Origin of the sequence: Vandammella animalimorsus (assembly GCF_002288875.1) — a bacterium.
In the GTDB taxonomy this organism is placed as follows: domain Bacteria; phylum Pseudomonadota; class Gammaproteobacteria; order Burkholderiales; family Burkholderiaceae_C; genus Lampropedia; species Lampropedia animalimorsus.
Genome location: NZ_NTBH01000008.1, coordinates 1 through 111744, shown reverse-complemented (window position 1 = coordinate 111744; position 111744 = coordinate 1). Strand labels below are relative to the sequence as shown.

Sequence of the window (111744 nt, the reverse complement as noted above, 5' to 3'; positions counted from 1 at the left end):
GCAGTACAACTTCTTCACCGCCAGCTCTGGCAACACCGGCACGCAGATGGGCGGCTGGTACCGCAAGGAGATCAAGTCGGTCGAGGATTTCAAGGGCCTGAAGATGCGCCTGGGCGGTGGCCTGTTCGGCGAGGCCATGGCCAAACTGGGCGTGGTGGCGCAAAACATTCCGGCCGGTGACATCTACACGGCGCTGGAGAAGGGCACGCTCGATGCGGTGGAGTTCGTCGGCCCGCTGGACGACGAGAAGCTGGGCCTGAACAAGGTCGCGCCCTACTACTACGCACCGGGCTGGTGGGAGCCCAGCGCCGAGCTGGAGTTCTTCGTGAACCTGAAGAAGTTCAACGAGCTCTCGCCCGAGTTCAAGGCCATCCTCAAGGCCGCCATGCGCGTGGCTGCGGCCGAGACCACTTCGCTGTATTCGGCCAAGAGCGCTGGCGCGCTGAAGAAGCTGGTGGCCGAGAAGACGCAGCTCAAGCGCTTCAGCAAGGACATTCTGGACGCTGGCTTCAAGGCCTCGATGGAAGTGTTTGCCGAGCACGAGGCCAAATCCGAGGAATTCAAGAAGATCTACCAGGATCTGCGCGCCTTCCAGCGCGACCAGATCCTGTGGAACATGGCCTCGGAGTTCCCCTACAACCAGTACATCAACAGCGTCAAGATCTGACGGGTGCACGGCGGGCGCATCATGCCCGCCTGCCACCCAAACAAAAAGCCAGCGCGATGCTGGCTTTTTGTTTGGGCAACCAATGCACAGTGTGCATGTGAGTCAGGCCCGAATCATCACTATGCCGTCACGATGCCGCCGCCACGGCTGCGGCGGCAGGGTCTGCGGCCAGCCAGGCGCGGATCTGGCGTTCAATGCCGTGCTCGTCCAGACCGCATTGCGCCAGCAGCCTGGCAGGATCGCCGTGCGCGATGAATTGATCGGGCAGGCCCAGCTGCAGCACTGGGCGCGGCAAACCGGCTTGTTGCAGGGTTTCAAGCACGGCGCTGCCTGCGCCGCCCATGATGCAGCCCTCTTCCACTGTAACGAGCACATCGTGGCTTTGCGCCAGCTGCAACAGCAGGGCTTCGTCCAACGGCTTGGCCCAGCGCATGTTGGCCACGCTGGCATCGAGGCGCTCGGCCGCAGCCAGCGCCGGGTACAGCAGCGTGCCAAAGGCCAGGATGGCAATGCGCTGCCCAGGCTTGGCCTGGGCGCTGGCCTGGCGGCGCAGCTCGCCCTGGCCATAAGGCAGCGGCTGCAGGTCGGCCAGGGGCTCGGCGCCCACGCCAGCGCCGCGCGGGTAGCGCACGCATACGGGGTGATTCTGCGCGTAAGCAGTGCTCAACAGTTGGCGGCATTCGCGCTCGTCGGCCGGGCAAGCCATGGCCATGTTGGGGATGCAGCGCACGTAGGCAATGTCGTAGGCGCCAGCGTGCGTGGCGCCGTCGGCGCCAACCAAGCCGGCGCGGTCCAGCGCGAACACCACCGGCAGGTTTTGCAACGCCACGTCGTGGATGAGCTGGTCGTAGGCGCGCTGCAGAAAGGTGGAGTAAATGGCCACCACGGGCTTGAGGCCCTCGGTGGCCAAGCCGGCGGCGAAGGTCACGGCGTGCTGCTCGGCAATGCCCACGTCGTAATAGCGCTTGGGAAAGCGCTGGTGGAACTCCACCATGCCCGAGCCTTCGCGCATGGCGGGCGTGATGCCGATCAGGCGCTGGTCTTGCTCGGCCATGTCGCACAGCCACTGGCCAAAGATCTGCGTGAAGGTGGGCTTGGGCGGCGTCTTCGGCTTGACGATGCCCACCGAGGGGTCGAACTTGGAGGGGCCGTGGTAGGCCACGGGGTCGGCCTCGGCCAGTTTGTAGCCCTGCCCTTTCTTGGTGACCACGTGCAAGAACTGCGGGCCTTGCAGATGGCGCAGGTTTTCCAGCGTAGGGATCAGCGAATCCAGGTCGTGACCGTCGATGGGGCCGATGTAGTTGAAGCCGAATTTCTCGAACAGCGTGGCCGGCACGACCATGCCTTTGGCCTGCTGCTCAAAGCGCCGCGCCAGCTCCAGCAGCGGCGGCACGGGCTTGAGCACCGTCTTGCCCACGTTCTTGGCGGCGGCGTAGAACTGCCCGCTCATCAACTGGGCCAGGTAGCGATTGAGCGCCCCCACCGGCGGGCTGATGCTCATGTCGTTGTCGTTGAGCACCACCAGCAGCCGCCCGCCTTCGGCCACGCCGGCGTTGTTCAGCGCCTCGAAGGCCATGCCGGCGGTCATGGCGCCGTCGCCGATCACGGCCACGGCCCAGCGGTCCTCGCCCTTGAGGGCTGCGGCCTGCGCCATGCCCAGCGCCGCCGAGATGCTGGTGCTCGAATGCGCCGTGCCGAAGGTGTCGTACTCGCTTTCGCTGCGCAGCGGAAAGCCCGACAGGCCGCCGAGCTGGCGCAGCGTGGCCATGCGCTCGCGCCGGCCGGTGAGGATCTTGTGCGGATAGGTCTGGTGGCCCACGTCCCAGACCAGCCGATCCTCGGGCGTATTGAACACGTAGTGCAGCGCGACCGTCAGCTCCACCGTGCCCAGGTTGGAGCTGAGGTGGCCGCCAGTCTTGGAGACGCTCTCGAGCACGAAGGCGCGCAGCTGCCCAGCCAGCTCCTTGAGCTGCTCGCGCGGCAGGCGACGCAGCGCGGCCGGACTGTCGATGCCTTGCAGCAGCGCATAGGGATCGCCGACGCTGCCTGGCTCTGGGGCGGTGGAGGGGCTTGCGGGACTGCCGGTATCGCTCATGGTGTCTTGCTCTTGTTGTACTTGCGTTGCTGGGCTGCGCTCGGCGCGGCGGGGGAATCACTCATCGGTTCGTCGGGGCAGCTTGACCTCAGTGGCTGCGCTGCACCACCCAGGCCGCCAGTGCACGCAGCGCAGCCACATCGGGCAGACCTGCCTCATCCAGCGCGGCCTCGGCCTGCGCGTGCAATTGTCGCGCCAAGGCCTGCGCGGCCTGCACGCCCAGCAGCGACACGTAAGTGGGCTTGTTGTCGGCCGCATCCTTGCCGGCGGTCTTGCCCAACACGCTGGAGTCGGCCGTCGCATCGAGCACGTCGTCCACCACTTGGAAGGCCAAACCCAGTGCCTGACCATAGCGCCCCAGCGCCTGCAGAGCCTGCACTGGGGCATCGGGCACGCAGTGCGCCCCCATCAGCACGCTGGCCTGTAGCAGCGCGCCAGTCTTGAGCTCGTGCATGTGCTGCAATTGCTGCTGATCCATGGGCTTGCCCACGTGCGCCAGGTCGATGGCCTGGCCGCCGGCCATGCCGGCCGGGCCAGCCGCACGCGCCAGCAGCGCGCACAGGCGCGCCTGCACGGCTGGCGCAATGGCCGCGCCATGCAGCGTGCTCACGGCATCGTCCGCCTGGGGGGTGAGCAGCTCGAAGGCCAGGGCCTGCATGGCATCACCTGCCAGCAGCGCCGTGGCCTGGCCGAACTGCACGTGCACCGTGGGCTTGCCACGGCGCAGCACGTCGTTGTCCATGCAGGGCATGTCGTCGTGCACCAGCGAATAGGCGTGGATCAGCTCGATGGCGCAGGCGCTGCGCAGCGCAGCCTCCTGCCAAGCGGGCTGCTCATCGGCGCGGCCAGCCGCCACGGCCTGCTGCGCAGCCAGCACCAGCAAGGCGCGCAGGCGCTTGCCACCGCCCAGCACTGCATAGCGCATGGCCTGGCTCAAATCCGTAGGCGCAGCCAGCGGCACGAAATGCTCCAGAGCCTGCTCCACCCATTGCGCATGCCGGGCCAGCCATTCAGGAAAGTCCTGCTGAGCACTGACGGCCCGGCCTGGCGCAGCGGCCAGGCGGGCATGGGGCGTGGGGGCAGATGAGGTCAAGGCAATGGGTCTCCGAAAAACGCTTGCGCCTAGGCGGCGGGGCGGGCTCAGTCCTCTTGCTCGCCCAACGGGCGCACCAGCTGTCCGTCCAGGATCTGCACCTGCGCCTGCACCTGCTGCAACCGTTCGCTGCAAAAGGCCAGCAGCTGCGCGCCGCGCTGGTAGCCTGCCAGCAACTGCTCCAGTGGCAGGGCGCCCGATTCGATCTGGCCCAGCAAATGCTCCAGCTCTTGCATGGCCGCCTCGTAGCTGGCGGGCTCATTCTTCTTGGACTTGGCAGCGTTCATGGCACAGAAAAAGAAAACACCAGGCGGGCCTTGGGCGGGCACGCACGCCGAGCGAACGAAAACGGCGGATTTTAAGAGCTTGCTCAAAGTCTTGGCGCAATCGGGCAAAAAGCGGTTCGGGATGGGTTGCAGGGCGCCGCCTTGCGCACTATCTCGCAGCCATGGTCCCAGCCATGGCAAAGCCTTCAACGCTGCAGGCCACCCCATTTGCTTTCTTGCCTGTCGTGCGCCAAGACTTGGAACCGGCTCTCTGCAGCGAGCGCCATAGCCTGGCCTGCAATGGCAATTCACGTAGGCGCTGCTCAAGCATTCAGCGCGCTTTTCCCTCCTTGGGGGGCACTGATAGAATCGCCTCTCGTTGAACAGGGCCGGGCGGTGCATTGCATTGACCGGCTTGTTTTTTCGTCGTGCGCCTTCAATGAAGTTTCCCACTTTCGCGCGCCGCTCGAAATGACGAAAGCCCATGCCAACAGTGGCCGCGCCAGGCCCACTGTGGCGCGCGGCACCAGCGGCCCGGCCCAGACGCACCGGGCTTGTTCGAGTCGTCCATGGATCAGGATGCGATGTCTGATTTGAGTCTTCCCCTGCAGCAGGCCAAAAGCCAGTTGCCCGTCTCCAGCTATTTCGACCAAGCGCTGTTCCAGCGTGAGTTGCAAACCCTGTTTGCCGCCGGGCCGCGCTACATGGGCCACCAGCTGGCCGTGCCCGAGCCCGGCGACTACTTTGCCCTGCCGCAAGAGCAGCAAGGCCGCGCGCTGGTGCGCCAGCGCGATGGCTCCGTGGCGCTGATCTCCAACGTCTGCCGCCACCGCCAGGCCGTGATGCTGCAAGGCCGCGGCAATCTGCAAAACAACGCCAAGGGCAGTGCGGCAGGCAACATCGTCTGCCCGCTGCATCGCTGGACCTACAGCGAAAACGGCACGCTGCTGGGCGCGCCGCATTTCCCGCAAGACCCGTGCCTGAACCTCAACCAGTACCGGCTGCGCGAGTGGAACGGCCTGCTGTTCGAGGACAACGGCCGCGACATCGCCGCTGACCTGGCCCGGCTGGGCCCGCGCCACGCACTGAGCTTCGAGGGCTTTGCGCTGGACCACGTGGAAATGCACGAGTGCAACTACAACTGGAAGACCTTCATCGAGGTCTATCTGGAGGACTACCACGTCGGCCCCTTCCACCCCGGGTTGGGCAACTTCGTCACCTGCGACGATCTGCGCTGGGAGTTCGGGCAGGAATACTCCGTGCAGACCGTGGGCGTGGCCAATGCGCTCAAGCAATCGGGCAGCGCTGTTTACCAGCGCTGGCACGAGGTGCTGCTGCGCTACAACGAAGGCCGCCTGCCCGAGCACGGCGCCATCTGGCTGACCTATTACCCGCACATCATGATCGAGTGGTACCCGCACGTGCTGACGGTCTCCACGCTGCACCCCATCAGCGTGGACAAGACCATGAACGTGGTGGAGTTCTACTACCCCGAGGAAATCGTCGCCTTCGAGCGCGAATTCGTCGAGGCGCAGCGTGCGGCCTACATGGAAACAGCCATCGAGGACGATGAAATCGGCGAGCGCATGGACGCCGGCCGCAAGGCCTTGTTCGCACGCGGCGACAACGAAGTCGGCCCCTACCAAAGCCCGATGGAAGATGGCATGCAGCACTTCCACGAGTGGTACCGCCGCGCCATGGCCTTCGAGGACGCGACAGGCTAGAGCGTGTTCAAAGCGCTAACCCACAAAAGACAAAGCCCGTGCCGGCAAGTGAGAGCGGCACGGGCTTTGTTTTTGCGCAGGCGCTGGCTCAGCGGTGCTTGAGCCAGTGCACATAGGCATCGCCCAGCCACTGCACCAGCGTCACCAGCACGATCAGGATGGCGATGACGATCAGGCTGACCTGGTTGTCAAAACGCTGGTAGCCGTAGCGGATCGCCAGATCGCCCAGCCCGCCCGCGCCCACCGCGCCAGCCATGGCGGTGTAGCTGATCAGCGCCACCAGCGTGACGGTGAAGCCGCCAATGATGCCGGGCAAGGCCTCGGGCAGATAGACATGGCGCACGATGTGCCATTTGCGGCAGCCCATGGCCTGGGCCGCTTCGACCAGGCCGCGGTCCACCTCGCGCAGGCTGACTTCGGCAATGCGGGCAAAGAACGGCGTGGCGCTGATGGACAGCGGCACGATGGCGGCCCACACGCCGATGGAGGTGCCCACCAGATAGCGCGTGACTGGCAAGAGCGCCACCAGCAGCACGATGAAGGGCACGGCGCGAAAGCCGTTGACGACTGCGCCAAATACGCGGTGCACCGCCGGCGAGGCCAGCAGCCCGCCCGGCGCCGTGAGGATCAGCAGCAAGGCCATGGGGATACCGCCCAGCAGCACGATGGCGCCCGAGACGGACACCATCAGCAGCGTATCCAGCAAGGCCTGCCAGTAAGTGGCCAGCGGAATGCTGAGTTCAAACATGGCGCTCTCCTGAATTTGCGGCCGGGCCGGCATCGCCCAGCGCGACGTGCTCCAGCGCGATATGGCCCAACAGCTGGGCGTGATGAGCGATGGCCTGCTCGCCCTGGCACAGGGCCTGCAAATCGGGCAAGGGGGCGCTGCCGCCCACGGCCAGCAGCAAGCGCCCGTAGGCATGGCCCTGAATGCGATCGACCCCGCCGTGCAGCAGGCGCACCGGGCCAGGCAGCGCCTGGGCAATGCGCAGCAGGTCGGGCTCCAGAGCGCCCGCCCCGGTGTAGCCCAGCTGCAGCACGCGCGCATGGCCTGCGCCATCGGCCGGGGCCTGGGGCAGCAGCCGCGCGCGCAATTCATCGGGCAGTTGCTGCTGCAGCGGCGCCAGCAGCGCCTGCGTGGCCGGGTGCTGCGGCGCGCCAAACACCTGCCAGACCGGGCCCAGTTCGGCAATGCGGCCTTGCTCCAGCACCAGCACATGATCGGCAATCTCACGGATCACGCTCATCTCGTGCGTGATGAGGATGACGGTAATGCCCAGGCGGCGATTGATGTCGCGCAGCAACTGCAAGATGGCCTGCGTGGTCTCCGGGTCCAGCGCCGAGGTGGCCTCATCGCACAGCAGGATCGGCGGGTTGTGCACCAGCGCCCGGGCAATGCCCACGCGCTGCTTTTGCCCGCCCGAGAGCTGGCGCGGGTACATGGATTTCTTGTCGGCCAGGCCCACCAGCTCCAGCAGCTCTTGCACGCGCGCATGGGTCTGCGCCGCGCTGCAGCCGGCCACCTGCATGGGCAGCGCCACGTTGTCCCACACGGTCTTGAAGGCCAGCAGGTTGAAGTGCTGGAAGATCATGCCAATGCGCCGCCGCTGGCGCACCAGCTCATGCTGCGACAGACGGCCAATATCCACGCCCTCGACCAGCACGCGGCCCTCGGTGGGCTCTTCGAGCCGGTTGATGGTGCGCAGCAGGCTGGACTTGCCCGCGCCACTGCGGCCAATGATGCCGAACACGCTGCCGCGCGCAATGGCCAGGTCAATGCCGGCCAGCGCCTGCAAGGGCCCGGCCGAGGACTGGTAGGTCTTGCCCACGCCCTCGAACACCACGGCCGCATCGGCATGACCAAGGGGCCGCGGCGGCTGCGGCGGCATGGCTTCATGCGTCATTTCTTACTCTCATTCATCAAGGGCATTCACAGGGAATCATGGGGCGGCCTGTGCGGCCAACGCGCCCACACCCGCCCAGGCCACGCCAGGGTCAGGCTTGCCAGACCCTGGCGGCAGGTTCAGGCCAGCTCCTCAACGCCACGGTTGGCCAGCGCATCGGCGCGCTCGTTGCCGGCAATGCCTGCATGGCCCTTGACCCAGCGCCAGTCGATCTGGTGGCCGCGCTCGTGCACCAGCGCATCGAGCTCGCGCCACAGCTCGGCATTCTTGACCGGCTGCTTGCTCGCCGTCTGCCAGCCCCTGGCCTTCCAGCCATGGATCCATTCGGTGATGCCCTTGCGCACGTACTCGCTGTCCAGATACAGCGTGATGCGGCAGGGGCGCTTGAGCAAGGCCAGGGCCTCGATCACGGCGCGCAGCTCCATGCGGTTGTTGGTGGTGCTGCGCTCGCCGCCCCAGATCTCCTTGCTGTGCCCCTGCGACTGCAGCAGCGCCCCCCAACCGCCCGCGCCGGGGTTGCCTTTGCAGGCGCCATCGGTGTAGATCGTGACCTCGTTCAGGGCGGGGGGCATATCAGCAAGGAAAACAAAACGCTGGCCGCGCCAAAGCCGCGGCAAAAGCGCGCATTCTATGCGGCTGCGTTACCAGGGATGAACTTGCGCCCTGGCCATCCAGGGAATTTGCAGCGCCAGAAAAAGGATTGAGACTGAGCATCAAAACCACTTGCAGCTCATGTATGGTGGCGGCCTGATTGCAACGCGCCGGTCGGCCTGGCCGGCGGCCCATCCACCCTGCCCGTTTAAGGAGTTTTTGTGAGCCCTATTCGCCCTTTGAAATCACCAACCCGCTCTGGCCTGCTGCGGCGCGCCCTGTGCGCTGCCCTGCCTGCTTTGCTGGCCATGCCGGCGCTGGCCCAGGCCCAGCAGGCAGCTGCCCCATTCCCCAGCCGCACGGTGACGCTGATCGTCAACGGCGGCGCCGGCAGCCTGCCCGATTTGTTTGCCCGCCCGCTGGCCGAGAAGCTGCACGCCACGCTGGGCCAGCCGGTGGTGGTGGACAACCGCCCTGGCGCAGGCGGCATGGTGGCCATGAAGCAGCTCAAGGAGAGCGAGCCCAGCGGCCACACGCTGGCCATCATCACCAACGCCCATGCGGTCTGGAGCCCCTACATCTTCCCCAAGCTGAGCTATGAGCCCGCGCGCGACCTGCTGCCCGTCAGCCCCATTGCCGTGCTGCCCATGGCGCTGGTGGCCCACCCCGGCCTGGGTGCGGCCAACGTGGCCGAGCTGGTCGAAAAAGCCAAGGCGCAGCCCGGCGTGCTGAACTATGCCAGCTCGGGCAATGGCAGCCCGCCGCACGTGCTGTTCGAGTTCTGGCGCCGCCAGGCGGGCATCGAGCTGCAGCACATTCCTTTCAAGACTGGCCCGGACGCGCTGACGGCCACGCTGGCAGGCGACACGCAGCTGTACTTTGCCGGCACGGCGCTGGTCGAGCCCATGGTGCGCCAACAGCGCCTGAAGGTGCTGGCCGTCAGCCCCAAAGTGGACAGCCCCAGCTTTGCCGGCGCGCCCACGCTGGAGCAGGCCGGCTACCCCGGCTTTGAAAGCGCCGTCTGGCTGGGCGTGGCGGCCCCGGCGGGCACGCCGCAGGCGGTGGTCGAGCAGCTCAACCAGGCCATTGGCCAGGCCCTGCGCGACCCAGGCTTTATCGACACCATGCGCCGCAACGGCTCCATCCCGCTGCACGAGAGCGCGACCGCGTTCGCGCAGCGCATTGAGCAGGAGCGCAGCCACTGGGGCCCACAGCTGCAAAAACTCGGCATCCTGCCCGATTGATGTGGGGCGCCGCTTGCGGCTGCGCGCGGCGGCTGGGGCGGCCCCTCAAGCCGCCAATCAAGCCGCCGCAGGCGCCAGCCAGCGCTCGGCCAGCCGCGCCAGATAGCTGGCCCCCAACGGCAGGATGGCATCGTTGAAGTCGTAGCTCGGGTTGTGCACCAGGCAAGGGCCATCGCCATGGCCGTCAAGGCGATGGCCTCCATCGCCATTGCCGATGAAGGCATAGCAGCCCGGGACTTTCTGCAGCATGAAGGCAAAGTCCTCGGCGGCCATGATGGGCGTCTGGCGCAGCACGCGCTGCGGCCCGACCAGCTCCTGCAGCACCGCCTGTGCGAACGCCGTCTGCGCTTCGTGGTTGACGGTTGCCGGGTAGATGCGGTTGAACTCCAGCTGCCCATTGGCGCCGTGGGCGCGGGCCGTGAACTCCACCAGCTCGCGCATGCGCTGCTCGATCACGTCCAGCACCGGCTCGGTGTAGGCGCGCACCGTGCCGCCCATGCGGCACTGCTCCGGGATGACGTTGAAGGTATCGCCGGCCTGCAGTGTCGTCACCGAAACCACGGCCGACTCCAGCGGCGGCTTGCTGCGGCTGACGATGCTTTGCAACGCGCCGATCAACTGCCCAGCCACGACGATGGGATCGACCGCCAGATGCGGCATGGCCGCGTGCCCGCCTTTGCCCTGCAGCGTGATCTTGAACTCGCTGTTGGAAGCCAGCACCGGCCCGCTGGACAGCGCAAACGAGCCCGCCGCAATGCCCGGCATGTTGTGCATGCCGAACACCGCCTCCAGCGGATAGCGCTGCAGCAGCCCCTCACGCAGCATCACGTCCGCACCGCCGCCGAACTCCTCAGCCGGCTGGAAGATCAGCGCCACCGTGCCAGCGAAATCGCGCGTCTGCGCCAAGTACTGCGCCGCGCCCAGCAACATGGCCGTGTGCCCATCGTGGCCGCAGGCGTGCATGCGCCCGGGCATGCGACTGGCGTGGGCAAAGCGGTTGTGCTCGTCCATCGGCAGCGCGTCCATGTCCGCGCGCAACCCCAGCATGCGCGGCTGCGGCGCAACATGCCGGCCCTCGATCAGCCCCACCACCCCGGTGCGCGCCAGGCCCGTGTGCACCTCAATACCCCAGCTGCGCAGCCTGTCGGCCACCAGCCCGGCTGTGCGAAATTCCTCGAACCCCAGCTCCGGGTGAGCATGCAGATCGCGGCGGATGGCCGTCAACTCGTCATGGCGCGCAGCAATGGCAGCAATGGGGGACATGGGCTCTCCTGATGCAATCGAAAGCCGGGCATTGTAGGAGCCCGTGCAAGAACAGCCGAAAAGCAGCAACAGCCCCGCGCTGCGACCCAGCTTGCGCGACAATCGCGCCCGTCAACACGCCCATGCCCGCAGCCGTCATGCCCATCGTCACCCACATCCTGCCCTTTGCCGCCGTGCATGGCATGCAGGCCTTTTCCTCGGCCAGCGGCGCGCAGCTGCAACTGCCGGCGCTGCAGGCCCTGCTGGGCCAGGTGGCTGCGCCGCAGTGGCTGGAACTGCCAAGCGACAGCCCGCTCATGCCCCACGAGCTGGCACTGCTGCAGGCAGCCTGGCCCGATACGGCCGAGGCCGCTGCCGCTGCCGCCACGGCTGCGGCAAACGCACCCGGCGCCGCCCAGGGCCTGCCCGCGCTGGCGGCGCTGCGCGCCTTGCAGCATGGCCTGGCCGTGCAGCCCGGCCAGGGCTGGGCGCTGGTCACCCCCTGCCACTTGCAGATCCGCACCGATGCCATCGTGCTGCACGACCCAGCCCAGCTGGCGCTCAGCCCGGCGCACAACGCCGCGCTGCTGGCGGCGCTGCGCGCGCTGTGGAGCGACGACGCACAAGGCCAGGCCGAGGATGGCCTGCAACTGTGGCCGCTGCCCGATGGCCAATGGCTGGCGCAGGCGCCGTGGCTGGCAGGACTGGCCATGCCCTCGCTGGAGCGCGTCATCGGCCAGGATGTGCGCCACTGGCTGCCCGGCCTGGGCGGCGCACGCGGCCCGGCCAGCACCTTGCAACGCCTGCAGACCGAGGCGCAAATGCTGCTCTACACCCACCCCGTCAACGACGAGCGCGCCGCACAAGGCCTGGCCCCGGTCAACGCGCTGTGGTTCTCCGGCACGGGCGTGGTGCCGCCGCAGGCCAGCGCCGCCCAGCCGCGCCTGGCCCACATCCAGCAGTACACGGCGCTGCGCGACGCCGCCCTGGCGGGCGACTTCCACGCCTGGGCTGCGCAATGGCAGGCGCTGGACGCCAGCCTGCTGCAACAGTTGCTGGCCACGCCGCCCAGCGCCGAAGGCCCGGCCTGGCAACTGCTGCTGGCCGGCGAGCGGCGCGCCGCCTGGCTCAGGCCGCAGGCGCCGCACTGGCTCCAGCGCCTGCGCCAGGCCCTGGGCCTGCGCCCGCGCGACGCTGCCATGCAGCTGCTGCAGCAACTGTAGATCGGCCGCCAGCGCCCCGAACACCTCGATCACAGCACAGCCCAACAGGACAGCCCCGCCTTGAAATACCGCCAGCGCCCCACAGCCCCGCAAGCCCAGCAGGCCCTGCAGCAAGCCGGCATTGCGCCGCTGCTGGCCCAACTCTATGCCGCACGCGGCATTGCCGATGCCCGCGAGCTGGACACCCGGCTGCAGGCCCTGCTGCCACCGACCACGCTCAAGGGCGCGGCCAGCGCCGCCGCCCTGCTGGCCCAGGCCATCGCCCAGCGCCAGCGCATCGGCATCGTGGCCGACTACGACTGCGACGGCGCCACCGCCTGCGCCGTGGCGCTGCGCGGGCTGCGCATGCTTGGCGCGCAAGACCTGCACTACCTGGTGCCCAACCGCATCGAAGACGGCTACGGCCTCACCCCCCGGCTGGCCGAGCGCATGCACGCCAGCGGCACGCAGCTGTTGGTGACGGTGGACAACGGCATCGCCAGCATCGAAGGCGTGGCCCGCGCACGCGCGCTGGGCATGCAGGTGCTGATCACCGACCACCACCTGCCCGGCCCGGCCCTGCCGCAGGCCGACGCACTGGTCAACCCCAACCAGCCCGGCTGCGCCTTCCCCAGCAAACACCTGGCCGGCGTGGGCGTGATGTTCTACACCCTGCTGGCGCTGCGCAGCCTGCTGCGCGAGCGCGGCCAGTTCACGGCGCACAACCAGCCAAGGCTGGACAGCCTGCTGCCGCTGGTGGCGCTGGGCACCGTGGCCGACGTCGTGCCGCTGGACGCCAACAACCGCCTGCTGGCCAGCCAGGGGCTGGCGCGCATCCGCGCCGGGCACATGCCCGCTGGCATGGCCGCGCTGTTCGAGCTCGGCCGCCGCAACCCGGCGCGCGCCCACGCCAGCGACCTGGGCTTTGCGCTGGCGCCGCGCCTGAACGCCGCCGGCCGCCTGACGGACATGACCATCGGCATCGAATGCCTGCTCACCGACGACGCCCAGCGCGCCGCCGAGCTGGCGCAGATGCTCGACGACATCAACCGCCTGCGCCGCGACCTGGAAGCGGACATGAAGCAAGTGGCCATCGGCAGCGTGCTGCAAAACCTGGCCCGCGCCCCCCGCCTGCCCGCGGCCATCACCGTCAGCGACGGCGGCTTTCACGAAGGCGTGGTTGGCATCGTCGCCGCGCGCGTCAAGGAGCAATTTCACCGCCCCACCTTCGTCTTCGCCCCCAGCGCCGCCGAGGACGGCGCCGGCCTACTCAAAGGCTCGGGCCGCTCCATCGCCGGCTTTCACCTGCGCGACGCGCTGGATCTGCTGGCCAAGCGCCACCCCGGTGTGCTGGAAAAATTCGGCGGCCACGCCATGGCCGCCGGCTGCACGCTGCGCAGCCAGGCCCTGCCCATCTTTCAGGACGCGCTGCAACGCATCGCCGAAGAATGGCTGGACGAAGCCGCCCTGCACGGCCAGACCTGGTGCGACGGCCCGCTGCCGGCGCAATACCGCAGCATCGAAACGGCCGAACTGCTGCAAACCCAAGTCTGGGGCCAGGGCTTTGCCGCCCCGCTGTTCATGGAGCCGCTGCACGTGCTGGAGCAGCGCGTGGTCGCCAGCCGCCACATGGCGCTGAAAGTGCTGCACCACGGCCAGGTGGTCGAAGGCATCTGGTTCGGTCGCACCGAACGCCTGCCCGAACAGGCCGAGCTGGCCTACCGGCTGGAGACCGACGAATGGATGGGCCGCAAACGCCTGCGCTTTCTGGTCGAAGCCATGGCCGATTGAGCGCCGTCACAGTGATGGAAATGACGGTATAGGAGGCTATTGGCCCAGCTGGCCGCTGGCCCACTGCCTGGGCGGCATTCCCAGCTGGCGGCTGAAGACCTTGCTGAAATGGCTTGCGCTGCCAAAGCCGCAGCGCTGCGCAGTCTGGGCGATGGAGTGGCCCTGGGCCAGCAGGTTCTGGGCCAGATCCAGCCGGATGGCGGTCAAACGCTCGTGCACGCTGCATGCGTATAGCGCCTGAAAACCCGCTTGCAGGCGCTTCTCGTTCAGGCCCACGGCCTGGGCCAGCGCGGCCACGCTCCAGGGCTGCTCGCAGGCGCTCTCCAGCAGGGCATTGGCCCGCAGCAGCCGGGGCCGGTCGGCCGGCACAGCGCGCCGCAATTGGGCGTGGCCCTGCTCAATGCTGCAATGCTGGAGCACGGCGGCCAGGGCCTCGGCGGCCTTGGCGCACAGCAAGGCGCTCTTGGCCTTGCAATCGGGCAAGCAGCTCTGCTGGCGCGCCAGCTCCACGGCGATGCGCTGCAACTGACTGAACACCGGCAGCACGGTCGCACAGGCGTCGAGGTGGCGCATGCCATGGCGGGCCTGGCGCAGCAGGGCCTGCATGTCCTGCATGCCCATGCCGGTCAGGCCCCGCAGCGCCTGCGGGCTCAAGTGCAGATTGAGCAGGCGAAACGGCCCGGCGCCAGAGAGCACGTTCCAGCCGCGGGTGTGCTGGCCAGCGGCCATCAGCAAGGCCTGGCCCGCGCCCAGGCCAAAGGCGGCGCCGTCCTCGAATGCGGCCTCCATCTGGCCTTCGAGCAGGATGCTCAAGGCCAGCGCAGGCGCCGAGGCGGATTCAAAGGCCCAGTCCTCGCCAGGCAGCCCATTCATGCCGCAAAGGTTGATGCCCTCGTTGGGGCGCTCCAGCCAAATGGCCTGCCGCCAAGCCTGGGGTACGCCGCCCAAGGCGCTATCCATCAGCCGGGCCGGGTCTTGCACTGGTGCATTGCGTGTGTGCATAGGCATTTTCCGTAATCGACAAATTCCGCCCCGAAACCGCGCATCGGCCCGAACGGCTCAAAAGATGATACGCATTCGCATGTAATTGCAAACGATTGTATGGCGCGCTCCCCGACAGGCTTGGCGCGGCCCGCAGGCGCATCGGCAGGTGCAGATGGCAGTTCGGCATCCAGGTCATCCTCGCCATGCGCGCAGCTGCGGTTTGCAATGGCCGATCCGTTTTCCATTTTTCCGCCGCCGCTCTCGCCCATGGGCACCTCCCCTTCACCCCACTGCATCCCGCCAGGCTGGCCGCATGTGCTGGCCGCCATTGGCGGGGTGTACGTCACGCAAACCATCGTCACCGGGCTGGTCACGCAGGCCTTGCCCACACTGCTGCGCGATGCTGGGGCCTCGCTGACCGTGGCGGGGCTGACGGCCTTGCTGTGGGCGCCCTGGGGGCTGCGTTTTTTCTGGGCGCCCCACATCGAGCGCTGGCGTCTGCCTGCCGGGCAAACGCAACGGCGCTCGCGCGCCCTGGTGCTGACCGGGCAATGGCTGATGGCCGCCGTGCTGGCGGCGCTGGGGCTGGCGGGCCTGCTGCTGCCAATGACGCTGAGTGCGCACGCGCCCTGGATGCTGGCGGCTCTGCTGCTGGCCGCGCTGGTGGCTGCCACGGCGGACGTGGCCTGTGACGGCTTTGCCGTGGAGCAGCTCAGCGCGCGCTGGCGCGGCTGGGGCAATGCCGTGCAGGTGGGCGGCAGTTATGTGGGCGCGATGCTGGGCGCGGGCGGATTTTTGCTGCTCGCAGGCCGACTGGGCTGGCCAATGGCGCTGTGCCTGACGGCCGTGCTCATGGCGTTGCTGAGCTTGCCCATGCTGATGCTGCGCGAGCCAGCCGGCCCTGCCTGCCAGACCTTGGCGCACCGCCCCGGCATCGCCCACGCGCTGCGCCGCCCAGAGCTGCGCACGGGCCTGATGCTGTTGTTGCTGTGCAGTGCGGGCGTGCGGCTGTCGCTGGGCATGTTCGGGCCGTTGTTGCTCGACCGTGGCATGGACTTGCAGCAGGTGGGGTGGGTGTTCGGCACGCTGCAGCTGAGCGCTGGCCTGGGCGGCGCGATTGTGGGCGGCTTGCTGGTGCGGCGCTGCCCCGGCTGGCGCGCCGTGGCTGTGGCGATGTGCTGCAAGGCCATCGTGCTGGCGGCATTGACGCTGGCGGCGCGGCCCGAGGCGAGCGCCAGCGCAGCGGTTCTTGTGGCGCTGATCGGCTTGATGTTCACCGTCATGGCCTGCCTGTGGGTGGCGCTGTATGCGGCCTTGATGGGCTTGGCATCGCCCTTGCAGCCGGGGGTGGATTTCACGCTGTGCCAAAGCGCCGATGCGCTGCTGGCGCTGGCAGGCGGCGTGCTGGGAGGCTGGCTGTCGCAGCGCCTGGGCTACGCCGCCTGTTTTGCGCTGGCGGCCTTGCTGGCGGCGCTGGTCATGGTGCGGGTGAGCCATCAGGTAAAGCAGCAAGCACGCCAGTTCCAAGACAGCGCCGCCAATGCAGGAGCCGCGCCATGAGCCAGAACACCACCCGGCCCAGCGCCTGGGCCATCATGCGCCCGGTGCAAGGCCGCATCCGCCGCGCCATGGCCTGGTCCGCCATCACTTCGGCCACGGCGCTGGGCGCGATGGCGGCCCTGGCCTGGGCCATGCACGCCCTGCTGCAAACGCCCCGGCAGTACCCGTGGCAACCGTTGCTGGTCTGCCTGCTGCTGACGGTGCTGGCCTTCACGCTGCGCCTGCGCGCCGCGCATGTCTCGCACTGCGCGGCCTTTCGCCTGGAGGCGTTGCTGCGCACCGCGCTGGCGGGCCATCTGGCCCAGGTGCCGCTGGGCCAGGTGCAGCAACTGGGCAGCGCCGCGCTGACCAAGGTGCTGATGGAGGACGTCAAATCCCTGCATGTTTTCGTGGCCGATGCCACGCCCCTGTACGCGCGGGCCTATGCCGCGCCGCTGTTGACCGGCGTGCTGCTGTACGCGCTGGATTGGCGGCTGGCGCTGGCTGCCACGGCCGTGCTGGGCATCGGCATGGCCACCGTAGCGCTGGCCTGGCGCGGCAGCGCCCAGATGATGCGTCGCTACCACGAGGCTGGCGAGCGCGTGGCCGGCGCGGTGGTGGAGTACGTGCAGGCCATGCCGGTGGTGCGCAGCTTCGACACCGGCGCGACCACCTTTGGGCGCTACCAGCGCGCCCTGGAGGACTACCGCGCCGTGCTGCTGCGCTGGTACCGCATGGCGGGCCTGCCCTCGCGCCTGTCGCAAATCATCCTCAGCCCCTTGCCCACCCTGGCGGCGCTGCTGTGGCTGGGCGCGTGGCTGCTGGCGCAAGGCAGGCTCGATGCCGCCCACTGGCTGGCCGCGCTGCTGATTGGCACGGGCATGGCCGAGGCGCTGATGCCGCTGATGGCGCTGCGGCATCTGATCGGCAAGACGCACATGAGCATCCAGCGCATCCATGAAATCCTGCAACTGCCGCCGCTGCCCTTGCCCGCGCCGGGTCAGGCGCAGACGCCGCGCGACGCCAGCGTGGTGTTCGAGCAGGTCGATTTCCGCTACGGCGACGATGGCCCGCTGGCCTTGCAGGGCGTGGGCTTTCGGGCGCCGCCGGGCAGCGTCACCGCGCTGGTTGGCCCATCGGGCGCGGGCAAAAGCACCGTGGCGCAACTCATTCCGCGTTTCTGGGATGTGAGCGCCGGGCGCATTCTGGTCGGTGGCGTGGACGTGCGCCACATGCAGCCCGATGTGCTGATGCGCCAGGTCGGCTTCGTGTTTCAGGACGTTTTTCTGTTGGCCGACACCATTGCCAACAACATCCGGCTGGGCGTGCCAGACGCCACGCTGGAAGAGGTGATCGCCGCCGCCCGCTGCGCCCAGGCGCACGCATTCATCGAAGCCTTGCCGCAGGGCTATGACACGCAGGCGGGCGAGCGCGGCGTGCATCTGTCTGGCGGGCAGCGCCAGCGCATCGCCATTGCGCGGGCCATCTTGCAGAACCGCCCGATTCTGGTGCTGGACGAGGCCACGGCTTACGCCGATGCGGAAAACGAAGCCGCCATAGTGGCCGCGTTGGCGCAGCTCATGCGCGGCAAAACCGTGCTGATGGTGGCGCATCGCCTGCCCACCATTCGCACGGCCGATCAGATTCTGGTGTTCCAGCAAGGGCGGCTGGCCGAGCAAGGCCGCCATGACACCCTGCTGGCGCAGGGCGGCCTGTACGCCCGCCTGTGGCGCAACCATGAACAGGCGCGCGACTGGGCCTTGTCGGGCAATCATGCGGCAAGCCATGCATCACGCCGACAAGGAGAGCAGGCATGAACCGCGCCGCGTCCGCCCCTCGCATCACCCCCTTGCGCCAGACCTGGCGGCAACTGATGCACAGCGCCCGCTCGCGCGCGCCGCGCCTGCGCGCCAGCCTGATCGCCCTGGCGCTGGCCAGCGCCACCCAGGGTATGGCCCTGGCCTGCCTGATGCCCTTGTTCCAGTCCTTGATGCCCGCGCCCGACTGGCGTGCCGCCTGGCCCTGGTTGGTCGCCATGACGCTGGCCATGATCGCCAGCATGGCATTGCGCTGGCGCGCCATGGCCTTCGACTACGGCGGCGACATGGTGCAAAACAGCCACGAGCTGCGCACCGCCCTGGGCGAGCAACTGCGCCGTATCCCACTGCAAGAGCTGCAAAGCCGCCGCGCGGGCGAAGTCCACGCCGCACTGCTGGGAGGGGTGGATGAAAACCTCAGCTATCTGCTGACCGTGGCCCAGATGATGGCCAACGCCCTGATTACCCCTGTGGTCGTGGCCCTGGCAGCGCTGTACTTCGACTGGCGCATGGGCCTGCTGTTGCTGTTGGTGTTTCCGCTGCTCGTGCCGTTGTACCGCTGGCGGCGGCCGGCCTTCGGGCGCGGCATGCGCATGTTGGCCGAGGCCAACGCTCGCGCCAGCGCCGATGCGCTCGAATACATCCAGGGCTTGCCCGCCTGGCGCGCGGCCTGTTGCACTGGCGAAGGCGCGCAACGCCTGCAAGCCAGCATCGCGCAACTGGAGGCCGTGCAAACCATCGGCCTGCAAAAAGGCGCCAGGCCCAATCTGGTGCTGGCCGCCGTGATGGAACTGGCCGTGCTGCTGGTGGTGTGCGCGGGCGCGCTGCTGGTCACCGCTGGCGCGCTCGATACCGCCATCCTCGCGGCCCTGATGGTGCTGGCCGTGCGCTTTGGCGAGCCATTGGCCAGCTTCGTGCTGTACGCCAAGGTCATCGACCTGATTGAAGCGGCGCTGGGCAAGATCGACGCCCTGCTGCGCATCGCCCCGCTGCCACAGGCCACGCCAGCGGCCCAGCCGCAAGGCTTTGCCATCGCCATCGAAAACCTGGACTTTCGCCACGCCAATGCCAGCGCGCAGACCTTGCACGGCATCAGCGCCCAATTGCCAGAGCGCAGCCTGACCGCGCTGGTTGGCCCCTCGGGCAGCGGCAAAAGCACGCTGGCGCGCCTGCTGCTGCGCCATGCCGATCCACAGGCCGGGCGCATCACCATCGGCGGCGCCGATCTGCGCGCCCTGACGCCAGAGCAGCTCAACGGGATGATTTCCGTGGTGTTCCAGGAGGTGTATCTGTTTGACGACAGCATCCTGGCCAACATCCGCATGGCCAGGCCCGAGGCGAGCGACGCGCAGGTGCTCGCTGCGGCGCAAGCGGCCTGCTGCCACGAGTTCATCAGCCGATTGCCGCAAGGCTATGACACCCGCGTGGGCGAGATCGGCGCGCGGCTCTCGGGCGGCGAACGCCAGCGCATCAGCATCGCCCGCGCCATGCTCAAGGACGCGCCCATCGTCATCCTCGACGAACCCACCGCCGCGCTGGATACCGAAAGCGAAATCGCCGTCCAGGCCGCCATCGACGCGCTGGTGCGCAGCCGCACCGTGATCGTGATCGCCCACCGCCTCAGCACCATCGCCGCTGCCGACCAGATTCTTGTGCTGGACGAAGGCCGCATCACCGAGCGCGGCCGGCATGCGCAATTGCTCGCGGGCAACGGGCGCTACGCCCGCATGTGGCGCGCCAGCGAAAACGCCAAGCACTGGAGCGCCCACGGCGCGCCCGAATCTTGCCCATCCCGCCAATCCCCCCATACCCCCTCACCGACAGGAGACTGAACCATGCGCATTCATCCACCTTTTGCCTTGTGCTGCCTCAGCCTGGCGCTGCTGCCAGCGTATGCCACGCAAGCGGGCGACAGCGCGCAGCCAGACCGCGAGGCGGCCACGCTGCCCGCCGTCGTCGTCTCTGCCAGCAAGCGCGATGCCGAGCTGGAACAACTCAATGGCGCCGCCAGCGTCGCCAGCCGTTGGGCGCTGGAGGACGCCCAGGTAGCCAGCACGCAGGAACTGGGGCGCGTGTTCCCCGAGCTGCAAATGGCCTACAGCGGCAGCCAGCTCTATCCGCAAATCACGCTGCGCGGCGTGACCTCGGCGCAGGATTTTTACAACCCGGCGCTGACGGTGTACGTCGATGGCGTGCCGCAGGTGCCCACTGCCGCGCTGCAATCACTGCTGGACGTCGAGCAGGTGGAGCTGCTCAAAGGCCCGCAAGGCACGCTCTACGGCAAAAGCGCCCAGGGCGGCGTGCTCAACATCGTCACGCGCCAGCCGGACAACAGCGCGCAGGCGCTGCTGCGCGCTGGCGTAGCCAGCCACCGCGGGCACCAGGCGCAGGCCAACATCTCCGGCCCGCTGGTGCGCGATCTGCTCTACGGCGCCGCCTCGCTGTCCAGCCAGCGCACGAGCGGCCCTTTGCACAGCGACGTACTCGGCTCTGACCTGGGCGGTTCGCGCTCGCGCGCCGGGCGGTTCAAGCTGCGACTGGCGCCCACCGCCTCGCCCTGGGAGCTGGGCCTTGCCGCCGCCCGCGACTGCATGCGCGCTCAGCAAGACGTTTACACATCCTTCGACGCTATCGACGCACGCACCGCCTACACCATGCCCGGCTTGCCCGAGGCCTGGCGCGAAGTGCGCCAGCAGCGCTGCACCAACAGCCTCACCGGCTCAGGCCAGTACCAGTGGCAGGACTGGCAACTCAGCGCCATTGCCAGCACGCAGCGGCTGCACCTGGATGCGCGGCAATTTCCCTTTGCCATGCAATATTCCTGGCAGCCCGAGCACTGGCGGCAAAACGTGCAGGAACTGCGCCTGGCCACCCGGGCTGGCGCTGCGCGGCGCTGGAATGGCGTGTTCGGCCTGTACCGGCAGGACGTGCGCCAGCAGCGCGACTACACCATCGACTTCGTTTTGCCCGTACACAGCCCCATGCTGCACAGCCACTCGCACAACCGCAGCGAAACCCTGGCCGCCTACGGTGACATCACCTGGCGCCTCACTCAAAAGCTCGATCTCACCGGCGGGCTGCGCCTCTCGCGCGACAGCGCCCGCACCCATTTTGAAGGGCACATGATGGGCAGCCCCGTTGCAGGCCAGCGCCGCACGCGCGAGCACACCACTTTGGGCCATCTGGCCGCGGGCTACCAGTTCAGCAGCGCCTGGCGCGGCTACCTCAACCTGGCGCAAGGCTACAAGCCAGCGGGCTACAACCTCGCGCCCACCAGCCTGGCCGATGCCGAAGGCTTTGGCCGCGAGCGCTCCACCAGCATCGAAGCAGGCGCGCGCTACAGCACCGACAGGCTGCGTTTGCAACTGGCGCTCTACCGCATCGCCACGCGCGACGCCCAGCTCTACGGCGACAGCCAGATGGGCACCCAAACCCTGAAAAACGTCGGCGATACCCGCTCCAGCGGTCTGGAACTATCGGCCCAGTGGCGCGCCAGCCCGGCTTGGACGCTGGCGGCCTCGGGCTTCGTCAACCAGGCGCGCTTTCGGCGCTACAGCGCCAGCAGTTGCCAAGGCTGCGGGCGCAACCGCGTCCCCTTCACCCCCAGCCACGGTCTGAGCCTGAGCACCACGGGCCGCGTGCCACTGGGCCAGACCACGCTGCGCCCACAACTGCGCCTGCGCCACACCGGCGCGCACTATTTCGACAGCGCCAATGCGCTCAAGCAAAAGGCCTACACCCTGGTGGACGCCGCACTGGCCTGGAGCCCATCGCCCCAACTGGAGCTGAGCCTTTACGCGCACAACCTGACGGACAAACGCTACCGCAGCTATGGCTTTGCCTACGGCCCGCTGGGCAGCTTTGCGCAAGTGGCGCCGGGCAGAAGCCTGGGGCTGACGGTGACCTGGGCGTATTGAAGAAGCCCCGCTGCACCCTGCCACGCCACGGCGATAATGCGGCCCTTTGCCCCTGGCAGTTTCCTGCCCGCACGCCGTGGCCATTCCGCAGCATTTTCTGGACGAGTTGAACGCGCGCACCGACATCGTCGATGTGGTCGGGCGCTATGTCACGCTCAAAAAGGGCGGGGCCAATCTGCTGGGGCTGTGCCCATTTCACGAGGAAAAGTCGCCCTCTTTCACCGTCAGCCCGAGCAAGCAGTTCTATCACTGCTTCGGCTGTGGCAAGCATGGCAACGCCATTGGCTTTTTGATGGACTATGCCGGCTTGGGCTTTGTCGATGCCGTCAAGGAGCTGGCGCAGCGCGCCGGCCTGCCCATGCCGCGCCAGGAGCGCGAATCGCCCACGCAGGCGGCCGAGCGCCAGCAGCGCCGCCAGCAGCAAAAGACGCTGGTCGAACTCAACGCCCAGGCCGCTGCTGCCTACAAGCAGCACCTCAAGCAGGCCAGCGAGGCCATTTTGTATCTGAAGGGCCGGGGCGTGAGCGGCGCCATCGCGGCGCGCTTTCAGCTGGGCTACGCGCCGCCGGGCGAGCATACGCTGGCTGCAGTGTTCCCAGACTACGCCGACCCGCAACTCGAAGACGCCGGCCTGGTGATCTACAAGGCTGAAAGCGGCCGCCGCTACGATCGCTTCCGCGACCGGCTGATGTTCCCGATCCGCAATGTGCGCGGCGAGACCATCGGCTTTGGCGGGCGCATCATGGGCAACGGCCAGCCCAAGTACCTGAACTCGCCGGAGACGCCCATCTTCCACAAAGGCCGCGAGCTGTATGGCCTGTTCGAGGCGCGCCAGGCCATCCGCAGCCAGGGCTATGCGCTGGTCTGCGAAGGCTATATGGATGTGGTGGCGCTGGCGCAGTGGGGCTTTGCCAACGCCGTGGCCACGCTGGGCACGGCCTGCACCGAGCACCACGTGCAACTGCTGCTGCGCCACACCGATCAGCTGGTGTTCGCCTTCGACGGCGACAGCGCCGGGCGCAAGGCCGCAGCCAAGGCGCTCGAATGCGCCCTGCCCTTTGCCGACGAGCGCCGCAGCATGCGCTTTCTGTTCCTGCCCAAGGAGCACGATCCGGACAGCTTCATCCGCGAGCGCGGCGAGCAAGCCTTTGCCGAGCAGGTCGAGCTGGCCATTCCGCTGAGCCAATATCTGCTGCAAGTGGCCAGCCAGGACTGTCAGCTGGCCACCGCCGAGGGCCGTGCGCGCATGGCGCACCGCGCCCTGCCGCTGTGGGCCATGCTGCCCGAAGGGGCGCTGAAGCTGCAAATCCGTGACGAGGTGGCCCGCATCGCGCAACTGGAGCGCGAGGATTTGCAGCAGCTCTGGCAACAGCAGGCCGCAGCCTTGCGCCCTCAGCCCACTCAGCGTAGCCCGCATCCGCAGCCTGACGCCGCCAGCGCGCGCGCGCTCGGCAGCGCCTACGCCCCCGCCGCCATGCCGCCTCTGCACGAGCCGCCCATGCAGGCCTGGCCCGATGAGTTCGACGGCCCGCACCATGGCCTGCCCTACGAGCCACCACTGGACGGCATGCACGACGGCGGCCCGCCGCAATACCCGCCTGCTGCGGCCTGGCCCGGCGAGCGCGCGCCGCAACGCCTGCGCCCGCTGCGGCGCGAGGAACACGCCGCCTGCGTGCTGCTGGCCCACATGCCCCTGCTGGAGAGCCTGAGCCAGCAAGACCTTGGCCTGCTGTGCCGCCTGCCCGCACCGGACGGGCAGCTCTTTGCCTGGCTCGACGACCACTACCAGCAGTACGGCGCGCAAAGCTGGGCCGAGCTGCAGCCGGCGCTGCAACAGGCCCCGCCCGCTGCCCTGGCCCGGCTGCTGCCGCACATCCAGCGCATCAGCGAGCACCCGCTGGAAGACTACCGCGACGAAATCGCCAGCGCGCTCAAGCACATCATGATCCGCCAGCTGCAAATCGAGATCGACGCCGTGACAAAAACCTACGGCCACGACAGCCAGGCCGGCGCCAAGCTGCGTCAACTCACCAGCCACCTGGCCGCGCTGAAGTAAGGCCCAGCCGCCAGAATCGCCGCGCATCGCGCCCGCACCCAATGGCGCTCGTCACAGGTCGGGATGGCACAGGTCAGGGTGGCTGCAAGGCGCAAAACGCGGCGGGCGCGCCGCGCCCGCATGTCCTATCATTGCCGCCCTGTTTTGACACAAGGAGCATGAAATTGCTGAAACTCCCCAAACTCCATAGCTTGGCGCTCGCCCTGGCCATGCTGGGCGGCACGGCCATGGCCGCCGATGAGGCCAAGAAGCCGGCCGAAGTGGACGGCCTGCTGACGGTCCAAAGCGCGCATTCAGCCGCTGAATCGGTCAAGCGCATCGAAGAGGCGCTCAAGGCCAAGGGCCTGACGATCTTCACCGTCATCGACCACCAACAAGCCGCCAAGGACCATCAACTGGACATGCCAGCGGCCAGCGTCATCGTGTTCGGCAATCCCAAGCTGGGCACGCCGATGATGCAGCAGGCCCCCACGCTGGCCATTGACCTGCCCTCCAAAGTGCTGGTCTGGGAAGATGGCAAGGGCCATGTGTTCGTCTCCATGAACACCGCCAGCTACATGGGCCAGCGCCACCACCTGCCCGCGGACGTGACCGCGCCGCTGGCTGGCCTGGAAAAACTGGTGCCGGCTGCAGTGCAGTAAGTGCGGCAAGTGCAATAAGCACTGCCACACCACGATCCAAAAAAAGGGGCCATCCAAGGCCCCTTTTTTGTGTTGGCCGTTACCCGGCCGATTGTTGCTCTTGATCAGTGCATCTTGCCGTGGCCTTCATGGCCGGAATGACCTTGCTGGCCCTTGCCGTGTTCGGCATGGCCGTCGCCATGGCCGTGCCCGTGGTGCTCGTGCCCGCCGATCTTGTGCTCCTTGACCGGCACCTGAATGTCGATGGTGCCGGCCTGCTCGAACTGCAGCGTCAGCGCAATGGTTTGCCCGGCCTGCAGCGGCTGCTTGAGCTGCATCAGCATGACGTGCAGCTTGTTGCCCTGGCCCAGCGTCAGGCTCTGGCCAGCGGGCAGCTCGATGCCCTCGACCTGGAACATGCGCATGACATCGTTCTCGATCTTCATGTCGTGCAGCTCGGTGCGCTCGGCCACTGGGGATGAGGCGCTGACGAGGCGATCGGCCTGCTGGCCATGGTTGGTCACGGCAAAGTAGGCGCTGCTGTTGAGCACGCCCGGGCGGCTGGCGCGGGCGTGCGGGGCGCTGATCTCCAGCTCCTTGAGGCGGTACTCCTGCGCTTGCACCAGACCAGCGCCAGCGCCAACTGCAGCCAGGCCCAGCAGCACAGTCGCAGCCATGCGGGGCAGACAAGTCAAAGAAACAGACATGGAAAACTCCTGAGAAAAAAAGAAAACGGGCCTGCGCCGCACCACGCTCAAAGCGCGCCCAATGCACAAAGCAGCCTTGGCCTGTTTCATGTGGCGATGCGCCGCCCTGTTGGCAAGGCATGGCCCAGCAGCACGCGCCAGATGCTCAATCACGTCAGCAGCGGTTTATGCAGGCGAAAAAATGCCTTGTTTCAAGCCAATCAGCGCTGGATTCTAGGGGTTGCCCCGCAGTGCCACTGGCAAAGGCCCGGCACAGCGCTTCATGCACAACGCACAGTGGCTTCGCTGGCATTTCATGCGGGGCGTAGATGCTTGGGGCCTGTCATCCACAGCCTTGCCCAAGCCACTCATGCTTGCCTTTGCCTTTACACCTCCCGCCCCTTCCACACCTTCCGCCCCTTCAGGCGCCCCTGCCCATCCCGCCGCTGCCTGCGCCTTGCAGGCAAGCGGCCAACCTCCTTGCCTGGCACAAGCCACAGCGCCTGGCGCGCCGCGCGGGCTGCGCCGCCTGGCGTTGGCGATGCAGTGGGCTGCGCAGCGCCATTTGCAGCGCCGCGCGCGCCGTTGCCATACCGATTGATGGCGGTACGCATCGGCCATGGCCGCTTGGGCCGCTTGGGCCGGCTCAGCCCGCGCCGAACAGGTGCTGCCTGAGCTGGGCCAGCTTGTCGCGCAGCGCGGCGGCCTGCTCGAACTCCAGGTTGCGGGCGTGCTCGTGCATTTGCTTTTCCAGCCGCTTGATCTCGCGCGAGGCGTCTTTCTCGCTCATCTCCAGCAGCTCGCCGGTGTAGGCGGCCTGCTGGGCCTGGGCCTGTTTCTGCCGATCGGCTTTTTCGCTGTAAACGCCGTCGATGAGGTCGCGCACCTGCTTGCGGATGGTGCGCGGCGTGATGCCGTGGGCCTGGTTGTGGGCCATTTGCTTGTCGCGCCGCCGCTGGGTCTCGCCAATGGCGCGGCGCATGGAGTCGGTCATCTGGTCGGCGTACAGAATGGCCTTGCCACGCGCGTTGCGGGCGGCACGGCCAATGGTCTGGATCAGGCTGCGCTCGGCGCGCAAAAAGCCTTCCTTGTCGGCATCCAGAATGGCCACCAACGAGACCTCGGGGATGTCCAGCCCCTCGCGCAGCAGGTTGATGCCCACCAGCACGTCGAAGCTGCCCAAGCGCAGGTCGCGGATGATTTCCACGCGCTCGACCGTGTCCACATCGCTGTGCAGGTAGCGCACCCTGACGCCGTTTTCCGTCAGGTAGTCGGTCAGCTGCTCGGCCATGCGCTTGGTCAGCGTGGTGATGAGCACGCGCTCGTCCTGCTGCACGCGGCTGCGGATTTCCTGCAGCACGTCGTCCACCTGGCTGGCCGCCGGGCGCACTTCGATTTCCGGGTCCACCAGGCCGGTGGGGCGCACGATTTGCTCAACGACCTTGCTGGCGTGCTGCTGCTCATAGGCTGCGGGCGTGGCCGAGACGAACACCACCTGGCGCATGCGCTGCTCGAACTCGGCGAACTTCAGCGGCCGGTTGTCCAGCGCGCTGGGCAGGCGAAAACCGTAATCGACCAGGGTTTGCTTGCGCGCGCGGTCGCCGTTGTACATGGCGTTGAGCTGGCCGATCATCTGGTGGCTCTCATCCAGAAACATCAGCGCATCAGCGGGCAGGTAGTCGGTCAGCGTGGGCGGCGGCTCGCCAGGCTGCGCGCCCGAGAGGTGGCGGCTGTAGTTCTCGATGCCCTTGCAGTGGCCCACTTCGCTGAGCATTTCCAGGTCGAAGCGCGTGCGCTGCTCCAGCCGCTGGGCCTCAACCAGCTTGCCCATCTCATGCAACTGCTGCAGGCGCTCACGCAGCTCGATCTTGATGGTCTCGATGGCGGCCAGCACCTTCTCGCGCGGCGTGGCGTAGTGGCTGCTGGGGTAGACCACGAAACGCGGCACCTTTTGCACCACGCGGCCGGTGAGCGGGTCGAACAGGTGCAGCGCCTCCACCTCATCGTCGAACAGCTCGATGCGCAGCGCCAGCTCGGAGTTTTCCGAAGGGAACACGTCGATGGTGTCGCCGCGCACGCGGAAGGTGCCGCGCGCAAAATCCATGTCGCTGCGCCGGTACTGCATGCGCACCAGTTGCGCAATCAAATCGCGCTGATTGGCCAGGCCCCCGCCGCGCAGAATCAGCCGCATCTGCATGTAATCCTCGGGCGCGCCAATGCCGTAGATGGCGCTGACGGTGGCCACGATCACCACGTCGCGCCGCTCCAGCACGCTCTTGGTGGCCGAGAGGCGCATTTGCTCGATCTGCTCGTTGATGGCCGAGTCCTTCTCGATGAACAGATCGCGCTGCGGCACATAGGCCTCGGGCTGGTAGTAGTCGTAGTAGCTGACGAAATACTCCACCGCGTTTTTGGGGAAGAACTCGCGGAACTCGCTGTAGAGCTGCGCCGCCAGCGTCTTGTTGGGCGCGAACACGATCGCCGGCCGCCCCAGCCGCGCAATCACGTTGGCCATGGTGAAGGTCTTGCCCGAGCCGGTCACGCCCAGCAGGGTCTGGAACACCTCGCCGTCCTGTACGCCTTCCACCAGCCCGGCAATGGCCGTGGGCTGATCGCCCGCAGGCGGGTAAGGCTGAAAGAGCTGGAAGGGAGAGTCGGGGAAGGTGACGAATTGGCCTTGCTCCGGGGCCGGGGGCGTAGCTGTGGACATGGGTGCCAAGGAATGCTGCCGCATTGCAGGGGCAGTGCAGGAACTTGCGAAGAGACAAAGCGCGCCGCATGGGGCATGGCGCAACCAGACAAAACGCAGATTGTGCCTGCCCTGCACGCAAGTGCCTGCCCAGCCCCAGCCCCAGCCCCAGCCCCAGCCCCAGCACCAGCACCAGCACCAGCACCAGCACCAGCACCAGCACCAGCACCAGCACCATTACGATAACGGCCATGGCTACGCCCGTTTCTTCCCACCCCTCATTGACCGCTGCCCGCGCCACTGCAACCGATGCAGCAGCCGAAGCAACGCAGTTGCCGAGCGAGCCAGGCAGCGCCGCAGCGCGTTCAGCGCCGGGCATTCAAGGCGGTGATGTGCTGTATCTGCAGCTCTTCGACAGCCTGCCGCTACCGGCGTTCATTCTGGCTTCGGATGGCTTTGTGATCGATGTCAACCCGGCTGCGACCGCGCTGTTTCAGCAAACGCGCCCTCAAGCCCGTGGGCAGCCACTGCCGCAATTGCTGCAAGGATTGAGCGCCGCTCAGCACGAGGAGCTGCTGCAGGCGCTGCGACAAGGGCAGGCTTATTTCATGCAAGCGCCAGGCCAGCGCTCATTGGCGTTGTACGCAGCGCCCCTGCCCTACCCCATGGCAATGCTGCAGGCGGCCAGCCACACCCCGCCGCACTGGTTGGTATTGGCCCATCGCCTGCACAGCCACAGCAGCGACCACTACGCCGAGCTGTTCGAGGCCATCGATCAAGGCGTAGTCGTCTACGATGCGCAGGGCTCCTTGCAGCACATCAACGATGCCGCCATGCGCATCCTCAACCATGCCCCAGGCGACGACAACTGGCGCGCCACTTTCCACTCCAACAGTTGGACCACAGTGGATGCGCATGGCATGCACCTGCCGCGCGAGCAAACGCCAGCGGCAATTGCTCAACGCAGTGGCAAGCCCGTGCTCAACCGCATCATGGGCCTGTACCGCGTGCATGACCGGCATTTCCGCTGGCTGCAAGTCAGCGCCATCCCCCGCTTTGCCAGCACGGCCCGGCCTGGCGACGCGCCGGTGCAGGTGGTTTCGCTGATCCGCGACATCACCGAATCGCGGCGCGATCAGCATTTGTTCAGCCGGCTGCAGGCCTTGTCAACCGCCGGCGCCTGGGAGTGGGAGCGCGGCAGCGACCGCTGCTTTCTGACGCAAGGGGCGCTGCGCATTCTGCGGCTGGAGCAGCCGCCGGCCTCACTGGGGGGGCTGCTGGCCTGCTTCATGCCGCCCGACAGCCAGCGCCTGCGGCAAGCGCTGGAGCAGGCGCTGGCCACGCAAACGGCCTTCACGCTGGAGCTGCGCCCCCACCCCCAGCCCAACGAGCCAGAGCACTGGGTGCGCCTGCAGGGTGAGCCAGACATGCTCGACCCTTTTTCCATCCGCATCAGCGGCACGCTGGAGGACATCAGCCGCAGCAAGCACATGGAGCAGAACCTGCTGCACAAGGCCCGCACCGATCCGCTGACCGGCTTGCTCAACCGCGACGCGCTGCTGGAGGAGCTGCACAGGCGCCTGCTGGGCAAATCGCCCCTGCTGGCGCTGCTATATGTCGATCTGAACCGCTTCAAGGTCATCAATGACGCATTGGGCCACTACATCGGCGACCAATTGCTGCGCGCCGTCGCACAGCGCCTGCGCAGCGCCGCGGGCGAGCAGGCCCTGTGCGCGCGCATGGGCGGCGACGAATTCGTATTTCTCTGCCCCACGGCCGAGCCGGGCATGCCCATTGCGCTGGCGCAACGCATCCTGCAGCAACTCTTGGAGCCATTTCAGATTGAGCACGAGAGCATCCGCATTGGCGCCAGCATTGGCATTGCCATTGCTCCGCGCGATGGCCGCGACAGCGATACCTTGCTGCAAAACGCCGATGCCGCCATGTACGAGAGCAAGCGCCGGGGCCACGGCAGCTGGCAGCTCTACAGCGAGGATCTGGCGCGGCGCCAGCACGACCGGCTGCAAATGGACAACCTGATGCGCAGCGCCATCGACAAGGGAGAGCTGCAATTGCTCTACCAGCCCCAGGTACACCTACAAAGCGGCACGCTGATCGGCGCCGAGGCACTGCTGCGCTGGCGCAGCCCACAGCTGGGCGAAGTGCCGCCGGAGACCTTCATCGCCCACGCCGAGCACAACGGTGAAATCATGCGCCTGGGCGCCTGGGCTTTGAACGAAGCCTGCCAACAAGTGCGCCGCTGGCGCAACGCCGGGCTGAACACCGTACCCATTGCCGTCAATGTCTCCTACCGCCAGTTCCTCGCCGGTGATCTGGCGCACATCGTGGTGCAGGCCCTGCAGCAGGCCCACCTGCCCGGCGCTGCGCTGGAGCTGGAGTTCACTGAACGAGTCCTGATCGAGGACGAGCCGCTGACCACACGCACCATCTCGCATTTGCGAACCTTGGGCGTGCGGCTGTCGATCGACGACTTCGGCGAAGGCTACAGCGCCTTGAACTACCTGCGCCGCCTGCCCATCCACGGCCTCAAGCTCTCGCGCCTGTTCCTGCAAGGCGCGCCCTACAACTCCTCGGACACAGCCATTTGCCAGGCCGTGGCAGCCATCGCCCAAGGCCTGGGCCTGGGCCTGGTGGCCGAAGGCGTGGAGCGCATCACACAACGGGACTTCCTGCAAAGCCTGGGCGTGGCCTACGGGCAGGGCTATTTGTTCTCCCCCCCGCTGAGCGCAGAGACTTTCGCCCAATGGCTCAAACAACCACAGTTCAGCAACCACCGACCAGAGCCATAGAGTGCACACCAACAACACCTACAATTGCCGGCTCGCGTTTTTTCCTGTCTTTTTCCTTCGTTTCAAGGACGCTTCATGTCATTGTTTTCCGCCGTCGAGATGGCCCCTCGCGATCCCATTCTGGGCCTGAACGAACAATTTGCCACCGACACCAACCCCCAAAAAGTGAACCTGGGCGTTGGCGTGTACTTTGACGAGAACGGCAAGCTGCCCTTGCTGCAGGCAGTGCAACAGGCCGAGGCCGCCTTGCAAGCCGAGCCCAAGGCGCGCGGCTACCTGCCCATCGACGGCTTGCTGGCCTACGACCAGGCCGTCAAGGAGCTGGTGTTTGGCAAGGATTCGGAGCCCGTGACATCGGGCCGCGTGGCCACCGTGCAGGCGCTGGGCGGCACGGGCGGGCTGAAGGTCGGCGCGGACTTCCTCAAGAAGCTGCTGCCGCAGGCCAAGGTCTTGATCTCCGACCCGAGCTGGGAAAACCACCGCGCCATCTTCCAAAACGCGGGCTTTGAAGTGGGCACCTACCGCTACTACAACGCCGCTCAGCGCGGCATCGATTTCGAGGGCCTGCTGGCCGATTTGCAGGCCGCCGCCGAAGGCACCATCGTGGTGCTGCACGCTTGCTGCCACAACCCCACAGGCTACGACCTCACGCCCGAGCAGTGGGACCGCGTCGTGCAAGCTGTGCAAGTGCGCAAGCTCACACCCTTTTTGGACATGGCCTACCAGGGCTTCTCGCAAGGCCTGGCCGAGGACGGCGCCGTGGTGGGCAAGTTCGTGCAAAGCGGCCTGACCTTCCTGGTCTCCACCTCTTTCTCCAAGAGCTTCAGCCTGTATGGCGAGCGCGTGGGCGCGCTGTCGGTCGTGGCCGCCAACAAGGATGAAGCCGCGCGTGTGCTCAGCCAGCTCAAGATCGCCATCCGCACCAACTACTCCAACCCGCCCACACACGGCGCCGCCGTCGTGGCCTACGTGCTGGGCAAGCCCGAGCTGCGCGCGCTGTGGGAGCAGGAGCTGGCCCAGATGCGCACCCGCATCAAGGCCATGCGCCAGAAACTGGTCGATGGCCTGAAAGCCGCAGGCGTGCAACAGGACCTGTCCTACATCACCACCCAGGTGGGCATGTTCAGCTACTCGGGCCTGAGCAAGGCACAGATGGAGCGCCTGCGCAATGAGTTCGGCGTTTATGGCGTGGACAGCGGCCGCATCTGCGTAGCCGCGCTAAACGAGAACAACATTGGCCACGTCTGCGAATCCATCGCCAAGGTCATGTGAGAACCTGTTCACGATCTCTGCCCACACAGTGGGCAAGATCGTAAGCGGAGCTTTCCATCCTGTCTGGCAAAAGCAAAAGCGCCCGCATTTGCGGGCGCTTTTTTCGCAATGGTCAGCCGCCTGCCTCAGAGCCTGTTCAAAGCCTCGGCGCGAGCAGGCAAAAAGTGGTTTGGGATGGGCTGCAAGGCGCAAAACGCAGCCATAGCTGGGGCTATGGCGAGGCTTTGCAACGCAGCAGGCCGCCCCAATCCACTTTCTTGCCAGCCGTGCAGAGACTTTGCACAGGCTCTCAAGAATCCTTGGGCAGCTTGCAGGTGTTCACACCCAGCAGCGGATAGGCCGGGCAGAAACGGAACAACCCGGTGGCCAGCGGCAGCACACCCAGCCAGCCCCACCAACCCACAGTGCCCGTGGCTGCCAAGGCAATCAGCACCAAGCCCACGACGATGCGCGCAATGCGATCAATCCCGCCAACATTGAATTTCATCCGAGAACTCCTTCACGTTCCTTTTTCACATTCCTCTTGCCAGGCCCTGCAACAGCCGGGCCGGCAAAACATCGATCCAATATCCAGTCGGTGGCGCGCATCACTGCGCCGCATCCTGCGCCTTCTCTCCGCCAAACTCCTCGTAAGCGGCCAGCGCATTGGCAGCATACATCAGCGATGGGCCACCGCCCATGTACACGCACATGCCCAGCATCTGCAGCAGCTCGGCGCGCGTGCAGCCCAACTGCACCAGCGCCTTGGCGTGGTAGCCCAGGCAAGGATCGCAACGCGCTGCCACGCCCAGCGCCAGTGCAATCAGCTCCTTGGTTTTCTTGTCCAGCGCGCCATCGGCCAGCGCTGCCTGCGACAAGGCACCAAAACCTTTCATGGTGTCCGGCATGTCCTTGCGCAGCGGCGCCAGCCATGACGACGTGTGCTCGATAATTTCGCGGTAGCTTTTGCTCATGCTCGACTCCTTGTAGCTTGCCATACAATTAACAGGAATACATTTTATATTTAAAAGAACTGTATGCTGGCCTCCGCCCCCTCCCACATGACTGAAACTGCTGAAACTGCCGTATTGACGCCTGAGCTCATGCGCTCGGGCGCCGGTCAAGCCGTGACCGTACTCAAACTACTGGCCAATGAAGACCGTCTGCTGCTGCTGTGCCATCTGGCACAGGGCGAGAGCTGCGTCAGCGATCTGGCCGCAGCCCTGGGCATTCGCCAGCCCTCGCTGTCGCAGCAACTGGCCATCTTGCGCAGCGAGAATGTGGTCAGCACCCGGCGCGACGGCAAGCGCATCTTCTACAGCATCGCCCAGCCCGAAATCCTGCAGCTGCTGCAGCTGCTGCACACGCTGTACTGCCCCAACTTACAGGGCAGCAGCGCCAATGGCGCCACCCCAGTCCAAGGCTGCGCTGCGGCTTGAGGCAATGCCCTCAAGGAGCTTGTTGGCGCTCTGTGCACAGCCAATAAAAAAATACGGCCCTCAGTGGGCCGTGTTTTTTTGAAGGGGTGAAAAGAGATTCTGTATCGTCCTCTCACACGTTGAACAGGAAGTTCATCACATCCCCATCCTGCACCACGTAGTCCTTGCCTTCGGCGCGCATCTTGCCCGCTTCCTTGGCGCCTTGCTCGCCCTTGTATTGAATGAAGTCGTCAAAGCCGATGGTCTGGGCGCGGATGAAGCCACGCTCGAAGTCGCCGTGGATCACGCCAGCGGCCTGCGGCGCGGTAGCGCCTTTTTTGATGGTCCAAGCGCGCACTTCCTTGACGCCGGCGGTGAAGTAGGTCTGCAGGCCCAGCAGTTCATAGGCGGCGCGGATCAGGCGATTCAGGCCTGGCTCGCTCTGGCCCAGCTCCTGCAGAAACAGTGCGCGATCCTCAGGCTCCATGCCGGCCAGCTCGGATTCGATCTTAGCCGAGATCGCCACCACGGGCGCGCCCTGGCTGGCGGCGTAATCCTGCAGGCGCTGCAGCAGCGGGTTGTTCTCGAAGCCATCCTCGCTGACGTTGCCGACAAACATGGCTGGCTTGGCGGTGATCAGGCTCAGCGGCTTGAGCAGGGCCAGATCCTCGGCGTCCAGGCCCAGGGTGCGGATGGGGCGTGCCTCGTCCAGCGCGGGCTGGATGCGCTGCAGCAGCGCCAGCATCTTGGGCGCCTCCTTGTCGTTGCCGGACTTGGCCAGCTTGGCATAGCGCTGGATGGATTTTTCCACCGTGCCCAGGTCGGCCAGGCACAGCTCGGTCTGGATGACTTCAATGTCGGCAATGGGATCGACCTTGCCGGCCACGTGCACGACGTTGGGATCCTCAAAGCAGCGCACCACGTTGACGACGGCGTTGGTCTCGCGGATGTGCGCCAGGAACTGGTTGCCCAGACCCTCGCCCTTGCTGGCGCCGGCGACCAGGCCAGCGATGTCCACGAACTCCACCACGGCGGGCACGACGCGCTCGGGCTTGACGATCTCCGACAGTTGCGCCAGGCGCGGATCGGGCACCTCGACCACGCCCTCATTGGGCTCGATGGTGCAAAAAGGGTAGTTCTCGGCGGCGATGCCGGCGTTGGTCAAGGCGTTGAAAAGGGTGGACTTGCCCACGTTGGGCAGGCCCACGATGCCGCATTGCAGACTCATGCTGTGCTCTTCCTGATGGGATGCAGAAAAACGGGCCATTTTATGCGGCCTGCCCCTGCCCGGCGGTCTGCCGCCACATGAGCAGCCCAACAGCAGCGGCCCTGCCCCATCCTGCGCCATCGCCCACCCCGCCAGCCTTTGCCCAATGGCGTCCGGCCTGTCAAGACGCTTGGTGGCGCATTGCTTTTATTGGATTTGGACTGGGGCCAAGGGTTGGCATTGGCCGTTGCGGCATTCATAGACGCCGCCAGCGCCCTCCACCACGGAGGCCGATGCCGCCGGGCGCTTTTTGTCCAGAACGACGCGGTTGCCTTGACGGTCAATGAAGCTGCCGCGCTGCTGCTGGTGGGCAGGTGATTGCGATGTGGCGCAAGCGCCCAGCAGCAAGGCGGCGGCCAGAATCAGTGCAGATTTCATGGCGTTGGGTGTTGTCATAGCGGTTCAGAGCCTGTTCAAAGTCTCGGAACGAGCGGGCAAGAAGCGGTTTGGGATGGGCTGCAAGGCGCAAAACGCAGCCATAGCCCCCGCTATGGCGAGGCTTTGCAACGCCGCAGACCGCCCAAATCCGCTTCCTTGACCGCCGTGTAGAGACTTTGAACAGGCTCTCAGAAAGGAGAGATCAGATCCCTGGCGCACAGCACACTGGGGGAGGAGCTACAGCTTTGGCCCTGACCGCCAGGGTCGTTTTTGCAGGCCGCGATGGCGCTTTTTTCGGCTTCATTACGAAAATCCTGGTGCGCATGACCGCCTTTGTCGAGGTGATCGCCCAGATTGCCCAACGGCACAGCGGGGCTGACATAGAAGCGCGAATAGGCTCTGCCGCCGCTGTTGGGCAGATAGCGGCTGGCCTCAACAATGGCAGTGCAGGCGTTGGCCACCCGGGCAATCACACGGCAATCGCTGAAGCGCCTCGAAATGCAGTCCCCCATGGCCTCTTGCTCGGCTTTGTGCGGGTCGTTGGCCGTGGCCATGAACAGCGAGCCCCGGTTGTGTGTGGGGTCGCGGCGCAGTTGCGGGGCGTCAAAGCCGACCACCGCCACACCAAAGCCAAGCTGGTGTCGCCAGGCCGTCGTGTTGTTGAACTGGCAACCGCCAATGTCCCGGCAATATTGCTCAAACGAAGACAGGGGCTGAGCGGGCTGGGCGGGCGCGGGGGCAGTGGTGCAATTGGCCGCGCCGCACATGTGCAGGTTGTGCAAGATGGCCGGGGGAATGTAGCCGGGCATGTTGGGGTTGTTTTGGGCATGAGCCGGCGGGGCAGACACGGCAAACAGGGCTGTGCACAGGGCGCCCAGCAGCAGCGGCAGGCGCTGCAGGCGGCGGGCGCAAGGCAGGCGAAAAACAGCGGTGGAACTCATGGTGCAGCCTTTGCTCTGGGATGATGGGCGGCGCAGAAACCGGCAAGGGGCAGACAATGCCACAGGGCGCCATGCACCGCAAGGGCAGGAGAAATCCGGGGCCAAGAGGCCATTGCGGCGCTTGTAGCCGCCATAACCCGCCGGCGCTGCGACCTCGCCACTGGACTGCACAGTGCGGCCATCCATGGCGATGGCGATGGCGCTTGGCTGCTCTGCCGGCCTTGCGCAATGCGGATGATGAAGCGCAGGACCGAGACGCTGGCCCGGCCCGGCCAGCGAAGCCCCCTACAATCGCCGCCATGTCGAAAAGCGGTTTTGATGTATGCATTCGCGGCGCAGGCATCGTGGGCCAGGCATTGGCCTTGCGCCTGGGCCAAGCCAAGCTGCGCGTGGCGCTGGTCGATGGCGCGCCCGGCGCAGGCCCGGCGCAGGGCGCGCGCGATGTGCGCGCCTACGCGCTGAACCAGGCCTCGCGCCAGCTGCTGCAAGGCCTGCGCTGCTGGCCCGAGGGCGATGCCGTGACTGCCGTGCAGCACATGCATGTGCGCGGCGATGCCGGCGGCGCCGTGCGCTTTGATGCGCCGCACAGCCGAGCCATCAAACAGCAGCCCGGCCAGAAGGCCGCGCCCGCCGCCGATGCGCTGGCCTGGATCGTGGACGTACCGGCGCTGGAGGACGTGCTGCGCACCGCGCTGCGCTTTCAGCCTGGGGTAGAGCTGGTCAGCGCCGCCGTGCCAGCGACGCTGACGGCCATCTGCGAGGGCAAGGCCAGCGCTTCGTGCGCCGAGCTGGGCGTGGAGTTCGACCACTTCGATTACCCACAGCATGCCGTGGCCACCCGGCTGCGCAGCAGCCAGCCGCACGGCGGCACGGCGCACCAATGGTTTTGTGGCGAACACATCCTGGCGCTGCTGCCACTGGGCGGAGCACAGGGCGACGAGTACGCCGTCGTCTGGTCCACCAGCGTGGCGCAGGCCCAGCGCCTGGTGGCGCTGGATGAGGCCGCCTTCGTGGCCGAGCTGCACGCCATTGCCACCGGCGCTGTGGCCTCAGGCCCGGCGCCACACGGCCAGGGCCTGCCGCTGCACACTCAATTCACGCTGAGCGCTCCGCGCGCGCGCTGGCCGCTGCGCCTGGCGCAAGCGCGCCAGTGGGCCGGGCCCATGCCGGGCAACCCCAGCGCGGCCTGGGTGCTGCTGGGCGATGCGGCGCACACCGTGCACCCGCTGGCTGGCTCGGGTCTGAACCTGGGCTTGGGCGATGTGACCGCGCTGGCCGATGCGCTGCTGCAGCGCCCGGCCTGGCGCAGCGTGGCCGACCAGCGCCTGCTGCGCCAGTACGCGCGCCAGCGCAAGGCCGCACTGCTGCCCATGGCCACCGCCACCGATGGCCTGCAATGGTTGTTCTGGCAACAGCAGCCCTGGCTGCAGGGCCTGCGCAACTGGGGCATGCGCGGCTTTTCGGCCAGCGGGCCGCTCAAGCACTGGGCCATGCAGCAAGCCATGGGCGGCGCGGCCGCACTGCCCATGCCGCCGGGCCTGGCCGCGGCCCAGACGCCGCAGCAGTAGGCACCGCGCCCGTGATGCGCGGCCTGCGTGCGGCACCGCATTGCACTGCGACACTGCGTCGCGTTGCGTAAAAGCCTCCCCAAGACCATGCCCGCGCCCCAGTGCAGGCGATCCTGCTATGCTGCGCGCGCTGTGCTGATGCCTTCTTTCGACACCTTCTTTCCAACCCGTTTCCCAACCATGCACACTGCTTTGACTCCCCCCATGGCCGCTTCTACCTCGACCCGCGCCCGCGCTGCGCTCTGGAAACCGCTGGCGGCCAGCGCGCTGCTGGCACTGGGCAGCCTCAGCGGCACAGCCCACGCCGATGCCGACGCCATCCGCAAGGCGCTCAGCGAGCGCATCACCCAGCTCAAGGACATCGACGAGGTGCGCGCCACGCCCATGCAAGGGCTGTTCGAGGTGCGCAAGGGCACGGATTTGTTCTACACCAATGCCTCTGGCGACTTCCTGATCCAGGGCGAGCTCTACGACACCAAGGCCATGCGCAACCTGACCGAGGATCGCATCAATGCGCTGACGGCGGTGGAGTTCAGCAAGCTGCCCTTCGATGACGCCTTCACCATCGTGCGCGGCGACGGCAGCCGCAAGATCGCCGTCTTTGCCGACCCGAACTGCGGCTACTGCAAGCGTTTCGAGCGCGATCTGCGCAACGTCGACAACATCACCGTGCACGTGTTCCTCTACCCCATCCTCAGCCCGGACTCGTTTGAAAAATCGCGCGATGTCTGGTGCGCCGAGGACAAGGCCACCGCCTGGAACAGCTGGATGATCCACAACAAGACCCCGGCCTCGCAGGCCTCCTGCGACAAGCACGAGGCGCTGCAGCGCAACCTGGCCTTCGGCCGCCAGTACAAGATCACCGGCACGCCCACGATCTTCTTCGAGGACAACGCCCGCGTGCCCGGCGCCGTGCCCGCCGAGCGCATCGAGCAAAGGCTCAAGGAAATTGCCGAGAGCAAGAAAAAATCCTGACCGCACTCCCTGCCCCGCAAGCCAGTCCCGGACTGGCTTTTTCTTTTCCGCCGCGCCGCAACATGCCTGCGCGGTGCGCACCCTTCATACGCCATGCCCAGCCAGCCCAAGCCCCCTGCCCCGCCCGCGTTGCCAGTTCAATACATCGTCGAGCCCAGCGACCCGCACGGCCACCAATTCCACGTCACGCTGCACATTGCCGCGCCTGCGGCAGAGCAAATCGTCTCGCTGCCGGTGTGGATCCCCGGCAGCTACCTGGTGCGGGAGTTCGCCCGCCACCTGCACGGCCTGCAGGCCAGCCAGAGCGGCGCGCCCGTGGCCGTGCGCGCGCTGAGCAAGAACCGCTGGCACATCGCCGCTCAGCCTGGCAGCGCGCTGACGCTGCGCTACCGCGTCTACGCCTTCGACCACTCGGTGCGCGCTGCCTGGCTCGATGGCGAGCGCGCTTTTTTCAATCCCACCAGCCTGTGCCTGCGCGTGCACGGCCAGGAAGCACAGCCCCACGGCCTGCAGCTGCCGCGCCCCGATCACGCGCCCGACTGGCGCGTAGCCACAGCGCTGCCGCCTGCCGAGGTGGACGAGGCCGGCTTTGGCCTGTACCGCGCCGCCGATTACGACGAGCTGGCCGATTCGCCCGTGGAGCTGGGCGCGTTCTGGCAGGGCCAGTTCAGCGCGCGCGGCATCGTGCATCGCTTCGTCGTCGCCGGCGCCACATCCGCCTTTGACGGGCAACGCCTGCTGCAGGACGCACAGCGCATCTGCGAAGCCGCCATCGACTTCTGGCACCCGCCGGGCGCAGAGCCATCGGGCAGCGTCGAACATCCACCGCACGGGCACTACCTGTTCCTGCTCAACGCCGTAGGCAGTGGCTATGGCGGGCTAGAGCATCGCCACAGCACGGCCCTGATCTGCCAGCGCAGCGACCTGCCGCGCCAGGGTGCGGCCGAGCAGCCCGAGGGCTACACCACGCTGCTGGGCCTGATCAGCCACGAATACTTCCACACCTGGAACGTCAAGCGCCTGCGCCCGGCCGAGTTCGCTCGCTACGACTACGACCAGGAAAACTACACCGAGCTGCTCTGGTTCTTCGAAGGCTTTACCAGCTACTACGACGACCTGCTGCTGCGCCGCGCAGGCCTGCTGGACGACGCCCACTACCTCAAGCTGCTGGGCAAGACCATCCAGCAGGTCGAGCAAACCCCGGGCCGCCATGTGCAAAGCGTGGCCCAGGCCAGCTTTGACGCCTGGATCAAGTACTACCGGCAGGATGAAAACACCGCCAACGCCACCGTCAGCTACTACACCAAAGGCGCGCTGGTGGCCCTGTGCCTGGATCTGCAACTGCGCCAGCATGGCCGCTGCAGCCTTGACGATGTGATGCGCGCACTGTGGCAACGCTCCAATGGCGGCCCCATCGACGAGGCCGCCGTACTGGACACGCTGGCCCAGCTCAGTGGCCGCGACTGGCAAGCCGAGCTGCAGCACTGGGTGCACAGTACGGCCGCCTTGCCGCTGGCCCAAGCCCTGGCCAGCGCCGGCCTGGCGCTGGAGCACAAGCCCGCCAGCTGGGCGCAGCGCCTGGGCCTGCAGCTGCGCGAAGCCCAGGGCAGTGCGCTGACCATCTCCCGCATCCACAGCGGCAGCGCTGCCGAACGCGCCGGCATGGCCGTAGGCGACGAATGGCTGGGGCTGGCACACAGTCATTCAGATGGTGCAAGCGCTGGCGGCGCAGCGGCCCAACCGAGCGAGGCTGCAGGCTGGCGTCTGAAAAAACTCGACGAGCTCGACGGCCTGCTGCCCGATGCCAGCGCCGCCCAAGGGCCGCTGCGCGTGCTGCTGGCGCGCGATGGCCGCCTGCTCTGGCGCACGCTGCAGCTGCCCGCCACGCAAGAGGTCGCTGGCGACGTGCGGCTGCAGCCGCTGCCTGAGCCCACCGCCCAGCAGGCCCAGACGCTGCGCAGCTGGCTTGGCCCAGCCACGCCCCCGACCGCACACCCATCCCCGCAGACCCGCGCCGGATGAGCCCGCTGCCAATCAAACCGCAGATCACCCACCCGCAAGGGCGCGCAGCGCCGCGATTCGTGCAGCGCTTGCCTCTGAGCCGCCTGCGATCGGACTTATAGTGATACGGTTTTGCATGCGCCTACCCCAAGCGCCCCGCCGGCAGCGCAGCGAAAACCCCATTCTTTTTTCACTTTTTCAACCAGGAGACCCAACCCATGGCCTACGAAACCATTGAAGTGCGCACCGAAGCGGAAAAAGTCGGCATCATCACCCTCAACCGCCCAAAGGCCCTCAACGCCTTGAACGACCAGTTGATGACCGAGCTGGGCCAGGCGCTCAAGGCTTTTGACGCCGACGACAGCATTGGCTGCATCATCGTCACCGGCAGCGAAAAAGCCTTTGCCGCCGGCGCCGACATCACGGCCATGGCCAAGTACAACTTCATCGACGCCTACAAGGGCGACTTCATCACCCGCAACTGGGAAACCATCCGCAGCGTGCGCAAGCCCGTCATCGCCGCCGTCAGCGGCTATGCCCTGGGCGGCGGCTGTGAGCTGGCCATGATGTGCGACTTCATCATCGCCGCCGAAAACGCCAAGTTCGGCCAGCCCGAAATCAAGCTGGGCGTGATCGCTGGCGCAGGCGGCACGCAGCGCCTGCCGCGCGCCGTGGGCAAGGCCAAGGCCATGGACATGAACCTCACCGGCCGCATGATGGACGCGCAGGAAGCCGAGCGCTCCGGCCTGGTCAGCCGCGTGGTGCCCACCGACAAGCTGATGGAAGAAGCCTTGGGCGCAGCGCTGACCATTTGCAGCTACTCGCTCATCGCCGCCATCGCCGCCAAGGAAGCCGTCAACCGCGCCTTTGAAAGCGGTCTGTCCGACGGCGTGATGTTCGAGCGCCGCCTGTTCCACGCGCTGTTTGCCACGCAAGACCAGAAGGAAGGCATGGACGCCTTCGTCAACAAGCGCCCAGCGCAGTTCAAGAACCAATAAAAACCGCCACAGGCATCGCCTGCGATGCCTGTATTCCAAGCGCCCTCACCGAGCGCTTTTTCATGTGCTGCGCCAGGGGCAACAAAGGCGCATCTTGCCAGCGCTCACCAACGCCCGCAGGCCTGCAGTTGCGTCAGCAGGCCATCGCAAGCGTCCTCCACCAAATCCAGCACCTGCTCGAAACCCTCAGCCCCGCCATAGTAGGGATCCGGCACCTGCGTGACCCTATGCCTGCTGGCAAAAGCCGCCAGCCGCTGCAGCTTGTGGCGCTGCGCAGGCGGGCACAGCGCCTGGGCCAGGCGCTCATTGGCTGCATCCATCACCAGCACCAGATCAAACGCTGAAAAATCCCGCGCCTGCAGCTGCCGCGCACGCTGGCCGCTGAGGTCATAGCCACGTCGCAGCGCATGCTGCTGGGCGCGCGCATCGGGCGGCTCGCCCACGTGGTAATCGTGCGTGCCGGCCGAATCCACCTCGACCGCCTGCTGCAACCCAGCCGCTGCTACCTTGGCCTGCAACACGCCGTGGGCCGTTGGGCTGCGGCAAATATTGCCCATGCACACCATCAACACCCGCACAGCCTGCCCAGGCGGCAAATGCTGCAGGTGCTCCAGCACAGGGGGGCGAAGGGTCATGGCCATCTCCTCAAAAAAAACCGATTCCAACAATCCAGAAAATCTCTACCAAGGCCCGGCAGCGCAAAAATGTCGCGCGCGCAGCAGCAGCCCTGTCGTGCACGCCATGCTATCGGATGAGCAGGCCATGGTGCGGCGCATACAATCGCGCACTTTGCCGCCCTTCTACCGCAGCCGGCGCTTTGTCTTTAGCCCCTTTCACATGCCCCAGTCCGCCACATCCCCCATTGGTGTTTTCGACAGCGGCATTGGCGGCCTGAGTATTCTGCGGGCGCTGCGCCAAGCGCTGCCGCATGAGCGCTTCGTGTATTTCTCCGACGCCAGGCATGCGCCTTATGGCGAGCGCGACGATGCCTTCATCACGCAGCGCTGCATGCAGATCACGCAGCAATTGCTGGAGCAGGCGCGCATCAAGCTGCTGGTGGTGGCATGCAACACCGCCACGACCGTGGCCATCGGCCAGTTGCGCGAGCACTTTGCCGATTTGCCCATCATCGGCGTTGAGCCGGCCATCAAACCGGCCGTGCAGGCCAGCCGCAGCGGCCAGGTGGCGGTGCTGGCCACCGAGCGCACGCTGCGCAGCCGCAAGTACCAGGCGCTGCGGCAGCAGTGGGCCACGCAAGCGACTGTGCACGATGTACCCTGCCCAGGCTTGGCCGCAGCGATTGAGCAGGACAATACGGCACTGATCGACGCACTGTGCGCACGCTACATGGCGCAGGCGTTGCGCCCTGCGACTGAAGATGCGACGGAGACGGCAGTGGATTGCATCGTGCTGGGCTGCACTCACTACCCTCTGGCGGCTGCGGCGCTGCTGCGCCATGCGCCTGCGGGCGTGAGCCTGATCGACAGCGCGGCAGCTGTGGCCCAGCAAACGCAGCGCCGCCTGGCGCAGGCGCAGCTGCTGGCCAGCGCCGCCGCCCCCTGCCCTGCCTCGCCAGGCGAGCCTGCACCGGCCTGGCTGGAGCTGCGCAGCAACGGCGATTGGCAGTTCCTGCAGCGCCAGGCGGCACGGCATTTGCCGCCGCATTGAGCGAGCGCCTGTCCGGCCACGGCTGCGGCCATGACCATGCAACCATGACCATGCAAAAAAGCACAGCCCGCATTTGGCGGGCTGTGCAAATACCAGGCGTTTGCGCAAAAGCTCAGGGGCTGCTCGTGATCTCAATGCAGGTGGCGCGGGCGGCGTCCGCCGCCGTGGCCACCACCTGGGCCTGAGCCGCCGCGCGGCGGGCGGCCCAGCTCCAGTGAGCTGACCAGCGCATCGAAGCGCCCGGTGAACAGGCGGTCGATTTCCTGCACCACGCCGGTGAGCTCGCTGGCCTCGAAGTGCCGCTCCATCAGCGCCACCACATCCTGCACCAGCAGGTCTCGCTGGATTTGCATGATGGCCGAGGGCGTGGGGCCGACAAACAGCAGGAAAAAGTCATCGCGCGCTTCATCTTCGTGGGCGGGGCCGTCTTCCTCATCGGCCTCGTCGAACGCGCGGTCGTAGAAGGTCACTTCGATCACGCAACCGCGGTCGGCCAGGTCGTTGAGGTTCATGCAAACCTCGTCGATGACTTGGCGGAAGTCCTCGTCGCCGCGCACCGTCCAGCACATCTGCAGCGCGTGCTCGCGGGCGATGAATTCAATGCCCGGCTCTTCTTCGTAGTAGCCCACGGCCGCAGCCGCCAGCGAGCGCGCGCCGGCATAGCGCCACATGGGCTTGAGGGCTTCCTCGATGGCGGCAAAGCCCACATCGGGGCGCACGAAGACTTGTCCATGCACGTGGATTTCAAATGGGTAGTCGTTATCGTTGGTCATAGCAGGCCTTCGGTTCAAGTGCGCGGCAGCAGGCCCAGGCCCGCTGCGCCGCAGGGCTGACACTATAACGCGCCAGGCAAGGCCGCGATGCAGGGCGGGCCGTTTCGGCGCCGACTGGGCTTACTGCGGCGGCTGGCCCCACTGCGCGATCGCGTCGATGGCCAGGCCGTAGCCGGCTACGCCCAGGCCGCACATCACGGCCTTGGCCGCGCTGGCGATGTAGGAGTGATGGCGAAAGGGCTCGCGCGCGTGAACATTGCTGATGTGCAGCTCGATCAGCGGTACGCCCGTGCCCTTGATGGCGTCGTGCAGCGCGATGCTGGTGTGGGTGTAAGCGCCGGCGTTGAGCACCACGCCAGCCAGCATCCCTTGCTGATGCAAGCGCCCTGCTTCGTGGATCCAGTCGATCAGCGCGCCTTCGTGGTTGCTCTGGTGACAGCGCGCCTGCAAGCCATGCTGCGCGGCGCGCTGCTGGCACAGCGCCTCCACATCGGCCAGCGTCTGCTGACCATAGACCTGGGGCTCGCGCGTGCCCAGCAGGTTCAGGTTCGGACCGTTGAGGACGAAGACGATGCGGCGGGCTGCGGTGGTGTCGGTCATGGCGGACAAACGCTCAGGGGTTCAGGTCAAGGCTTGTTGGGGATGGAAGTGGGGTCGGGGCAACGAACGCCCTGCCAACCGGCAGGCTTTGAACAGGCTCTTAGAGCCTGTTCAAAATCTCGGCGCGAGTGGGCAAGAAGCGGCTTGGGATGGGCTGCAAGGCGCAAAACGCAGCCATAGCTGGGGCTATGGCGAGGCTTTGCAACGCAGCAGAGCGCCCAAATCCGCTCTCTTGACCGCCGTGCAAAGATTTTGAACAGGCTCTTAGAACCGGCGCAACCGGGCAATCAGGCTGGAAGTGTCCCAGCGCCCGCCGCCCAGGGCCTGCACGTCGGAATAGAACTGGTCCACCAGCGCCGTCACCGGAAGGTGGGCGCCATTGCGGCGGCCTTCGGCCAGCACCAGCCCGAGGTCCTTGCGCATCCAGTCCACGGCAAAGCCGAAGTCGAACTGGCCCTGGGCCATGGTCACGGCGCGGTTTTCCATCTGCCAGCTTTGCGCTGCGCCCTTGCTGATGACGTCGATGACCTTGGGAATGTCCAGCCCGGCCTGCTGGCCAAAGGCCACGGCTTCGGCCAGGCCCTGCACCAGGCCGGCAATGGCGATCTGGTTGACCATCTTGGTCAGCTGCCCGGCGCCAGCCGGGCCCATGAGCGTGAAGGCGCGCGAAAACGCCGCCGCTACGGGTGCGACGGCATCGAAGACGGCCTGCTGGCCACCGCACATGACGGTGAGCTGGCCATTTTGCGCCCCGGCCTGGCCGCCAGAGACAGGCGCATCAAGAAAGTGCAGCCCGCGCTGCTGCGCCAGCTGCGCCAGCTCGCGAGCCACATCGGCCGAGGCCGTGGTGTGGTCCACGTAGATCGCGCCAGCGGCCATGCCTTCGAAGGCGCCGTCGGGGCCGCTGGTGACGGCGCGCAGGTCGTCGTCGTTGCCCACGCAGCCCAGCACGATGTCGGCGCCCTGCGCCGCCTCGGCTGGTGTGGGCGCGTGGCGCAGCGGCTGCGCCAGGCCCAGGGCAGAGAACTCCTGCAGCCATTGCTCGGCCTTGCTGGCCGTGCGGTTGTAAACCGTCACCGCATGGCCGGCTGCAGCCAGGTGTCCGGCCATGGGGTAGCCCATGACGCCCAGGCCAATGAAGGCCAGGCGCTTGGGCGGGACGGGGTCATAGGTTCTGGGGCGGATCGATGCGCTCATTGCGGGAATCCATCTTGCAGGTCAAAGAAAAAAGGCCGCAGCGTGCGGCCATGGTGGCGTGCATGGGCGATCACACCACGGAGAGGTGTTCGGTGCCAGCGGCCAAGTCCTTGGTGCGCGCGCGCGTGCTGTGCAGCTTGATCTGCAGGCGCAGATCATTGAGCGAGTCGGCATTGCGCAGCGCATCTTCGTAGCTGATGACGTTGGCCTCGAACAGGTCGAACAGCGCCTGGTCGAAGGTCTGCATGCCCTGGTTGCGGCTGAGCTTCATGGCTTCCTTGATCTCAGCCACCTCGCCCTTGAAGATCAAATCGGCCACGCGCGGGGTGTTGAGCAGCACCTCGATCGCGGCGATGCGCCCCTTGCCATCCTGGCGCGGCACCAGGCGCTGCGACATGATGGCGCGCAGGTTCAGCGACACGTCCATCAGCAGCTGGGCGCGGCGCTCTTCAGGGAAGAAGTTGATGATGCGATCCATGGCCTGGTTGGAGCTGTTGGCGTGCAGCGTGGCCAGGCACAGGTGGCCGGTTTCGGCAAAGGCGATGGCGTGCTCCATGGTCTCGCGGTCGCGGATCTCACCCATGAGGATCACGTCCGGCGCCTGGCGCAACGAGTTCTTCAGCGCCACCTCCCAGTTGTCTGTGTCCAGGCCGATCTCGCGCTGGGTGATGACGCAGTTCTTGTGCGCGTGCACGAATTCCACCGGATCCTCGATGGTGACGATGTGGCCGTAGGAATGCTCGTTGCGCCAATCCACCATGGCTGCCAGCGAGGTGGATTTACCCGAGCCGGTGGCGCCCACCAAAATGCACAGGCCGCGCTTGCTCATGGCCACGTCCTTGAGGACCTGCGGCAGGCCCAGGCCGTCGATGGTGGGCACATTCAGCGGGATGACGCGCAGCACCAAGCCCACGTGGCCTTGCTGCACGAAGGCGTTGACGCGAAAGCGCCCCACGCCCGCGGGCGAGATGGCGAAGTTGGCCTCCTTGGTGCGCTCGAACTCGGCGGCCTGCTTGTCGCTCATGATGGAGCGCGCCAGCGCCAGCGTGTGCGCCGGCGTCAGCGGCTGTGGCGAGACCTTGGAGACCTTGCCGTCGACCTTGATGGCCGGCGGGAAGTCGGCGGTGATGAACAAATCGCTGCCATTGCGGCTGACCATCAGCCGCAGCAGGTCGTTGATGAATTTACTGGCCTGATCGCGTTCCATTGTCTTCTCCCTTGATGATCGGGCTGGGTCTGCGCCGCAGACCGCATGGGCCAGAGGGCCCGTTGTTCTTCATTTGAGCTTGGAGCTCACCGCGCGCAGCCGCACCGACAACTTGCGAGCCAGCAGCAGCACCAGACGGGCCGCCAACTGCGCTTGATTGTGCATCATTTCATCGAGCCCATCGCGCGTGAGCACGGCCAGCTCGCAGGGCGTGAGGCTGACGCAGGAGGAAAAGCGCAGCCCCTGATCGAGCAACGACATCTCGCCGATCAGGTCACCCACATGGGTCTCCGCCATGCGCACCGGCTGGCCATTGGGGCCTGCGCGCTCCACGGCCATCACGCCATTGAGCTGCACCATCATGTAGTCGCCATACTCGTCCTGCTGGATGATCTCGCGGTCGGCCGGCAGACTGTGGTATTCGAAGAAGTTGCCCAGCAGCGCCAGCTCCTGGCGGTTGAACGGCTGGCTGGGGCTTTGACGCGCCCAGGCGGCCTGCAACAAGGCAATGCCGCGCTCCTGACCGATGCGCCGCGCGCCCAGCTCCTGGGCTCTGGCGCTCCAGGGCACGATGACTTGCGCGCTGCCCGCATGCGGCAGGATCAGCGACTGAAACAGCACCGACTCCGACTCATTTGCCGACCTTGCCAGTTGCGCCGGCTCGGCCGGCTGCACCATCACAGCAGAGTGGCCATTGCCCCCGGTTGTCGACCATGGCATCGCGCCCTCGCTGCGCTCCCTCTCTTTTTTTCTATTGCCCCACCACACAGACCACTCTCCAGCCCATCAGACGGGGAAGTTTTCCGGCATCTTGGCCTTCAGGCGTGCGTCGCGTGCGCTGATGACGTTGCGGCGCACCAGCTCCACCAGGTTCTGGTCCAAGGTCTGCATGCCCTGGTTCTGGCTGGTCTGGATGGTCGAGTACATCTGCGCGACCTTGGCCTCGCGGATCAGGTTGCGGATCGCGGGCGTGCCCAGCATGATCTCATGCGCGGCCACACGCGAGCTGCCATCCTTGGTCTTGAGCAGCGTCTGCGAGATCACGGCCTCCAGCGATTCAGACAGCATGGAGCGCACCATCTCCTTTTCCTCGGCGGGGAAGACGTCGATCACGCGGTCGATGGTCTTGGCCGCGCTGGAGGTGTGCAGCGTGCCAAACACCAAGTGGCCGGTCTCGGCCGCCGTCAGGGCCAGGCGGATGGTCTCCAGGTCGCGCAATTCGCCCACCAGAATGGCGTCCGGGTCTTCGCGCAGCGCAGAGCGCAGCGCAGCCGTGAACGAGTGCGTCATCGGCCCGACTTCGCGTTGGTTGATCAGGCACTTCTTGCTCTCGTGCACGAATTCGATCGGGTCCTCCACCGTCAGGATGTGGCCGTACTCGCTCTCGTTGAGGTGGTTGATCATCGCCGCCAGCGTGGTGGACTTGCCAGAGCCGGTCGGCCCGGTCACCAGAATCAGGCCACGCGGCTTGAGCGCCAAATCGGCAAAGATGCGCGGCGCATTGAGCTGCTCCAGTGTCAGCACCTTGCTGGGAATGGTTCGGAACACCGCGGCCGCGCCACGGTTCTGGTTGAAGGCGTTGACGCGAAAGCGCGCCAAGCCGTCGATCTCGAACGAGAAGTCCACCTCCAGGAACTCCTCGTAGGTCTTGCGCTGGGCATCGCTCATGATGTCGTAGACCATCGAGAACACCGTGCGGTGATCCAGCGGCTCGACGTTGATGCGTCGCACGTCGCCGTTGACGCGAATCATCGGCGGCAGGCCCGCCGAGAGGTGCAAGTCCGATGCCTTGTTCTTGACGCTGAAGGCCAGCAATTGGGTGATGTCCACGTTTACATTTCCTATCAGTCGATACGATTGCAGGCGATTATCACCATTCGCGCCCCGCCTCACAACCGCCTGCCAAAGCACAATCCACAGCGTTGACGCCCAGCCCGGGCCGCACATTGCCTAGGGAAAGGGGGCCCGCCTGGCCTCATCCAATGCCTCGCCAAGCGGCGCAGGCGCAATTGATCACGTTGTTTACTCTGTCGCCAATTGCCAACGTTTGCGCTGCGGCGCTGCACACAGCGCAACAAAAACGGCCCCGCAGGGCCGTTTTTGACGAGGGATCAAGAGAGCAGATCAGTCTGCGTACTGGCCAGCAGCCTTGATCACAGCGCCCCATTTCTCGATTTCCGAAGCGACAAAGGCCTTGTGCTGCTCGGGATTGGTGCGCTCGTCTGTGGCCACAACCGCACCCAGATCGCTCTGGCGCTTGATGAACTCGGGATCCTTGAGCGCTTCCTTCAGGGCGGCGTTGAGCTTGCTCACCACCTCCTTGGGCGTGCCCTTGGGTGCATACAGACCGTGCCAGATCGTGACGTTGAAGTCCTTCAGGCCAGCCTCATCCAGCGTCGGCAGCTCCTTGTAGACCTCGCCTTCCAGGCGTTTGGGCGTGGTCACGGCAAAGGCCTTGACCTTCTTGGCCGAGACGTGCGGCGTGGTGTTGGTGGTCTGGTCGCACAGCAGGTCGATCTGGCCAGCCAACAGGTCGGCAATGGCCGGCGCGGTGCCGCCGTAGGGCACGGTCACCATCTGGATCTTGGTGGCATCCTGGAACATCAGGCCGCACAGGTGCGAGGCCGAACCCAGGCCAGCGTTGCCCAGGTTGACGCCATCCTTCTGGCTCTTGACCCAGCTCATCAGCTCGGAGTAGTTATTGGCCTCCAGCGTCGGGCGGCTGATCAGCGTCATCGGCACGTCATTGATGATGCCCAGGTACTCGAAGTCTTCCTTGACGTTGAAGGACAGCTTGCGATAGAGCGAAGGCACGGTGGACATGCTGATGTGCGCCACCAGCAGGGTGTGTCCATCGGGCTTGGCGCGTGCGGCTTTGGCCAGGCCAATGGTGCTGCCAGCGCCTGCGGCGTTGTCGATCACGATCGAGACATTGCCCAGGTGCTTGCGCAGTGCATCGGCGAAATCGCGCGCCACCTTGTCGGTGGGGCCGCCTGCGGAGAACGGAACGATGATGGTAATCGGCTTGCTGCCAGGATAGTCCTGCGCCTGAGCAGGTTGTGTCAAAGCCATGGCAGCCAGGCTGACGGGAAGCAGAGCCAATGCAGAGAGTCGACGAGCCATCTCACAGTCCTTTGATGAGAAACAGGGTCTTGGAAAAGGCGCCGATGCCTTGCACAGGCATCAGCGCCGACAGGGAATGTCGCATTGTAAATTGCATTTATTCACAATTAGGCCAGAGCAGCGCTGGCTTGTCACAATCGTTGCAGAAGCGTCAAGTTTCTGCCAAACCCGTCGAGAGTCGGCACTGAAACTTCAGCGCGGCGGACAGGGCTTTTGTTCTCAGAGCGTGTTACGCACGCTCTAAAGATGGCCCCAGACCAGCATGGCCTCGCGCGCGCCCACCTGCAACTGCACCTTGGCGCCCACGGGCAGGCAGACCTTGGTGAGCACGTGCCCGAAGGGCAAACCAGTCAGCACTGGCAGGCCGGTGCGCTCACGCAATGCGGCAACGATGCTGCCCAGGTGATAGCCGCGCTCGCGCGGGGCCGGCGGCGCCTCAGTGAAGTGGCCCAGCAGCAGCGCCTGTTGGCGCGCCAGAATGCCGGCCTGCTCCAGCTGCACCAGCATGCGCTCGACGCGGTACGGAGCCTCGCCCACATCTTCCAGAAACAGAATGCCGCCTTCGATGGCCGGCAGGTGCGGCGTGCCAATCAGCGAGGCCAGCACGGCCAGATTGCCGCCCCAAAGCGTGGCCTGGTCGATGTGCAGCCCTTGGTAGGCCGCAGCGCAGTCTTTGCCAATGCGCCAGCCTGTGCCCTCGGCAATGCCATAGGCCACGTCCTCGAAGCAGGCCTGGGTGATCTCATCGGGCGGCTCGGCAGTGCCGAAGTCGACGCACAGGCTGGCGCCGGCCCAGCTGCTGACGCCGGTGTGCGCCAGCAGCGCCAGCTGCAATGCCGTGAAGTCGCTAAAGCCCATGAACTGCGTGCCCTGGGCGATGGCGCGCGCCAGCAGCGCGTAATCAATGTGCGGCAACAGATGGTTCAGGCCGTAGCCGCCGCGGCTGATCAAGGCCACATCGGCGCCGCTGCGCGCCGCACGGTGCAGCGCGTCCAGGCGCTGGGCGTGCGTGCCGGCAAAGCGGCTGTCGCGCAACAGCGCGCCCTCATCGAGCGTGACGGCAAAGCCGGCCTTCTCCAAACGGCGCACGCCACGACGCAGCGCGGCACGGTCGCGCACGGCGCCGCTGGGCGAATACACATAGACCTGGCGGGCACGGTCAGGCACAGGCTCATGCCCGTCATGCTGGGCCTGGCAAGCACAGGTTGGGGTGCAGGGATGGGTGGCTGCAGGCATGTTCTCTCTGCAAGAGGCTATGGCTGGCCCGCAAGAATCACCGTGCACACAGGCCGCTGGATTGATGCGGGCCTTTCTCATCAAGGGGTGGGCCAGGGCTCAGCGTAAGCGCTGACCTGTGGGCGCGGCGGCGTGCTGGGCGTGTGCGGCGGCGTGCCCAGGTTCAGCAGGCCGAGGATGCGATCGCCCGGCTCGAAGCCCATGACGCGCTTGAGCAAATCGGGCAGCACCCCAGGCGCGGTGGACCAAAAGCCGTGAAAGCCCAGGAAGTGCGCAGCATTGAGCATGTTCATCACCGCTGCGCCGCAGGCCAGGGTTTGCTCGAAATCGGGCGCCTTGGGGTGCGGCACCTGCCGCTCGGCCAACACGATGACCACAGGCGCCGTGGTGAGCTTGGCGGTGAACTTGCCGTGCATGTCCTGCGCCTGCGGCGTTTGCGCCTCGGGGCAGGCCAACACCTGCTGCAGCAGCTGCTGGCGCTGCCCATCGCGCACGTATTTGAAGCGCCAAGGCATCAGGCCGGCGTGGTCGGGCGCGCACGCGGCCGCGCCGAGGATGCGCTGCAAGGTCTCCTCGTCCGGGCCGGGCTGGGCCAGCGGCCAGGCCGAGCGGCGCTGCAACATGCGCTGCAGCGCGGCATTGCCTGGCTGCTCGGGGGCACTGGTGGGTGACATGAAAATCCTTTCATTACAAGAACCTGTTCAACATCTCTGCACGGCTGGCAAGAGCGCGAATTGGGGTGGCCTGCTTGCGCTGCAGACGCCTGGCCATCGTTTCGGCTATGGCGGCGTGGGCTATGGCGGCGTGATATGCGCAAAGTGACGCCCAGCTGTCCATCCCCAGCCGCTTCTTGCCCGCGCGCACCGAGATTTTGAGCAGGCTCCAAGAGGGCCATCGGGTTGGCTGGGGCGGGCTGCGCCGCGACAAATCAAGGCATACTGCCTGCCCTTGCTGCGTCGGCTCGGGCCTGCCCACGTCGCTGGCGCGCAGCGCGGCTGGATGCCATGCCGTCTGCGCCCAACTCGTGAATAGGTCCCGAAGAAGCTGCGCGATCATACCGGCCCAAGCCCAAGCCCAAGCCCAAGCCCAAGCCCAAGCCCAAGCCCATGTGCCAAGCGCCATGCGGCTGCTGGCCAGTTTCTTCTCAAGGCCCATCATTGCCCGCCATGCCGCTCAACCCGCCCCACTTACCCGATTGCTCCCCCGCCCTGCCCTGCGGCCTGTTGGCTCGGGCCACTGCCGCCTGTAGATCCGGTCGCTGGCCCGATGGCTGGCGCTTGGCGCTGCTGTGTGGCTTGTTGGGGCTCATAGGGCTGCTGGCGGCCTGCAGCAGCAAGCCGCCGCCGGCGCAGTGGCAGGTGCGCTCGCTGGCCTCGGCCGAGCTGGCCCAGGCCGCCTACCTCGATGGCGACGAGCGCGTGGCGCAGCTGGAGTGGCAGCGCGCGCGCCAGCAGGTGGCGCGCACCGGCAGCCCAGAGGCACTGGCCCTGCTGGTGCTGCGCCAGTGCGCGATGCAAATGGCCAGCCTGGACTGGCAGCCTTGCGCCGATTTCACACCGCTGGCGCCGGGCGCTTCGGCCCAGGCGCGCGCCTATGCGGCCTATCTGGAAGGCCAGGCGCTGGATGAGGCGCAGCGCAACGCCCTGCCCGCGCCACAGCAGCGCATTGCCGCGCACCTGCAGATCGACGACGCCAGCCTGGGCGCGCTGCAGGCCATCGAAGATCCGCTCTCGCGCCTGCTGGCAGCGGCCTTGCTGCAGCGCCGCAGCGCTCAGGCCTCGCCCGAGCTGATGGCGCTGGCCATCGACACCGCCTCCGCTCAGGGCTGGCGCCGGCCGCTGCTGGCCTGGCTGCTGCGCCAGGCACAGTACGCACGCGCGCAGGGCTTGGACGAGCTGCTGGCACAAACCGAGCTGCGCATTGCCATCGTGCAGCGCCAGGGCGCGCTGGCCAGCCCCTCACCCCAAGCCACGGCGCCCGCAGCGGCAACGCCTGCCGGGCGCTGATCGCCTCCCTTTATCCCCCATCGCAACCGCCACGCGCACGGCGCATGGCCCACGGTGTTTTCCCCATGCAAATCGACATCCAAATCCTCGACCCCCGCCTGCACGAGCAACCGCCCGCCTACGCCACCCCTGGCAGCGCCGGGCTGGACCTGCGCGCCTGCCTGCAAGAGCCGCTGACGCTGGCGCCCGGCTCGCCAGCGGTGCTGGTGCCCACCGGGCTGGCCATGCACCTGCAGGACCCGGGCTATGCCGCGCTGATCCTGCCGCGCTCGGGGCTGGGCCACAAGCAAGGGCTGGTGCTGGGCAATCTGGTGGGGCTGATCGACAGCGATTACCAGGGTCAGCTGATGGTCAGCGCCTGGAACCGCGGCCAGCAGCCCATCGAGATCGCCCCGCTGGAGCGCATCGCGCAGCTGGTGATCGTGCCCGTGGTGCAGGCGCAGTTGCTCGTGGTCAAGCAATTTGCCCCCAGCAGCCGCGGCACTGGCGGCTACGGCTCCACGGGCACGCGCTGAACCGGGCTCGCCCCTCAAACCGGCATGGCGGCAAACTCGGCCACGCGCTGGGCGCGGTTGGCCGGGGTGATGGCCCAGCGCTGGCTGTCTTCGTATTCGAACTGCGCACCAAACCGGCCGTCGCTGCCCAAGCGCAGCAGGCAGGCCAGCCAGGGGCTGCCAGTGGGGCTGTCCTGGGCCATGGCCTGGGCCAATTGCTCAAGCAGCTCCAAAGTGTGGCCTCCGCGCGGCGCAACGGCATGGGCTTTGCCTTGGGCATCGAAGGCAAAGCCGCCCATGCCGCCGCAGCCGTCGTATTCGCCGATCAGGATCAGCTTGCTCCACTGCGGCGGCAGTTGGATTTCCTGCAAGGCGCTGCGCAGCACCTGGGTCAGCAAGTCCCCGGCCTGGGGCAGCAGTTCGTCGAAATGGCCCATGTCTCTCTCCTGAGCTGAAGGGTTTGCGCACGGTCTGAGAACCTGTTCAAAATCTCGGTGCGAGCGGGCAAGAAGCGGTTTGGGATGGGCTGCAAGGCGCAAAACACAGCCATAGCTGGGGCTATGGCGAGGCTTTGCAACGCGGCAGACCGCCCAAATCCGCTTGATTGCACACCGCGCAGGGATTTTGAACAGGTTCTAAGCGCGCGTGCCGCATCTTTGCACGACGCGCGCCAGCCTTGGCATTACCCGCCCGGCGGCGGCATGGCGGAAAACTCGGCGATGCGCTGCTCGATGTTGGCGGGCGTGATCTGCCAGCGTTGGGCGTCAGCGTATTCGAAGTCAGCATCGAATGGCCCATCGCTGCCGATGCGCAGCAGGCAGGACAACCAGAGGCGGCCCGGCTCAGCCGCGCCCGCCGCTGCGGCGTCGGCCTCGGCCATGGCCTGGGCCAGGCGCTTCATGGCACGCACGCTCTGGCCACGCGGCGCGACGGGGTGGGCCTGGCCTGCGGCATCGAAGCAAAAGCCGCTCATGCTGGCAAATCCCTGGCCACGCACGCCCACCAGGATGAGCCTGCGCCATTGCGGCGGCAGTGTCACTTCCTGCAAGGCGGCATGGCACAGTTGCCGCAGCAGTTCATCGCGCTCGCTCACTTCGCTCTCCTTTCAAGGTTTTGACAGGCAGCGGCTTTCATGCCCCCTCTGCGCATTGGCCAGAGAGGGGCATGCGCCTCAACGCTGCACCTGCGCCTTGTAGGCGCCGTAGCCCTGCTCCTCCATCTGCGCCAGTGGGATGAAGCGCAGGCTAGCGCCGTTGATGCAGTAGCGCAGGCCGCCCTTGTCGCGCGGGCCGTCGGGGAAGACGTGGCCCAGGTGCGAATCGGCCGTGCGGCTGCGCACTTCGACGCGGCGCATGTTGTAGCTCAGGTCTTCGTGCTCGGTGACGGCGGCCTGCTCGATGGGGCGGGTGAAGCTGGGCCAGCCGCAGCCGGAATCGAATTTGTCGGCCGAGCTGAACAGCGGCTCGCCGCTGACCACGTCCACATAGATGCCGGGCTCGAACAGGTGATCGTAGGCATGGCTGAAGGCGCGCTCGGTGCCGCTTTGCTGGGTGATGCGGTACTGCTCGGGCGTGAGCTGCTGGCGCAGCGCCGCGTCGTCGGGCTTGCGCCAGGCTTGCGCGTCAAAACCGGCGCCCTGGCTGCTGCCCTGGGCGGCCTGGGCCTGTTGGCCTTGCATGCGTTGCTGGCGGCCTTGCAGCGGCTCATCGGCCTTGCGGATGTCGATGTGGCAATAGCCGCCCGGGTTCTTCAGCAGGTAGTCCTGGTGGTACTCCTCGGCCGGGTGGAACTGGCGCAGCGGCAGGTTTTCCACCACCAGCGGCTGGCCGTATTTGCGCTGCTCGGCGGCCAGCGCGGCGGCAATGAGCGGTTGCTCGGCAGCGGCGGTGTAGTAGATGCCGGTGCGGTACTGCGTGCCGCGGTCGTTGCCCTGCCGGTTCAGGCTGGTGGGGTCGATGACGCGAAAGTAGTACTCCAGGATGTCTTCCAGGCTCAGGCGATCTGCGTCGTAGTCCACGCGCACGGTCTCGGCATGGCCGGTGCCGCGGTGGATCACGTCCTCATAGCTGGGCTTGTCGGTCTTGCCGTTGGCGTAGCCGGAGACGGCATCGACGACGCCGGGCACGCGCTGGAAGTAGGCCTCCAGGCCCCAGAAGCAGCCGCCGGCCAGGTAGATGGTTTTGCGATTCATGGTGTGCGCCTCCTGTGGTGCGGGGGATGGGGTGGGGCTGGCTGCCGCAGCGGCATCCAGCGGGGCCTGGGCATTGGTCAGCAGGGCCTGCAGTTGCGCTGCGTCCAGACTGCCGCGCACGCTGCGCAGCAGCTGGCCATCGGCATCGAACAAGGCCCAGGAAGGATAGACGCGGATGCCCAGCGCCTGGGTAATGCCGCCGCCGTGGTCCAGCAGCACGGGCAGCTGCGGGTATTCGAGCCGCGAGTACCAGCGCTCAAAGGCGCCGCTGGCCTTCTCGCCCAGGTGGCCGGGCGAGGCCAGGCTGACCAGGTTGACGTTGCCCAGCTGCCCGTCGCGCACCCAGTCGTTGGTCTGCTGCAATTCCGACAGGCACAGCGGGCACCAGCTGGCCCAGAACTTGACCAGCGTGGGCCGGCCCGGCTTCAGGTGCGCGCTGGCGGGCTGGCCGCGCACGTCCTGCAGCGCGCTCAGCGTCGCCCAGGCCGGCGCGGGCGCGGGCTTGTCGGCGCGCGCCAGCGGCAACAGCAGCAGCACGGCGGCAGCGATGGCTGCGGCAAGAAGGCACAGCGCCAGCCAGCCGCGCTGGCGCATTGCGTGTGATGGCATGGTTTCTCTCCTTTGCAGTCGATGGACACTGCCATAGTCGCGCCAGCGGCCCAAAACCTGACAACCTTGTGCGCGACGCGCCCAGCGCCCGGCCCAGCGCAGCTCAACGAACGGCGGGCTGCGCAGGCGTCGGGCGTGGCTGGCTGCGGCGCTGCTGCACCTGCTGGCTGTAGCGGATGATTTCCTTGGCCAGGGTCTCGCGGCCGACGCGGCGCGCAAAGTCCACCGCCGTCATGCCCAACTGGTTTTTCATCAGCGGATCGGCCCCTTCCTGCATCAACAGCCGCGCCACGGCATCGGTGCCGTATTGGGCGGCCATCATCAGCGGCGTGGTGCCGTTGGGCGATTGCGCGTCGATATAGGCGTGCTGCGCCAGCAGCAGCTCGGTGATGGCCACCTGGTGCGCCTCAGAGGTGCCCGAGGCGGCGTAGTGCAGCGGCGTCCACTGCGGCTTGTTGACGTGCGCGCCCTGGCGCACCAGCCGCGTGACAGCGTCGAGATTGCCCCGGATGGCGGCCATCATCAGCGGGCTTTCGTCGCGCGCATTGCGGTATTCGACGTTGGTGCTGCGCGAGCCCATCAGCGCATTGAAGACGTTCAGGCTCTCCAGCTGCAGTGCCAGCGTCATCGGCGTCTGGCCGCTGGCCGCATCGCGCACATTGGGGTTGGCGCCCTCGGCCAGCAGACGCTGCATGGCCGAGCCGTTGTCGCGCTTGACGGCGGTGAACAGGCGCTCGACGCCGGGCTCATTCTGGCGTGCGGCCTGCGTGGCCTTCGCGCCCGGCTGTTGGGGCTGCTGCGCCCAAGTGGCTTCTGGCGCGGCCAGCAGGCCCAGCGCCAGTGTGGCAGCCACGCCAGCCAGGGCCTGGGCCAGCGTGCGGCGTTGAAGGCCAGGGGTTTGCAGGGCTTGCTTCATGCGGCAGTCACTCCATGGAAAAGGCTGTGGAAATTTTCGCTGCTGACCTGACCAACCTCCTCGGCGCTGATGCCGCGCAGCGCAGCAATGCACTGCGCCACGTGCGGCACGTAGGCCGGGCTGTTGGTCTTGCCGCGGTGCGGCACCGGGGCCAGATACGGGCTGTCGGTCTCGATCAGCAAGCGATCGAGCGGCACGTAGCGCGCCACCTCCTGCACCTGCTTGGCGTTCTTGAAGGTGACGATGCCGGCAAAGGAGATGTAGTAGCCCAGCTCCAATACCTGGCGCGCGATGGCAACGTCCTCGACGAAGCAGTGAAACACACCGCCGGCCTGATTGCCGCGGCCATCCTCGCCCTCCTCGCGCAGGATCTCCAGCGTGGCCAGCGCCGAGTCGCGCGTGTGGATCACCAGCGGCTTGCGCAGCGCCCGCGCGGCGCGGATGTGCACGCGAAAGCGCTCGCGCTGCCAATGCATGTCGGCGATGCTGCGCCCGCCCTTGCGGCCGGGCATGTCGTAATAGTCCAGGCCCGTTTCGCCAATGCCCACGACCTTCTCGCGTCCGCCCAGGGCCAGCAGCGTGTCCAGATCGGGCTCGGCCACGCCCTCGTTGTCCGGGTGTACGCCCACCGTGCACCAGATGTTGGGGTGCTGCAGCGCCAGCGCATGCACGCGCTCAAATTCCTCCAGCGTGGTGCAGATGCATAGCGCCTTGTCCACCTGCGCGGCCTGCATGGCCTCGCGAATGGCAGGCAGCTGCGGGTACAGCTCGGGGAAGCTCAAATGGCAATGCGAATCGATGTACATGAAACAGAAATGGAAATACTGCCCGCGCCAGGGCAGCCAAACCGATTGATCAAGATGCAGCCGCTGCTTTCAACGCCAGGCAACGGAAAACCGGCCCATTCGGGCCGGTACTGCGCCGGGGCGATCAGGGTGGCGAGAGACCTCAAAACCTGTTCACACCGTGTGCGTGGGGCGGTCGGAGTTCAGCGCCGAGCCCAGGCGGTTCTCGATCTTGGTGCGCAACTCGGCCGATTTTTCGTCGGCCGGAAATCGCACGCCCACGCCTTGCGTACGCCCGCCCGAGGCCCCAGCCGGGGTGATCCAGGCCACGGTGCCGGCAATGGCGTACTTCTTGGGGTCATCGGGCAGCGTCAGCATGACGAAGATGCTGTCGCCCATCTGGTACTCGCGCTGCGTGGGCACAAAGATGCCGCCCTCCTTGAACAAAGGGATGTAGGAGGCATACAGCGCCGCCTTTTCCTTGATGTTGAGCTGGATCACGCTGGGGCGCGCGCTCTTGCTGGTGTCGTCTGCTGTGGCATTCATGGTGAAAAGGCGTGGTTCGATGGCAAGGAGCTGCCGCAGCAGCGGGCACGTCTGCGTGCATCAGGCGCGTAAGTTTAGGGCACTGCGCGCCTGCTCCACAAGCGCGGCCAGCATCAGCTCCTGCGCGTAGGGGTGTTCACTGGTGCGGGCGGCCTGCGTCAGCTCGGCCGACCAGCGCCCCAGGCGCTCGAAGGCGCGCTGACGCTGCGCTGCGGCGGCGCTTGCCTCCGCCGCCCCGGCCTGCGGCCCGGCCGCGGCCCAGCCTGGCAGGCAGGTGGCCAGAGCCGCGCGGCTGAAGTAGCGCGGCGCGGCGCCAGCCGCCAGGGCCATGGCGTCGTGGCAGATTTGCTGCAGCACGGCAATGGCCTGGCTGGGCGTGGCCTCGGCCAGCCAGCCGGGCCGGCCCTGGGCCAGCTGCCCGGGCAGGGCCAGCCACTGCTGAGCGTCGAAGCCCGCCTGCAGCAAGGCCAACGCATCCTGCGGACGGCCACCGGCCGCGGCCAGCGCAGCCTCGATCTGCTGCGGTGCCGCGCCCGAAGCGGCCAGCCATTGCTGCACCTGCTCGGTGGCGGGCCATTGCATCTTCCAGGCGTGGCAGCGGCTGCGAATGGTGGGCAGCAGCCGGTGCGCGGCCTGGCTGGCGAGCACGAAGCGGGTATTGCCTGGCGGCTCCTCCAGGGTTTTGAGCAGTGCGTTGGCCGTCACCAGGTTCATGTTCTCTGCCGGATAGACCAGCACCACCTTGCCACGGCCGCGCGCATCGGTGCGCTGGCTGAAGGTGATCATCTGGCGCATGGCCTCGACTCGGATCTCCCGACTGGGCTTGCGCTTGGCATCGCCCTCGGCCTCTGGAGTGGCCCAGCCCCATTGCAGCTGCAACGCCTCGGGCAGCAGCACCAGCAAATCCGGATGGGTGTGCACGGTCATGGCATGGCAGCTTTCGCACTGGCCACAGGCCGGCTGCAGCGCCGCGCCATTTTCTACAGGCTGGGCTTCGCACAACACGGCCTGCGCCCAGGCCAGGCCCAGCTCGAACTGCCCCAGGCCCGATGGCCCTTCGAGCAGCAGCGCATGGCCACTTTGGCGCAGCAGCGCCTGCAGCTGCGGCTGCAGCCAGGGCATGGGCGGTGCGACCGCCGGGGTGGGCGCTGCAGCGGTGGCGGTGGGTCGTTTGGCCATGGGTGCCTGCCTGGGTGCTGGGTCTGCGTTGGTGGTGCGCGCCAGCGTCAAGCCTGCGGGGCAGGCGCCAGCAAGCCACGCGCGCGCAGCGCCGCCAACACCTCGGCCTGCACCTGGGCCAGCGGTGCATCGGCATGGATGCGCACGAAGCGCCCAGGATGCTGGGCAGCGCAGCGCGCATAGCCTTGCGCCACGCGCTCGAAAAATGCCTGGGCCTCCTGCTCGAAGCGGTCAGGCGTGCGCGCCTGGCGCAGGCGCTGCGCGGCCACGGCTGGCGGCAGGTCGAACCACAGCGTGCAGTCCGGCTGCAGCAAGCCGCTTGGGGCGCAGGCGCTGGCCTTGGCAGCATCGGTCTGCAGGGCGTGGGCATTGGCCGGGGGAGGCGGCAGCGCGTGGCCGCCCTGCACCCAGGCCTGCAGCTGTTCGATCCAGGCCCAGGGCTGGCTGCGCCCGCCACCCTGGTAGGCGAAAGTGGCATCGGTGAAGCGGTCGCACAGCACGGTCGTACCCTGGCGCAGCGCCGGCGCAATGACTTGCAGCAGGTGCTCACGCCGGGCGGCAAATGCCAGCAGGGTTTCGCTCAACGCATCCATGCGCTCGTGCAGCAGCAGCTCGCGCAGCCGCTCGCCCAGCGGGGTGCCGCCGGGCTCGCGCGTACACAGCACGCTCTGGCCCTGGGCGCGCAAGGCCTGGGCCATGGCCTCCAGATGGGCGGACTTGCCTGCGCCGTCGATGCCTTCGACGCTGATGAACCAGCCGCGCCGCGCGGGCAGCGGCGCGGGCGATGGGGGTTGCGCCTGTGGCTGAGTGCTGGCCTGGCTCATGGCTTGCCCCGGATGTAGCGATCCACCGCGCGGTTGTGCTGCTGCAGGGTGTCGCTGAATTCGCTGGAGCCATCGCCGCGGGCCACAAAGTACAGCGCGCTGGTTTTCTCCGGCTGCACCGCCGCCAGCAGCGACTGCTTGCCGGGCATGGCAATGGGTGTGGGCGGCAAGCCGGTGCGGGTGTAGGTGTTCCAGGGCGTGTCGGCCTCCAGGTGGCGGCGGCGCAGACGGCCATCGTAGGCATCGCCCAGGCCGTAGATCACGCTCGGGTCGGTCTGCAGCAGCATGCCTTTGTTGAGCCGGTTGATGAACACCCCGGCGATGCGGCCACGGTCGCTGTGCCGTCCGGTTTCCTTTTCGACGATGCTGGCCAGAATCAGCGCCTCATCGGGCTTTTTCAGTGGCAGATTGCGGTCGCGCTGTTGCCAAGCGGCCTCCAGCATGCGGTCCATGGCCTGCAGCGATTGTTCGAGCACGGCCAGATCGCTGCTGCCCTTGGCAAAGAAATAGGTGTCAGGAAAAAAACGCCCCTCGGGGTGTACCCCTTCGCGGCCGAGCTGAGCCATGATTTGCGCATCGCTCAGCCCCGTTGTCTGGTGCTGCAGCGGCTGTTGGGCCAGCAGTTGGCGCATTTGCTTGAAGGTCCAGCCTTCGACGAAGGTGATGGATTGCAGGGTTTGCTCGCCACGCACCAGGCGCCGCAGCACCTGCCGGGGCGTGACTCCGCTGTCGAACTCGTAGTAACCGGCCTTGATGCGCTGGCCCTGGCCACTGGCACGCAGCCCCCAGTACAGCAGCGTGGGTGGAAGCCGGAGCACCTCGGCATCGACCAGCGCCTGCGCCACGCCGCGCGGCGTGGCGCCGCGTGCGATCGTCAGCTCGGCCGGGGCAGGCTCAATGTGCAGCGGCTGATCGCGCCACCACAGGCCATAGGCCAGCGCCGCACCCAGCAAAGCCAGCACCAGTAACAAGAACAAAAACAACTTGCGCAGCAAGGGAGGGCTTCCTTCTGTTAAAAACCGGGCCGCGCCGCCATCGCGCCGGGACCGGAAAAGCCGCGCACGATAGCACGAAACCCCGCGCCATCCGCGCCCTCCTGCGGCCCCTGCCGGCCCCATCCCCTTCCCGTCATACCGCCCAGATCGACCCCATGTCTACGCTTGCCGCCCCTGCCCTGCCCAATGCCGACGCCACTATTTGCCCCATCACCGAGCTGGGCGTGCTGCACTGCAGCGGCGACGATGCGTTGCAATTCTTGCAAAGCCAGCTGAGCAACGACTTCGCCCTGCTGAGCCACGACAGCGCGCGCCTGGCGGCCTACCTGAGCGCCAAGGGACGCATGCAGGCCAGCTTCATCGGCGTGCGCCTGGGCCCCACAGACGTGCTGCTGCTGGTGCACCGCAGCCTGCTGGCGGCCGTGCAAAAACGCCTGTCCATGTTCATCTTGCGCGCCAAAGCGCGCCTGAGCGACGCCAGCGCGCAATGGCAGCTGCACGGGCTGCTGGGCCAGGCCGCCATTGACCAGGCCATCTCAGTCACGTTGGCCGAAGACGCTGGCGATGCCAACGCTGCTCCAGCCCCGCTGGCCCCCTGGCAAACCGTGGCCAACGCCGCTGCGCGCAGTGGCGCAACGGCCAATGCCGCGCCGGCCTGGGTCATCGGCCTGTACCCGGCCGCCGGCCTGCCCCGGGCGCTGCACATCGCCCCTTGCGGCAGCGCCGCCGGCCTGCCCGCCACATTACCGCCGCAGGCCTGCGCCGCCTGGGCGTATTCAGAGGTACTGGCTGGCGTGGCCACCATCAGCGCCCCCGTGGTCGAGCTGTTCGTGCCGCAAATGCTCAACTACGAGTCGGTGGGCGGCGTCAGCTTCAAAAAAGGCTGCTACCCCGGCCAGGAAGTGGTGGCGCGCAGCCAGTTCCGCGGCGCCATCAAGCGCCGCGCCTTTCTGGCCAGCGGCCAGGCCAGCCAACTGCCCGAGCCCGGCACGGAAATCTTCAGCGCCAGCGAGCCCGAGCAGCCTTGCGGCGTCATTGTGCAATCGGCCTGGCACAGCCAGGCAGAAGTCAGCGGCAGCAGCCCGCACCCCTTCGCCGCCATCGTCTCGCTGAAGACGGACTGCGCCAGCCAGCCGCTGCAACTAGCCACCGCTGACGCCGCTGCCGTGCCGCTGCAGATCCAGCCCGCGCCCTATCCGATCCTGGACGATGTGTGAGGCGGGCACACAAACCAGGACGCCCGCCGCGCCCGAGCGGCTGTTGAAGTGGGCGAAGCCGTTCAGCGCCGCCCGGCGCGGCTGAACAGCCAGATGCCGGTCACGACCAGCACCGTGCCGGCGGCCAGCCATGGGGTGAAGGGCTCGCCCAGCAGCCAGACGCCCATGGCAATGGTCGACAGCGGGCCGATCATGCCGATCTGCGCCGTCAGGCTGGCGCCGATGCGCTCCATGGCCATCATCACCATCAGCACGGGCGCCACGGTACAGGCCGTGGCATTGAGCAGGCTCAGCCACAGCACCGGCGTGGCCACCTGCTGCGCGGCGCTCAATGGGCGGGTCAGCAGGAACTGCGCAATACAGCACAGGCAGGCAAAGCTGGTGGCCAGCCCGACCAGGCGCAAAGCCTCCAGGCGCTGCACGTATTCGCCGCTGAAAAACAGGTACAGGGCATAGCTCAAGGTGCCGCCAAAGACCAAGCTCGCCCCCAGGGCGGTGTCGGCCGTGCCCGGCAGTTGCATCTCTCGCCCGAAGACCAGCAGCGCGCCGCTGTAGCTCACAAGCACGGCCAGCCAGTGGCTACGGCTCAGACGCGCGCCGCGCAGCGCCCAGCCCAGCAACATGACCAGGGTGGGCGTCAGGTAGAGGATGAGCCGCTCCAGCCCGGCGCTGATGTATTGCAGGCCCATGAAGTCCAGCAGGCTGGCCAGGTAGTAGCCCGAGATGCCCAGGCCCATGACGGCCAGCATGTCGCGCCGCGTCAAAGGCGGCTTGCCGCGCCCGCCCCACCAGGCCATGGCGATGAAAAACGGCAGCGCAAACAGCATACGGTACATGATGAGCGTGACCGCATCGACGCCATGCCGATAGGCCAGCTTGACGATGATGGCCTTGCCGCTGAAGGCCACAGCCCCCAGCGCCGCCAGCAACCAGCCCGAAGCCATGGACGGCGCAGGACTGGGAGCTGCCGGGGTGGCAATGGCAGGGGATGGTGCGGTCGGCATGGTGGACAAATGCGAGGGAAGGTCTCTGCCCCGCGCCGCGCACTTTTCGAGGCGCTTGGATACAGGTGCGGGCGCGCATTATTCCAGCACCTAAAAATCGTTTGCAGCGACGAGCGCAAAAACAAAACCCGGCCATGGGCCGGGTTGGATGGAAATGGCGCCTGGCCGCCACCTCTCTTGTACAAGGGTGTGGGCCAGGGCGCCGCTTGACAGACCGGCAGATCAGGCAGATCAGGCCGGTGTCATCAATGGCGCATCAGAAGCCGCCCATGCCGCCCATGTCGGGCATGGCGGGGGCTGCCGGCGCGTCCTCCTTCGGGGCTTCGGCGATCACGGCTTCAGTCGTGAGCAGCAGCGATGCCACGGAAGCGGCGTTTTGCAGCGCAGTGCGGGTGACCTTGGTGGGGTCCAGAATGCCCAGCTCCAGCATGTCGCCATAGCTGTCGTTGGAGGCGTTGAAGCCGAAGTTGCCCTGGCCTTCCAGCACCTTGTTGACCACCACGGAGGGCTCGCCACCGGCGTTGGCGACGATTTCACGCAGCGGCGCCTCGATGGCCTTGAGGATCAGGCGGATGCCCGCCTCCTGCTCGGCGTTGTCGCCCTTGAGTTTGCCTTCCACGGCAGACTTGGCGCGCAGCAGAGCCACGCCGCCGCCAGCGACGATGCCTTCTTCCACAGCAGCGCGGGTGGCGTGCAGGGCGTCTTCGACGCGGGCCTTCTTCTCCTTCATTTCCACTTCGGTGGCTGCGCCGACCTTGATCACGGCCACGCCGCCAGCGAGCTTGGCCACGCGCTCTTGCAGCTTCTCACGGTCGTAGTCGCTGGTGGCTTCTTCGATCTGGATGCGGATTTGCTTGACGCGCGCCTCGATGTCGTCGGCCTTGCCTTCGCCGTCGATGATGGTGGTGTTTTCCTTGCCCACTTCGATGCGCTTGGCTTGGCCCAGGTCGGCCAGGGTCACCTTCTCCAGGCTCAGGCCCACTTCCTCAGCGATGACCTTGCCGCCCGTCAGGATGGCGATGTCTTCCAGGATGGCCTTGCGGCGGTCGCCAAAGCCGGGGGCCTTGACGGCCACGACTTTCAGGATGCCGCGGATGGTGTTGACCACCAGCGTGGCCAGGGCCTCACCCTCAACGTCCTCAGCAATGATCAGCAGCGGACGGCTGGCCTTGGCGACGGCTTCCAGCGTGGGCAGCAGGTCGCGGATGTTGCTGATCTTCTTGTCGAACAGCAGCACAAAGGGGTTGTCCAGCACCGCCACTTGCTTGTCGGGGTTGTTGATGAAGTAGGGGCTGAGGTAGCCGCGGTCGAATTGCATGCCTTCGACGACGTCCAGCTCGTTGTTCAGGCTCTTGCCTTCTTCCACGGTGATCACGCCTTCCTTGCCCACTTTGTCCATGGCTTCGGCGATGATCTTGCCCACATCCTCATCGCTGTTGGCGGAGATGGAGCCGACCTGAGCGATTTCCTTGGAAGTGGTGATTTGCTTGGATTGCTTCTTCAGCTGCTCAACCAGCTCGGCCACGGCCTTGTCGATGCCACGCTTGACTTCAATCGGGCTGTGGCCAGCGGCCACGTACTTCAGGCCTTCGCGCACGATGGACTGGGCCAGCACGGTGGCGGTGGTAGTGCCGTCACCGGCGATGTCGTTGGTCTTGGAAGCCACTTCCTTGACCAGCTGAGCGCCGATGTTCTGCAGCTTGTCCTTGAGCTCGATTTCCTTGGCCACGGACACACCGTCCTTGGTCACAGTGGGGGCGCCGAAGGAGCGCTCCAGCACCACGTTGCGGCCCTTGGGGCCCAGGGTGACCTTGACGGCGTTGGCCAGGATGTTGACACCTTCGACGATGCGAGTGCGTGCATCGGTGCCGAAAACTACGTCTTTTGCTGCCATTTTGAAAAATCTCCAGTGGGAATGAGCGTTGACCGCACTGCTGGGGCGGAGCCAGGCTCAAAAAAATGAATGGGTGCGGCGGGCGCGGGATTACTTCTCGACGACAGCGAAGATGTCGTCTTCCTTGAGCACCAGCACTTCCTGGCCGTCAACCTTGACGGACTGGCCGCTGTACTTGCCGAACAGCACGCGGTCGCCGACTTTCACGTCCATGGACAGGCGGTCGCCATCGTCGTCGCGCTTGCCAGGGCCCACAGCCAGCACTTCGCCCTGATCGGGCTTTTCAGCGGCGTTATCGGGGATGACGATGCCCGAAGCAGTGGTGGTTTCGTTTTCCAGACGCTTGACGATCACGCGATCGTGCAAAGGACGCAGAGCCATGTGTTCTCTCCTGAGAATTGCAAAAAAATTGAACGGCGGGTCTGTGACTTGACCTGACAAGCGGCGCGCAGCCGACTGCAGTCCCCACAGACCCCATTGGCTGGGCGAGGCAAAGCAAAACCAAGCATTAGCACTCACCCGCAACGAGTGCTAATGATACGGACGAAAAAAGCCATTTCAAGGGACTGCGTGGCAAATTTTTTCGGGCTCTGGGCGCCTAGTTTGTTACGCTTGCATGACTTGCCAAGCCACCCAGCGCAGGCGCTGCTTGCAACCGCAACCCTGTGCTGAACGCCAGCATTTGTGCCTGTATTGACTGACGCGCGCGCTTCTGGAGCCACCAGCCATGCCCACCTCTGCTTCTGCCCACAAGATTCTCGTCGTCGGCGGCGCCGGCTACATCGGCTCGCACATGGTCAAGCACCTGTGCCGGCAGGGGCTGGCGCCGGTCGTGCTCGATGACCTCTCGGCCGGCTACGCCGATGCGGTGGTGGCCGGCGCCGAGCTGGTCGTGGGTTCGGCCGCAGACGCTGGCCTGCTGACGCGGCTGTTCGCGCAGCACCGCTTCGATGCGGTGATGCACTTTGCCTCCTTCATCCAGGTTGGCGAGTCAGTGATCGAGCCGGCCAAGTACTACGCCAACAACGTGGCCGCCACGCTGACTTTGCTGCAGGCCATGCGCGCGGCCGGCGTGCCGCGCTTCATTTTTTCTTCGACAGCGGCTGTGTACGGCGACCCACAGCAAGCGCTCATCGACGAAGATCACCCCAAGCAGCCCATCAACCCTTATGGGCGCAGCAAGTGGATGGCCGAGCAGATGCTGGAGGATTTCGACCGGGCCTATGGGCTCAAGTCGGTCTGCCTGCGCTATTTCAATGCCGCTGGCGCCGACCCAGAGGGCGAGCTGGGCGAGCGCCATGTGCCCGAGACACATTTAATCCCGCTGGTGCTGCAGGCCGCCGCCGGGCGGCGCGCGGCCATCGCGGTGTTCGGCACGGACTACGACACGCCCGACGGCAGCTGCATCCGCGACTACATCCACATCGCCGACCTGTGCCAGGCCCATGCCCTGGCGCTGCAGCATCTGCTCGCAGGCGGCCCCAGCCTGCGTCTGAACCTGGGCAATGGTCAGGGCTTTTCGGTGCTGGAGGTGATCGAGGCCGCACGCCAGGTCACCGGTCGCGACATCACCGTGCGCCTGGAGCCGCGCCGGCCGGGTGACCCAGCGCGGCTGGTGGCCGACAGCCGCCTGGCACGAAAGCTGCTGGGCTGGCAGCCGCGCCATGCCGATCTGCGCACCATCATCGCCCACGCCTGGGCCTGGGAGCAGGCCCACCGCTGGCCCTAACGATGCCCCCCAAAGCCAGGGGCTCGCTTGACGCCACTGCCTACCCAGCCCCACACAAGCGGCACGGGCGGTATGGCCATCATTGCCTGTACTGCGCGCGCAAGGTAAAACTGCCTGCGGATAGGCGCGCATCCTCCCGCCATGGCTGGTTTTGCCCGGCAGCGGAAAGAAATGTAACAATTATTCAAATCAACGGGTTAGCGCTGCCCATGAAAAATTTAGCTTGTCACAATATCCAGCACCGCGCTGCGCAGAGGGCATTTGGGGGAGCGCAAGCTTCATCGACCCATACCCTCCCTTGACCGACATTTCGGCTTTTGCGCAGGGCATCACCTTTTTGAACCGTGAATTTATGAACACCGAAAACGACACCCTGCCCGAACATGTCGCCACACAGCCAACGACGGCAGGGCGTGGCGACAAGATTCTGGTGGTCGATGACGATGCGCGCATCCGTGATCTGCTGCGCCGCTATCTGGCGCAGGAAGGCTTCGAGGTCATGGTGGCCGAAGATGGCAAGGCGCTCAATCGCATCATGCTGCGCGAGACCTTTGATTTGCTGGTGCTCGATTTGATGCTGCCGGGCGAAGACGGTCTGTCCATTTGCCGGCGACTGCGCGGCAACAACGATCGCACCCCGATCATCATGCTCACGGCCAAGAGCGAGGACGTAGATCGCATTGTTGGTCTGGAAGTGGGCGCCGACGACTACGTGGGCAAGCCCTTCAACCCGCGCGAGCTGCTCGCGCGCATCCACGCCGTGCTGCGCCGCCGCCCGACTATGGAGGCGCCGGGTGCGCCAGCGGGCGACAACGCCATCGTCAATTTCGGCGCATTCCGCTTCGACATGGGCGCGCGCACGCTGCACAAGAACGGTGAGGAGTTGCCGCTGACCACGGGCGAATTCGCCATGCTCAAGGCCCTGGTGCGCCACCCGCGCCAGCCGCTCTCGCGCGAGAAGCTGGCCTTGCTGGCGCGCGGGCGCGAGTTCGAGCCCTTTGACCGCAGCCTGGACGTGCAAGTCTCGCGCCTGCGCAAGCTGATTGAGGAGGATGCAACCTCGCCGCGCTACATTCAGACGGTCTGGGGCGTGGGCTACGTATTCGTGCCCGATGGGAACCACTGACACCGGAGCCTCTGACGCCGAAAGCCCTTGAAGCAGGCGGCCAACGCTGCAACCCTGTGCGACCGCGCCACTGCCTCCAAGGCGTGGCGCTGTGCCACCGTCGACCGGGCCACAATGGCCCGGTTTTGCTGCGAGCGCGCCGCCGCCCTGGCCTGCCGCTTGCACCGTGCGGGGCCCCAGGGCCCCGCAATTCCCATGCCGGGCCGTCTTTTACACTGCCGCCATGAAGAAAGCCCCAGCCCCAACCGACGACGACGACGCACCTCTTGAAGAGGCTCATGGGGCGCGCCAGCGCCGCATCCACCTAAGCCTGTTCTGGCGCACCTTCATCCTGCTGTCGCTGCTGCTGGTGGCCACTATCGTGGTGTGGATCCAGTCGTTTCGCGCGCTGGAGTTCGAGCCGCGCACGCTGCACACGGCGCAGCAGATTGCCACCATGGTCAACCTCAGCCGCGCCGGGCTGACACACTCGGACGCGATCGCCCGCGTCTCGCTGCTCAAGACGCTGTCCGAGCAGGAGGGCATGCGCATCCAGCCGCACGAGCCAGCCGACACCTATGAGCTGATGACCGACTCGGCGCTGGGCAACAAGCTCAGCGCCGAGCTGCGCAGCCGCCTGGGCATGGAGACCCTGGTGGCCAAGAAGGTCAATGGCACGCCCGGGCTGTGGGTGAGCTTTCGCCTGGGCGACGACTACACTTGGCTGTTGATGGACAGCTCGCGCCTGAGCCCAGTGGGCGGGCGCACGGTGCTGCTGTGGCTGATGGCGGCGGTGGGCATCTCGCTGGCCGGCGCGGCCGTCATCACGAGGCTGCTCAACAAGCCGATCAAGGAGCTGTCCAACGCCACCTTCCGCCTGGGCTCAGGCGATTTCGGCAACAGCCAGCTCAACGAGGAAGTGGCCACCAGTGAGATCCGCGCAGTGAACATCGGCTTCAACCGCATGGCCGAGCAGCTCTCCAAGGTCGAGCAGGATCGCGCCGTGATGCTGGCGGGCATTTCGCACGACCTGCGCACGCCGCTGGCGCGCTTGCGGCTGGAGACGGAGATGAGCGTGGCCGACGAGCTGGCGCGCGAGCACATGGTGGCCGACATCGTGCAGCTCGACGCCATCATCGACAAGTTCATGGACTATGCGCGCCCCGTCTCCGGCAAGCGCAACAGCGTCAACCTGCAAAGCATCGTCTCCAACTGCGTGTTCTCCATCCAGGAGCTGGGCGAGATGGAAATCAGCACCCGCGTGCCGGGCGATTTGTACGTCTATGCCGACGAGGTCGAGCTCTCGCGCGTAGTCACCAATTTGCTGGAAAACGCCCGCCGCTACGGCAAGACGCCGGACACAGGCATCGCGCAGGTAGAGATCGTCGCCAGCGAGTTCTCGGGCTCCAAATACGTGCTGCTCAAGATCCGCGACCATGGCGCCGGTGTGCCCGAGGCAGAGCTGGGCAATCTGCTCAAGCCCTTCTTCCGTGGCGACAGCGCCCGCACGGCCGCCGCAGGCGCGGGCCTGGGCCTGTCCATCGTGGACAAGACCGTACAGCGCATGGGTGGGCGCTTTGCCCTGACCAATGCCAACAGCGGCGGCCTGGTGGCGCACATTCGCCTCGATCAGGCGCCCAGCAATGCGCAGTGGAAGGACGAGCAACGCTTGCAGCGGCCCAAGGTCAAGCGCAACGCATTCCCACCCACGCAGTTCTGACCTCCACAATCAAAAAGTCCTCGCATCTGCGAGGACTTTGGGGCAGGCCCTGTCCGAAAATGCCCGAAAGCCGGCCTAGGATTTCATTTGAGATTGCCCGAGAGGAATTTGGCCAACCGCTCGCTGCTGGGGTTGGCCAGTACCTGGCGCGGATCGCCCTGCTCTTCGATGCGGCCCTGGTGCAGGAACACCAGATGGTTGGAGACCTCGCGCGCAAAGCCCATCTCGTGCGTCACAACCACCATGGTGCGCCCCTGCTGAGCCAGTAACTGCATGATGCGCAGCACCTCACCCACCAGCTCCGGATCGAGCGCGCTGGTGGGCTCGTCAAACAGCAGCACCTCAGGCTCCACGGCGAGGGCTCGAGCGATCGCCACGCGTTGCTGCTGCCCGCCCGAGAGCTGGCTGGGGTATTTGTCGCCCTGGCCGCTCAGCCCCACCATGTCCAGGTAACGGGCCGCGGCCTCCAGCGCCTGCGCCTTGGGTTGCTTGAGCACATGCACGGGCGCCTCGATGATGTTTTGCAGCACCGTCATGTGGGCCCACAGATTGAAGTGCTGGAACACCATGGCCAGCTTGGTGCGAAAGCGCTGCAACTGGGCCATGTCTGCGGCGTGCAGCTCGCCATCGGCGTGCTTGCGCAAGCCCAGCTCCTCGCCCTTGAGCAGAATCCGCCCTTGGTTGGGGCGTTCGAGCAGGTTCATGCAGCGCAAAAAGGTGCTCTTGCCCGAGCCCGAGCTGCCGATGATGCTGATCACATCACCGGCGCGAGCGGACAGTGACACGCCGCGCAGCACCTGATGCTCGCCATAATTCTTGTGGATGTCCAGCACCTGGAGCTGGATGTCGGCGGGTGCGTGCTCTGTCATGGTCATGCCTGGTTGCCTCGTGGGTTCAGTGCGAATGGGGCTGTAGGTAGGCCGTATAGCGCTTCTCGGCCAGGCGGAACAGGCCCATCATCGTGAAGGTGACGACCAAGTACAGCGCGGCAGCAAACAGATACGCCTCGAAAGTCAGATAGTAATCGCGGTTGACCTTGCTGGCCGCCGAGGTCAGCTCGAACAGCCCTGGCACCGAGCTGGCCAGACTGGTGCCGTGCATCATCTGCATCACTTCGTTGCTGTAGGGCGGCAGCGCGCGGCGCATGGCGCTGGGCAACACGATGCGGCGCATGACCTGCCAGCGCCCCATGCCCATGGCGTAGGCGGCCTCCACCTCGCCCCGGCTGGTATCGCGGATCGCCCCAGCCAGGATCTCCGCCAGATAGCCCGCGTGGTTGATGCTGAAGGCCAGCATGGCGCAAAACAGCGGGTTCTTGAAATGCGTCAGCGGCCAGACCGTATCCCACAGCGCCTGCACCCACTGCAGCTGGGCGATGCCGAAATAGATCAGGTAAATCTGGATCAGCAGCGGCGTGCCGCGCACGAAGTAGGTGAAGGTCGAGGCTATGCGCTGCAGTATCCAAGAGCGTGACACCAGCATCAGCGCAAACACCACGCCGGCAATGCCACCAGCCAGCAGCAAGCCGGCCAGCATGGCAAACGTACTCCACAAGCCCTTGAAATACAGCTGCAGGGTCGCAGGCTCAAAAATCACAGCCCATTGCATGCGTCACTCCCATTCATAGGCTGATGGTCTCGCTGCCCAGGCTGTAGCGCGCATGGATCTTGCGCAGCACCCATAGCGACAGGCTGGTGAACAGCAAATAAATGCCCGCCACCAGCAGAATGAACAGGAAGGGCTCGCGCGTGGCGCGGCCAGCCTGCGTGGCCAGATAGGTCATGTCTTGCAGATTGATCAGGCTGACCAAAGCCGTGGCCTTGATCAGCGCCATCCAGCTGTTGGTGAAGCTGGGCACCACGTAGCGGATCATTTGCGGCAGCGTGATGCGGCGAAACACCTGCCAGCGCTGCATGCCAAACGCCAGCGCCGCCTCGCGCTGGCCAATGGGAATGGCCTTGATGGCGCCGCGGAAGTTTTCCGTCATATAGGCCCCATAGATGAAGCCAATGGTCAGCACCCCGGCCATGAACGGATTGATGGAGATGCCCTGCGTGTAGCCCAGGCGCTCCAGCAGCATATTGAGCAGCGTGGTGCCGCCATAAAACACCAGCAGCAGCAGCAGCAGCTCAGGCACACCGCGCACCACCGTGGTATAGATCTGCCCCAGCGCCATCGCCAGGCGATTGCGCGAGAGCTTGGCCCCCGCCCCCAGCAGCCCCAGCACGATGGCCACCAACAACGAAGCCAGCGACAGCGCCACCGTCAGCAGCGCCCCTTGCAGGATGGAAAGATAGTAGCCAGTCATGCCCAGACCTGTTCACGCGCCCGCACACTTGTCACACTTGCTGCCGCGCACCCGATGCCACCACGCGCACCAGGCGCCCAACAGTAAAGCCTGGCTGGGGAGTCATGGCGACCGCCCCAACCAGACCTGTATTTGCGCCAGTTGGCGCAGTGTGGCTATGCACCCAGTCGCCTAGGCCACAGGCCCAGGACATGCCTTGCGCGCGCCCATTCAATCAATCCGCGCCGTACGGGTCGAAATCGAAATACTTCTTGGCAATTTCCTGGTATTTGCCGTTTTCGCGCAGGGTCTTGATGCCCTTGTTGAGCTGCTCCTTGAGCTCGGGCTGGCCCTTGCGCAGTGCAATGCCCATGCCTTCGCCGAAGTACTTCTCGTCCAGCAGGTCAGGGCCGACGACCTTGAAGTCCTTGCCCTCTGGCTTGCCCAGGAAGGCGCCATCGACCTCCATCTTGTCGGCCACCGTGCCATCAAGACGTCCGGACTTGATGTCCAGGTAAACCTGATCCTGCGCTTCATAACCCATCAGCTTCACACCGCGCGGGGCCAGTTCGCCCTCGGCATAGCGCTGCATGGTGCTGCCCTTGAGCACGCCCAGAGTCAGGCCCTTGAGGGAGTCCAGATCCTTGAAGTCCACCGAGTTCTTGACCACGATGACGCTGGGCGTCTTGTAGTAGCGGCCGGTGAAATCGATCACGCGCTTGCGCTCTTCGGTGATGTTCATGTCGCTGATGATCACGTCGTAGCGGCGGCTTTGCAGGCCAGGGATCATGGCATCCCAGACCTGCTCGACGAATACGCACTTGCGTTTGAGCTCTTCGCACAGCGCATTGGCGAAGTCGATGTTGAAGCCCACCAGCTCACCCTGGGCGTTTTTGTAGACCATGGGCTCGTAGGTCGGGTCCACGGCCACGCGCAGATCCTGCGCCCAGGCCAGCGAAGAGCCCATCGCCAGGGCTGCGGCGACAGCTGCGCCAAGAAGTCGTTTTTTCATCATGCTCCATCCTGAAAGGCAATGCCGGGAGGGGCATGGCGCCCACTCCCAGCCAGTCCAAATCACGCCGGAGGCCTTTGCGCGGCAATGACCGCCGCAAAAATGCGGCACCGCCACCGCTCACGTCCACATGGCACCGGCAACATACGCGCGATTCTAGTGCGTCAAAAATGCCCCCGTACATGCCAACGCCCGCTGCACAGCGCATTTACGGGTAAACCATCGCATCGCAGGCCACCTCCTTGGCTTAATATCGACAAGGCTATAGTTTTCGCTTCATAAAAATCCCAAAGTTATAATGAGCCGCTTGCCGCTCTGCACTTTTATTTCCGCCCCCAGGCCTCGTTTCCCCGCTTCTTTTTGGCGGCCAGCGTGGCCAATCCACCGACCATTGGTGTTGCACCCGTGTTGCAGTCGCCCTGCGTACCCTGCACTGCACCTGGCTCACCATCCCGACACCCAAGCGCAATGGGCAGCAGTTCCGTCTATGCGGTCTGCCGGCCCCGCCCTGCGCAGGTAGGTTTGCCCCATAGCCTCGCTGGTTAATGCATACGCAGCTTGGGCGCTCCACACTCCCCAAGCCTGTACGGCGCAATGCCGTTGCCTGTCCAGGCTATCAACGCAGAGGCGCTGGCCTGTCGCCTACACACAGCACACCGCAGGCGCCCAGCAGCCCGCCCGCCTCCTTCAACCAAGACAAAGGATCTTCTCCCTGATGGCCAAAAGCATCCAGATCGAACACGTATTCAAAGTCTTTGGCGACAAACCCGAGCAGGCCATTGCACTGGCCCGGCAGGGCCTGGACAAACAGACCATTCTGGAGCGCACCGGCCAATCCATCGGCGTATTCGACGCGCACTTTGAGATCGAGGCTGGAGAGATTTTCGTCATCATGGGCCTGTCGGGCTCTGGCAAAAGCACTTTGGTGCGCATGCTCAACCGGTTGATCGAGCCCAGCAGCGGCCGGATTCTGGTGGACGGGCAGGACATCAACGCGCTCAGCGAAAACGCACTACGCGCCTTGCGCCGCAAGGACATCAGCATGGTGTTCCAGTCCTTTGCGCTGATGCCGCACATGAGCGTGCTGGACAACACGGCCCTGGGCCTGGAGCTGGCCGGCGTGGACAAGCCCACGCGCCAGCGCGCCGCTCAGGATGCCCTGGAGCAAGTCGGCCTGGGCAGTTGGGGCGCCAGCTATCCGGACGAGCTCTCCGGCGGCATGCAGCAGCGTGTGGGTCTGGCGCGCGCGCTGGCGGCCGATCCGTCCATTCTGCTGATGGACGAGGCCTTTTCGGCGCTGGATCCGATCATCCGCACAGACATGCAGTCTGAACTACTGCGCCTGCAAGAGGCCAAGCCGCGCACCATTGTTTTCATCTCGCACGATCTGGATGAGGCCATGCGCATTGGCAACCGCATTGCCATCATGAAAGACGGTCAGGTGGTGCAAGTGGGCACGCCCGAGCAGATTCTGCGCAACCCCGCCAATGACTACGTGCGCAGCTTCACCAAGGGGGTCGATGCATCCATGGTGTTCAAGGCCAGCGACATCGCGCGCCTGTCGCAGCCCGTGCTGGAGATCAAGCCAGGCAAGGGCCTGCGCGCAGCGCTGCGCATTCTGCAAGAGCAGGACCGCGAGTTCGGCTATGTGGTCTCGCGCGGCCAACGTTTCGAGGGCATCGTCTCGATCGACTCGCTGCGCGAAGCGCGCGATGGCAGCAACGAGCTGCAGCCACTGTCCGATGCCTTTTTGCCCCAGGTCATCAGCGTGCGTGGCGATGAGCTGGTGGCCGATGTCGTAGGCCGCGCCGCCGAGCCGCGCTACCCGCTGCCCGTGCTGGGCGAGGATGGGCAGCTGCTGGGCATGGTCAGCCGCACCAGGCTGCTGCGCTTTCTCGATCGGGAAACCCCGCCGCTGCCCAGCGAGCCCGCCACGGCCCAGCTCGCCGACAGTGCCGCCGCGCCCTGAGCCTGCCCCCCTGCACCACTCTTCCCGTATCGCCCGTATCGCATGAGTTCCACGCACCACGACAACCCTTGGGCCGCCACGGCCGCCCCAACCGCTAGCCCCCAGCCCGCATCCCCGGCAGCAGCAGCGGGCAATCCCTGGGCTTCCGCCGCCCCCGCCCCATCCACTACCCCGACAAGCCCGGCCAACCCCTGGGGCGATGGCGGCACCAGCGCCAATGCAGACTGGCTCTCCAGTAGCGCAAACGCCGAGGCCAGCGCGGCAGCCGATGGATTTGCCCTTCACCAGCTCTGGGATGGCAGCCTGCCCGTGCAGGACTGGATCAATCAAGGGCTGAATTGGTTCGTCGCACACTTCCGGCCCTTTTTCCAGACCATTCGCACTCCCATCGACACCACGCTCAGCGGCATTGAGCAGGGGCTGCTGAGCGTACCCACGCTGGGCATGATTGCCATCCTGGCGCTGCTGGCCTGGCAGTTTGCTGGGCGGCGCGTTGCCATTGGCGCCTTGCTGTCGCTGCTGACCATTGCCATGCTCGGCGTCTGGCCCGAGGCCATGGTCACACTGGCGCTGGTGCTCACCTCATTGGTGTTCTGCCTGCTGATTGGCCTTCCCTTGGGCATCTTGCTGGCCAGCAGCGACCGCGCCCAACGCATCGCACGGCCCGTGCTGGACGCCATGCAAACCACCCCGGCCTTCGTCTATCTGGTGCCAGTGGTGATGCTGTTTGGCATCGGTAACGTGCCTGGCGTGATCGTCACCATCGTGTTCGCGCTGCCGCCGCTGGTGCGGCTGACCAACCTGGGCATCCGCCAGGTACGCCCCGATCTGGTCGAGGCCGCCCGCGCCTACGGCGCCTCACCGCTGCAGCTGCTGGCCAAAGTGCAGCTGCCATTGGCCATGCCCTCCATCATGGCTGGCGTCAACCAGGCGCTGATGCTGTCGCTGTCCATGGTGGTGATCGCCTCGATGATCGCCGTCGGCGGCCTGGGGCAGATGGTGCTGCGCGGCATCGGCCGCCTGGATATGGGCCTGGCCACGGTGGGTGGTCTGGGCATCGTGCTGTTGGCCATCACGCTCGACCGCATCACCCAGGCCATGGGCCAGCCGCGGCGGGCCGGGCAGTCCTGGCGCCAGCAAGGCCCGCTGGGCATGCTGGGCCGGCTGTGGCGGCGCACCCCTGCCACATCCGCAGGCCATGGACCCGCTGCCCAGCCCAGTCAGACGGCCACCGCATCGCGCCCGGCGCATGGCCATTGAGCGTGACACAGCCCGCGTGTTTTCTTGCAGAAGGAGAGGCCCCATGCCACTGCACTTGCCCCGCCTGATTTCCCCTTTGGTCATCGCCTTGCTGGGTGCCGCCCTGCTGCCTGCGGCCTCCGCCCAGTCTCCGGCTGCGGCCGCGCCCATCAAGGCCATCAAAACCAATCTGGCCGAGGAGAGCTTTCAGACCATGGTGGTCAACCGCGCCCTGCAAGAGCTGGGCTTTGCCGTGCAACCTATTCTGGAGGCCGACCTGACCGCCGCCTACCTGGCCATTGCCAATGGCGATGCCACCTACACCGCCGTCAATTGGTGGCCCTTGCACCAAGGTATGTACGAAAAGGCCGGCGGCGATCGGGTCTTCTTCCGCCAGGGCGTGTTCATCGACGGCGGCGCGCAAGGCTATCTGATCGACCGCAAGACCGCCACCGAGCACCGCATCACCAATCTGGCCCAGCTCAAGGATCCGGCCATCGCCCGGCTGTTCGACCACGACGGCAATGGCAAGGCCGACCTGACCGGCTGCAATCCAGGCTGGGGCTGCGAGCTGGCCATTGAGCACCAGCTCAGCGCCTATGGGCTGCGCGAGACCGTCGAGCACCGCCAGGGCAATTACAACGCGCTGATGGCCGATACGCTGGAGCGCTTCCGCGCTGGCCAGCCCATCCTCTACTACACCTGGACGCCCTACTGGGTCAGCGGCGTACTGCGCCCCGGCCAGGAAGTGAGCTGGCTGGAGGTGCCCTTCACCGCCCTGCCCGACTTGAGCGGCGACGTCAAGCAGGCCCAGACCACGCTGCCCGACGGCAAGAACTATGGCTTCCCGATCGCCCGCGAGCACATCGTGGCCAATCGCCGCTTTGCCCAGCAGCACCCGGCTGCGGCCAAGCTCTTCGAGATCGCCCGCATCCCCATTGCCGACATCAACGCCCAAAACCTGCGCATGCAGCAGGGTGAAAACAGCCCAGCCGACCTGGAGCGCCATACCGAGGCCTGGATTCAGGCCAACCGCGCCACCTTCGACGGCTGGCTGCAACAGGCCCGGGCCGCACAGGCCCAAAAGGCCCCTGCGCAGCGCCAGCGGCCATGAGCCCAGCGCGCTAGCGTCATTTCTCATCTACGCACACGAAAGGAAGAACCATGAAACACCTGCACACCACCTGCCTGCGTCCGCTGACCATGGCCGCTTTGCTCAGCCTGGGGCTGGGCGCTGCCGCCCAGGCGCAGGAGCTGCCGGGCCAGGGCGTGCGCGTCACCCCCATCAAAAGCTCGATCGCCGAGGAGACCTTCCAGACCCTGCTGGTCTCGCGCGCCTTGGAAAAGCTCGGTTATGACGTGGCCGACATCAAGGAGACCGAGTACGCCACCGGCTTCGTCGCCATCGCCAATGGCGACGCCACCTTCATGGCCGTGAACTGGAAGCCACTGCACGACGACTTCTACAAAAACGCTGGCGGCGATGACAAGTTCTACCGTGAAGGCACCTACGTCACCAACTCGCTGCAGGGCTACTTGATCGACAAGAAAACCGCCGACGCCCACGGCATCAACAATCTGGAGCAGCTCAAGAAGCCTGAAATCGCCAAGCTGTTCGATACCAATGGCGATGGCAAGGCCGACCTGACAGGCTGCAACCCGGGCTGGGGCTGTGAGGCCGTGATCGAGCACCACCTCAAGGCCTACGAGCTGAGCGGTAGCGTGACGCACAACCAGGGCAGCTACTCCGCCCTGATCGCCGACACCATCGCGCGCTACAAGCAGGGCCAGCCGGTGTTCTATTACACCTGGACGCCGTACTGGGTCTCGGGCGTGCTCAAGCCTGGCAGCGACGTGGTCTGGCTGCAAGTGCCCTTCACCTCACTGCCCGGTGAGCAGGCCAAGGTCGAAACCAAGCTGCCCGATGGCTCGAACTACGGCTTCCCGGTCAACACCCAGCACATCGTAGCCAACAAGCAGTTTGCCCAGCAAAACCCCGCTGCGGCCAAGCTGTTCGCACTGATGCAGCTGCCCATCGCCGACGTCAACGCCCAGAACCTGCGCATGCAGCAAGGCGAAAACAGCGCCGCCCAGGTGGCCCGCCACGTCGACGGCTGGATCGCCGCCAACCAAGCCACCTTCGACGGCTGGATCGAGCAGGCCAAGGCCGCCGCCAAGAAGCCATAAAAGCCATCAAGCTGGTGTAAGACAAAGGGGCCTTCATGGCCCCGGCCATCAAAAAGGCACGGACCCTTTGCGGAGCCCGTGCCTTTTTGATGGTGACGCGTGCAGAAACGAACAAGACGAACGCGCAAAACAAAACCGCCAGCAACCGAGCCGCTGGCGGTTAGGGGCAGATTTTCTGGTGCCTTACGCTTGTGCCCGCCGCAGACCGGCACAACAAGCCGGCAAAAAACGCAGCGAAGCGCGCTACTCAGGGGCGCGCCGCGACGCAACGCAACAATCAGCGCTTTTGGCGGTACTTGCGCAATGCCGCGATCTGCGCGGCCAGCACGGCCAACTCGGACTGGGCTGCGGCCAAATCGATGTCGCTCTTGGCGTTGCGCAGTGCATCCTCGGCGGCCTGCTTGGCGCGATTGGCCTTTTCCTCGTCCAGATCCGCGCCGCGCACGGCCGTGTCGGACAGCACGGTTACCCGATCGGGCTGCACCTCCAGAATGCCACCGGCCACGAAAACGAATTCTTCCTTGCCATCAGGCAACTCGATGCGCACCGACCCCGGCTTGATACGGGTAATCAGCGGCACGTGGCGCGGCAGAATGCCCAACTCGCCGGACTCACCCGGCAGTGCGACAAACTTGGCTTCGCCCGAGAAGATGGACTCCTCGGCGCTGACCACGTCGACGTGAATGGTGTTCATTGGCGTTCCTTGCAACAGTTTCCGGGCAGGCCATGTGCCAAAGCCCTGCAAGGCCCGGGTAGACGCCGACTGGTAAGCCGCGCTTCCGGGCCTGCGGGCCGAGGCCGCATGGCCTCAGGCCAATCAGGCCAGCTTCTTGGCTTTCTCGATGGCTTCGTCGATCGTGCCCACCATGTAGAAGGCCTGCTCGGGCAGGTGATCGACCTCGCCATTGGTGATCATCTTGAAGCCACGGATGGTCTCCGACAGCGGCACGTACTTGCCAGGCGAGCCGGTGAACACTTCGGCCACGTGGAAAGGCTGCGACAGGAAACGCTGAATCTTGCGCGCGCGGGCCACAACCAGCTTGTCTTCCGGTGCCAGTTCGTCCATGCCCAGAATGGCGATGATGTCGCGCAGCTCCTTGTAGCGCTGCAGCGTGCCCTGCACAGCACGTGCCACCTGGTAGTGCTCCTCACCGACAACTTGAGGGTCAAGCTGGCGGCTGGTCGAATCCAGAGGATCCACGGCCGGATAAATACCCAGGGCAGCGATGTCACGCGAGAGCACCACTGTCGAATCCAAGTGCGCAAACGTTGTTGCGGGTGAAGGATCGGTCAAGTCATCGGCCGGCACGTACACGGCCTGGATCGAGGTGATCGAGCCCACCTTGGTCGAGGTGATGCGCTCCTGCAGGCGGCCCATTTCCTCAGCCAGCGTAGGCTGATAGCCCACGGCCGAAGGCATACGACCCAGCAACGCGGACACCTCGGTACCGGCCAGCGTGTAGCGGTAGATGTTGTCCACGAAGAACAGCACGTCACGACCTTCGTCGCGGAAGGATTCGGCAATCGTCAGGCCGGTCAGCGCCACGCGCAGACGGTTGCCCGGCGGCTCGTTCATCTGGCCATAGACCATGGACACCTTGGAATCCGCCAGGTTTTCCTGGTTGACCACCTTGGCGTCCGACATCTCGTGGTAGAAGTCGTTGCCCTCACGGGTGCGCTCACCCACACCGGCAAACACCGACAGACCCGAGTGCGCCTTGGCGATGTTATTGATGAGCTCCATCATGTTCACAGTCTTGCCCACGCCGGCGCCACCGAACAGACCCACCTTGCCGCCCTTGGCAAACGGGCACACCAAGTCGATCACCTTGATGCCGGTCTCCAACAGCTCCTGCGATGGAGAGAGTTCGTCATAGGCAGGCGGCTTGCGGTGGATGGACGCGGTCTGCGTCTGATCCACTGGGCCACGCTCGTCAATGGGGTTACCCAATACGTCCATGATGCGGCCCAGCGTGGCCGGGCCCACGGGGACGGTGATGGGATTACCAGTGTTGACCACTTTCAGGCCGCGGCGCAGACCGTCGGACGAGCCCAGCGCAATGGTACGGACCACACCGTCACCGAGCTGCTGCTGCACTTCCAGCGTCAGCGCAGAGCCTTCCAGCTTCAGCGCATCGAACACATGGGGCACGGCATCCTGTGCAAACTCCACGTCCACCACGGCGCCGATCACTTGAACAATTTTTCCTTCAGCTTGAGCCATTTCCATTCCCAATCAAATATGTTTAAACGGCAGCCGCGCCTGCGACGATTTCCGACAGTTCGGTCGTAATGGCCGCCTGGCGGGTTTTGTTGTAGACCAGTTTGAGTTCGTCGATCACGTTGCCTGCGTTGTCGGTGGCGGCCTTCATGGCCACCATGCGGGCAGATTGCTCCGAAGCCATGTTGTCAGCTACCGCTTGGTAGATCAACGACTCGATGTAGCGCACCAGCAGCTCATCAATGACCGTCTGCGCATCTGGCTCGTAGATGTAGTCCCAGTCAGCAGCTTTCTTCTGCCCGGGCTGCGCGGCCAAATGTTCCGGCTGCAGCGGCAAAAGCTGCTCAATCACCGACTCCTGACGCATGGTGTTGATGAAGCGGGTATAGCTCAGATAAACGGCATTGATTTCGCCGGCCACATAGGCATCGAGCAGTACCTTGACGGGGCCAATCAGCGCATCGATGCGCGGGGTATCGCCCAGCGCCGTGGCCTCAGCCACCACCGGCGCGCCGATGCGGTTGAGAAAGCCCAAGCCCTTGCCGCCGATGGCCACCGCACGGATGGCATCGCCTTTTTTCTGCAACTCGCCAATCTTGTTGGTCACGGCGCGCAACACGTTGGTGTTCATGCCGCCACACAGCCCCTTGTCGGTGGTCACGACAATCACCCCGGCCGCCTTGGCATCGTTTTGCACCATGAAGGGGTGACGATACTCAGGGTTGGCTGCTGCCAAGTGGGCAGCAATGGTACGGATTTTGTCGCTATAAGGGCGTGCAGCCTGCATGCGCTCCTGTGCCTTGCGCATCTTGGACGCGGCCACCATTTCCATGGCCTTGGTGATCTTCTTGGTGTTTTCCACCGATTTGATCTTGCCGCGTATTTCCTTTCCTGCTGCCATAGAAAACTCCTGTACTTGAGGTCAGTGCGCTGAAATCAGGCGAACGATCTCTTGAAGGATTCAATGGCAGAGGTGAGCTCGGCTTCTGCATCCTTGTCCATCGCCTTGTTGCTCAGTAGCTTGTCGAGCAACGCGCCATGCGATGTCTGCAGGTATTGGTGCAGGCCTTTTTCGAAGTCCAGCACGCGCTTGACCTCGACGTCGTCCAGATAGCCCTTGTTGACGGCAAACAGCGAAGCGGCCATCAAGGCAATGTTCAGCGGCGAGTACTGCGGCTGTTTGAGAAGCTCAGTGACGCGCGCGCCACGGTCGAGCTGCTTGCGTGTGGCCTCGTCCAGATCAGAGGCGAACTGCGCGAAAGCAGCCAGTTCACGGTACTGCGCCAGGTCGGTACGGATACCACCGGACAGGCCTTTGATCAGCTTGGTCTGCGCAGCGCCACCGACGCGCGAGACGGAAATACCGGCGTTGATGGCAGGACGGATGCCTGCGTTGAACAGGTTGGTTTCCAGGAAGATCTGACCGTCCGTGATGGAGATCACGTTGGTAGGCACGAAGGCAGAGACGTCACCGGCTTGGGTTTCGATGATGGGCAGCGCAGTCAACGAGCCGGTCTTGCCCTTGACCTCGCCCTTGGTGAATTCCTCGACGTAGTCGGCATTCACGCGAGCAGCGCGCTCCAGCAAGCGGCTGTGCAAATAGAACACGTCGCCAGGGAATGCTTCGCGACCGGGCGGGCGGCGCAGCAGCAGCGATACCTGACGGTAGGCCACGGCCTGCTTGGACAGATCGTCATAAACGATCAGCGCATCCTGACCACGGTCACGGAAGTACTCGCCCATGGTGCAGCCCGAATAGGCCGAGACGTACTGCATCGCGGCCGACTCCGAAGCCGTGGCCGCCACGACGATGGTGTATTCCATGGCGCCGGCCTGCTCCAGAGCGCGCACCACGTTCTTCACCGACGAGGCCTTCTGACCGATGGCCACGTAGATACAGGTAACACCCTGACCTTTTTGGTTGATGATGGCATCGATGGCCACGGCCGTCTTGCCGGTCTGGCGGTCACCAATGATCAGCTCACGCTGGCCACGGCCGATCGGCACCATGGAGTCGATGGACTTCAGGCCGGTCTGCAGCGGCTGGTCCACGGACTGGCGGGCAATCACGCCGGGCGCAACCTTTTCGATCACGTCAGTCTGCTTGGCGTTGATCGGACCCTTGCCGTCAATGGGCTGGCCCAGCGCATTGACCACGCGCCCCACCAGTTCGGGGCCAACGGGCACTTCCAGAATGCGGCCCGTGGTCTTGACCACATCGCCTTCGGAGATGTGCTCGTACTCACCCAGAATCACGGCACCGACGGAGTCGCGCTCCAGGTTCAGCGCCAGGCCATACGTGGGGTTGCCGCTCTTGTCTGCCGGGAACTCCAGCATTTCACCCTGCATCACCTCGGACAGGCCATGAACGCGGACAATGCCATCAGTGACCGACACCACGGTCCCTTGATTGCGCACATCGGCACTGGATTCCAGCCCTTCGATGCGGCTTTTGATCAGCTCGGAAATTTCTGCTGGATTGAGTTGCATGACTCGTTCCTTGTTGCTTGATTTTGACTACAGGGTCACACGCACTTGCGAGTTCCGTACTTGCGTACCGATCAGGCGGTCAACACTGCTTTCATTTGTTCCAGACGGGCCTTGACTGAAGCGTCGAACTCTTCATCGCCCACAACCACTCGAACGCCGCCAATCAATGACTCGTCGAGTTCGACCGATAGATTGAGCTTGCGCCCAAAGCGCTGCTCCAGCGACGGCCGCAGCTCCTGCAATTGCACCTCAGACAAGGGAAACGCACTGTAAACCACGGCATCGGCCACACCCAGGCGCGCATTACTCAAGGCACGGAATTGCTGGGCAACCTGCGGCAGCGCGGCCAGACGACCGTTGTCGACCACCACCTTCAAAAAATTGCGTGCCAGCGCAGGCAACTCCTGCCGACTGACGCCGCCAAACAATGCCATTACATCGTCCTGGCTGACCTTGGGGCTTTGCGCAACGCGCAAGACCTCTGCATCTGCCGCGACGGCCGCAAACACATCCAACCATTGCTGTGTTTGCGCCGCATCGACATCACCCACAGCCTTGTACAAGGCTTCGGCATAAGGGCGAGCAATCGTGGCCAATTCCGCCATGTCGCACCCCCTTTACAGCTCAGCCTTGAGGCGATTGAGCAGGTCGGCGTGCACGCCCGCATTCACCTCTTTGCGAAGAATTTGCTCCGCGCCCTTAACGGCCAGCACAGCCACCTGATCGCGCAGGGACTCGCGCGCCTGGGCCAGCTGCTGATCGGCATCGGACTTGGCTTGAGCCAGAATCTTTTCGGCCTCTTGCGTGGCTCGGGACTTGGCTTCATTGACGATGGCCTGCGCGCGACGCTCAGCATCAGCCAACAGGGAGGCCGTCTCATCACGCGATTGGGCCAGTTGCTGCTCCACGCGCTGGTTTGCCGCCACCAGATCAGACTTGGCTTTATCAGCCGCAGCCAAGCCATCGGCGATTTTTTGCGCTCTTTCATCCAAGGCCTTGACAATGGGCGGCCACACGAACTTCATCGTGAACCACACCAAGATCAAGAAAACAATGGCCTGAAAGAACAGTGTCGAATTGATATTCATTGCAACACCTCCTTAACGTGGCGTTGAACGAAATCAGACCGTCGGAACGAAGGGATTTGCGAATGCGAACAGCAGAGCAATAGCCACACCGATCAGGAAGGCAGCATCGATCAGACCAGCCAGAATGAACATCTTGGTCTGCAGATCGTTGATCAGCTCAGGCTGACGCGCCGAAGACTCCAGGAACTTGCCGCCCATCAGTGCGATACCGATCGAGGCACCAATGGCACCCAGGCCCACGATCAGACCACAAGCCAGAGCAACCAGACCGTTGATGTTGCCAATGATTTCCATGATTTTTCCTTCAGTTAGTGGAGGTTGAGAAAAAGAAACAAAGCCACAGCAACAGCGCCCCATCAACCCTTGCACGCTGACAGAGCGCCGCCACCAATACCCATCAGTGCGCGCTGTGCGCCTGACCCAGGTAAATCAGCGCAAGCATCATGAAAATGAAAGCCTGCAGAGTAATCACCAGAATATGGAACACCGCCCAGATCGTACCGGCAATCACATGCCCCAATCCCAGGAGCGCACCACCCATGGACAGAGCCGCATAACCGCCCATCAAAGCAATCAGCATGAACACCAGTTCACCCGCATACATGTTGCCAAACAATCGCATGCCGTGCGACACAGTTTTGGAGACATACTCAATGATTTGCATCAGGAAGTTCACCACCCCCAAAATGACAGCAAAGATGGGATTCTTGGAGGTACCAAAGGGCGCAGTCACCAACTCATGAACCCAGCCACCCCAGCCCTTGATCTTTACCGAGTAGTACAGGCACAGCAGCAGCACCGCGATCGACAGACCGAAAGTAGTCGACAGGTCGGCTGTCGGCACAACGCGCAGATAGGCATGATGCGGATCAGCGCCAGCCACTTCATAACCTTTGGCCCACAGATGGGGCAGCAAATCCACAGGCAGCAAGTCCATGGCATTCATCAGGAAGATCCAGACGAACACAGTCAGCGCCAGAGGCGCGATGAACTTGCGGCTTTCAGCGTTGTGGATATTGGCCTTGGCCTGACCATCCACCATTTCCACCAGCAATTCCACAGCCGCCTGAAAGCGACCAGGCACACCAGATGTGGCCTTCTTGGCTGCTCTGTACAACACATAGACGCCAAGCAAGCCCAAAACCAGAGCAATCAGGATCGAGTCGTAGTTGACGACCGAGAAATCAACGATGAAGCCTTGCTTGAGGTTGGTCCAATGACCCAAGTGGTGAACAATGTACTCGCTTGCCGTCTGTCCTTCAGCATTCGCAGCCATAAGCCAACTCTTTTCAATCGTTGCGGATTCCACCAGAGCGCGCCAGCCAAATTGGGGCGATCCAGTACATATTGACGCTCAGCACCACCGCCAGCAGCAAAGCCAGCCAGTTCACCTTGCCAAGCAAAACGGACGCCAGCGCCAGCAAAGCCACTGTCAGCAGCAGCTTGAGCATTTCATGCGCGACCAAAGTCGTCAGCCCAGGCTGGCTGACGACCACCTTGGCGTACAGCGCAGCGGGCAGCGCAATCGTCAGGTACCCGTAAAACCACGAGATTATAGCCACACTTTCTTGCAAAACCAGCCAAAGAACACCCCCGCCCAACAACGCCGCCAGCCCTTGCCAGAGCAGCACCTGCCAGGGGGAAATGGCGCGATGACGCTGCCGCCAATGCGCGGCCTGCTCAGCATTCAGGGGCGGAGCGCACACGTCCTCACCCGGCTCCTGCTCATCCCATGCCAAGCCTTTTTCTGTTTGCGCGCGCGCTGGCGGCTGTTGCCCATCGACCATTTCTTACCTCTTGCTGCAGACCCGGCCTCCCCGCTGGACGCCAAGGCCCGGCCCAAAACGCACGATTATAGGAATGCCCTTGCGCTGGCCCTGAACGCCCTTATGTGTGCTGCGATGCAGTGGCGGTCTCTACAATCGCCTGGCTCTTTGCAGCCCTGCTTTTCTTTACTGTTCTTTCACCATCTCCCTCGCAAACCCAGTTGTCAGCCATGACCCAGGATTCCAGCCCCATCCCATCTCAACAAGAGTCTCTGATCGATTACCCAGCGCCATTCCCCATCAAGGCCATGGGCGAGAACAGCGTTGAATTCGTGGAAGCGGTCAAGTCCATCGCCGCGCGCCACGATCCGCAGTTCGACGCAACCACCATCGAACTGCGTGAAAGCGCCCAGGGCAAATACCTGGGCATCACCATCACGGTGTTGGCCACCAGTCGCGAGCAGCTCGATAACATCTATCGAGAGCTGACGGCGCATCCGCTGTCCAAGATGGTGCTCTGACTCCCGCTTGCCGTGATCGTCCGCCACCTCGGCCTCGTCGACTACCCTCCCACTGCCGCAGCCATGCAGCAGTGGACGGCTGCGCGCACGGCCACGCAATGCGATGAGCTTTGGATTTGCCAGCATCGACCTGTGTTCACGCTGGGCATTGCGGCCGATACGGGCCATGTGCTCGATGCCGGCGCCATCCCCGTCGTGCCCACGACGCGCGGCGGCCAGGTCACCTACCACGGCCCAGGGCAGATCGTGGCCTACCCGCTCGTCGACCTCAAGCGCCAAGGCCTGTTTGTCAAGGAGTACGTAACCCGGCTCGAAGCGGCCATCATCGGCACGCTACAGGCCTTTGGCATTGCCGGGCACAGGGTGGCTGGCGCCCCGGGCGTTTACGTACGGGCCCAGGCGCCTGGCGATACCTCGCCGCTGCCGGCACAAGCATCAGGCACGCCGCCGACCTTCCATGGCCTGGCCAAGATCGCCGCGCTGGGCGTCAAAATCAGCCAGGGTCGCAGCTACCACGGCCTGGCATTGAACGTGGCCATGGATCTGAGCCCCTATCAGCGCATCAACCCCTGCGGCTACCAGGCGCTGGCAACCACCGACATGCATACAATCGGCGTGCCCGCGCATCCGCAGCGCGTCAGCGCCACGCTGGTGGCGCAGTTGCGCCAGCAATTACAGCTGCTGGCAGAGGCCCCGCCACACGCCCACCCATCATGAGCACACCGCCCACCGTCCATCCGGCAGCCCCATCGGCGCCCGCCTACGACCCCACGATCAAGCAAAAGGCCGCTGCCAAGCTGGCGCGCATTCCAATCAAGGTCGAGCACGGCGAGGTACTGAAAAAGCCCGACTGGATCCGAGTCAAGGCTGCCTCGCCCTCTACGCGCTTCTACGAAATCAAGCAAATCCTGCGCGAGCACCGGCTGCACACCGTGTGCGAGGAGGCCAGCTGCCCCAATATTGGCGAGTGCTTTGGCAAAGGCACGGCCACCTTCATGATCATGGGCGACAAGTGCACGCGCCGCTGCCCGTTCTGCGACGTAGGCCATGGCCGCCCCGATCCGCTGGATCCAGACGAGCCGCTGAACCTGGCCAAGACCATTGCAGCGCTGAAGCTGCGCTACGTGGTCATCACCAGCGTGGACCGCGATGACCTGCGCGACGGCGGCAGTGGCCATTTCGTGGCCTGCATCGAGCGCACGCGGCAGCTCTCACCACAGACGCAGATCGAAATCCTGGTGCCCGACTTTCGTGGCCGCGACGACCGCGCACTGCAAATCCTGCTGGCCGCACCGCCTGATGTGATGAATCACAACCTGGAGACTGTGCCGCGCCTTTACAAGCAGGCCCGCCCCGGCTCTGACTACCAATTCAGCCTTAACCTGCTGAAAAAATTCAAGGCCCTGAACCCGACTGTGCCGACCAAGAGCGGCCTGATGGTGGGCCTGGGCGAGACGGACGAGGAAATCCTGCAGGTCATGCGCGACATGCGCGCGCACGACATCGATATGCTGACCATTGGCCAGTACCTGGCCCCGTCGGGCAGCCACCTGCCTGTCAAGCGCTATGTGCACCCGGACACCTTCCGCATGTTCGAGGACGAAGCCTACAAAATGGGCTTCACGCACGCTGCCGTCGGCGCGTTGGTGCGCAGCTCCTACCACGCCGACGAGCAGGCCCATGCCGCCGGCTTGAGCCAAGCCTGAAGACAGACCTGCTCAAGGCTGCGCCTGTGCGCATCAGGGCGGCAGACGCCTCAAATGTCTGCCCCTGGGTTGGCCGTCAGGCGGTAGCCCACCCCACGCACTGTTTCGATCATCCTGCCAGCCTCGGCCAGTGCTTCACGCAGGCGCTTGATGTGTACGTCAACGGTGCGCTCCTCAATAAAGACGTGATCGCCCCAGACCTTGTCCAGCAGCGCGGCGCGGCTGTGCACGCGCTCAGGGTATTGCATCAGGTAATTGAGCAGCCGAAATTCGGTGGGCCCCATCTTTAAAGGCCGCCCGCCCAGCATGACACGGTGGGCAGCGGCGTCCAGGTGCAACTTGCCAATCTGCACGGCATCGCCAGCCTGCTCCGGCGCACGACGGCGCAACACGGCGCGGATGCGCGCGAGCAACTCCTGGATCGAGAATGGCTTGGTGAGATAGTCGTCGGCGCCAGCATCAAGTCCAGCGATCTTGTCTGGCTCATCCCCGCGCGCGGTCAGCATCAGAATCGGCACGGTTTTGGTGCGTGACTGAGTGCGCCACTGGCGTGCCAACGCCAATCCGCTCTGGCCCGGCAGCATCCAATCCAGCAGGATGATGTCGGGCAGGACACGATTGATCTCGCACTGCGCGGCCTCCCCATCGCTGACACACACGGGCTCGTATCCATGGTGGCGCAAGTTGACGGCGATCAGCTCGCTAATGTCCTCCTCGTCCTCCACAATCAAGACACGCACTGCATTGCCTGGCGTACTCATCGGCCTTCCCTTTTGCTGTGTGGTTGAGTGATGCGGCATGCCGTCATTGCAGCGCGGACTGCACCTGCTCCACCGGGGTGTGGCGCACATCCTTGCCCTTGACCATGAAGACAATCAGCTCGGCCAGATTTTTGGAGTGATCGCCAATGCGCTCGATGGACTTGGCCAGCAACAGCAACTCCATGCTCAGGGTGATCTTGCGCGGGTCTTCCATCATGTAAGTCACCAGTTTGCGCACATAGCCCTCGAACTCGCGGTCGATGACGTCGTCCTGGCGCAAGATGCCCACCACGTCGCTCACATCGTGGCGCGCAAACGCATCAAGCGCGCGGCGCAGCTGCGCAGCGGCCAGCTCCCCCGAATACTTCAAGTCCATGATCGGCAGATTCAGCGGCGTGCTGCTGTCGATCAAGGTCTTGATCATGCGGCCCATCTTGCTGGACTCATCACCAATGCGCTCCAGGTTGGAGGTAGCCTTGGAGATAGACAGCAGCATGCGCAAGTCCTTGGCCGTGGGCTGGCGCGTGGCAATGATGGTCGAGAGGTCGGCGTCGATGTCCACCTCCAGCGCGTTGACACGCTCTTCCAAAAGCGCAATCCGATCGACAGCACACATATCGAAATGGCTCAGGGCATCGATGGCGTTTTTGATCTGCGCTTCAACCAAGCCGCCCATTTCCATGATGCGTGCGGAAATGGACTTGAGCTCGGCATCGAACTGTGATGAGGAATGTTGGTCGGGCATGGGGAAATCTCCTTAGAACCTGTTCAAATTCTCGGTGCGAGTGGGCAAGAAGCGGTTTGGGATGGAATGCAAGGCGCAAAACGCAGCCATAGCCCCAGCTATGGCGAGGCTTTGCAACGCCGCAGACCGCTCAAATCCGCTCTCTTGACCACCGTGCAGAGATTTTGAACAGGTTCTTACTGCGGCGCTGCGGGGCGCCTCAGCCGAAACGGCCGGTGATGTAATCCTCGGTTTCCTTGCGCTGGGGCTTGATGAACAGCTCCTTGGTGGGGCCGAACTCCATCAGATCGCCCAGATACATGTAGGCGGTGTAATCGCTGCAGCGCGCGGCCTGCCGCATGTTGTGCGTGACGATGACCACGGTGTACTCGTCCTTGAGCTCCTCGATCAGCTCCTCGATCTTGCTGGTCGAGAGTGGGTCGAGCGCCGAGCAGGGCTCGTCAAGCAGCAGCACCTCGGGCATCACGGCAATGCCGCGCGCAATGCACAGGCGCTGCTGCTGCCCGCCCGAGAGGCCAGAGCCGCTTTGGTGCAGCTTGTCCTTGACCTCGTTCCACAAGGCTGCCTTGCGCAGCGCATTCTCGACGCGGTCGTCCATCTCGGACTTGGACAGGCGCTCGAACAGGCGCACGCCAAAGGCCACGTTGTCGTACACCGACATCGGGAACGGCGTGGGCTTCTGGAACACCATGCCCACGCGCGCGCGCACCAGCGCCACATCCAGGTTGCGCGAGAGCAGGTTCTCGCCATCGAGCATGATCTCGCCCTCGGCGCGCTGCTCGGGGTAGAGCTCGAACATGCGATTGAAGGTGCGCAGCAGCGTGGACTTGCCACAGCCCGAAGGGCCGATGAAGGCCGTGACCTTCTTCTCTGGGACTTCCATGCTGATGTTCTTGAGCGCATGGAACTTGCCGTAATAGAAATTCAGATTGCGCACCGCAATCTTGGCCCGCTCCTGCGGTTTGCTCATTGCCTTATTCATGGGCAGATGTCCTCGGGGTTGATTGGTGGGGCAGATGCGCTCAACGCTTCTGGCGCGTCACGTAGCGGGCCAGCACATTCAGGCCCAGCACCGCCAGCGTGATGAGAAACACCCCAGCCCAGGCCAGTTGCTGCCAGTTCTCGTAGGGGCTCATGGCGAACTGGAAGATCACCACCGGCAGGCTGGCCATGGGCTGGCCCATGTCGGTGTTCCAGAACTGATTGTTCAGCGCGGTGAACAGCAGCGGCGCGGTCTCGCCGGAGATGCGGGCCACGGCCAGCAGCATGCCGGTAATGACGCCCGAGCGCGCCGCACGCAATGTGACCATGCAGACCACCTTCCACTTGGGCGCGCCCAGCGCATAGGCCGCCTCGCGCAGGCCATTGGGCACCAGCATCAGCATGTTCTCGGTGGTGCGCAGCACCACCGGCACCACCAGCAGCCCCAGCGCAAAGGCCCCAGCATAGGCAGAAAAGCCCTTGAACCTAGCCACGACGATGGCATAGACGAACAGGCCGATGACGATACTGGGCGCCGAGAGCAGGATGTCGTTGACGAAGCGCGTGGTCGAAGCCAGCCAGCCCTTGGGGTTGAACTCCGCCAGGCTGATGCCCGCCAGAATGCCGATGGGCGTGGCCACGAAGGTGGCCAGCAACACCATCACGAAGGAGCCGTACAGCGCATTGGCCAGGCCGCCGGGCGTGTTGGGCGCCGGGGTTGATTGCGTGAACAGCGCCCAGCTCAACCCGCCCAGCCCTTGGCGCAGCGTCTCCCACAAAATCCACAGCAGCCAGAACAGGCCCAGCAGCATGGCCAGCAGCGACAGCGCAATAGCCAGCGCATTGATGCGCTTGCGGCGATTGAAGAGTTGCGCCCGCTGCTCGGCGCTGCCCTGTTTGGCCATCGGCCTGGCCTGCTTGGGCGACTGGTTCATGACTTTCTCCCCTCGCCCTTTTGCAGGTGCAGCAGCAACAGTTTGGACAGCGCCAGCACCACGAAGGTAATAAAGAACAGCAACGCGCCCAAGTAGAACAGCGAGGCCTGGTGCAGCCCGGCGCTGGCTTCGGCAAATTCATTGGCCAGCGTGGCGGTGATGCTGCTGGCCGGATCGAACAGCGAGGCCGAGAGCTGCGCCACGTTGCCGATCACGAAGGTCACGGCCATGGTCTCGCCCAGCGCGCGCCCCAGCCCCAGCATGATGCCGCCGATCACGCCGGCCTTGGTGTAGGGCAGCACCACCTTCCAGACCACCTCCCAGGTCGTCGCGCCCAGGCCGTAGGCCGACTCCTTGAGCAACGCCGGCGTGACCTCGAACACATCGCGCATCACCGCCGCGATGTAGGGAATGATCATGATCGCCAGGATGATGCCCGCCGGCAGCAGGCCAATGCCCATGGGCACGCCGCCAAACAGCGCCCCCAGCACCGGCACATCGCCCAGCAGGGCCTGCAGCGGCTTCTGGAAATATTCCACCAGCACCGGCCCGAACACCATCAGCCCCCACATGCCATAGACGATCGAGGGCACAGCCGCCAGCAGCTCGATGGCCGTGCCCAGCGGGCGTTTGAGCCAGGGCGGGGCCAACTCGGTCAAAAACAGCGCGATGCCAAAGCTCACCGGCACTGCAATCAGCAGCGCAATCAGCGACGTGGCCAGCGTGCCGTAGATCATCGACAGGCCGCCGAACTCTTCCAGCACCGGATCCCATTCGGCGTCGAGAGCAAAGCCCAGGCCAAAGGCCTGAATGGCCGGCCAGGCCGCCGCCAGCAGCGACACCATGATGCCCGCCAGCACAACCAGCGTCAGCACGGCCGCGCCGCGCGTGAGCAGGCCAAACAGCAGATCGGGCAGCTTGCCCACCCTGCGCTGCGGGGGCTTGGACCCCTCTTGCCGCAGCGGCTGCTGGCGGACCTGGGCATCAGAGCCCGCGGTGTTCACCGCAGGCATGGTCAAGGCATCAGACATGGCTGCCTCTTGTGTGGTGTTGCATCGCATTGCTCACGCTGCAGCAGCGTGCTGCAGCCGCCCCCTCACTGCCAGGCAATGGGCTGGCCCGCCGCATCGCGGATGCCCTCGGCCCACTGCTTGCGCACCATGTCCTTGACGCTGGAGGGCAGCGCCACATAGTCCAGCGATGCCGCCGGCGCATCGCCATGCTGATAGACCCAATCAAAGAACTTCAGCGTAGCCGCCGCCTTGCCTGCGTTATCCTGCTTGGCGTGCATCAGGATGTAGGTCGTCGTGGTGATGGGCCAAGCGGCCGCGCCCGGCTTGTTGTTGAGCACTTGGTAGAAACTGTTTTGCCAATCAGCGCCTTCGGCGGCGGCCTTGAAGGACGCCTCGCCCGGGTGCACGAACTGCCCGTCCTGGTTCTGCAATTGCGCATAGGCAATCTTGTTCTGCTTGGCGTAGGCGTATTCCACATAGCCGATGGAGCTGGGCAGGCGGCTGACGAAGGCCGCCACGCCCTCGTTGCCCTTGCCGCCCGAGCCGGTGGGCCACTTCACGGCCGAGCCCTCGCCCACCTGCTCCTTCCAGGCCTGGCTGACCTGGCTGAGGTAATTGGTAAAACCAAACGTCGTGCCCGAGCCATCGGCGCGGCGCACCACGGCGATCTGCTCATCGGGCAGCTTCAGCTCGGGGTTGAGCGACTGGATCGCCGCATCGTTCCACTTGCGCACCTTGCCCAGGTAAATGTCGGCCAGCACCGGCCCCGTCAGGCGCAGCTGGCCCGGCTCCACCCCCTTGATGTTGACCACCGGCACGATGCCGCCGATCACAGTGGGGAACTGCACCAGCCCCTTGTCCTTCAGCGCCTCGTCCTTGAGCGGCGCATCGGAGGCGCCGAAATCCACCGTGCGCGCCTCGATCTGGCGCAGCCCCGCGCTGGAGCCTACCGACTGGTAATTGATGCGCAGCTGCGTGGCCGCGTGGTAGTCCGAAGCCCACTTGGCATACACCGGCGCCGGAAAACTGGCGCCCGCGCCATTGACGTCCTGCGCCCAGGCGCTGCCAGCCACGGACAAGGCCAGGCCGCATGCAACCACTGCATGGAAAACAAACTTGCTCATTGGATTCCTCATGAACAGATCGGGGGATGGTGAAAGAAGTCATCAGCGCGCCTGTGCCGGCCCTGACGCCACGCACTTTAAAAAAGCTTTGTGACGTCTGTATGACATGCCCTGCCACCGCAAGCGCCACGGCATTGGCTTTCTGTTACGCTGCGCGCCCCGCGCACGGCTGCTGTGCGCCAGCTGATTCCTTGCCTACCCATGCCTGCCACAGATTTCGACGACCCTCTCGCCCCCGACGATGCCCCGCCCAGCAGCAGCGCCTGGAGCAAGCCCCGCGCGCTGTACGAGGACAAGCACCTGCTGGTGCTGTTCAAACCCCACGAGCTGCTGAGCGTGCCCGGGCGCGGCGAGCACAAGCGCGACTCGCTGGCCTGGCGCGCGCAGCAGTACTGGCGCAATGCGCTGATCGTGCACCGGCTGGATATGTCCACCTCCGGGCTGCTGGTCATGGCGCGCAGCCCGCAGGTGCACCGCCTGCTGTCCATCGCCTTTGCGCAGCGGCAGGTGCACAAGCGCTACACCGCCGTCGTGGCCGGGCAGCTGGCCGCGCCACCGTCCAACCCCGGCGATGGCAACGCCGCCGAGCCCGGCTGGGGCCTGATCGACAAGCCGCTGGCCCTCGATTGGGAGCGCCGACCGCTGCACATCGTCGATGAAGTGCAGGGCAAGCCCAGCCAGACGCGCTGGCGCGTGCTGCCCGCCCCGCCCGGTGCGCCGCACTACCCCATCGCCCACACCCGGCTGGATCTGGAGCCCATCACCGGCCGCACGCACCAGCTGCGCGTGCACCTGCAAAGCATTGGCCACCCCATCCTGGGCGACCCGCTCTACGCCCAGGGCGCAGCCCTAGGCGCCGCGCCGCGCCTGCTGCTGCACGCGCGCGAACTGGGCTTTGAGCACCCCATCAGCGGCAAGCCCATGTTCTTCGAATCGCCCGCCGAGTTTTGAGCAGGCTCTGGCACCCGGCAGAACACAAGCGGCAGAACACAAAACGACAAAACGCAAAAGGCGCAGCCCTGTGACAGGCTGCGCCTTTGGTCTTGCTGCGGTGCATGCCGGCCGCTGGCGCGGCATGCATGGCATCACTCAAAGCACTTCGAACACGCCGGCAGCGCCCATGCCGCCGCCGATGCACATGGTCACCATGACTTTCTTGGCGCCACGGCGCTTGCCTTCGATCAGCGCGTGGCCGGTCAGGCGCTGGCCGGAGACGCCATAGGGGTGACCCACGGCGATGGCGCCACCGTTGACGTTGAGCTTCTCGGGCGGGATGCCCAGCTTGTCGCGGCAGTAGATGACCTGCACGGCAAAAGCTTCGTTGAGCTCCCACAGGTCGATGTCTTCGACCTTCAGACCCAGCTTCTTGAGCACCTTGGGCACGGCAAAGACCGGGCCGATGCCCATTTCATCGGGCTCGCAGCCGGCCACGGCAAAGCCCAGGAAACGCCCCAGCGGCTTAAGGCCATGGCGACCCGCGTAGTCCTCGCTGACCAACACGCAAGCGCCCGCGCCATCGGAGAACTGGCTGGCATTGCCAGCGGCGATGGTGCCGCCGGGCAGGGCCGGCTTGATGTTCTTGATGGCGTCCACCGTCGTGCCGGGGCGAATGCCCTCATCCTGCGAGACGGTCACGCGCTTGGTGCGCATGCCGGTCTTGGGGTCGGCCACGCCGGCGATCACGGTGATGGGGGCGATTTCCTCGTTGAACAGCCCAGCTTCCTGCGCCGCCGTGGCTTTTTGCTGGCTGGCTGCGCCGTATTCGTCCATCTGCTCGCGCGTGATGTGGTAGCGCTTGGCCACCTGCTCGGCCGTTTGCAGCATGGACCAATAGATTTCCGGCTTGAGCTTGGCCAGCTCCGGGTCCATCAGCATGTGCTGGTTCATCACCGGCGCAACGCAGGAGATGCTCTCCACGCCGCCGGCGACGAACACATCGCCCTCGCCAGCGATGATGCGCTGCGCGGCTGTGGCAATGGTTTGCAGGCCCGAGGAGCAGAAACGGTTGATGGTCTGGCCCGAGACGCTGATGGGCAGGCCGGCGAGCAGGGCGATCTGGCGCGCGATATTGGCGCCGGTGGCGCCTTCGGGCGTGGCGCAGCCCATGAGCACGTCCTCGATGTCGGCCGCCTCGATGCCGGCGCGCTCGACGGCGTGCTTGACGGCGTGCGCGCCCAGCGTGGCGCCGTGCGTGAGGTTGAACGAACCCTTGAAGCTCTTGGCCAGAGGCGTGCGTGCGGTGGAAACAATCACTGCATTGGTCATGTCGGTAATCCTTTTACTTGAACTGCTTGCCTTCTTTGGCCAATTGCGCCAGCAGCGCGGCCGGTTGCCAGAACTGCGCATCGTCGTGCGGGTTCTGCGCAAAGCGCTTCATGGTTTCGACGACGTTGAACAGCCCCAGCTCGTTGGCATAGTTCATCGGGCCGCCGCGCCAGAACGGGAAGCCGTAGCCGTACAGGTAAACGATGTCGATGTCGCTGGCGCGCTGGGCGAAGCCCTCCTCGACGATGCGCGCGCCCTCGTTGACCAGCGACAGCACCAGGCGCTGCACGATTTCTTCATCGCTGATCTTGCGCGGCGTGATGCCGATGTCCTTGCGGTGCTGCTCGATCATGTCCAGCACCTCCTGATTGACGATGGGCGCGCGCTTGCCAGGCTCGTAGTCGTACCAGCCAGCGCCGGTCTTCTGGCCAAAGCGGCCCTTCTCGCACAACAGGTCGGCGGTCTTGCTGTAGCGCATGTCCGGCTTTTCCACGGCGCGGCGCTTGCGGATCGCCCAGCCAATGTCGTTGCCGGCCAGATCGCCCATGCGGAATGGCCCCATGGCAAAGCCGAATTTCTCGATGGCCTTGTCCACCTGCTGCGGCGTAGCGCCCTCGTCGAGCAAGAAGCCCGCCTGGCGGCCGTACTGCTCGATCATGCGGTTGCCGATGAAGCCGTCCGTCACGCCAGCGACCACCGCCACCTTGCGGATCTTCTTGGCCAGCGCCATCACCGTGGCCAGCACGTCGTGCGCGGTTTTCTCGCCGCGCACCACTTCCAGCAGCTTCATGACGTTGGCCGGGCTGAAGAAATGCAGGCCCACCACGTCTTGCGGGCGCTTGGTGAAGGCGGCAATCTGGTTCAGGTCCAGCGTCGAGGTGTTCGAAGCCAGGATGGCGCCGGGCTTGAGCACTTCGTCGAGCTTCTTGAACACCTGCTCCTTCACGCCCATGTCCTCGAACACGGCCTCGATGACCAAGTCAACGTCCTTGAGGTCGTCATAGCTCAGCGTGGGCTTGAGCAGCGCCATGCGCGCCTCGTACTTGTCTTGCGCGAGCTTGCCCTTCTTGACCTGGGCCTCGTAGTTCTTTCGGATCGTGGCCAGGCCGCGATCGAGCGCCTCCTGCTTGGTCTCCAGGATGGTGACGGGGATGCCGGCGTTGAGGAAGTTCATCGCAATGCCGCCGCCCATGGTGCCCGCGCCGATCACGCCCACCGCCTTGATGTCGCGCTTGGGCGTATCGGCCGGCACGTCGTTGATCTTGGAGGCTGCGCGCTCGGCAAAGAACAGGTGGCGCAGCGCACGCGACTCGGGCGTCCACATCAGGTTGATGAACAGCTCTCGCTCCTTGGCCAGGCCGTCGTTGAACTTCATCTTGGTGGCCGCTTCCACAGCCTCCACGCACTTGAGCGGCGCGGGCAGATTCTTGGCCACGGCGCCCACGGTGTTGCGCGCGAACTGGAAGAAGGCCTCGCCCTGCGGGTGCTTGGCCGGCAGGTCGCGCACCTTAGGCAGATCCTTGACCTTGGCCACGGATTTGGCAAAGGCCAGCGCCTCCTTCAGCAGCTGTTCGGGCTGCTGCACCACTTCGTCGAACAGTTTTTGCCCCGGCATGCTGGCCAGCAGATCGGCATCGACGCTCTCGCCGCTGACGATCATGTTCAGCGCGGCCTCCACGCCGATGGCGCGGGGCAGGCGCTGCGTGCCGCCCGCGCCAGGCAACAGGCCCAGCTTGACCTCGGGCAGGGCCACCTTGGTGCCCGATGCCACCACGCGGTAATGGCAGGCCAGTGCCAGCTCCAGGCCGCCGCCCATGACCACCGTGTGGATGGCCGCCACCACCGGCTTGCTGGCGTTTTCCACCACGCCGATCACGCTGTGCAGGTTGGGCTCGCGCATGGCGGCTTCCTTGCCGAACTCCGTGATGTCAGCGCCGCCGCTGAAGGCCTTGCCCGCCCCGGTGATCACGATGGCCTGCACGCCATCATCGGCCAGGGCCTGGTTCATGCCATCGACGATGCCTTGGCGCGTGGCATGGCTCAGCCCGTTGACGGGCGGGTTGTCCAGCGTAATCAGTGCCACGCCGTCGAGCACCTTGTATTCAGCCGTCATGAAGTCTCCTTAGAAACGATTGATAAAAATAGAACGGTCGTGCTATTTCCGCCGCGCATTCTACGGGAGTTGCGCGCCGCGCCACAATCTCACAGGGGACAGGGATGCAAAGAATGCGCCCCAAGCAAACATGCCAGACACGACAAGGGCCGCCCGAAGGCGGCCCAGCGAGATGATTGCTGCGGGGGATTCTCCCCCCCTGCGGCGGGATTACTCCACCATCAGGCGCTGCGAAGCGCTGGCCTGCTTCTTGGGCAGGGTCAGCACCAGCACGCCGTTGTCGTACTTGGCCTTGGCGGCGGCAGCGTCAATATCCTGCGGCAGCTGGAAGCTGCGCGAGACCGAGCCATAGTAACGCTCGCTGCGCAGCACTTTCTCGCCCTCGCCCTGCTGGCTGTCGTGCTGTTTGATCTCGGCACTGAGCGTGACGACGCTGCCGTCGATGGAGACATGGATGTCCTCCTTGCCCACGCCTGGCACTTCGGCCAGCACTTTGTAGGCACCATCGCTCTCGCTGACGTCGATCTTGATCTGCGCGGCGCTGGGCAGCGGGTCACCGTGCAGCGGCTTGATGAAAAAGCCCGGCGCGATTTCCTTGAACAAATCGTCGAACAGGCTGCCACGCATACGGCTGAGTTGGTTGCTCATGAAGTCCTCCTTGCTTTGTGGATGGGCTGGCGCATGGCGCCAGCGGCTTGTCATCCATCTATTGGCAAAGCGACTATTTTCAAGAGGCGAAGCTCAAGCCAGCGCGGGCGGCGCCAATTCTTCACGGGCGTAGGCCTGCACGGTGGCAAAAGCCTCCTCGGCCGCCTGCATCATCTGGCTTTCTTCCTCGGGCGAGAGCGGCGCGGCGTCCAGCGCTGCAGTGAAGGCGCGCCAGTGCCGGGCCGCGCCATCGGGGTGCGCAGCCAGGTGGCGCGCGCCAAAATCCCGCCCCAGGTCCAGCTTCTCGCTGGCGATCTTGAACAGGATGACGCCGCCCAGGTTCGAGCCCTCGGCCACGTACAGCCAGCCCAGCGCCGTGGGCAGCGGCGTGTCAGCTCCCAGGCGGGCGGGCTCGTCCGCGGGCTGCGGCTGCTGCAGATCCTGCAGATCGGCGGCGATCTCTGGTAGGCGGCAGCGCTGCGCCAAATCGGGCACCAATGCCGCTACGGCCGGCTGGGCATACAAGGCCTCGATGTCGCGGTGGAAGCGGTATTGCACACGCAAAAAGCGACCGAACTGCTCGCGATTGGCAAAGATATCGGCCGCCATGATGCTTTTGTCCAGCGTGTCGTGCACATCATGAGTGGCAGCCTTGAGGCGCTGGCTGCGCGTGCTGGCAGAGGATGAGGGTTCGCTCATGGGCTGGATCTCCGGTGGGTGATTGCAAATCGCCGGCGATTGTAAGTGCAGGCATGGCGGCAAAGCCCTGCGCAAAGCCGCTGCCCAGGCCTGATGCAGCCCAGGGCACATGCAGCAACAGCCCTTCACCCCAGTTAGGAAAAGTGCCAGCGGCAGCTATTGATTTCGCGTTACCACTTATGATCGTCGCCATCGCGGCCGCAGCCATGGCTGCGTCGCTGCACGCCAGCGCGCTTGCGCCTGTGTTTCCCTATCTTGAGATTGAAAGGCCATTTGCCATGCAACGCTTCACCCCCAACCGCTCCATGTGCGCCGCTCTGGTGCTCAGCAGCTGCCTGCTGGGCGCCGCCCAGGCGCACGGCAAGCACGATGACCACGACCATGACGACGACCACAAGCAGCGCCCGCACGTGCATGGCGTGGCGCATCTGGATGTGGCGCTCGATGGCAAGCAGCTGCTGCTGGAGCTGACCTCGCCGCAGGCCGACATCACCGGCTTCGAGCATGAGGCGCGCTCCAAGCAGGACAAGGAGGCGCTGCGCAAGGCCCGCCAGCAGCTGAAACAGGCCGCCAGCCTGTTCAGCCCCTCGGCCGCCGCCGCTTGTGAGCTGAAAAAGGTGGACATCGACGGCCTGGAGCACGACCACGATCACGACGATCACCCGCACGGCAAGAAGCGCGATCACGACCATGACCACGACGACAAGCACGAGCATGCCGACGTCGAGGTCAGCTACCGCTTCGACTGCGCCCGCCCCGAGGCGCTTGAGGCCATCGAAGTGCAGCTGGCCAAGACCTTCACCAGCCTGCACACCATTGAGGTGCAACTGGCCATGCCCCAGGGCCAGTTCCAGCGCACGCTCAAGAACGGGCAAACGCGCCTGAGCTGGAAATGATCCCGCTGGCCGCAGCAGCGCCGCAGCCCGCAGCAGCAACAGCCGCCACGCCGGCCATGGTGCAGGTGCGGCAGCTGCGCCACCAATGGCCAGGGCAGCCGCGGCCTTGCCTGGAGATCGAGGAGTTCAGCGTCCGCCACGGCGAGACGGTGTTCCTGCACGGCCCCAGCGGCAGCGGCAAGAGCACGCTGCTGTCGCTGCTGGCCGGGGTCTTTCTGCCGCAGCAGGGTCAGGTATTGCTGGGCGGGCGCGACTGGGCCAGCCTGGGGCGCTCACAGCGCGATGCCTGGCGCGCCCGGCAGCTGGGCTACATCTTCCAGCAGTTCAACCTGTTGCCCTACCTGAGCGTGCAGGACAACGTGCTGCTGCCTTGCCGCTTTGCGCCCGAGCGCGCACAGACCGCGCAGCGCCAGCACGGCAGCCTGGAAGCTGGCGCCCGCCATTGGCTGCAGGCCATGGACCTGCCCGCCAGCCTGTGGCACAGCCCGGCGCGCTCGCTGTCGGTCGGCCAGCAGCAGCGCGTGGCCGCCGCCCGCGCCCTGATGGGCATGCCGCCGCTGGTGATTGCCGATGAGCCGACCTCGGCGCTCGACGAAGACCGCCGCGATGCCTTCATGAACCTGCTGCTGGCCGCCTGCGCCCAGGCCGGCAGCAGCGTGATCTTTGTCAGCCACGACCAGCGCCTGGCCACGCGCTTCATGCGCCAGGTGGCGCTGGAGTCCATCAACCGCGCAGCCGCCGCTGCTTGAGCGCCCCCCGTTCTGCCCATGCACGCCTTGTTTCGCCTGGCCTGGCAAAGCGCCTGGAACCGCCGCTTCACGCTGGCGCTGACGATGTTTTCCATCGCCCTCTCGACCTTCATGCTGCTGGGCGTGGAGCGCATCCGCAGCGACGTGCGCGAGGGCTTTGGCTCGGCCGTCTCGGGCACGGACTTGATCGTCGGCGCCCGCACCGGCTCGGTGCAGCTGTTGCTGTATTCGGTGTTCCGCATCGGCGCGGCTACCAACAACATCCGCTGGCAAAGCGTGCAGGACATCGAACGCATGCGCGGCGTGCGTTGGGTGATCCCGCTGTCACTGGGTGACTCGCACCGCGGCTACCCGGTGCTGGGCACCAGCGCCGATTACTTCACGCATTTCCGCTACGGCCAGAAGCAGTCGCTGCAGCTGCGCAGCGGCAAGCCGTTCGAGGACTTGTTCGACGCCGTGCTGGGCGCCGACGTAGCGCGGCAGCTGGGCTACCGGCTGGGCGACAAGATCACCCTCACCCACGGCGCTGGCGGCCCAATCAACACCGTCGAGCACGACGACAAACCCTTCGTCGTCAGCGGCATCCTGGCCCCCACGGGCACGCCGGTGGATCGCACTGTGCACATTAGCCTGCAGGCCATGCAGGCCCTGCACGTGGACTGGAGCAATGGCGTGCGCCTGCCCGGCAGAAGCGTCAGCGCCCAGGCCGTGCGCGACATGGACTTGAGCCCGCGCAACGTCACGGCCGTGCTGATCGGCCTGCAATCGCGCGCGCAGGTCTTTTCGCTGCAGCGCCAGATCAACCAATACCGCGGCGAGCCGCTGATGGCGGTGCTTCCAGGCGTGGCCATGGACGAGCTCTGGGGCGTGATCGGCACCGGCGAGCGCGCCTTGCTGCTGATGTCGGCCCTGGTGGCCTTCGTCAGCCTGCTGGGCATGGTGGCGGTGGTGCTGGCCGGCCTGAACGAGCGCCGCCGAGAGCTGGCCGTGCTGCGCGCCGTGGGCGCACGGCCGGCGCACATCATCTGGCTACTAGCGCTCGAAGGGGCGCTGGCCACCGGCCTGGGCGTATTGCTGGGCATCTTGGCCCTGGGCCTGAGCGCCGCCGCGGCCGCCCCCTGGTTGCTGAACCAATTCGGCCTGCACATCCACTGGTGGCAAGTCACGCCGCTGCAATGGTGGATACTGCTGGGCCTGCTGTGTACGGGCTTTGCCGCCAGCCTGATCCCCGGCTGGCGGGCCTACCGGCTGTCGCTGGTCGATGGCCTGGCCCCGCCGGTGTAAGCGCCCGTGTAAGAACCTCTGTTCAAAGCACCGATCCACGAGCCGATGGCGGCAAATGCCGCCTCATTGCATTCACCTCTTTTTGCTGCTGCCATGACTATGCTTCGCCGCACCTGCCTTCGTTTTGCCGCTGCCGGCCTGGCCGCCTGCGCGCTGCCCGCAGCCCCACTGCTGGCCAAGGGCGACAAGCCCATTGCCCTGAGCTGGGACGAGCTGGTGCCCAAGGACTGGGACCCCAGCGCCGAGTTCACCGACCTGTTCGAACAGGGCGCCGACACCTGGGAGGACAGCGACCCGCGCGCGCAAAAGCTCTACGAGCGCATGCGCAAGGTCTGGGATGCGGCCCCCACCGTCGATCGCTTCAACGGCAAGACCGTGCGCCTGCCGGGCTACGTCGTCGCCCTGGAAGAAGGCAAGGACGGCCTGAGCGAGCTGCTGCTGGTGCCCAACTTCGGCGCTTGCATCCACACGCCGCCGCCGCCGGCCAACCAGATCATCCACATCAAGCTGGCCCAGCCCGTCAAGGGCTTTAGCTCGCTCGACGCCGTCTGGGCCACCGGCACGCTGAAGGTCACGCGCAACCAATCGGACATGGGCGTCAGCGGCTACAGCCTGCAGGCGGCCAAGCTGGCCCCGTACAAAGACTGACCCTCTGCACGCGCCATGCCGCAACACCCTTCATCGCCCAGCCTCTCGCTCCAGACGCTGCGCCACGGCCCAGCCCGCTTGTGCAGCGCCGCCGCACTGGCCCTAGGCCTGGCCTTGCTCGCCACGCTACCAGCACAGGCGCAGGCCAGCCGTCAGGAGCAGCGCCAGAACAACGCCGCAGCGCCGACGACCAGCCTACCCGCCCCTTTTGCCGCAGCGCTGCGCAAAGCCCAGATCCCGCCCGAGGCCGTGGCCCTGTGGGTGCAGGCCGTGGACGGCCAGGCCACGCCGCGCGCGGCGCACCGCGCCGCCCAGCCCATGAGCCCGGCCTCGACCATGAAGCTGGTCACCACCTATGCCGCCTTGGATCGGCTGGGCCCGGCCTACACCTGGAAGACCCGCATCTACACCGATGGCCAGCTCGACAACGGCAGCCTGCGCGGCAACGTCTACATCCAGGGCGGCGGCGACCCAAAGCTCGTCATGGAGCGCCTGTGGCTGCTGCTGCGCCAGCTGCAGCAGCACGGCGTGCGCGTCGTGCTGGGCGACATCGTGCTCGACCGCAGCGCCTTCGCGCTGCCGCCGCACAATGCCGCGGCCTTCGACGACGAGCCGCTGCGCCCCTACAACGCCGCGCCCGATGCGCTGCTGCTGAACTTCAAATCCGTCATCCTGCGCTTCGTGCCCGACCCGGCCAGTGGCCGCGCGCAAGTGCAACTCTCGCCGCCCATGGCCCAGCTGGAGCTGCCCGCCAGCGTGCCGCTGAACCCCTCGGCGCGCCATTGCCCCAGCAACTGGCGCGCGCAGCTGCAGCTGGACGTCAGCCAGCCCAGGCGCTGGCGCATGGCCGGCAGCTATCCCTCGGCCTGCGGCGCACTGAACTGGGCCGTGGCCTACCCGGACCCTGAGGGCTTTGCCAACAAGGCCATCGAAGGCATGTGGCGCGAGCTTGGCGGCAGCATCACCGGCCAGGTGCGCAGCGGCCGCACCCCGGGCGGCCTGCAGCCCAGGATCACCGAGCCCTCGCTGTCGCTGGCCGAGATCGTGCGCGACGTCAACAAGTACAGCAACAACGTCATGGCCGACCACGTCTTCCTGGCGCTGGGCCACGCGGGCGCGCCGGCCGGCCAGGCCATGGACTTTGCCAGCGCGCAGCGCGCCATAGGCCAGTGGTGGCACAGCCGCATCGGCAACCCGCCAGGGACTCTGCACATCGACAACGGCTCGGGCCTGAGCCGCGATGCGCGCATCACCGCCCAGGCCATGGGCCAGATGCTGCGCCATGCCTGGCATTCGCCGGTGATGCCGGAGCTGGTGGCCTCGCTGCCGGCCACCGGCGTGGATGGCACCATGCGCCGCAGCCGCGCCGCAGCCGCACACCTGAAGACGGGCTCGCTGCGCGACGTCAATGCGCTGGCCGGCTACGTACACGGCCACAGCGGCAAGCGCTACGCACTGGTGGTCATGATCAACCACGCCAACGCCGCAGCCGCTCGCGGCCCAGTCTTCGATGCGCTGATCGACTGGGTGGCCAATGACTGAACGGGTATGGTGGCGATGGTTGCCAAAACACAACCGCACTGGATTTTCTGGCCGAACGCCTCGGCGATAATCGCGCCCGGTCATCGCGCGCTGCAGGCCGACGATGCAGACACGCAGTGGCTGGCTGACCGGGGCTGCGCCCCAAGCCCGGCCTTTTTCATCGATTCGGGAGAGTGACCCTTGTTTTCCATCATCCAAGCCGCTGGCTGGCCCATCTGGCCCCTGATCTTTTGCTCCATCATCGCCCTGGCCATCATTGCCGAGCGCTTCTACAGCTTGCGGCGGCCAGGCATCGCCCCTTTGGGCCTGGTCAATGAGGCGAAGACCGCATCGGCAAAGTACATCCCGCCGGGCGACGTGATCGACAAGCTGGAAAACAGCAGCGCGCTGGGCGAAATCCTTGCGGCAGGCCTGCGCGCACTCAAGGCCAACCCGCGCGCCAGCGAAGATGAGCTGCGCCAGGCCATGCAAAGCCGCGGGCGCGTGGTGGTGGGGCGCATCAGCAAATTCCTGCAGGCCCTGGCCACCATTGCCTCGGCCGCGCCACTGCTGGGTCTGCTGGGCACGGTCATCGGCATGATCGAGATTTTTGCCTCGCAAGGCTCGATCGACTCGGGCGTGATCCAGGGTGACCCCGGACGCCTGGCGCACGGCATTTCCGTGGCGCTGTACAACACCGCTTTTGGCCTGATCGTGGCCATCCCTGCGCTGATCTTCTGGCGTTATTTCCGCAGCCGCGTCGATGCCTATGTGCTGGAGATGGAAGTGGCTGCGGAGGCCTTCCTCAAGCACCTCAAATCCCTGCAGCAATGAACTTCCAAGCGCCCCACTCCAGCGGCTTTGGCCATGCCAGCAGCGAGCCGGAGATCAACCTCATCCCCTTCATTGACGTGCTGCTGGTCATCCTGATCTTTCTGATGCTGACCACGACCTACAGCCGCTTCAACGAGCTGCGGCTGAACCTGCCACTGGCCAATGCCGAGCAGTTGCAGCAGCGCCCGCACGAAGTGAGCGTGTCGCTGGACTCCGGCGGCAACGTGGCCGTGGACGGGCAGGTGCTGGGCCAGGCCACCCCTGCGCAATTGACCCAGGCACTGCGCCAAGCCGCCGCAGCCAAGCCCGAGGCCATGCTCATCATCAGTGCCGATGGCCTGGCCTCGCACCAATCGGTCATCACCGTCATGGAAGCCGCGCGCAACGTCGGCCTGGCCCGCGTGACCTTCGCCACCCAGGCCTCAGGCGGGCAGTGATGGCGCTGGCCCCAGCACGGATGGTACGCGGCGGCGCACAGCGCGCCCAAGCGCAGGCCACCTCCCTCTGCTGAGCTTCGCCTGACCTCCCCCACGCCACGCGCCCTCATGCCGCTGCAGCCCTGGATCGAACACCGCTGGCGGCAGGCAGCGCCGCGCTGCCACCCAGCCGATGTGCTGCTGCACCCGCTGTCCTGGCTGTATGGCAGCGCCCTGCGCACCCGGCGCTGGCTGTATGCACAGGGCCTGCTGGCCACCCATGCCTTGCCCGTGCCTACGGTCGTCATCGGCAACGTCATCGCCGGTGGCGCGGGCAAAACCCCTTTGACCATCGCCCTGGTGCAGGCCCTACAGGCCCAGGGCGTGCGCGTTGGCGTGATCTCGCGCGGCCACGGCCGGCAACGCCCGCCCCAGGGCCCGGACTGCCTGCAAGTCTTGCCCGGCAGCAGCGCCCAGACCGTGGGTGATGAGCCCCTGCTGATCCAGCAACGTACACAGGCGCCAGTCTTCGTTGCCAGCCAACGCCATGCGGCCGGTCAGGCCCTGCTGGCGGCCTATCCGGACACCGAACTGCTGCTGTGCGACGATGGCCTGCAGCACCTGGCCTTGCAGCGCGATGTCGAGTTGTGCGTGTTCCCCGACTGGGGCGCAGGCAATGGTCGGCTGCTGCCTGCTGGCCCGCTGCGCGAGCCCTGGCCCAGGCCAGCGGATTTCGTGCTGCAAACCACCCCAACAGCGCAGCCCGTTGCGGGCAATCGGCATTCACCACACACTGTCTGGCCCATCGTGCGCCAGCTGGCCGGCCACGCCATCAATGGCCATGGCCAACGCCTGCCACTGCATCACTGGCAAACACCCCCTGCGCAAGATGCTGACCCGCCACCGCTGGCGGCCGTCGCCGGCATTGCTCAGCCAGAAGCCTTTTTCGCCATGCTGCGCGCCCATGGTCTAAAACCCAGCCACTGCATTGCCCTGCCGGACCACGCACACTTCGCCCCCCTGCCCACCGCGCTGGCGCATTGGCCCCGCCATGCGCCTTTGCTGTGCACGGAAAAAGATGCCGTCAAACTCTGGCCTCACTGGCCCGAGGCCTGGGCCGTGCCCTTGCAGTTGCAATTGCCCGAGGCTTTGCCCGCCGCCGTGCTTAAGCTGGCCCGCCAACGCTTTGCCGCCCGCCAGCAGCAGGCACCTCTGCAATAACGCCGCCGCCCAAGCGCATTGCGCTGGTTCCGGAGCCTGTGCAAGGCCCCGGCACGGGTTTCTTCACCCCTCCTGCCCGAGAAAGCCGCCGCTTTGGTGCCGCCACAGCCGCGCATAAATGCCGTCTTGAGCCAGCAGCTGGGCATGGCTGCCTTGTTCGACGATACGGCCTTCGTCGATGACGATCAGGCGATCCATCGCAGCGATGGTGGACAGCCGATGCGCAATGGCGATCACGGTCTTGCCCTGCATCATGGCGTCCAGGCTGTGCTGGATGGCCGCTTCCACTTCCGAATCGAGCGCGCTGGTGGCTTCGTCGAGCAACAGAATCGGCGCGTTCTTGAGCATGACGCGCGCAATGGCGATACGCTGGCGCTGCCCGCCCGAGAGCTTCACGCCACGCTCGCCGACCATGGTGTCCAAGCCACGGCGCCCTTGCGGGTCGCTGAGTTGCTCAATGAAGTCGGCCTGGGCACGCCGCACCGCAGACAGGATTTGCGCCTCGGTGGCATCGGGCAGGCCGTAGGCAATGTTGTCGCGCACCGAGCGGTGCAGCAAGGAGGTATCCTGCGTGACCATGCCGATGGCTGCACGCAGGCTGTCCTGCGTCACTTGGCTGATGTCTTGCCCGTCGATGCGGATCTGCCCGCCTTCCAGATCGTAAAAGCGCAGCAGCACATTGAGCAGGCTGGACTTGCCCGCGCCCGAGCGCCCCACCAGGCCGATCTTCTCGCCCGGCTGCACCGTCAGGCTCAGGCCGTCGAACACTTGGCGCTGCGGCCCGTAGCGAAAACGGATGGCGTCGAACTCCACCAAGCCGCGCGAGACATGCAGCGCAGAGGCCTGCGGCGCATCCTGCACCTGGGCCCGCTTGGTCAGTGTGGCCATGCCGTCCTGCACCGTGCCAATGCTCTCGAACAGCGAGGTCAGCTCCCACATGATCCAGTACGACAGGCTGTTGACGCGCAAGGCCATGGCCATCACGGCGGCCACGGCGCCCAGGCCGACTTCACCAGCCTGCCACAGCCACAGCGCCAATGCGCCGGTCGAGAGCATCAGGCCCACGCTCAGCGCCTGGTTGGTGAACTCAAAGCCACTGACCAGGCGCATCTGGCGGTAGCCCGTATCCATGAACTCCTCCATCGCTGCACGGGCGAAGTGGGCTTCGCGCCGCGTGTGGGAGAACAGCTTGACAGTCGTGATGTTGGTGTAGGCATCCGTCACACGCCCGGTCATCAGCGAGCGGGCATCGGCCTGCTCCTGACCGACCTTGCCCAGCCGAGGCACGAAAAATCCCATGGCTGCGCCAAACAGCAGCACCCAGACCACGAAAGGCAACATCAGGCGCGCATCGAAACTGCCGGCCAGCACAATGATGGAGAAGAAATACACGCCGATGCCCAGCACGATCTCGGCCACGACCATCAGCACCTCGCGCACGGCCAGCGCCGTCTGCATGACCTTGGTCGTCACCCGACCGGCAAACTCATCGGCGAAAAAGCCCAGGCTTTGCTGCAACATCAGCCGATGGAAATGCCAGCGCAAACGCAGCGGCAAGTTGATGGCCAGCGTCTGGTTTTGCACCAGGCTGCGCCAGCCCACCAGCGCAATGCTGCCCAGCATCACCAGGGCAATGCCCAGCAGCACCCGCTGCTGCTGGGCCTCGCCCACGGCGTTCGACTGCCAAGCCGCGAGCAAATCCACCACCTGGCCCAGAAAGGCAAACAGCCAGGCCTCGTAAATGGACACGGCCGCACGCAAGACAATCAGCAGAACGATGTACTTGCGCATGCCCTGGGTGCAGGCCCAGATGAACCGCGCCACACCGCCGCTGGGCAGCGGCTGGGGCACCGGTTCGGGAAAGGGCTCCAGCAGGCGCTCGAACCAGCCCAACAAAGCCTTGCACATCGTCAATCCTCTCTTCGCTTGCCGCTCTTGCCGTGCGCCCGGCCTCAAATCGGCTGGGCAATCAAGTCATGCCCTTGGGCCTGCACGATTTTTGCCTTGGTGAATTCGCCCACCTTCAAGGTTTTGCTCACCTTCTGCGGCGGCAGCAGATGCACGATGCCATCGATTTCCGGCGCATCGGCATAGCTGCGCCCACGCCCGCCCTTACGCCCCAAGGCAGGTGCGTGATCAACCAGCACCTGCATCACATGCCCGACACGGCGCTGCAGCCGCTGGCTGGAAATGCGCTCGGCCACGGCCATGAAGCGCGCCCGGCGCTCCTCACGCAACTCCTGCGGCAGCATCCCGGGCAAGGCATTGGCCGCTGCGCCCTGCACGTCGCTGTAGGCAAAGCAACCGGCGCGATCAATTTGCGCCTGCTCCATGAAGTCCAGCAAATGCTGGAACTCCTCCTCCGTCTCACCCGGGAAGCCGGCAATGAAGGTGCTGCGCAGCACCAGCTCGGGGCAAAGTTCGCGCCAGCGCTGGATGCGCTCCAGATTCTTTTCGCCGTCGGCCGGGCGCTTCATTCGCTTGAGCACATCCGGGTGGCTGTGCTGAAAGGGCACATCCAGATAGGGCAAGACCTTGCCCTCGGCCATCAACTCGACCACGGCATCTACGCTGGGATACGGATACACATAGTGCAGTCGCACCCAAGCCTTGTACTGCGCGGCCAAATCACCCAGGGCCTGAACCAGCTCCAGCAAGCGCGTCTTGACAGGCTTGCCATCCCAGAAGCCTGTGCGGTATTTCAAATCCACCCCATAAGCCGAAGTGTCCTGACTGATGATCAGCAACTCCCTGACCCCGCCCTCAAACAAGGCTTGCGCTTCCCGGAGCACATCACCTACCGGACGAGATACCAGATCGCCACGCATCGACGGAATGATGCAAAAGGTGCAGCGGTGATTGCAGCCTTCGCTGATCTTCAGATACGCGTAATGCTTGGGGGTCAGCTTGAGACCAGCCTCGCCAAATCCTCCCGGAACAAGATCCAGAAAAGGATCGTGCGGCTTTGGCAAGTGTGCATGTACCGCATCCATGACCTCCTGCGTAGCATGCGGCCCTGTGACGGCCAACACGCTAGGATGCATTTGCTGCACCAGGTTTTCACCATCATCGGCCTGGCGAGCGCCCAGACAGCCCGTGACAATGACTTTGCCATTGGCTGCCAATGCCTCACCAATCGTATCCAGACTTTCTTTTACTGCATCGTCGATAAAACCGCATGTATTGACGATGACCAAATCCGCCCCTTCGAATGTTTTGGCTGTGCGGTAGCCCTCGGCACTGAGTTGGGTAAGTATCAGCTCGGAATCGGTTAATGCCTTCGGACAACCCAAGCTGACAAAACCAATCTTGGGGGCTGGAGAAGCAGAAGTATTGGGCATGGTGGAAATTCTCAATAGGCATGCATTGTGACGTATGCACTTTCGAAACGGTCGGCATTCTGCACAATGAAACGAACGCATAAAACAAACCCCCCAATTCCGTTGTAGGAAGAGGGGGGTTTTGGGCATAGAAGCCTGACGATGACCTACTTTCACACGGGAATCCGCACTATCATTGGCGCTAATCCGTTTCACTGTCCTGTTCGGGATGGGAAGGAGTGGTTCCAGACTGCTATTGTCATCAGGCATAACTGGTGTTGTTGCTGATTTTTTACAGCAACAAAAAGCATAGAGTCGAATCGAGTGATTTTG

General features: G+C 65.4%; 106 protein-coding genes and 1 rRNA gene (1 of these 107 only partly in view). 43 read left to right on the top strand and 64 right to left on the bottom strand.

All coding sequences use genetic code 11. From position 1 onward, the window contains the following. Positions 1-667 carry the 3' portion of a TRAP transporter substrate-binding protein gene (locus CLI93_RS11965; protein ID WP_095542818.1) on the top strand. Its footprint begins 416 nt before the window's first position, so the window shows 667 of its 1083 coding nt (coding positions 417-1083); its start codon lies off the left edge, out of view; it ends in the stop codon at positions 665-667. Positions 668-794: 127 nt separating this feature from the next. Here CLI93_RS11965 and dxs read toward each other — a convergent pair whose 3' ends face one another. The 3 genes from dxs to xseB form a co-directional block, all read right to left on the bottom strand. Next, positions 795-2762, bottom strand: coding sequence for a 1-deoxy-D-xylulose-5-phosphate synthase (gene dxs, locus CLI93_RS11960; protein ID WP_095542817.1), 1968 nt, complete (start codon positions 2760-2762; stop codon positions 795-797). 88 nt (positions 2763-2850) lie between these two features. Further along, positions 2851-3855 (bottom strand): polyprenyl synthetase family protein, encoded by a 1005-nt coding sequence (locus CLI93_RS11955; RefSeq protein ID WP_420823124.1) that lies wholly within the window; start codon positions 3853-3855, stop codon positions 2851-2853. Positions 3856-3902: 47 nt separating this feature from the next. Further along, positions 3903-4142 carry an exodeoxyribonuclease VII small subunit gene (xseB, locus tag CLI93_RS11950; RefSeq protein ID WP_095542816.1) on the bottom strand — a complete coding sequence of 80 codons (240 nt, stop codon included), beginning with the start codon at positions 4140-4142 and terminating at the stop codon, positions 3903-3905. 563 nt (positions 4143-4705) lie between these two features. Here xseB and CLI93_RS11945 point away from each other — a divergent pair. Beyond that, the gene (locus CLI93_RS11945) at positions 4706-5845 is read left to right on the top strand and encodes an aromatic ring-hydroxylating oxygenase subunit alpha (protein WP_095542841.1); all 1140 of its coding nucleotides are present in this window, start codon (positions 4706-4708) and stop codon (positions 5843-5845) included. An 88-nt stretch (positions 5846-5933) separates the two neighbouring features. Here CLI93_RS11945 and CLI93_RS11940 read toward each other — a convergent pair whose 3' ends face one another. The 3 genes from CLI93_RS11940 to rnhA form a co-directional block, all read right to left on the bottom strand. After that, entirely contained in the window at positions 5934-6593 is a 660-nt protein-coding gene (locus tag CLI93_RS11940; protein WP_095539106.1) for a methionine ABC transporter permease, read from the bottom strand. After that, entirely contained in the window at positions 6586-7749 is a 1164-nt protein-coding gene (locus CLI93_RS11935) for a methionine ABC transporter ATP-binding protein (RefSeq protein ID WP_095542815.1), read from the bottom strand. Before CLI93_RS11935 ends, CLI93_RS11940 begins: the two co-directional genes overlap by 8 nt. A gap of 119 nt (positions 7750-7868) precedes the next feature. After that, positions 7869-8309, bottom strand: a complete 441-nt coding sequence (gene rnhA, locus CLI93_RS11930; RefSeq protein WP_095542840.1) for a ribonuclease HI — start codon at positions 8307-8309, stop codon at positions 7869-7871. Positions 8310-8561: 252 nt separating this feature from the next. Between rnhA and CLI93_RS11925 the strand changes: the two genes are divergently transcribed. After that, positions 8562-9584 carry a Bug family tripartite tricarboxylate transporter substrate binding protein gene (locus CLI93_RS11925; RefSeq protein WP_238946633.1) on the top strand — a complete coding sequence of 341 codons (1023 nt, stop codon included), beginning with the start codon at positions 8562-8564 and terminating at the stop codon, positions 9582-9584. Between the two features lie 57 nt (positions 9585-9641). On the opposite strand, the gene CLI93_RS11920 is transcribed toward CLI93_RS11925, so the two are convergent. Continuing rightward, entirely contained in the window at positions 9642-10847 is a 1206-nt protein-coding gene (locus CLI93_RS11920; RefSeq protein ID WP_095542814.1) for a M20 aminoacylase family protein, read from the bottom strand. Positions 10848-10969: 122 nt separating this feature from the next. Between CLI93_RS11920 and CLI93_RS11915 the strand changes: the two genes are divergently transcribed. Both CLI93_RS11915 and recJ read left to right on the top strand, forming a co-directional pair. Next, positions 10970-12049, top strand: a complete 1080-nt coding sequence (locus tag CLI93_RS11915) for a phosphoglycerate mutase (protein ID WP_095542813.1) — start codon at positions 10970-10972, stop codon at positions 12047-12049. 60 nt (positions 12050-12109) lie between these two features. Next, positions 12110-13819, top strand: coding sequence for a single-stranded-DNA-specific exonuclease RecJ (recJ, locus tag CLI93_RS11910; protein WP_095542812.1), 1710 nt, complete (start codon positions 12110-12112; stop codon positions 13817-13819). 36 nt (positions 13820-13855) lie between these two features. Here the strand turns inward: recJ and CLI93_RS11905 are convergent, their stop codons facing one another. Both CLI93_RS11905 and CLI93_RS15195 read right to left on the bottom strand, forming a co-directional pair. Beyond that, positions 13856-14821: a helix-turn-helix transcriptional regulator gene (locus tag CLI93_RS11905; protein ID WP_143326421.1), complete on the bottom strand. Its 966-nt coding sequence runs from the start codon at positions 14819-14821 to the stop codon at positions 13856-13858. Beyond that, a complete protein-coding gene (locus CLI93_RS15195; RefSeq protein WP_172424302.1) occupies positions 14779-15072 on the bottom strand; it encodes a hypothetical protein in 294 nt (97 codons plus the stop codon). Before CLI93_RS15195 ends, CLI93_RS11905 begins: the two co-directional genes overlap by 43 nt. Here CLI93_RS15195 and CLI93_RS11900 point away from each other — a divergent pair. The 6 genes from CLI93_RS11900 (at position 15071) to CLI93_RS11875 (ending at position 24773) form a co-directional block, all read left to right on the top strand. Beyond that, complete coding sequence (locus CLI93_RS11900; RefSeq protein ID WP_172425551.1) at positions 15071-16363, top strand: MFS transporter; 1293 nt, start codon at positions 15071-15073, stop codon at positions 16361-16363. The two genes, CLI93_RS15195 and CLI93_RS11900, sit on opposite strands and share 2 nt — an antisense overlap. Beyond that, on the top strand, positions 16360-18159 hold the full coding sequence (locus CLI93_RS11895; protein WP_238945860.1) for an ABC transporter ATP-binding protein: 1800 nt from the start codon (positions 16360-16362) through the stop codon (positions 18157-18159). The genes CLI93_RS11900 and CLI93_RS11895 overlap by 4 nt, the downstream gene beginning before the upstream one ends. Further along, positions 18156-19991, top strand: coding sequence for an ABC transporter ATP-binding protein (locus CLI93_RS11890; RefSeq protein WP_095542809.1), 1836 nt, complete (start codon positions 18156-18158; stop codon positions 19989-19991). The genes CLI93_RS11895 and CLI93_RS11890 overlap by 4 nt, the downstream gene beginning before the upstream one ends. Before the next feature lie 3 nt (positions 19992-19994). After that, positions 19995-22076 (top strand): TonB-dependent receptor, encoded by a 2082-nt coding sequence (locus CLI93_RS11885; RefSeq protein WP_095542808.1) that lies wholly within the window; start codon positions 19995-19997, stop codon positions 22074-22076. Positions 22077-22122: 46 nt separating this feature from the next. Further along, positions 22123-24132 (top strand): DNA primase, encoded by a 2010-nt coding sequence (dnaG, locus tag CLI93_RS11880; protein ID WP_095542807.1) that lies wholly within the window; start codon positions 22123-22125, stop codon positions 24130-24132. A 164-nt stretch (positions 24133-24296) separates the two neighbouring features. Beyond that, on the top strand, positions 24297-24773 hold the full coding sequence (locus tag CLI93_RS11875) for a DUF302 domain-containing protein (RefSeq protein ID WP_238945858.1): 477 nt from the start codon (positions 24297-24299) through the stop codon (positions 24771-24773). A 104-nt stretch (positions 24774-24877) separates the two neighbouring features. Here the strand turns inward: CLI93_RS11875 and CLI93_RS11870 are convergent, their stop codons facing one another. Together CLI93_RS11870 and uvrB are read right to left on the bottom strand one after the other, a co-directional pair. Continuing rightward, positions 24878-25459, bottom strand: a complete 582-nt coding sequence (locus CLI93_RS11870) for a copper chaperone PCu(A)C (RefSeq protein WP_172424300.1) — start codon at positions 25457-25459, stop codon at positions 24878-24880. 625 nt (positions 25460-26084) lie between these two features. After that, positions 26085-28148: an excinuclease ABC subunit UvrB gene (uvrB, locus tag CLI93_RS11860; protein ID WP_095542836.1), complete on the bottom strand. Its 2064-nt coding sequence runs from the start codon at positions 28146-28148 to the stop codon at positions 26085-26087. Positions 28149-28216: 68 nt separating this feature from the next. Here uvrB and CLI93_RS11855 point away from each other — a divergent pair, with 68 nt between their 5' ends. Continuing rightward, a complete protein-coding gene (locus CLI93_RS11855; protein ID WP_238945857.1) occupies positions 28217-30937 on the top strand; it encodes a sensor domain-containing protein in 2721 nt (906 codons plus the stop codon). A 75-nt stretch (positions 30938-31012) separates the two neighbouring features. Beyond that, entirely contained in the window at positions 31013-32209 is a 1197-nt protein-coding gene (locus tag CLI93_RS11850; RefSeq protein ID WP_095542803.1) for an amino acid aminotransferase, read from the top strand. 289 nt (positions 32210-32498) lie between these two features. Here CLI93_RS11850 and CLI93_RS11845 read toward each other — a convergent pair whose 3' ends face one another. Next, positions 32499-32696, bottom strand: a complete 198-nt coding sequence (locus tag CLI93_RS11845) for a YgaP family membrane protein (RefSeq protein WP_095540247.1) — start codon at positions 32694-32696, stop codon at positions 32499-32501. Between the two features lie 100 nt (positions 32697-32796). After that, a complete protein-coding gene (locus tag CLI93_RS11840; RefSeq protein ID WP_095542835.1) occupies positions 32797-33162 on the bottom strand; it encodes a carboxymuconolactone decarboxylase family protein in 366 nt (121 codons plus the stop codon). 87 nt (positions 33163-33249) lie between these two features. On the opposite strand from CLI93_RS11840, the gene CLI93_RS11835 reads away from it, so the two are divergent. Next, on the top strand, positions 33250-33627 hold the full coding sequence (locus CLI93_RS11835) for an ArsR/SmtB family transcription factor (RefSeq protein WP_095542834.1): 378 nt from the start codon (positions 33250-33252) through the stop codon (positions 33625-33627). A gap of 112 nt (positions 33628-33739) precedes the next feature. Here the strand turns inward: CLI93_RS11835 and ychF are convergent, their stop codons facing one another. The 3 genes from ychF to CLI93_RS11820 form a co-directional block, all read right to left on the bottom strand. Then, complete coding sequence (gene ychF, locus CLI93_RS11830) at positions 33740-34834, bottom strand: redox-regulated ATPase YchF (RefSeq protein ID WP_095542802.1); 1095 nt, start codon at positions 34832-34834, stop codon at positions 33740-33742. A 186-nt stretch (positions 34835-35020) separates the two neighbouring features. Beyond that, positions 35021-35251 carry a hypothetical protein gene (locus CLI93_RS11825; RefSeq protein WP_124856135.1) on the bottom strand — a complete coding sequence of 77 codons (231 nt, stop codon included), beginning with the start codon at positions 35249-35251 and terminating at the stop codon, positions 35021-35023. 188 nt (positions 35252-35439) lie between these two features. Continuing rightward, positions 35440-36192 carry a DUF4189 domain-containing protein gene (locus tag CLI93_RS11820; RefSeq protein ID WP_172424299.1) on the bottom strand — a complete coding sequence of 251 codons (753 nt, stop codon included), beginning with the start codon at positions 36190-36192 and terminating at the stop codon, positions 35440-35442. A 299-nt stretch (positions 36193-36491) separates the two neighbouring features. Here CLI93_RS11820 and CLI93_RS11815 point away from each other — a divergent pair, with 299 nt between their 5' ends. The 4 genes from CLI93_RS11815 (at position 36492) to CLI93_RS11800 (ending at position 41734) form a co-directional block, all read left to right on the top strand. After that, a complete protein-coding gene (locus CLI93_RS11815; RefSeq protein WP_095542799.1) occupies positions 36492-37760 on the top strand; it encodes an FAD-dependent monooxygenase in 1269 nt (422 codons plus the stop codon). A gap of 204 nt (positions 37761-37964) precedes the next feature. Next, complete coding sequence (locus CLI93_RS11810) at positions 37965-38735, top strand: DsbC family protein (protein WP_095542798.1); 771 nt, start codon at positions 37965-37967, stop codon at positions 38733-38735. A gap of 93 nt (positions 38736-38828) precedes the next feature. Then, on the top strand, positions 38829-40757 hold the full coding sequence (locus CLI93_RS11805; protein WP_095542797.1) for a M61 family metallopeptidase: 1929 nt from the start codon (positions 38829-38831) through the stop codon (positions 40755-40757). A gap of 197 nt (positions 40758-40954) precedes the next feature. Continuing rightward, positions 40955-41734, top strand: a complete 780-nt coding sequence (locus CLI93_RS11800) for an enoyl-CoA hydratase (RefSeq protein ID WP_095540239.1) — start codon at positions 40955-40957, stop codon at positions 41732-41734. A 104-nt stretch (positions 41735-41838) separates the two neighbouring features. Here CLI93_RS11800 and CLI93_RS11795 read toward each other — a convergent pair whose 3' ends face one another. Further along, positions 41839-42369, bottom strand: a complete 531-nt coding sequence (locus tag CLI93_RS11795) for a low molecular weight protein-tyrosine-phosphatase (RefSeq protein WP_476726710.1) — start codon at positions 42367-42369, stop codon at positions 41839-41841. 106 nt (positions 42370-42475) lie between these two features. On the opposite strand from CLI93_RS11795, the gene murI reads away from it, so the two are divergent. Next, a complete protein-coding gene (gene murI / locus CLI93_RS11790) occupies positions 42476-43402 on the top strand; it encodes a glutamate racemase (RefSeq protein ID WP_238946634.1) in 927 nt (308 codons plus the stop codon). 131 nt (positions 43403-43533) lie between these two features. Here the strand turns inward: murI and CLI93_RS11785 are convergent, their stop codons facing one another. The 9 genes from CLI93_RS11785 to CLI93_RS11745 all read right to left on the bottom strand — a co-directional run bounded on the left by CLI93_RS11785 (position 43534) and on the right by CLI93_RS11745 (position 52212). Beyond that, a complete protein-coding gene (locus tag CLI93_RS11785) occupies positions 43534-44175 on the bottom strand; it encodes a DUF6806 family protein (RefSeq protein WP_095542796.1) in 642 nt (213 codons plus the stop codon). 120 nt (positions 44176-44295) lie between these two features. Continuing rightward, the gene (aroQ, locus tag CLI93_RS11780; protein WP_095542795.1) at positions 44296-44775 is read right to left on the bottom strand and encodes a type II 3-dehydroquinate dehydratase; all 480 of its coding nucleotides are present in this window, start codon (positions 44773-44775) and stop codon (positions 44296-44298) included. A gap of 264 nt (positions 44776-45039) precedes the next feature. Further along, the gene (locus CLI93_RS11775) at positions 45040-45972 is read right to left on the bottom strand and encodes an NAD(P)-dependent oxidoreductase (protein WP_095542794.1); all 933 of its coding nucleotides are present in this window, start codon (positions 45970-45972) and stop codon (positions 45040-45042) included. Positions 45973-46042: 70 nt separating this feature from the next. Continuing rightward, positions 46043-47179, bottom strand: coding sequence for a PilT/PilU family type 4a pilus ATPase (locus tag CLI93_RS11770; protein ID WP_095542793.1), 1137 nt, complete (start codon positions 47177-47179; stop codon positions 46043-46045). Positions 47180-47248: 69 nt separating this feature from the next. Further along, entirely contained in the window at positions 47249-47899 is a 651-nt protein-coding gene (locus tag CLI93_RS11765; protein ID WP_095542792.1) for a cyclic nucleotide-binding domain-containing protein, read from the bottom strand. Between the two features lie 66 nt (positions 47900-47965). After that, on the bottom strand, positions 47966-49009 hold the full coding sequence (locus tag CLI93_RS11760) for a type IV pilus twitching motility protein PilT (protein ID WP_095542791.1): 1044 nt from the start codon (positions 49007-49009) through the stop codon (positions 47966-47968). 294 nt (positions 49010-49303) lie between these two features. Continuing rightward, positions 49304-50251 (bottom strand): tripartite tricarboxylate transporter substrate-binding protein, encoded by a 948-nt coding sequence (locus CLI93_RS11755; protein ID WP_238945856.1) that lies wholly within the window; start codon positions 50249-50251, stop codon positions 49304-49306. A gap of 291 nt (positions 50252-50542) precedes the next feature. Beyond that, entirely contained in the window at positions 50543-51469 is a 927-nt protein-coding gene (locus tag CLI93_RS11750) for an LD-carboxypeptidase (protein WP_238945855.1), read from the bottom strand. A gap of 149 nt (positions 51470-51618) precedes the next feature. Next, positions 51619-52212, bottom strand: coding sequence for a nitroreductase family protein (locus tag CLI93_RS11745; protein ID WP_095542788.1), 594 nt, complete (start codon positions 52210-52212; stop codon positions 51619-51621). Here CLI93_RS11745 and CLI93_RS15190 point away from each other — a divergent pair. From CLI93_RS15190 to dut, 3 genes are all read left to right on the top strand, one after another. Further along, a complete protein-coding gene (locus CLI93_RS15190; RefSeq protein WP_172424298.1) occupies positions 52211-52360 on the top strand; it encodes a hypothetical protein in 150 nt (49 codons plus the stop codon). The two genes, CLI93_RS11745 and CLI93_RS15190, sit on opposite strands and share 2 nt — an antisense overlap. A 344-nt stretch (positions 52361-52704) precedes the next feature. Next, positions 52705-53544 carry a hypothetical protein gene (locus tag CLI93_RS11735; protein WP_238945854.1) on the top strand — a complete coding sequence of 280 codons (840 nt, stop codon included), beginning with the start codon at positions 52705-52707 and terminating at the stop codon, positions 53542-53544. Between the two features lie 65 nt (positions 53545-53609). After that, the gene (dut, locus tag CLI93_RS11730; RefSeq protein WP_095542785.1) at positions 53610-54059 is read left to right on the top strand and encodes a dUTP diphosphatase; all 450 of its coding nucleotides are present in this window, start codon (positions 53610-53612) and stop codon (positions 54057-54059) included. A 14-nt stretch (positions 54060-54073) separates the two neighbouring features. Here the strand turns inward: dut and CLI93_RS11725 are convergent, their stop codons facing one another. The 9 genes from CLI93_RS11725 to mltG form a co-directional block, all read right to left on the bottom strand. Next, positions 54074-54475: a hypothetical protein gene (locus CLI93_RS11725; RefSeq protein WP_095542784.1), complete on the bottom strand. Its 402-nt coding sequence runs from the start codon at positions 54473-54475 to the stop codon at positions 54074-54076. A 245-nt stretch (positions 54476-54720) separates the two neighbouring features. Continuing rightward, positions 54721-55131, bottom strand: coding sequence for a hypothetical protein (locus CLI93_RS11720; RefSeq protein WP_095542783.1), 411 nt, complete (start codon positions 55129-55131; stop codon positions 54721-54723). A gap of 78 nt (positions 55132-55209) precedes the next feature. Next, positions 55210-56838 carry a bifunctional peptide-methionine (S)-S-oxide reductase MsrA/peptide-methionine (R)-S-oxide reductase MsrB gene (gene msrAB, locus CLI93_RS11715; protein WP_238945853.1) on the bottom strand — a complete coding sequence of 543 codons (1629 nt, stop codon included), beginning with the start codon at positions 56836-56838 and terminating at the stop codon, positions 55210-55212. Positions 56839-56941: 103 nt separating this feature from the next. After that, positions 56942-57754, bottom strand: a complete 813-nt coding sequence (locus CLI93_RS11710) for an ankyrin repeat domain-containing protein (protein WP_095542781.1) — start codon at positions 57752-57754, stop codon at positions 56942-56944. Then, positions 57751-58560 carry a TatD family hydrolase gene (locus CLI93_RS11705; protein WP_095542780.1) on the bottom strand — a complete coding sequence of 270 codons (810 nt, stop codon included), beginning with the start codon at positions 58558-58560 and terminating at the stop codon, positions 57751-57753. The genes CLI93_RS11710 and CLI93_RS11705 overlap by 4 nt, the downstream gene beginning before the upstream one ends. A 153-nt stretch (positions 58561-58713) precedes the next feature. Then, entirely contained in the window at positions 58714-59085 is a 372-nt protein-coding gene (locus CLI93_RS11700) for a PilZ domain-containing protein (RefSeq protein ID WP_095542779.1), read from the bottom strand. A gap of 60 nt (positions 59086-59145) precedes the next feature. Next, on the bottom strand, positions 59146-60264 hold the full coding sequence (gene holB / locus CLI93_RS11695; protein ID WP_095995916.1) for a DNA polymerase III subunit delta': 1119 nt from the start codon (positions 60262-60264) through the stop codon (positions 59146-59148). Positions 60265-60311: 47 nt separating this feature from the next. Further along, positions 60312-61088: a dTMP kinase gene (gene tmk / locus CLI93_RS11690; RefSeq protein ID WP_095543244.1), complete on the bottom strand. Its 777-nt coding sequence runs from the start codon at positions 61086-61088 to the stop codon at positions 60312-60314. Beyond that, a complete protein-coding gene (gene mltG, locus CLI93_RS11685; protein WP_238945900.1) occupies positions 61085-62080 on the bottom strand; it encodes an endolytic transglycosylase MltG in 996 nt (331 codons plus the stop codon). Before mltG ends, tmk begins: the two co-directional genes overlap by 4 nt. A gap of 158 nt (positions 62081-62238) precedes the next feature. On the opposite strand from mltG, the gene ygfZ reads away from it, so the two are divergent. Next, entirely contained in the window at positions 62239-63300 is a 1062-nt protein-coding gene (gene ygfZ, locus CLI93_RS11680; RefSeq protein ID WP_095543242.1) for a CAF17-like 4Fe-4S cluster assembly/insertion protein YgfZ, read from the top strand. Positions 63301-63362: 62 nt separating this feature from the next. Here ygfZ and CLI93_RS11675 read toward each other — a convergent pair whose 3' ends face one another. The 3 genes from CLI93_RS11675 to groES form a co-directional block, all read right to left on the bottom strand. Beyond that, positions 63363-64304 (bottom strand): DMT family transporter, encoded by a 942-nt coding sequence (locus CLI93_RS11675; protein ID WP_095543241.1) that lies wholly within the window; start codon positions 64302-64304, stop codon positions 63363-63365. Between the two features lie 256 nt (positions 64305-64560). Further along, a complete protein-coding gene (gene groL / locus CLI93_RS11670; RefSeq protein ID WP_095543240.1) occupies positions 64561-66198 on the bottom strand; it encodes a chaperonin GroEL in 1638 nt (545 codons plus the stop codon). Positions 66199-66288: 90 nt separating this feature from the next. Continuing rightward, entirely contained in the window at positions 66289-66579 is a 291-nt protein-coding gene (gene groES, locus CLI93_RS11665) for a co-chaperone GroES (RefSeq protein WP_095540217.1), read from the bottom strand. 346 nt (positions 66580-66925) lie between these two features. On the opposite strand from groES, the gene galE reads away from it, so the two are divergent. From galE to CLI93_RS11650, 3 genes are all read left to right on the top strand, one after another. Further along, complete coding sequence (gene galE, locus CLI93_RS11660; RefSeq protein ID WP_095543239.1) at positions 66926-67927, top strand: UDP-glucose 4-epimerase GalE; 1002 nt, start codon at positions 66926-66928, stop codon at positions 67925-67927. Positions 67928-68279: 352 nt separating this feature from the next. Further along, positions 68280-69053 (top strand): osmolarity response regulator transcription factor OmpR, encoded by a 774-nt coding sequence (gene ompR / locus CLI93_RS11655; RefSeq protein WP_095543251.1) that lies wholly within the window; start codon positions 68280-68282, stop codon positions 69051-69053. Between the two features lie 223 nt (positions 69054-69276). After that, positions 69277-70752 (top strand): ATP-binding protein, encoded by a 1476-nt coding sequence (locus CLI93_RS11650; RefSeq protein ID WP_095543238.1) that lies wholly within the window; start codon positions 69277-69279, stop codon positions 70750-70752. Between the two features lie 83 nt (positions 70753-70835). On the opposite strand, the gene CLI93_RS11645 is transcribed toward CLI93_RS11650, so the two are convergent. The 4 genes from CLI93_RS11645 to CLI93_RS11630 all read right to left on the bottom strand — a co-directional run bounded on the left by CLI93_RS11645 (position 70836) and on the right by CLI93_RS11630 (position 74051). After that, entirely contained in the window at positions 70836-71627 is a 792-nt protein-coding gene (locus CLI93_RS11645) for an ABC transporter ATP-binding protein (RefSeq protein ID WP_275249646.1), read from the bottom strand. A 19-nt stretch (positions 71628-71646) separates the two neighbouring features. Then, positions 71647-72360 (bottom strand): ABC transporter permease, encoded by a 714-nt coding sequence (locus tag CLI93_RS11640; protein WP_095543237.1) that lies wholly within the window; start codon positions 72358-72360, stop codon positions 71647-71649. A gap of 13 nt (positions 72361-72373) precedes the next feature. After that, a complete protein-coding gene (locus tag CLI93_RS11635) occupies positions 72374-73060 on the bottom strand; it encodes an ABC transporter permease (RefSeq protein WP_095540196.1) in 687 nt (228 codons plus the stop codon). A gap of 214 nt (positions 73061-73274) precedes the next feature. Beyond that, a complete protein-coding gene (locus tag CLI93_RS11630; protein ID WP_095540195.1) occupies positions 73275-74051 on the bottom strand; it encodes a transporter substrate-binding domain-containing protein in 777 nt (258 codons plus the stop codon). Positions 74052-74766: 715 nt separating this feature from the next. Here CLI93_RS11630 and proV point away from each other — a divergent pair. The 4 genes from proV (at position 74767) to proX (CLI93_RS11610) (ending at position 79446) form a co-directional block, all read left to right on the top strand. Further along, entirely contained in the window at positions 74767-76020 is a 1254-nt protein-coding gene (gene proV / locus CLI93_RS11625) for a glycine betaine/L-proline ABC transporter ATP-binding protein ProV (RefSeq protein ID WP_095543236.1), read from the top strand. Positions 76021-76062: 42 nt separating this feature from the next. After that, a complete protein-coding gene (gene proW / locus CLI93_RS11620) occupies positions 76063-77280 on the top strand; it encodes a glycine betaine/L-proline ABC transporter permease ProW (RefSeq protein WP_095543235.1) in 1218 nt (405 codons plus the stop codon). Between the two features lie 43 nt (positions 77281-77323). Beyond that, complete coding sequence (gene proX, locus CLI93_RS11615) at positions 77324-78373, top strand: glycine betaine/L-proline ABC transporter substrate-binding protein ProX (RefSeq protein ID WP_095543234.1); 1050 nt, start codon at positions 77324-77326, stop codon at positions 78371-78373. Positions 78374-78462: 89 nt separating this feature from the next. After that, positions 78463-79446 (top strand): glycine betaine/L-proline ABC transporter substrate-binding protein ProX, encoded by a 984-nt coding sequence (proX, locus tag CLI93_RS11610; protein ID WP_172424340.1) that lies wholly within the window; start codon positions 78463-78465, stop codon positions 79444-79446. A gap of 277 nt (positions 79447-79723) precedes the next feature. On the opposite strand, the gene CLI93_RS11605 is transcribed toward proX (CLI93_RS11610), so the two are convergent. The 9 genes from CLI93_RS11605 to CLI93_RS11565 form a co-directional block, all read right to left on the bottom strand. Next, positions 79724-80140, bottom strand: a complete 417-nt coding sequence (locus tag CLI93_RS11605; protein ID WP_095540190.1) for a F0F1 ATP synthase subunit epsilon — start codon at positions 80138-80140, stop codon at positions 79724-79726. Between the two features lie 123 nt (positions 80141-80263). Beyond that, the gene (atpD, locus tag CLI93_RS11600; RefSeq protein WP_095540264.1) at positions 80264-81670 is read right to left on the bottom strand and encodes a F0F1 ATP synthase subunit beta; all 1407 of its coding nucleotides are present in this window, start codon (positions 81668-81670) and stop codon (positions 80264-80266) included. Positions 81671-81692: 22 nt separating this feature from the next. Beyond that, positions 81693-82568 carry a F0F1 ATP synthase subunit gamma gene (atpG, locus tag CLI93_RS11595; RefSeq protein ID WP_095543232.1) on the bottom strand — a complete coding sequence of 292 codons (876 nt, stop codon included), beginning with the start codon at positions 82566-82568 and terminating at the stop codon, positions 81693-81695. A 35-nt stretch (positions 82569-82603) separates the two neighbouring features. Next, the gene (gene atpA, locus CLI93_RS11590; RefSeq protein WP_095543231.1) at positions 82604-84157 is read right to left on the bottom strand and encodes a F0F1 ATP synthase subunit alpha; all 1554 of its coding nucleotides are present in this window, start codon (positions 84155-84157) and stop codon (positions 82604-82606) included. Between the two features lie 71 nt (positions 84158-84228). Next, the gene (locus CLI93_RS11585) at positions 84229-84762 is read right to left on the bottom strand and encodes a F0F1 ATP synthase subunit delta (RefSeq protein WP_095543230.1); all 534 of its coding nucleotides are present in this window, start codon (positions 84760-84762) and stop codon (positions 84229-84231) included. Between the two features lie 12 nt (positions 84763-84774). Next, positions 84775-85245, bottom strand: coding sequence for a F0F1 ATP synthase subunit B (locus CLI93_RS11580; RefSeq protein ID WP_095543229.1), 471 nt, complete (start codon positions 85243-85245; stop codon positions 84775-84777). Between the two features lie 33 nt (positions 85246-85278). Further along, entirely contained in the window at positions 85279-85539 is a 261-nt protein-coding gene (gene atpE / locus CLI93_RS11575) for a F0F1 ATP synthase subunit C (RefSeq protein WP_420823123.1), read from the bottom strand. Positions 85540-85642: 103 nt separating this feature from the next. Continuing rightward, the gene (gene atpB, locus CLI93_RS11570; protein ID WP_095543228.1) at positions 85643-86521 is read right to left on the bottom strand and encodes a F0F1 ATP synthase subunit A; all 879 of its coding nucleotides are present in this window, start codon (positions 86519-86521) and stop codon (positions 85643-85645) included. 13 nt (positions 86522-86534) lie between these two features. Then, on the bottom strand, positions 86535-86876 hold the full coding sequence (locus CLI93_RS11565; protein WP_172425550.1) for an ATP synthase subunit I: 342 nt from the start codon (positions 86874-86876) through the stop codon (positions 86535-86537). Between the two features lie 365 nt (positions 86877-87241). Here CLI93_RS11565 and CLI93_RS11560 point away from each other — a divergent pair, with 365 nt between their 5' ends. From CLI93_RS11560 to lipA, 3 genes are read left to right on the top strand one after another with little or no spacing between them, the layout of a single operon-like run. Beyond that, complete coding sequence (locus CLI93_RS11560) at positions 87242-87532, top strand: HP0495 family protein (RefSeq protein WP_095543226.1); 291 nt, start codon at positions 87242-87244, stop codon at positions 87530-87532. A 12-nt stretch (positions 87533-87544) separates the two neighbouring features. Next, the gene (gene lipB / locus CLI93_RS11555) at positions 87545-88249 is read left to right on the top strand and encodes a lipoyl(octanoyl) transferase LipB (protein ID WP_095543225.1); all 705 of its coding nucleotides are present in this window, start codon (positions 87545-87547) and stop codon (positions 88247-88249) included. Continuing rightward, positions 88246-89238 (top strand): lipoyl synthase, encoded by a 993-nt coding sequence (gene lipA / locus CLI93_RS11550; RefSeq protein WP_095543224.1) that lies wholly within the window; start codon positions 88246-88248, stop codon positions 89236-89238. Before lipB ends, lipA begins: the two co-directional genes overlap by 4 nt. 50 nt (positions 89239-89288) lie before the next feature. Here the strand turns inward: lipA and phoB are convergent, their stop codons facing one another. The 6 genes from phoB to pstS form a co-directional block, all read right to left on the bottom strand. Further along, entirely contained in the window at positions 89289-89999 is a 711-nt protein-coding gene (gene phoB, locus CLI93_RS11545) for a phosphate regulon transcriptional regulator PhoB (RefSeq protein WP_095543223.1), read from the bottom strand. Between the two features lie 43 nt (positions 90000-90042). Then, positions 90043-90744: a phosphate signaling complex protein PhoU gene (gene phoU / locus CLI93_RS11540; RefSeq protein ID WP_095543222.1), complete on the bottom strand. Its 702-nt coding sequence runs from the start codon at positions 90742-90744 to the stop codon at positions 90043-90045. A gap of 199 nt (positions 90745-90943) precedes the next feature. Continuing rightward, positions 90944-91726 (bottom strand): phosphate ABC transporter ATP-binding protein PstB, encoded by a 783-nt coding sequence (pstB, locus tag CLI93_RS11535; protein ID WP_238946632.1) that lies wholly within the window; start codon positions 91724-91726, stop codon positions 90944-90946. Positions 91727-91766: 40 nt separating this feature from the next. Next, a complete protein-coding gene (gene pstA, locus CLI93_RS11530; RefSeq protein ID WP_095543249.1) occupies positions 91767-92630 on the bottom strand; it encodes a phosphate ABC transporter permease PstA in 864 nt (287 codons plus the stop codon). Positions 92631-92656: 26 nt separating this feature from the next. After that, entirely contained in the window at positions 92657-93691 is a 1035-nt protein-coding gene (gene pstC / locus CLI93_RS11525; RefSeq protein ID WP_172424338.1) for a phosphate ABC transporter permease subunit PstC, read from the bottom strand. 65 nt (positions 93692-93756) lie between these two features. Then, positions 93757-94797 carry a phosphate ABC transporter substrate-binding protein PstS gene (gene pstS, locus CLI93_RS11520; RefSeq protein ID WP_095543220.1) on the bottom strand — a complete coding sequence of 347 codons (1041 nt, stop codon included), beginning with the start codon at positions 94795-94797 and terminating at the stop codon, positions 93757-93759. Between the two features lie 201 nt (positions 94798-94998). Between pstS and CLI93_RS11515 the strand changes: the two genes are divergently transcribed. Continuing rightward, positions 94999-95748 carry an RluA family pseudouridine synthase gene (locus CLI93_RS11515; RefSeq protein ID WP_095543219.1) on the top strand — a complete coding sequence of 250 codons (750 nt, stop codon included), beginning with the start codon at positions 94999-95001 and terminating at the stop codon, positions 95746-95748. A gap of 138 nt (positions 95749-95886) precedes the next feature. Here the strand turns inward: CLI93_RS11515 and CLI93_RS11510 are convergent, their stop codons facing one another. The 4 genes from CLI93_RS11510 to CLI93_RS11495 all read right to left on the bottom strand — a co-directional run bounded on the left by CLI93_RS11510 (position 95887) and on the right by CLI93_RS11495 (position 100522). Then, the gene (locus CLI93_RS11510; protein WP_095543218.1) at positions 95887-97062 is read right to left on the bottom strand and encodes an acetyl-CoA C-acyltransferase; all 1176 of its coding nucleotides are present in this window, start codon (positions 97060-97062) and stop codon (positions 95887-95889) included. 13 nt (positions 97063-97075) lie between these two features. Continuing rightward, a complete protein-coding gene (locus tag CLI93_RS11505) occupies positions 97076-99175 on the bottom strand; it encodes a 3-hydroxyacyl-CoA dehydrogenase NAD-binding domain-containing protein (RefSeq protein ID WP_095543217.1) in 2100 nt (699 codons plus the stop codon). A gap of 210 nt (positions 99176-99385) precedes the next feature. Then, positions 99386-99823: an Hsp20/alpha crystallin family protein gene (locus CLI93_RS11500; RefSeq protein WP_095543247.1), complete on the bottom strand. Its 438-nt coding sequence runs from the start codon at positions 99821-99823 to the stop codon at positions 99386-99388. 93 nt (positions 99824-99916) lie between these two features. After that, on the bottom strand, positions 99917-100522 hold the full coding sequence (locus CLI93_RS11495; RefSeq protein WP_095543216.1) for a biliverdin-producing heme oxygenase: 606 nt from the start codon (positions 100520-100522) through the stop codon (positions 99917-99919). A 278-nt stretch (positions 100523-100800) separates the two neighbouring features. On the opposite strand from CLI93_RS11495, the gene CLI93_RS11490 reads away from it, so the two are divergent. The 9 genes from CLI93_RS11490 (at position 100801) to lpxK (ending at position 108091) form a co-directional block, all read left to right on the top strand. Next, positions 100801-101418 (top strand): DUF2796 domain-containing protein, encoded by a 618-nt coding sequence (locus CLI93_RS11490; protein ID WP_172424337.1) that lies wholly within the window; start codon positions 100801-100803, stop codon positions 101416-101418. After that, positions 101415-102167 carry an ABC transporter ATP-binding protein gene (locus tag CLI93_RS11485; protein WP_420823122.1) on the top strand — a complete coding sequence of 251 codons (753 nt, stop codon included), beginning with the start codon at positions 101415-101417 and terminating at the stop codon, positions 102165-102167. The genes CLI93_RS11490 and CLI93_RS11485 overlap by 4 nt, the downstream gene beginning before the upstream one ends. 18 nt (positions 102168-102185) lie before the next feature. Continuing rightward, the gene (locus CLI93_RS11480; RefSeq protein ID WP_095543214.1) at positions 102186-103451 is read left to right on the top strand and encodes an ABC transporter permease; all 1266 of its coding nucleotides are present in this window, start codon (positions 102186-102188) and stop codon (positions 103449-103451) included. Between the two features lie 93 nt (positions 103452-103544). Continuing rightward, on the top strand, positions 103545-104099 hold the full coding sequence (locus tag CLI93_RS11475; protein WP_095540172.1) for a DUF3299 domain-containing protein: 555 nt from the start codon (positions 103545-103547) through the stop codon (positions 104097-104099). A 15-nt stretch (positions 104100-104114) separates the two neighbouring features. Further along, positions 104115-105641: a D-alanyl-D-alanine carboxypeptidase/D-alanyl-D-alanine endopeptidase gene (gene dacB / locus CLI93_RS11470; RefSeq protein WP_095995912.1), complete on the top strand. Its 1527-nt coding sequence runs from the start codon at positions 104115-104117 to the stop codon at positions 105639-105641. A 6-nt stretch (positions 105642-105647) separates the two neighbouring features. After that, positions 105648-105818, top strand: a complete 171-nt coding sequence (locus CLI93_RS15450; RefSeq protein ID WP_172424336.1) for a hypothetical protein — start codon at positions 105648-105650, stop codon at positions 105816-105818. A gap of 3 nt (positions 105819-105821) precedes the next feature. After that, positions 105822-106454, top strand: coding sequence for a MotA/TolQ/ExbB proton channel family protein (locus CLI93_RS11465; protein ID WP_095543211.1), 633 nt, complete (start codon positions 105822-105824; stop codon positions 106452-106454). Next, positions 106451-106891, top strand: coding sequence for an ExbD/TolR family protein (locus tag CLI93_RS11460; protein WP_095543210.1), 441 nt, complete (start codon positions 106451-106453; stop codon positions 106889-106891). The genes CLI93_RS11465 and CLI93_RS11460 overlap by 4 nt, the downstream gene beginning before the upstream one ends. A gap of 108 nt (positions 106892-106999) precedes the next feature. Further along, positions 107000-108091 (top strand): tetraacyldisaccharide 4'-kinase, encoded by a 1092-nt coding sequence (lpxK, locus tag CLI93_RS11455; protein ID WP_095995911.1) that lies wholly within the window; start codon positions 107000-107002, stop codon positions 108089-108091. A 63-nt stretch (positions 108092-108154) separates the two neighbouring features. Here the strand turns inward: lpxK and CLI93_RS11450 are convergent, their stop codons facing one another. The 3 genes from CLI93_RS11450 to rrf form a co-directional block, all read right to left on the bottom strand. Next, positions 108155-109999, bottom strand: a complete 1845-nt coding sequence (locus tag CLI93_RS11450; RefSeq protein WP_238945897.1) for an ABC transporter ATP-binding protein — start codon at positions 109997-109999, stop codon at positions 108155-108157. Positions 110000-110043: 44 nt separating this feature from the next. Continuing rightward, on the bottom strand, positions 110044-111432 hold the full coding sequence (gene rimO / locus CLI93_RS11445) for a 30S ribosomal protein S12 methylthiotransferase RimO (protein WP_095543208.1): 1389 nt from the start codon (positions 111430-111432) through the stop codon (positions 110044-110046). A gap of 133 nt (positions 111433-111565) precedes the next feature. Beyond that, a 5S ribosomal RNA gene (rrf, locus tag CLI93_RS11440) occupies positions 111566-111678 on the bottom strand. Positions 111679-111744 lie beyond the last annotated feature (66 nt).

Coding starts and splice junctions, on each gene's coding strand:
- dxs (WP_095542817.1), bottom strand. CDS start 2,762: ATGAGCGATACCGGCAGTCCCGCAAGCCCCTCCACCGCCCCAGAGCCA.
- xseB (WP_095542816.1), bottom strand. CDS start 4,142: ATGAACGCTGCCAAGTCCAAGAAGAATGAGCCCGCCAGCTACGAGGCG.
- CLI93_RS11945 (WP_095542841.1), top strand. CDS start 4,706: ATGTCTGATTTGAGTCTTCCCCTGCAGCAGGCCAAAAGCCAGTTGCCC.
- CLI93_RS11940 (WP_095539106.1), bottom strand. CDS start 6,593: ATGTTTGAACTCAGCATTCCGCTGGCCACTTACTGGCAGGCCTTGCTG.
- CLI93_RS11935 (WP_095542815.1), bottom strand. CDS start 7,749: ATGACGCATGAAGCCATGCCGCCGCAGCCGCCGCGGCCCCTTGGTCAT.
- CLI93_RS11920 (WP_095542814.1), bottom strand. CDS start 10,847: ATGTCCCCCATTGCTGCCATTGCTGCGCGCCATGACGAGTTGACGGCC.
- CLI93_RS11915 (WP_095542813.1), top strand. CDS start 10,970: ATGCCCGCAGCCGTCATGCCCATCGTCACCCACATCCTGCCCTTTGCC.
- CLI93_RS11905 (WP_143326421.1), bottom strand. CDS start 14,821: ATGCACACACGCAATGCACCAGTGCAAGACCCGGCCCGGCTGATGGAT.
- CLI93_RS11900 (WP_172425551.1), top strand. CDS start 15,071: ATGGGCACCTCCCCTTCACCCCACTGCATCCCGCCAGGCTGGCCGCAT.
- CLI93_RS15195 (WP_172424302.1), bottom strand. CDS start 15,072: ATGGGCGAGAGCGGCGGCGGAAAAATGGAAAACGGATCGGCCATTGCA.
- CLI93_RS11895 (WP_238945860.1), top strand. CDS start 16,360: ATGAGCCAGAACACCACCCGGCCCAGCGCCTGGGCCATCATGCGCCCG.
- CLI93_RS11890 (WP_095542809.1), top strand. CDS start 18,156: ATGAACCGCGCCGCGTCCGCCCCTCGCATCACCCCCTTGCGCCAGACC.
- CLI93_RS11885 (WP_095542808.1), top strand. CDS start 19,995: ATGCGCATTCATCCACCTTTTGCCTTGTGCTGCCTCAGCCTGGCGCTG.
- CLI93_RS11870 (WP_172424300.1), bottom strand. CDS start 25,459: ATGTCTGTTTCTTTGACTTGTCTGCCCCGCATGGCTGCGACTGTGCTG.
- uvrB (WP_095542836.1), bottom strand. CDS start 28,148: ATGTCCACAGCTACGCCCCCGGCCCCGGAGCAAGGCCAATTCGTCACC.
- CLI93_RS11855 (WP_238945857.1), top strand. CDS start 28,217: ATGGGGCATGGCGCAACCAGACAAAACGCAGATTGTGCCTGCCCTGCA.
- CLI93_RS11850 (WP_095542803.1), top strand. CDS start 31,013: ATGTCATTGTTTTCCGCCGTCGAGATGGCCCCTCGCGATCCCATTCTG.
- CLI93_RS11845 (WP_095540247.1), bottom strand. CDS start 32,696: ATGAAATTCAATGTTGGCGGGATTGATCGCATTGCGCGCATCGTCGTG.
- CLI93_RS11840 (WP_095542835.1), bottom strand. CDS start 33,162: ATGAGCAAAAGCTACCGCGAAATTATCGAGCACACGTCGTCATGGCTG.
- CLI93_RS11835 (WP_095542834.1), top strand. CDS start 33,250: ATGACTGAAACTGCTGAAACTGCCGTATTGACGCCTGAGCTCATGCGC.
- ychF (WP_095542802.1), bottom strand. CDS start 34,834: ATGAGTCTGCAATGCGGCATCGTGGGCCTGCCCAACGTGGGCAAGTCC.
- CLI93_RS11825 (WP_124856135.1), bottom strand. CDS start 35,251: ATGAAATCTGCACTGATTCTGGCCGCCGCCTTGCTGCTGGGCGCTTGC.
- CLI93_RS11820 (WP_172424299.1), bottom strand. CDS start 36,192: ATGAGTTCCACCGCTGTTTTTCGCCTGCCTTGCGCCCGCCGCCTGCAG.
- CLI93_RS11815 (WP_095542799.1), top strand. CDS start 36,492: ATGTCGAAAAGCGGTTTTGATGTATGCATTCGCGGCGCAGGCATCGTG.
- CLI93_RS11810 (WP_095542798.1), top strand. CDS start 37,965: ATGGCCGCTTCTACCTCGACCCGCGCCCGCGCTGCGCTCTGGAAACCG.
- CLI93_RS11805 (WP_095542797.1), top strand. CDS start 38,829: ATGCCCAGCCAGCCCAAGCCCCCTGCCCCGCCCGCGTTGCCAGTTCAA.
- CLI93_RS11800 (WP_095540239.1), top strand. CDS start 40,955: ATGGCCTACGAAACCATTGAAGTGCGCACCGAAGCGGAAAAAGTCGGC.
- CLI93_RS11795 (WP_476726710.1), bottom strand. CDS start 42,369: ATGACCCTTCGCCCCCCTGTGCTGGAGCACCTGCAGCATTTGCCGCCT.
- murI (WP_238946634.1), top strand. CDS start 42,476: ATGCTATCGGATGAGCAGGCCATGGTGCGGCGCATACAATCGCGCACT.
- CLI93_RS11785 (WP_095542796.1), bottom strand. CDS start 44,175: ATGACCAACGATAACGACTACCCATTTGAAATCCACGTGCATGGACAA.
- aroQ (WP_095542795.1), bottom strand. CDS start 44,775: ATGACCGACACCACCGCAGCCCGCCGCATCGTCTTCGTCCTCAACGGT.
- CLI93_RS11775 (WP_095542794.1), bottom strand. CDS start 45,972: ATGAGCGCATCGATCCGCCCCAGAACCTATGACCCCGTCCCGCCCAAG.
- CLI93_RS11770 (WP_095542793.1), bottom strand. CDS start 47,179: ATGGAACGCGATCAGGCCAGTAAATTCATCAACGACCTGCTGCGGCTG.
- CLI93_RS11765 (WP_095542792.1), bottom strand. CDS start 47,899: ATGCCATGGTCGACAACCGGGGGCAATGGCCACTCTGCTGTGATGGTG.
- CLI93_RS11755 (WP_238945856.1), bottom strand. CDS start 50,251: ATGGCTTTGACACAACCTGCTCAGGCGCAGGACTATCCTGGCAGCAAG.
- CLI93_RS15190 (WP_172424298.1), top strand. CDS start 52,211: ATGAAAATCCTTTCATTACAAGAACCTGTTCAACATCTCTGCACGGCT.
- CLI93_RS11745 (WP_095542788.1), bottom strand. CDS start 52,212: ATGTCACCCACCAGTGCCCCCGAGCAGCCAGGCAATGCCGCGCTGCAG.
- CLI93_RS11735 (WP_238945854.1), top strand. CDS start 52,705: ATGCCGCTCAACCCGCCCCACTTACCCGATTGCTCCCCCGCCCTGCCC.
- dut (WP_095542785.1), top strand. CDS start 53,610: ATGCAAATCGACATCCAAATCCTCGACCCCCGCCTGCACGAGCAACCG.
- CLI93_RS11725 (WP_095542784.1), bottom strand. CDS start 54,475: ATGGGCCATTTCGACGAACTGCTGCCCCAGGCCGGGGACTTGCTGACC.
- msrAB (WP_238945853.1), bottom strand. CDS start 56,838: ATGCCATCACACGCAATGCGCCAGCGCGGCTGGCTGGCGCTGTGCCTT.
- CLI93_RS11710 (WP_095542781.1), bottom strand. CDS start 57,754: ATGAAGCAAGCCCTGCAAACCCCTGGCCTTCAACGCCGCACGCTGGCC.
- CLI93_RS11705 (WP_095542780.1), bottom strand. CDS start 58,560: ATGTACATCGATTCGCATTGCCATTTGAGCTTCCCCGAGCTGTACCCG.
- CLI93_RS11700 (WP_095542779.1), bottom strand. CDS start 59,085: ATGAATGCCACAGCAGACGACACCAGCAAGAGCGCGCGCCCCAGCGTG.
- holB (WP_095995916.1), bottom strand. CDS start 60,264: ATGGCCAAACGACCCACCGCCACCGCTGCAGCGCCCACCCCGGCGGTC.
- tmk (WP_095543244.1), bottom strand. CDS start 61,088: ATGAGCCAGGCCAGCACTCAGCCACAGGCGCAACCCCCATCGCCCGCG.
- ygfZ (WP_095543242.1), top strand. CDS start 62,239: ATGTCTACGCTTGCCGCCCCTGCCCTGCCCAATGCCGACGCCACTATT.
- CLI93_RS11675 (WP_095543241.1), bottom strand. CDS start 64,304: ATGCCGACCGCACCATCCCCTGCCATTGCCACCCCGGCAGCTCCCAGT.
- groL (WP_095543240.1), bottom strand. CDS start 66,198: ATGGCAGCAAAAGACGTAGTTTTCGGCACCGATGCACGCACTCGCATC.
- groES (WP_095540217.1), bottom strand. CDS start 66,579: ATGGCTCTGCGTCCTTTGCACGATCGCGTGATCGTCAAGCGTCTGGAA.
- galE (WP_095543239.1), top strand. CDS start 66,926: ATGCCCACCTCTGCTTCTGCCCACAAGATTCTCGTCGTCGGCGGCGCC.
- ompR (WP_095543251.1), top strand. CDS start 68,280: ATGAACACCGAAAACGACACCCTGCCCGAACATGTCGCCACACAGCCA.
- CLI93_RS11650 (WP_095543238.1), top strand. CDS start 69,277: ATGAAGAAAGCCCCAGCCCCAACCGACGACGACGACGCACCTCTTGAA.
- CLI93_RS11645 (WP_275249646.1), bottom strand. CDS start 71,627: ATGACCATGACAGAGCACGCACCCGCCGACATCCAGCTCCAGGTGCTG.
- CLI93_RS11640 (WP_095543237.1), bottom strand. CDS start 72,360: ATGCAATGGGCTGTGATTTTTGAGCCTGCGACCCTGCAGCTGTATTTC.
- CLI93_RS11635 (WP_095540196.1), bottom strand. CDS start 73,060: ATGACTGGCTACTATCTTTCCATCCTGCAAGGGGCGCTGCTGACGGTG.
- CLI93_RS11630 (WP_095540195.1), bottom strand. CDS start 74,051: ATGAAAAAACGACTTCTTGGCGCAGCTGTCGCCGCAGCCCTGGCGATG.
- proV (WP_095543236.1), top strand. CDS start 74,767: ATGGCCAAAAGCATCCAGATCGAACACGTATTCAAAGTCTTTGGCGAC.
- proW (WP_095543235.1), top strand. CDS start 76,063: ATGAGTTCCACGCACCACGACAACCCTTGGGCCGCCACGGCCGCCCCA.
- proX (WP_095543234.1), top strand. CDS start 77,324: ATGCCACTGCACTTGCCCCGCCTGATTTCCCCTTTGGTCATCGCCTTG.
- proX (WP_172424340.1), top strand. CDS start 78,463: ATGGCCGCTTTGCTCAGCCTGGGGCTGGGCGCTGCCGCCCAGGCGCAG.
- CLI93_RS11605 (WP_095540190.1), bottom strand. CDS start 80,140: ATGAACACCATTCACGTCGACGTGGTCAGCGCCGAGGAGTCCATCTTC.
- atpD (WP_095540264.1), bottom strand. CDS start 81,670: ATGGCTCAAGCTGAAGGAAAAATTGTTCAAGTGATCGGCGCCGTGGTG.
- atpG (WP_095543232.1), bottom strand. CDS start 82,568: ATGGCAGCAGGAAAGGAAATACGCGGCAAGATCAAATCGGTGGAAAAC.
- atpA (WP_095543231.1), bottom strand. CDS start 84,157: ATGCAACTCAATCCAGCAGAAATTTCCGAGCTGATCAAAAGCCGCATC.
- CLI93_RS11585 (WP_095543230.1), bottom strand. CDS start 84,762: ATGGCGGAATTGGCCACGATTGCTCGCCCTTATGCCGAAGCCTTGTAC.
- CLI93_RS11580 (WP_095543229.1), bottom strand. CDS start 85,245: ATGAATATCAATTCGACACTGTTCTTTCAGGCCATTGTTTTCTTGATC.
- atpE (WP_420823123.1), bottom strand. CDS start 85,539: ATGGAAATCATTGGCAACATCAACGGTCTGGTTGCTCTGGCTTGTGGT.
- atpB (WP_095543228.1), bottom strand. CDS start 86,521: ATGGCTGCGAATGCTGAAGGACAGACGGCAAGCGAGTACATTGTTCAC.
- CLI93_RS11560 (WP_095543226.1), top strand. CDS start 87,242: ATGACCCAGGATTCCAGCCCCATCCCATCTCAACAAGAGTCTCTGATC.
- lipA (WP_095543224.1), top strand. CDS start 88,246: ATGAGCACACCGCCCACCGTCCATCCGGCAGCCCCATCGGCGCCCGCC.
- phoB (WP_095543223.1), bottom strand. CDS start 89,999: ATGAGTACGCCAGGCAATGCAGTGCGTGTCTTGATTGTGGAGGACGAG.
- phoU (WP_095543222.1), bottom strand. CDS start 90,744: ATGCCCGACCAACATTCCTCATCACAGTTCGATGCCGAGCTCAAGTCC.
- pstB (WP_238946632.1), bottom strand. CDS start 91,726: ATGAATAAGGCAATGAGCAAACCGCAGGAGCGGGCCAAGATTGCGGTG.
- pstA (WP_095543249.1), bottom strand. CDS start 92,630: ATGGCCAAACAGGGCAGCGCCGAGCAGCGGGCGCAACTCTTCAATCGC.
- pstC (WP_172424338.1), bottom strand. CDS start 93,691: ATGTCTGATGCCTTGACCATGCCTGCGGTGAACACCGCGGGCTCTGAT.
- pstS (WP_095543220.1), bottom strand. CDS start 94,797: ATGAGCAAGTTTGTTTTCCATGCAGTGGTTGCATGCGGCCTGGCCTTG.
- CLI93_RS11515 (WP_095543219.1), top strand. CDS start 94,999: ATGCCTGCCACAGATTTCGACGACCCTCTCGCCCCCGACGATGCCCCG.
- CLI93_RS11510 (WP_095543218.1), bottom strand. CDS start 97,062: ATGACCAATGCAGTGATTGTTTCCACCGCACGCACGCCTCTGGCCAAG.
- CLI93_RS11505 (WP_095543217.1), bottom strand. CDS start 99,175: ATGACGGCTGAATACAAGGTGCTCGACGGCGTGGCACTGATTACGCTG.
- CLI93_RS11500 (WP_095543247.1), bottom strand. CDS start 99,823: ATGAGCAACCAACTCAGCCGTATGCGTGGCAGCCTGTTCGACGATTTG.
- CLI93_RS11495 (WP_095543216.1), bottom strand. CDS start 100,522: ATGAGCGAACCCTCATCCTCTGCCAGCACGCGCAGCCAGCGCCTCAAG.
- CLI93_RS11490 (WP_172424337.1), top strand. CDS start 100,801: ATGCAACGCTTCACCCCCAACCGCTCCATGTGCGCCGCTCTGGTGCTC.
- CLI93_RS11485 (WP_420823122.1), top strand. CDS start 101,415: ATGATCCCGCTGGCCGCAGCAGCGCCGCAGCCCGCAGCAGCAACAGCC.
- CLI93_RS11480 (WP_095543214.1), top strand. CDS start 102,186: ATGCACGCCTTGTTTCGCCTGGCCTGGCAAAGCGCCTGGAACCGCCGC.
- CLI93_RS11475 (WP_095540172.1), top strand. CDS start 103,545: ATGACTATGCTTCGCCGCACCTGCCTTCGTTTTGCCGCTGCCGGCCTG.
- dacB (WP_095995912.1), top strand. CDS start 104,115: ATGCCGCAACACCCTTCATCGCCCAGCCTCTCGCTCCAGACGCTGCGC.
- CLI93_RS15450 (WP_172424336.1), top strand. CDS start 105,648: ATGGTGGCGATGGTTGCCAAAACACAACCGCACTGGATTTTCTGGCCG.
- CLI93_RS11460 (WP_095543210.1), top strand. CDS start 106,451: ATGAACTTCCAAGCGCCCCACTCCAGCGGCTTTGGCCATGCCAGCAGC.
- lpxK (WP_095995911.1), top strand. CDS start 107,000: ATGCCGCTGCAGCCCTGGATCGAACACCGCTGGCGGCAGGCAGCGCCG.
- CLI93_RS11450 (WP_238945897.1), bottom strand. CDS start 109,999: ATGTGCAAGGCTTTGTTGGGCTGGTTCGAGCGCCTGCTGGAGCCCTTT.
- rimO (WP_095543208.1), bottom strand. CDS start 111,432: ATGCCCAATACTTCTGCTTCTCCAGCCCCCAAGATTGGTTTTGTCAGC.